123 protein-coding genes and 3 pseudogenes (2 of these 126 only partly in view) are annotated in these 113149 nt (G+C 48.5%); 52 read left to right on the top strand and 74 right to left on the bottom strand.

Translation table 11 applies throughout. The features are described 5' to 3' along the window. Window positions 1-533, top strand: the 3' portion of a protein-coding gene (locus SC206_RS18840; protein WP_332739665.1) for a fructosamine kinase family protein. It extends 331 nt beyond the left edge of the window; the window shows 533 of its 864 coding nt (coding positions 332-864); its start codon lies off the left edge, out of view; its stop codon occupies window positions 531-533. 152 nt (window positions 534-685) lie between these two features. Here SC206_RS18840 and SC206_RS18835 read toward each other — a convergent pair whose 3' ends face one another. Beyond that, complete coding sequence (locus SC206_RS18835) at window positions 686-1234, bottom strand: YniB family protein (RefSeq protein ID WP_332739663.1); 549 nt, start codon at window positions 1232-1234, stop codon at window positions 686-688. Window positions 1235-1413: 179 nt separating this feature from the next. Here SC206_RS18835 and hxpB point away from each other — a divergent pair, with 179 nt between their 5' ends. From hxpB to SC206_RS18810, 5 genes are all read left to right on the top strand, one after another. Next, complete coding sequence (hxpB, locus tag SC206_RS18830; protein WP_332739662.1) at window positions 1414-2079, top strand: hexitol phosphatase HxpB; 666 nt, start codon at window positions 1414-1416, stop codon at window positions 2077-2079. A 255-nt stretch (window positions 2080-2334) separates the two neighbouring features. Then, window positions 2335-3171 (top strand): 5-dehydro-4-deoxy-D-glucuronate isomerase, encoded by an 837-nt coding sequence (gene kduI, locus SC206_RS18825; protein ID WP_332739660.1) that lies wholly within the window; start codon window positions 2335-2337, stop codon window positions 3169-3171. A gap of 60 nt (window positions 3172-3231) precedes the next feature. Beyond that, window positions 3232-3993, top strand: a complete 762-nt coding sequence (kduD, locus tag SC206_RS18820; protein ID WP_332739658.1) for a 2-dehydro-3-deoxy-D-gluconate 5-dehydrogenase KduD — start codon at window positions 3232-3234, stop codon at window positions 3991-3993. Between the two features lie 201 nt (window positions 3994-4194). After that, the gene (locus tag SC206_RS18815) at window positions 4195-4752 is read left to right on the top strand and encodes a metal-dependent hydrolase (protein WP_332739656.1); all 558 of its coding nucleotides are present in this window, start codon (window positions 4195-4197) and stop codon (window positions 4750-4752) included. 180 nt (window positions 4753-4932) lie between these two features. Further along, window positions 4933-6324 carry an L-cystine transporter gene (locus SC206_RS18810; protein ID WP_332739654.1) on the top strand — a complete coding sequence of 464 codons (1392 nt, stop codon included), beginning with the start codon at window positions 4933-4935 and terminating at the stop codon, window positions 6322-6324. Window positions 6325-6438: 114 nt separating this feature from the next. Here the strand turns inward: SC206_RS18810 and kdgR are convergent, their stop codons facing one another. Then, window positions 6439-7230: a DNA-binding transcriptional regulator KdgR gene (gene kdgR, locus SC206_RS18805; RefSeq protein ID WP_332739652.1), complete on the bottom strand. Its 792-nt coding sequence runs from the start codon at window positions 7228-7230 to the stop codon at window positions 6439-6441. Between the two features lie 246 nt (window positions 7231-7476). Between kdgR and SC206_RS18800 the strand changes: the two genes are divergently transcribed. Continuing rightward, window positions 7477-8859 (top strand): MFS transporter, encoded by a 1383-nt coding sequence (locus SC206_RS18800; protein ID WP_332739650.1) that lies wholly within the window; start codon window positions 7477-7479, stop codon window positions 8857-8859. 83 nt (window positions 8860-8942) lie between these two features. Here the strand turns inward: SC206_RS18800 and htpX are convergent, their stop codons facing one another. The 4 genes from htpX to SC206_RS18780 all read right to left on the bottom strand — a co-directional run bounded on the left by htpX (window position 8943) and on the right by SC206_RS18780 (window position 13473). After that, on the bottom strand, window positions 8943-9824 hold the full coding sequence (htpX, locus tag SC206_RS18795; protein ID WP_332739648.1) for a protease HtpX: 882 nt from the start codon (window positions 9822-9824) through the stop codon (window positions 8943-8945). Window positions 9825-10119: 295 nt separating this feature from the next. Beyond that, entirely contained in the window at window positions 10120-12171 is a 2052-nt protein-coding gene (prc, locus tag SC206_RS18790) for a carboxy terminal-processing peptidase (RefSeq protein ID WP_332739647.1), read from the bottom strand. Between the two features lie 19 nt (window positions 12172-12190). After that, on the bottom strand, window positions 12191-12880 hold the full coding sequence (proQ, locus tag SC206_RS18785; RefSeq protein WP_332739646.1) for an RNA chaperone ProQ: 690 nt from the start codon (window positions 12878-12880) through the stop codon (window positions 12191-12193). A gap of 95 nt (window positions 12881-12975) precedes the next feature. Continuing rightward, window positions 12976-13473 (bottom strand): GAF domain-containing protein, encoded by a 498-nt coding sequence (locus SC206_RS18780; protein WP_332739849.1) that lies wholly within the window; start codon window positions 13471-13473, stop codon window positions 12976-12978. Window positions 13474-13862: 389 nt separating this feature from the next. Between SC206_RS18780 and yebS the strand changes: the two genes are divergently transcribed. From yebS to SC206_RS18765, 3 genes are all read left to right on the top strand, one after another. Then, on the top strand, window positions 13863-15110 hold the full coding sequence (yebS, locus tag SC206_RS18775; RefSeq protein ID WP_332739645.1) for a membrane integrity lipid transport subunit YebS: 1248 nt from the start codon (window positions 13863-13865) through the stop codon (window positions 15108-15110). Beyond that, the gene (locus tag SC206_RS18770) at window positions 15079-17709 is read left to right on the top strand and encodes a PqiB family protein (protein WP_332739643.1); all 2631 of its coding nucleotides are present in this window, start codon (window positions 15079-15081) and stop codon (window positions 17707-17709) included. The genes yebS and SC206_RS18770 overlap by 32 nt, the downstream gene beginning before the upstream one ends. Window positions 17710-17924: 215 nt before the next feature. Then, window positions 17925-18188, top strand: coding sequence for a DUF1480 family protein (locus tag SC206_RS18765; protein ID WP_332739641.1), 264 nt, complete (start codon window positions 17925-17927; stop codon window positions 18186-18188). A gap of 34 nt (window positions 18189-18222) precedes the next feature. Here SC206_RS18765 and SC206_RS18760 read toward each other — a convergent pair whose 3' ends face one another. The 4 genes from SC206_RS18760 to SC206_RS18745 all read right to left on the bottom strand — a co-directional run bounded on the left by SC206_RS18760 (window position 18223) and on the right by SC206_RS18745 (window position 25254). Continuing rightward, window positions 18223-18900 (bottom strand): hypothetical protein, encoded by a 678-nt coding sequence (locus tag SC206_RS18760; RefSeq protein ID WP_332739639.1) that lies wholly within the window; start codon window positions 18898-18900, stop codon window positions 18223-18225. A gap of 126 nt (window positions 18901-19026) precedes the next feature. Further along, a complete protein-coding gene (locus SC206_RS18755) occupies window positions 19027-19419 on the bottom strand; it encodes an ASCH domain-containing protein (RefSeq protein ID WP_332739637.1) in 393 nt (130 codons plus the stop codon). Between the two features lie 88 nt (window positions 19420-19507). Beyond that, the gene (locus tag SC206_RS18750; RefSeq protein WP_332739635.1) at window positions 19508-22420 is read right to left on the bottom strand and encodes a WG repeat-containing protein; all 2913 of its coding nucleotides are present in this window, start codon (window positions 22418-22420) and stop codon (window positions 19508-19510) included. After that, a complete protein-coding gene (locus SC206_RS18745; RefSeq protein WP_332739634.1) occupies window positions 22417-25254 on the bottom strand; it encodes a WG repeat-containing protein in 2838 nt (945 codons plus the stop codon). The genes SC206_RS18750 and SC206_RS18745 overlap by 4 nt, the downstream gene beginning before the upstream one ends. A gap of 554 nt (window positions 25255-25808) precedes the next feature. Here SC206_RS18745 and SC206_RS18740 point away from each other — a divergent pair. Then, on the top strand, window positions 25809-26987 hold the full coding sequence (locus tag SC206_RS18740) for a M20 aminoacylase family protein (protein WP_332739633.1): 1179 nt from the start codon (window positions 25809-25811) through the stop codon (window positions 26985-26987). 19 nt (window positions 26988-27006) lie between these two features. Here SC206_RS18740 and SC206_RS18735 read toward each other — a convergent pair whose 3' ends face one another. Then, window positions 27007-27705, bottom strand: a complete 699-nt coding sequence (locus SC206_RS18735) for an extensin-like domain-containing protein (protein ID WP_332739631.1) — start codon at window positions 27703-27705, stop codon at window positions 27007-27009. An 83-nt stretch (window positions 27706-27788) separates the two neighbouring features. Between SC206_RS18735 and SC206_RS18730 the strand changes: the two genes are divergently transcribed. Next, window positions 27789-28511, top strand: coding sequence for a peptidase E (locus tag SC206_RS18730; protein ID WP_332739629.1), 723 nt, complete (start codon window positions 27789-27791; stop codon window positions 28509-28511). Here SC206_RS18730 and idi read toward each other — a convergent pair. The 3 genes from idi to SC206_RS18715 form a co-directional block, all read right to left on the bottom strand. Continuing rightward, window positions 28474-29031, bottom strand: coding sequence for an isopentenyl-diphosphate Delta-isomerase (idi, locus tag SC206_RS18725; protein ID WP_332739627.1), 558 nt, complete (start codon window positions 29029-29031; stop codon window positions 28474-28476). The genes SC206_RS18730 and idi overlap by 38 nt on opposite strands. Window positions 29032-29035: 4 nt before the next feature. Next, entirely contained in the window at window positions 29036-29431 is a 396-nt protein-coding gene (locus SC206_RS18720; RefSeq protein WP_332739625.1) for a hypothetical protein, read from the bottom strand. A gap of 203 nt (window positions 29432-29634) precedes the next feature. Beyond that, on the bottom strand, window positions 29635-29904 hold the full coding sequence (locus SC206_RS18715; RefSeq protein ID WP_332739623.1) for a hypothetical protein: 270 nt from the start codon (window positions 29902-29904) through the stop codon (window positions 29635-29637). Between the two features lie 685 nt (window positions 29905-30589). On the opposite strand from SC206_RS18715, the gene SC206_RS18710 reads away from it, so the two are divergent. Then, window positions 30590-30835 (top strand): biofilm development regulator YmgB/AriR family protein, encoded by a 246-nt coding sequence (locus SC206_RS18710; RefSeq protein ID WP_332739621.1) that lies wholly within the window; start codon window positions 30590-30592, stop codon window positions 30833-30835. An 836-nt stretch (window positions 30836-31671) separates the two neighbouring features. Here SC206_RS18710 and SC206_RS18705 read toward each other — a convergent pair. The 6 genes from SC206_RS18705 to ftnA all read right to left on the bottom strand — a co-directional run bounded on the left by SC206_RS18705 (window position 31672) and on the right by ftnA (window position 36292). After that, window positions 31672-32256: a hypothetical protein gene (locus tag SC206_RS18705; RefSeq protein WP_332739619.1), complete on the bottom strand. Its 585-nt coding sequence runs from the start codon at window positions 32254-32256 to the stop codon at window positions 31672-31674. 408 nt (window positions 32257-32664) lie between these two features. Next, window positions 32665-32937: a hypothetical protein gene (locus SC206_RS18700; protein ID WP_332739617.1), complete on the bottom strand. Its 273-nt coding sequence runs from the start codon at window positions 32935-32937 to the stop codon at window positions 32665-32667. Window positions 32938-33854: 917 nt separating this feature from the next. Beyond that, complete coding sequence (locus tag SC206_RS18695) at window positions 33855-34190, bottom strand: YebY family protein (RefSeq protein WP_332739615.1); 336 nt, start codon at window positions 34188-34190, stop codon at window positions 33855-33857. 57 nt (window positions 34191-34247) lie between these two features. Further along, window positions 34248-35132: a copper homeostasis membrane protein CopD gene (gene copD, locus SC206_RS18690; protein ID WP_332739613.1), complete on the bottom strand. Its 885-nt coding sequence runs from the start codon at window positions 35130-35132 to the stop codon at window positions 34248-34250. A gap of 3 nt (window positions 35133-35135) precedes the next feature. After that, window positions 35136-35519: a CopC domain-containing protein YobA gene (yobA, locus tag SC206_RS18685; RefSeq protein ID WP_332739611.1), complete on the bottom strand. Its 384-nt coding sequence runs from the start codon at window positions 35517-35519 to the stop codon at window positions 35136-35138. Window positions 35520-35785: 266 nt separating this feature from the next. Further along, entirely contained in the window at window positions 35786-36292 is a 507-nt protein-coding gene (gene ftnA, locus SC206_RS18680) for a non-heme ferritin (protein WP_332739609.1), read from the bottom strand. Between the two features lie 493 nt (window positions 36293-36785). Here ftnA and SC206_RS18675 point away from each other — a divergent pair, with 493 nt between their 5' ends. After that, a complete protein-coding gene (locus SC206_RS18675) occupies window positions 36786-37016 on the top strand; it encodes a DNA polymerase III subunit theta (protein ID WP_332739607.1) in 231 nt (76 codons plus the stop codon). 42 nt (window positions 37017-37058) lie between these two features. On the opposite strand, the gene pip is transcribed toward SC206_RS18675, so the two are convergent. Further along, window positions 37059-38012 (bottom strand): prolyl aminopeptidase, encoded by a 954-nt coding sequence (pip, locus tag SC206_RS18670; protein WP_332739605.1) that lies wholly within the window; start codon window positions 38010-38012, stop codon window positions 37059-37061. 537 nt (window positions 38013-38549) lie between these two features. Between pip and SC206_RS18665 the strand changes: the two genes are divergently transcribed. Both SC206_RS18665 and exoX read left to right on the top strand, forming a co-directional pair. Beyond that, window positions 38550-39314, top strand: coding sequence for a carbon-nitrogen hydrolase family protein (locus SC206_RS18665; RefSeq protein ID WP_332739603.1), 765 nt, complete (start codon window positions 38550-38552; stop codon window positions 39312-39314). A 20-nt stretch (window positions 39315-39334) separates the two neighbouring features. Further along, a complete protein-coding gene (exoX, locus tag SC206_RS18660) occupies window positions 39335-40000 on the top strand; it encodes an exodeoxyribonuclease X (protein ID WP_332739601.1) in 666 nt (221 codons plus the stop codon). Window positions 40001-40177: 177 nt separating this feature from the next. Here exoX and SC206_RS18655 read toward each other — a convergent pair whose 3' ends face one another. From SC206_RS18655 to cspE (SC206_RS18645), 3 genes are all read right to left on the bottom strand, one after another. Next, entirely contained in the window at window positions 40178-42211 is a 2034-nt protein-coding gene (locus tag SC206_RS18655) for a S9 family peptidase (RefSeq protein WP_332739599.1), read from the bottom strand. Between the two features lie 53 nt (window positions 42212-42264). Continuing rightward, window positions 42265-43647 carry an ATP-dependent RNA helicase DbpA gene (gene dbpA / locus SC206_RS18650; RefSeq protein WP_332739597.1) on the bottom strand — a complete coding sequence of 461 codons (1383 nt, stop codon included), beginning with the start codon at window positions 43645-43647 and terminating at the stop codon, window positions 42265-42267. Between the two features lie 218 nt (window positions 43648-43865). Then, a complete protein-coding gene (gene cspE, locus SC206_RS18645) occupies window positions 43866-44075 on the bottom strand; it encodes a transcription antiterminator/RNA stability regulator CspE (protein WP_009635825.1) in 210 nt (69 codons plus the stop codon). Window positions 44076-44359: 284 nt separating this feature from the next. On the opposite strand from cspE (SC206_RS18645), the gene purT reads away from it, so the two are divergent. Continuing rightward, window positions 44360-45538, top strand: coding sequence for a formate-dependent phosphoribosylglycinamide formyltransferase (gene purT, locus SC206_RS18640; protein WP_332739593.1), 1179 nt, complete (start codon window positions 44360-44362; stop codon window positions 45536-45538). A 139-nt stretch (window positions 45539-45677) separates the two neighbouring features. Here purT and SC206_RS18635 read toward each other — a convergent pair whose 3' ends face one another. Beyond that, window positions 45678-45860 (bottom strand): YoaH family protein, encoded by a 183-nt coding sequence (locus SC206_RS18635; RefSeq protein WP_332739591.1) that lies wholly within the window; start codon window positions 45858-45860, stop codon window positions 45678-45680. Window positions 45861-46035: 175 nt separating this feature from the next. Between SC206_RS18635 and pabB the strand changes: the two genes are divergently transcribed. The 3 genes from pabB (at window position 46036) to SC206_RS18620 (ending at window position 49582) form a co-directional block, all read left to right on the top strand. Continuing rightward, entirely contained in the window at window positions 46036-47418 is a 1383-nt protein-coding gene (pabB, locus tag SC206_RS18630; RefSeq protein WP_332739589.1) for an aminodeoxychorismate synthase component 1, read from the top strand. Beyond that, window positions 47415-48005 (top strand): CoA pyrophosphatase, encoded by a 591-nt coding sequence (locus tag SC206_RS18625; protein ID WP_332739587.1) that lies wholly within the window; start codon window positions 47415-47417, stop codon window positions 48003-48005. The genes pabB and SC206_RS18625 overlap by 4 nt, the downstream gene beginning before the upstream one ends. Window positions 48006-48217: 212 nt before the next feature. Continuing rightward, window positions 48218-49582, top strand: coding sequence for an L-serine ammonia-lyase (locus tag SC206_RS18620; RefSeq protein WP_332739585.1), 1365 nt, complete (start codon window positions 48218-48220; stop codon window positions 49580-49582). A gap of 172 nt (window positions 49583-49754) precedes the next feature. On the opposite strand, the gene SC206_RS18615 is transcribed toward SC206_RS18620, so the two are convergent. Further along, entirely contained in the window at window positions 49755-51317 is a 1563-nt protein-coding gene (locus tag SC206_RS18615; protein WP_332739583.1) for a TerC family protein, read from the bottom strand. Between the two features lie 708 nt (window positions 51318-52025). On the opposite strand from SC206_RS18615, the gene manX reads away from it, so the two are divergent. From manX to SC206_RS18595, 4 genes are all read left to right on the top strand, one after another. Beyond that, window positions 52026-53003 (top strand): PTS mannose transporter subunit IIAB, encoded by a 978-nt coding sequence (manX, locus tag SC206_RS18610; protein WP_332739581.1) that lies wholly within the window; start codon window positions 52026-52028, stop codon window positions 53001-53003. Window positions 53004-53094: 91 nt separating this feature from the next. Further along, complete coding sequence (locus tag SC206_RS18605) at window positions 53095-53895, top strand: PTS mannose/fructose/sorbose transporter subunit IIC (RefSeq protein WP_332739579.1); 801 nt, start codon at window positions 53095-53097, stop codon at window positions 53893-53895. Window positions 53896-53905: 10 nt separating this feature from the next. After that, on the top strand, window positions 53906-54748 hold the full coding sequence (locus SC206_RS18600; RefSeq protein WP_442976136.1) for a PTS mannose transporter subunit IID: 843 nt from the start codon (window positions 53906-53908) through the stop codon (window positions 54746-54748). A 55-nt stretch (window positions 54749-54803) separates the two neighbouring features. Further along, window positions 54804-55262: a DUF986 family protein gene (locus tag SC206_RS18595; RefSeq protein WP_332739575.1), complete on the top strand. Its 459-nt coding sequence runs from the start codon at window positions 54804-54806 to the stop codon at window positions 55260-55262. A gap of 90 nt (window positions 55263-55352) precedes the next feature. On the opposite strand, the gene rlmA is transcribed toward SC206_RS18595, so the two are convergent. Next, a complete protein-coding gene (rlmA, locus tag SC206_RS18590) occupies window positions 55353-56189 on the bottom strand; it encodes a 23S rRNA (guanine(745)-N(1))-methyltransferase (protein WP_332739573.1) in 837 nt (278 codons plus the stop codon). Window positions 56190-56328: 139 nt separating this feature from the next. Between rlmA and SC206_RS18585 the strand changes: the two genes are divergently transcribed. Then, window positions 56329-57081 carry a polyphenol oxidase family protein gene (locus SC206_RS18585; protein WP_332739571.1) on the top strand — a complete coding sequence of 251 codons (753 nt, stop codon included), beginning with the start codon at window positions 56329-56331 and terminating at the stop codon, window positions 57079-57081. 100 nt (window positions 57082-57181) lie between these two features. Here SC206_RS18585 and cspE (SC206_RS18580) read toward each other — a convergent pair whose 3' ends face one another. The 7 genes from cspE (SC206_RS18580) to SC206_RS18550 all read right to left on the bottom strand — a co-directional run bounded on the left by cspE (SC206_RS18580) (window position 57182) and on the right by SC206_RS18550 (window position 61446). Continuing rightward, complete coding sequence (gene cspE, locus SC206_RS18580) at window positions 57182-57391, bottom strand: transcription antiterminator/RNA stability regulator CspE (protein ID WP_140472021.1); 210 nt, start codon at window positions 57389-57391, stop codon at window positions 57182-57184. 41 nt (window positions 57392-57432) lie between these two features. Next, window positions 57433-57549 (bottom strand): DUF2627 domain-containing protein, encoded by a 117-nt coding sequence (locus SC206_RS18575; RefSeq protein ID WP_072045046.1) that lies wholly within the window; start codon window positions 57547-57549, stop codon window positions 57433-57435. Between the two features lie 1252 nt (window positions 57550-58801). Next, a complete protein-coding gene (locus SC206_RS18570) occupies window positions 58802-59788 on the bottom strand; it encodes an MBL fold metallo-hydrolase (protein WP_332739564.1) in 987 nt (328 codons plus the stop codon). A gap of 313 nt (window positions 59789-60101) precedes the next feature. After that, the gene (locus tag SC206_RS18565) at window positions 60102-60338 is read right to left on the bottom strand and encodes a DUF4060 family protein (protein WP_332739562.1); all 237 of its coding nucleotides are present in this window, start codon (window positions 60336-60338) and stop codon (window positions 60102-60104) included. A 133-nt stretch (window positions 60339-60471) separates the two neighbouring features. Further along, window positions 60472-60777 (bottom strand): phage protein NinX family protein, encoded by a 306-nt coding sequence (locus SC206_RS18560; protein ID WP_332739560.1) that lies wholly within the window; start codon window positions 60775-60777, stop codon window positions 60472-60474. A 149-nt stretch (window positions 60778-60926) separates the two neighbouring features. Beyond that, window positions 60927-61199, bottom strand: coding sequence for a YebO family protein (locus SC206_RS18555; protein ID WP_332739558.1), 273 nt, complete (start codon window positions 61197-61199; stop codon window positions 60927-60929). 118 nt (window positions 61200-61317) lie between these two features. After that, window positions 61318-61446, bottom strand: a complete 129-nt coding sequence (locus SC206_RS18550) for a PhoP/PhoQ regulator MgrB (protein WP_442976139.1) — start codon at window positions 61444-61446, stop codon at window positions 61318-61320. 389 nt (window positions 61447-61835) lie between these two features. Here SC206_RS18550 and SC206_RS18545 point away from each other — a divergent pair, with 389 nt between their 5' ends. Beyond that, on the top strand, window positions 61836-62066 hold the full coding sequence (locus tag SC206_RS18545) for a YobH family protein (protein ID WP_332739554.1): 231 nt from the start codon (window positions 61836-61838) through the stop codon (window positions 62064-62066). Between the two features lie 61 nt (window positions 62067-62127). Here the strand turns inward: SC206_RS18545 and SC206_RS18540 are convergent, their stop codons facing one another. Then, complete coding sequence (locus SC206_RS18540) at window positions 62128-62373, bottom strand: DUF2766 family protein (protein ID WP_332739553.1); 246 nt, start codon at window positions 62371-62373, stop codon at window positions 62128-62130. A gap of 135 nt (window positions 62374-62508) precedes the next feature. On the opposite strand from SC206_RS18540, the gene SC206_RS18535 reads away from it, so the two are divergent. From SC206_RS18535 to SC206_RS18525, 3 genes are all read left to right on the top strand, one after another. Then, window positions 62509-62700 carry a YebW family protein gene (locus SC206_RS18535; RefSeq protein ID WP_332739552.1) on the top strand — a complete coding sequence of 64 codons (192 nt, stop codon included), beginning with the start codon at window positions 62509-62511 and terminating at the stop codon, window positions 62698-62700. 167 nt (window positions 62701-62867) lie between these two features. Then, entirely contained in the window at window positions 62868-64505 is a 1638-nt protein-coding gene (locus tag SC206_RS18530; RefSeq protein ID WP_332739551.1) for an ABC transporter substrate-binding protein, read from the top strand. Between the two features lie 275 nt (window positions 64506-64780). Beyond that, window positions 64781-64993 (top strand): hypothetical protein, encoded by a 213-nt coding sequence (locus tag SC206_RS18525; protein WP_332739549.1) that lies wholly within the window; start codon window positions 64781-64783, stop codon window positions 64991-64993. A 91-nt stretch (window positions 64994-65084) separates the two neighbouring features. On the opposite strand, the gene SC206_RS18520 is transcribed toward SC206_RS18525, so the two are convergent. Continuing rightward, a complete protein-coding gene (locus tag SC206_RS18520) occupies window positions 65085-65372 on the bottom strand; it encodes a hypothetical protein (RefSeq protein WP_332739547.1) in 288 nt (95 codons plus the stop codon). Between the two features lie 330 nt (window positions 65373-65702). On the opposite strand from SC206_RS18520, the gene SC206_RS18515 reads away from it, so the two are divergent. The 4 genes from SC206_RS18515 to SC206_RS18500 all read left to right on the top strand — a co-directional run bounded on the left by SC206_RS18515 (window position 65703) and on the right by SC206_RS18500 (window position 67552). Beyond that, complete coding sequence (locus tag SC206_RS18515; protein ID WP_332739545.1) at window positions 65703-65939, top strand: hypothetical protein; 237 nt, start codon at window positions 65703-65705, stop codon at window positions 65937-65939. A gap of 404 nt (window positions 65940-66343) precedes the next feature. After that, window positions 66344-66697: a toxin-antitoxin system TumE family protein gene (locus tag SC206_RS18510; protein WP_332739543.1), complete on the top strand. Its 354-nt coding sequence runs from the start codon at window positions 66344-66346 to the stop codon at window positions 66695-66697. Window positions 66698-66719: 22 nt separating this feature from the next. Further along, window positions 66720-67103 (top strand): HVO_A0114 family putative DNA-binding protein, encoded by a 384-nt coding sequence (locus SC206_RS18505; RefSeq protein ID WP_332739541.1) that lies wholly within the window; start codon window positions 66720-66722, stop codon window positions 67101-67103. A 35-nt stretch (window positions 67104-67138) separates the two neighbouring features. Continuing rightward, on the top strand, window positions 67139-67552 hold the full coding sequence (locus SC206_RS18500; protein ID WP_332739539.1) for a GNAT family N-acetyltransferase: 414 nt from the start codon (window positions 67139-67141) through the stop codon (window positions 67550-67552). A 59-nt stretch (window positions 67553-67611) separates the two neighbouring features. Here the strand turns inward: SC206_RS18500 and SC206_RS18495 are convergent. After that, window positions 67612-67779 (bottom strand): annotated as a pseudogene (locus tag SC206_RS18495) (isocitrate/isopropylmalate family dehydrogenase); the annotation flags it as partial. A 775-nt stretch (window positions 67780-68554) separates the two neighbouring features. On the opposite strand from SC206_RS18495, the gene SC206_RS18490 reads away from it, so the two are divergent. From SC206_RS18490 to SC206_RS18475, 4 genes are all read left to right on the top strand, one after another. After that, a complete protein-coding gene (locus SC206_RS18490) occupies window positions 68555-69916 on the top strand; it encodes a hypothetical protein (protein WP_332739537.1) in 1362 nt (453 codons plus the stop codon). Window positions 69917-70071: 155 nt separating this feature from the next. Beyond that, a complete protein-coding gene (locus SC206_RS18485; protein WP_332739535.1) occupies window positions 70072-70713 on the top strand; it encodes a hypothetical protein in 642 nt (213 codons plus the stop codon). 611 nt (window positions 70714-71324) lie between these two features. After that, window positions 71325-72056: a protein kinase domain-containing protein gene (locus tag SC206_RS18480; protein ID WP_332739532.1), complete on the top strand. Its 732-nt coding sequence runs from the start codon at window positions 71325-71327 to the stop codon at window positions 72054-72056. Between the two features lie 2 nt (window positions 72057-72058). Beyond that, the gene (locus tag SC206_RS18475) at window positions 72059-72796 is read left to right on the top strand and encodes a PP2C family protein-serine/threonine phosphatase (RefSeq protein ID WP_332739530.1); all 738 of its coding nucleotides are present in this window, start codon (window positions 72059-72061) and stop codon (window positions 72794-72796) included. Window positions 72797-72987: 191 nt separating this feature from the next. Here the strand turns inward: SC206_RS18475 and SC206_RS18470 are convergent, their stop codons facing one another. The 12 genes from SC206_RS18470 to SC206_RS18415 all read right to left on the bottom strand — a co-directional run bounded on the left by SC206_RS18470 (window position 72988) and on the right by SC206_RS18415 (window position 81558). Continuing rightward, window positions 72988-73515 carry a tail fiber assembly protein gene (locus SC206_RS18470; protein ID WP_332739528.1) on the bottom strand — a complete coding sequence of 176 codons (528 nt, stop codon included), beginning with the start codon at window positions 73513-73515 and terminating at the stop codon, window positions 72988-72990. Then, window positions 73515-74639: a phage tail-collar fiber domain-containing protein gene (locus SC206_RS18465; protein ID WP_332739526.1), complete on the bottom strand. Its 1125-nt coding sequence runs from the start codon at window positions 74637-74639 to the stop codon at window positions 73515-73517. Before SC206_RS18465 ends, SC206_RS18470 begins: the two co-directional genes overlap by 1 nt. Beyond that, on the bottom strand, window positions 74623-75189 hold the full coding sequence (locus SC206_RS18460; RefSeq protein WP_332739524.1) for a phage tail protein I: 567 nt from the start codon (window positions 75187-75189) through the stop codon (window positions 74623-74625). Before SC206_RS18460 ends, SC206_RS18465 begins: the two co-directional genes overlap by 17 nt. Continuing rightward, window positions 75155-76102, bottom strand: coding sequence for a baseplate assembly protein (locus SC206_RS18455; RefSeq protein ID WP_332739522.1), 948 nt, complete (start codon window positions 76100-76102; stop codon window positions 75155-75157). Before SC206_RS18455 ends, SC206_RS18460 begins: the two co-directional genes overlap by 35 nt. Continuing rightward, complete coding sequence (locus SC206_RS18450) at window positions 76086-76436, bottom strand: GPW/gp25 family protein (RefSeq protein ID WP_332739520.1); 351 nt, start codon at window positions 76434-76436, stop codon at window positions 76086-76088. The genes SC206_RS18455 and SC206_RS18450 overlap by 17 nt, the downstream gene beginning before the upstream one ends. 14 nt (window positions 76437-76450) lie before the next feature. Next, on the bottom strand, window positions 76451-77575 hold the full coding sequence (locus SC206_RS18445) for a contractile injection system protein, VgrG/Pvc8 family (protein WP_332739518.1): 1125 nt from the start codon (window positions 77573-77575) through the stop codon (window positions 76451-76453). Between the two features lie 2 nt (window positions 77576-77577). Then, on the bottom strand, window positions 77578-77793 hold the full coding sequence (locus SC206_RS18440; protein ID WP_332739516.1) for a tail protein X: 216 nt from the start codon (window positions 77791-77793) through the stop codon (window positions 77578-77580). Continuing rightward, window positions 77768-78247, bottom strand: a complete 480-nt coding sequence (locus SC206_RS18435) for a phage tail protein (RefSeq protein ID WP_332739514.1) — start codon at window positions 78245-78247, stop codon at window positions 77768-77770. Before SC206_RS18435 ends, SC206_RS18440 begins: the two co-directional genes overlap by 26 nt. Continuing rightward, window positions 78247-79956 (bottom strand): hypothetical protein, encoded by a 1710-nt coding sequence (locus tag SC206_RS18430; protein WP_332739513.1) that lies wholly within the window; start codon window positions 79954-79956, stop codon window positions 78247-78249. Before SC206_RS18430 ends, SC206_RS18435 begins: the two co-directional genes overlap by 1 nt. A 102-nt stretch (window positions 79957-80058) precedes the next feature. After that, on the bottom strand, window positions 80059-80358 hold the full coding sequence (locus SC206_RS18425) for a phage tail assembly protein (RefSeq protein ID WP_332739512.1): 300 nt from the start codon (window positions 80356-80358) through the stop codon (window positions 80059-80061). Between the two features lie 126 nt (window positions 80359-80484). After that, window positions 80485-80676: a hypothetical protein gene (locus tag SC206_RS18420; RefSeq protein ID WP_332739511.1), complete on the bottom strand. Its 192-nt coding sequence runs from the start codon at window positions 80674-80676 to the stop codon at window positions 80485-80487. A 702-nt stretch (window positions 80677-81378) separates the two neighbouring features. Then, complete coding sequence (locus SC206_RS18415) at window positions 81379-81558, bottom strand: hypothetical protein (RefSeq protein ID WP_332739509.1); 180 nt, start codon at window positions 81556-81558, stop codon at window positions 81379-81381. A gap of 423 nt (window positions 81559-81981) precedes the next feature. Between SC206_RS18415 and SC206_RS18410 the strand changes: the two genes are divergently transcribed. Beyond that, complete coding sequence (locus SC206_RS18410) at window positions 81982-82689, top strand: hypothetical protein (protein ID WP_332739507.1); 708 nt, start codon at window positions 81982-81984, stop codon at window positions 82687-82689. 76 nt (window positions 82690-82765) lie between these two features. Further along, entirely contained in the window at window positions 82766-83257 is a 492-nt protein-coding gene (locus SC206_RS18405) for a DUF1737 domain-containing protein (RefSeq protein WP_332739502.1), read from the top strand. A 111-nt stretch (window positions 83258-83368) separates the two neighbouring features. Here the strand turns inward: SC206_RS18405 and SC206_RS18400 are convergent, their stop codons facing one another. From SC206_RS18400 to SC206_RS18390, 3 genes are all read right to left on the bottom strand, one after another. Then, window positions 83369-84145 (bottom strand): hypothetical protein, encoded by a 777-nt coding sequence (locus SC206_RS18400; RefSeq protein ID WP_332739500.1) that lies wholly within the window; start codon window positions 84143-84145, stop codon window positions 83369-83371. Continuing rightward, window positions 84130-84549, bottom strand: a complete 420-nt coding sequence (locus SC206_RS18395; RefSeq protein WP_332739498.1) for a hypothetical protein — start codon at window positions 84547-84549, stop codon at window positions 84130-84132. The genes SC206_RS18400 and SC206_RS18395 overlap by 16 nt, the downstream gene beginning before the upstream one ends. Before the next feature lie 260 nt (window positions 84550-84809). Further along, on the bottom strand, window positions 84810-85055 hold the full coding sequence (locus SC206_RS18390) for a helix-turn-helix domain-containing protein (RefSeq protein ID WP_332739496.1): 246 nt from the start codon (window positions 85053-85055) through the stop codon (window positions 84810-84812). A 133-nt stretch (window positions 85056-85188) separates the two neighbouring features. On the opposite strand from SC206_RS18390, the gene SC206_RS18385 reads away from it, so the two are divergent. The 3 genes from SC206_RS18385 to SC206_RS18375 all read left to right on the top strand — a co-directional run bounded on the left by SC206_RS18385 (window position 85189) and on the right by SC206_RS18375 (window position 86512). Next, window positions 85189-85446: a helix-turn-helix domain-containing protein gene (locus SC206_RS18385; RefSeq protein WP_332739494.1), complete on the top strand. Its 258-nt coding sequence runs from the start codon at window positions 85189-85191 to the stop codon at window positions 85444-85446. A gap of 148 nt (window positions 85447-85594) precedes the next feature. Further along, window positions 85595-86095: a hypothetical protein gene (locus SC206_RS18380; RefSeq protein WP_332739492.1), complete on the top strand. Its 501-nt coding sequence runs from the start codon at window positions 85595-85597 to the stop codon at window positions 86093-86095. Between the two features lie 81 nt (window positions 86096-86176). After that, a complete protein-coding gene (locus SC206_RS18375) occupies window positions 86177-86512 on the top strand; it encodes a cupin domain-containing protein (RefSeq protein WP_332739490.1) in 336 nt (111 codons plus the stop codon). Window positions 86513-86565: 53 nt separating this feature from the next. Here the strand turns inward: SC206_RS18375 and SC206_RS18370 are convergent, their stop codons facing one another. Beyond that, entirely contained in the window at window positions 86566-87069 is a 504-nt protein-coding gene (locus SC206_RS18370; protein WP_332739488.1) for a phage major tail tube protein, read from the bottom strand. Further along, complete coding sequence (locus SC206_RS18365) at window positions 87066-88532, bottom strand: phage tail sheath C-terminal domain-containing protein (protein WP_332739486.1); 1467 nt, start codon at window positions 88530-88532, stop codon at window positions 87066-87068. Before SC206_RS18365 ends, SC206_RS18370 begins: the two co-directional genes overlap by 4 nt. A gap of 114 nt (window positions 88533-88646) precedes the next feature. Between SC206_RS18365 and SC206_RS18360 the strand changes: the two genes are divergently transcribed. Continuing rightward, window positions 88647-89078 (top strand): bifunctional diaminohydroxyphosphoribosylaminopyrimidine deaminase/5-amino-6-(5-phosphoribosylamino)uracil reductase RibD, encoded by a 432-nt coding sequence (locus tag SC206_RS18360; protein ID WP_332739484.1) that lies wholly within the window; start codon window positions 88647-88649, stop codon window positions 89076-89078. A gap of 170 nt (window positions 89079-89248) precedes the next feature. Next, entirely contained in the window at window positions 89249-89857 is a 609-nt protein-coding gene (locus tag SC206_RS18355) for a hypothetical protein (RefSeq protein WP_332739482.1), read from the top strand. A 118-nt stretch (window positions 89858-89975) separates the two neighbouring features. Here SC206_RS18355 and SC206_RS18350 read toward each other — a convergent pair whose 3' ends face one another. From SC206_RS18350 to SC206_RS18305, 10 genes are read right to left on the bottom strand one after another with little or no spacing between them, the layout of a single operon-like run. Continuing rightward, window positions 89976-90593: a phage baseplate assembly protein V gene (locus SC206_RS18350; RefSeq protein ID WP_332739480.1), complete on the bottom strand. Its 618-nt coding sequence runs from the start codon at window positions 90591-90593 to the stop codon at window positions 89976-89978. Beyond that, entirely contained in the window at window positions 90574-91143 is a 570-nt protein-coding gene (locus SC206_RS18345) for a hypothetical protein (protein WP_332739478.1), read from the bottom strand. Before SC206_RS18345 ends, SC206_RS18350 begins: the two co-directional genes overlap by 20 nt. Window positions 91144-91152: 9 nt before the next feature. Then, window positions 91153-91809, bottom strand: a complete 657-nt coding sequence (locus tag SC206_RS18340; protein WP_332739476.1) for a hypothetical protein — start codon at window positions 91807-91809, stop codon at window positions 91153-91155. Between the two features lie 4 nt (window positions 91810-91813). Beyond that, window positions 91814-92149: a head-tail joining protein gene (locus SC206_RS18335; protein WP_332739474.1), complete on the bottom strand. Its 336-nt coding sequence runs from the start codon at window positions 92147-92149 to the stop codon at window positions 91814-91816. 20 nt (window positions 92150-92169) lie between these two features. Then, on the bottom strand, window positions 92170-92520 hold the full coding sequence (locus SC206_RS18330) for a DUF2190 family protein (RefSeq protein WP_332739472.1): 351 nt from the start codon (window positions 92518-92520) through the stop codon (window positions 92170-92172). Between the two features lie 46 nt (window positions 92521-92566). Further along, window positions 92567-94630: a ClpP-like prohead protease/major capsid protein fusion protein gene (locus SC206_RS18325; RefSeq protein WP_332739470.1), complete on the bottom strand. Its 2064-nt coding sequence runs from the start codon at window positions 94628-94630 to the stop codon at window positions 92567-92569. Next, a complete protein-coding gene (locus tag SC206_RS18320; RefSeq protein WP_332739468.1) occupies window positions 94566-96098 on the bottom strand; it encodes a phage portal protein in 1533 nt (510 codons plus the stop codon). The genes SC206_RS18325 and SC206_RS18320 overlap by 65 nt, the downstream gene beginning before the upstream one ends. A 9-nt stretch (window positions 96099-96107) precedes the next feature. Further along, window positions 96108-96323, bottom strand: a complete 216-nt coding sequence (locus SC206_RS18315; RefSeq protein ID WP_332739466.1) for a hypothetical protein — start codon at window positions 96321-96323, stop codon at window positions 96108-96110. Next, the gene (locus SC206_RS18310) at window positions 96320-98455 is read right to left on the bottom strand and encodes a phage terminase large subunit family protein (RefSeq protein ID WP_332739464.1); all 2136 of its coding nucleotides are present in this window, start codon (window positions 98453-98455) and stop codon (window positions 96320-96322) included. Before SC206_RS18310 ends, SC206_RS18315 begins: the two co-directional genes overlap by 4 nt. Continuing rightward, window positions 98455-98967: a DUF1441 family protein gene (locus SC206_RS18305; protein WP_332739462.1), complete on the bottom strand. Its 513-nt coding sequence runs from the start codon at window positions 98965-98967 to the stop codon at window positions 98455-98457. The genes SC206_RS18310 and SC206_RS18305 overlap by 1 nt, the downstream gene beginning before the upstream one ends. Before the next feature lie 781 nt (window positions 98968-99748). Between SC206_RS18305 and SC206_RS18300 the strand changes: the two genes are divergently transcribed. Next, window positions 99749-100420, top strand: coding sequence for a hypothetical protein (locus SC206_RS18300; RefSeq protein ID WP_332739460.1), 672 nt, complete (start codon window positions 99749-99751; stop codon window positions 100418-100420). On the opposite strand, the gene SC206_RS18295 is transcribed toward SC206_RS18300, so the two are convergent. The 4 genes and pseudogenes from SC206_RS18295 to SC206_RS18280 all read right to left on the bottom strand — a co-directional run bounded on the left by SC206_RS18295 (window position 100417) and on the right by SC206_RS18280 (window position 102765). After that, on the bottom strand, window positions 100417-100905 hold the full coding sequence (locus SC206_RS18295) for a lysis system i-spanin subunit Rz (RefSeq protein WP_332739458.1): 489 nt from the start codon (window positions 100903-100905) through the stop codon (window positions 100417-100419). The two genes, SC206_RS18300 and SC206_RS18295, sit on opposite strands and share 4 nt — an antisense overlap. After that, a complete protein-coding gene (locus SC206_RS18290) occupies window positions 100902-101327 on the bottom strand; it encodes a lysozyme (RefSeq protein ID WP_332739456.1) in 426 nt (141 codons plus the stop codon). Before SC206_RS18290 ends, SC206_RS18295 begins: the two co-directional genes overlap by 4 nt. After that, window positions 101317-101661, bottom strand: coding sequence for a phage holin, lambda family (locus tag SC206_RS18285; RefSeq protein WP_332739454.1), 345 nt, complete (start codon window positions 101659-101661; stop codon window positions 101317-101319). Before SC206_RS18285 ends, SC206_RS18290 begins: the two co-directional genes overlap by 11 nt. Further along, window positions 101645-102765: pseudogene (locus tag SC206_RS18280) on the bottom strand (DNA-methyltransferase). The gene SC206_RS18285 and the pseudogene SC206_RS18280 overlap by 17 nt, the downstream one beginning before the upstream one ends. A gap of 273 nt (window positions 102766-103038) precedes the next feature. Between SC206_RS18280 and SC206_RS18275 the strand changes: the two are divergent. Continuing rightward, complete coding sequence (locus tag SC206_RS18275) at window positions 103039-104451, top strand: ATP-binding protein (RefSeq protein ID WP_332739452.1); 1413 nt, start codon at window positions 103039-103041, stop codon at window positions 104449-104451. After that, window positions 104444-105448 (top strand): O-methyltransferase, encoded by a 1005-nt coding sequence (locus tag SC206_RS18270; RefSeq protein WP_332739450.1) that lies wholly within the window; start codon window positions 104444-104446, stop codon window positions 105446-105448. The genes SC206_RS18275 and SC206_RS18270 overlap by 8 nt, the downstream gene beginning before the upstream one ends. Here the strand turns inward: SC206_RS18270 and SC206_RS18265 are convergent. The 6 genes from SC206_RS18265 to SC206_RS18240 form a co-directional block, all read right to left on the bottom strand. Beyond that, window positions 105409-106554, bottom strand: coding sequence for a DNA cytosine methyltransferase (locus tag SC206_RS18265; RefSeq protein WP_332739448.1), 1146 nt, complete (start codon window positions 106552-106554; stop codon window positions 105409-105411). The two genes, SC206_RS18270 and SC206_RS18265, sit on opposite strands and share 40 nt — an antisense overlap. 205 nt (window positions 106555-106759) lie before the next feature. Next, window positions 106760-107122, bottom strand: coding sequence for an antiterminator Q family protein (locus tag SC206_RS18260; protein WP_332739446.1), 363 nt, complete (start codon window positions 107120-107122; stop codon window positions 106760-106762). Window positions 107123-107371: 249 nt separating this feature from the next. After that, window positions 107372-107566 carry a hypothetical protein gene (locus SC206_RS18255; RefSeq protein WP_332739444.1) on the bottom strand — a complete coding sequence of 65 codons (195 nt, stop codon included), beginning with the start codon at window positions 107564-107566 and terminating at the stop codon, window positions 107372-107374. A 359-nt stretch (window positions 107567-107925) separates the two neighbouring features. Further along, window positions 107926-108399, bottom strand: a complete 474-nt coding sequence (locus tag SC206_RS18250) for a replication protein P (RefSeq protein WP_332739442.1) — start codon at window positions 108397-108399, stop codon at window positions 107926-107928. Continuing rightward, complete coding sequence (locus SC206_RS18245) at window positions 108362-109405, bottom strand: DnaT-like ssDNA-binding domain-containing protein (protein WP_332739441.1); 1044 nt, start codon at window positions 109403-109405, stop codon at window positions 108362-108364. The genes SC206_RS18250 and SC206_RS18245 overlap by 38 nt, the downstream gene beginning before the upstream one ends. A 9-nt stretch (window positions 109406-109414) precedes the next feature. After that, window positions 109415-109663, bottom strand: a complete 249-nt coding sequence (locus SC206_RS18240; RefSeq protein ID WP_332739440.1) for a helix-turn-helix transcriptional regulator — start codon at window positions 109661-109663, stop codon at window positions 109415-109417. A 101-nt stretch (window positions 109664-109764) separates the two neighbouring features. On the opposite strand from SC206_RS18240, the gene SC206_RS18235 reads away from it, so the two are divergent. The 5 genes and pseudogenes from SC206_RS18235 to SC206_RS18215 form a co-directional block, all read left to right on the top strand. Continuing rightward, window positions 109765-110217: a helix-turn-helix domain-containing protein gene (locus SC206_RS18235; protein WP_332739439.1), complete on the top strand. Its 453-nt coding sequence runs from the start codon at window positions 109765-109767 to the stop codon at window positions 110215-110217. Between the two features lie 281 nt (window positions 110218-110498). Next, a complete protein-coding gene (locus SC206_RS18230) occupies window positions 110499-110798 on the top strand; it encodes a hypothetical protein (RefSeq protein WP_332739438.1) in 300 nt (99 codons plus the stop codon). Window positions 110799-111084: 286 nt separating this feature from the next. Further along, the gene (locus SC206_RS18225; protein WP_332739436.1) at window positions 111085-112413 is read left to right on the top strand and encodes a hypothetical protein; all 1329 of its coding nucleotides are present in this window, start codon (window positions 111085-111087) and stop codon (window positions 112411-112413) included. A gap of 116 nt (window positions 112414-112529) precedes the next feature. Beyond that, window positions 112530-112772 (top strand): excisionase, encoded by a 243-nt coding sequence (locus SC206_RS18220; protein WP_332739434.1) that lies wholly within the window; start codon window positions 112530-112532, stop codon window positions 112770-112772. Then, window positions 112756-113149 (top strand): annotated as a pseudogene (locus SC206_RS18215) (phage integrase Arm DNA-binding domain-containing protein) (it continues 730 nt past the right edge of the window). The gene SC206_RS18220 and the pseudogene SC206_RS18215 overlap by 17 nt, the downstream one beginning before the upstream one ends.

Raw genomic sequence — 113149 nt, 5'->3', positions numbered from 1 at the left:
CGGCACTTCACCAGTGGAGCGAACAGCTTGAGTTTGGTCTGGATTTCGACAACGAGCTGGCGACGGTGCCGCAACCCAACGCCTGGCAGCGTAAATGGTCGACCTTCTTTTCGCAGCAGCGCATCGGCTGGCAACTCCAGTTGGCGGCTGAAAAAGGGGTTATCTTCGGCGACACCGAGCTGATTATCGAACGGGTGCGGGCCAAGCTGCAAAACCACCAGCCTCAGCCTTCATTGCTGCATGGCGATCTCTGGCCGCACAACTGCGCGCAAAGTGCCTTGGGTCCGCTGATTTTCGATCCCGCCTGTTACTGGGGTGACCGGGAATGCGACCTTGCGATGCTGCCGCTTTATCCTAATATTCCGCCCGAATTGCTCGACGGCTATCAAAGCGTGACGCCTCTTCCGGCAGGATATATCGAACGTCAGCCACTCTATCAGCTCTATTATTTATTAAATCGCAGCAACCTGTTTGGCGGCCAGCATAGCGTGGTGGCGCAGCGGGCAATCGATCGTTTATTGCTAGAAACCTAATATATATCTCAGCTAATATGCATAAAAAAGCCTGAACATAATAATATGATCAGGCTTTGCTTTATTCAGGTTTTCTTCAGGTTTCTATCAGCTTTTAATCAGGTTTCACTCAGACCGAATTCACTTTTTTCCAGTCTGGATGAAAGCCAAAATCAGTGAATCAACCCTAATAATTTCAAGACGAAATAGGCCACGACAGCAATAATTAACGGCAGAATATACAGCGGGAAATATTGCAGGAAAATAGTGTGGCGAGGAATGACAATTCGCTCTTCAATTTGCTGCTGAGTACGCGCATCAACGCCTTTAGTCTGCTCCAGAATCAACTGGTCCTGCACGCCTTCACGAATATGCCTGACCTGCCGCGACATTCGCGCCCCGCTCGCCTGCAATGCCAGCCCGACAAAAATAAGCCAGTAAATCAGGATGAACATCAGATTAGCGCTGGTCACGCCTTCGCCCAAAACCGGAAGCGGCGCGTTATTCCAGAAAACGTTCAGGAACGGCGTATTAAATTTCGCCATGTCCACCATCACGTGAACAAAATCGACCATTACGGCATTAATGCCCTTTTCTGCCTTGGCCTGCTCGTAAAAGAAGTTGAGCAGTGAAATTATCGTCGACAACAACGCCGGAATAAAAATTACCCATCCCAAGATACGTTTAATGACGGCGACGCGTCCTGCCTGTTGATACGTCATGAATTCCCCTTGTTAGGACGTCTCGTTAGAGAGGTCAGTTTAACCATAGTTAACGAAACGCGCCCAAAAAATTAGTTAACATCTTTTAGTCCCTCACTATTTCCCTCCTGAGCGGCCAATATCTCTGTGTTATGCTCAATTCACAACCCGCAAATTCAGTGTAATAGGGAGTGGTAAAAATGAGTCAGGTAAACCCCGTTCAGGCCGCGATTTTTGACATGGATGGTCTGCTGATTGATTCGGAACCGTTGTGGATGCAGTCGGAGCTGGAGATTTTCGAAAGCGTCGGCGTCGATATTTCTAAAAAGGATCTGATTCCCTCTACGTTAGGTCTGCGCATTGACCAAACCGTGCGTCTTTGGGCGCGAGTATTGCCGTGGAAAGGCGTGAGCGAGGCCGAGGTGACGGCGCGAATTATTGCCCGCACGATTGAACTGGTCGAGCAAACCCGCCCGCTGCTGCCCGGCGTAGAAGACGCGCTGAAGCTGTGTCAGGCGCGAGGCCTCAAGATTGGCTTGGCGTCGGCGTCTCCGCTGCACATGCTCGACAAGGTGCTCGAGATGTTTAATCTGCAATCCTATTTCGAAATTCGCCAGTCGGCCGAGCACCTGCCTTACAGCAAGCCGCACCCGGAAGTTTATCTACGCGCCGCCTCGGCGCTCAACGTTGATCCGCTGGACTGCGTCACGCTCGAAGATTCGTTTAACGGCATGATAGCCACCAAGGCCGCGCGGATGCGCTCGATTGTCGTACCCGATCACCTGCTGGGCGACGATGCCCGCTGGGCGCTGGCTGACGTGAAGCTCTCCTCTTTAACAGAGCTTAAGGCTGAGCATCTCGGCTAGGCGTGGCTGTGCGAAAATCGCTCCTTACTAAAGATGATTTCAGCGGACTTTCGAGTCCGCTTTTTTTGTCTCTTTTCCCTTCAGCTTGTCCCAATAATCCGAAACATTGACCCCGCCCACAAAAATTAAAACAGCATTTCATTTTTATTGAATTCATTTCCCAATCGTCCTATGCTTCTTTCATCAGGGCGATTCGGGCTGCCTTTTATCCCGCTTTGCCCCCTTCCATTCCGATCATTAAGAAGAGGCAATGACATGCAAGTTCGTCAAAGTATTCACAGCGATCACGCGAAACAGCTCGATACTAGTGGCCTGCGCCGCGAGTTTCTGATTGAAAAAATCTTCGAGCAGGATGCTTACACCATGACCTATAGTCACACCGACCGCATTATCGTCGGCGGTATCATGCCCGTGAATAAAACGGTGTCGGTAGGTGATGAAGTCGGTAAGCAACTTGGCGTGAGCTATTTTCTTGAGCGCCGTGAATTAGGCGTGATTAATATCGGCGGCCCCGGATTAATTGTGGTCGACGGTAAAACCTATGAAATCGGCAATGAAGAAGCGCTGTACGTCGGCAAAGGCGCGCAGCAGGTTGAATTCAGCAGCGTTGAGGCGAGCCGCCCCGCCAAGTTTTACTACAACAGCGCGCCGGCGCATTCTCGCTTCCCGGACAAAAAAATCACCCTCGCCGAAGCTTCACCGCAGACGCTGGGCGATGCCGCCACCAGCAATCGCCGCACCATTAATAAATTTATCGTGCCGGACGTGCTGGAAACCTGCCAGCTGACCATGGGCCTGACCAAGCTTGAAGAAGGCAGCCTGTGGAACACCATGCCTTGCCACACCCACGAGCGCCGCATGGAAGTCTATTTCTACTTTGATATGGACGACGACACCGCCGTTTTCCACATGATGGGTCAGCCGCAGGAGACGCGTCATTTACTGGTTCATAACGAGCAGGCCGTCATTTCGCCAAGCTGGTCAATCCACGCGGGCGTCGGCACCAAACGTTACACCTTTATCTGGGGCATGATTGGCGAAAATCAGGAGTTTGCCGACATGGACCACGTCGCCGTCAGCGACCTGAGATAGTTTTTTTGAAACGAAAATAGAAAGAGAGTTTGCGTGTCAACTAACGGGCGGGATAGAGCTATGGTGCTTAACAGTTTTGATTTGCAAGGGAAAGTGGCGCTGGTAACCGGCTGCAATACGGGCCTGGGACAGGCAATGGCGATAGGTTTGGCGCAGGCTGGCTGCGATATTATTGGCGTCAATCGCTCTGAACCGAACGAAACGCTCGACGCGGTTCACGCCCTTGGCCGTCGCTTTCTCGATTTACGCGCCGATCTGACCAGCATCGAGGCTATCCCGCGTTTACTTGAAAGCGCAGTCAGCGAAATGGGTGGCGTCGATATTCTGGTTAATAATGCCGGAATTATCCGCCGCGAAGATGCGCTGAATTTTAGCGAAAAAGACTGGGATGACGTGATGAACGTTAACAGCAAATCGCTGTTTTTCATGGCGCAGGCGGTCGCGAAACAGTTTATCAAACAGGGCGGCGGCGGCAAGATTATCAATATTGCCTCGATGCTCTCTTTTCAGGGCGGGATCCGCGTGCCGTCTTATACGGCGTCGAAAAGCGCGGTGATGGGCATTACTCGCCTGCTGGCCAACGAATGGGCCAAACATCACATTAACGTCAACGCAATCGCGCCCGGATATATGGTGACGAACAATACCGAGCAGCTGCGCGCCGACGAAGGACGGAGTCAGGAAATTCTCGACCGCATTCCTGCCGGACGCTGGGGCGAGCAGGAAGATATCATGGGTCCCGTGGTATTTCTGGCGTCGCGCGCCTCGGATTATGTCAACGGCTATACGCTGGCGGTAGACGGCGGCTGGCTGGCACGTTAAAGGCGTTTTACCTTAGGCATGATCGCAGAGTGAACATAGCGTGTCCGAGTGTGAATAAAAGCGTCATGACACTGTCACGGCGCAATAATTTTTGCATTAATTATCAACGCGTTGACAAATAGTTACAGCGTAACACCTACCGCGCGAAAAGGCTTTCACCTATACTGGATAAAATAACAGTTATTCAGTTTCGGAAGCATTATGACTGCGGAAGGTCACCTCATTTTTTCTATCGCCTGCGCAGTGTTCGCTAAAAAGGCACAATTATCGCCTGAGCTCGCTCACGGTGACTGGTGGCATATTATTCCAGCCTCGCTATTGATGTCGCTGGTGCCTGATATCGATCACCCAAAATCCCTGCTCGGACAGCGGCTCAGGTTTATCTCCGCGCCGATTGCGCGAATATTCGGCCATCGGGGCTTTACGCACAGCCTGTTGGCCGTGGCCGCTGGCGTATTTTTGTTAAAAACCCGTTTGCCTCAAGATTGGGTCATCCCGATTGACGCCCTGCACGGCATGGTGATTGGCTATTTGAGCCATATTCTGGCCGACATGCTGACACCCGCCGGCGTGCCGTTATTGTGGCCCTGCCGCTGGCGATTCCGTTTTCCTATTATTACCTCGCAAAAAGGTAATCAGCTGGAGCGGATTTTCTGTTTGATAATGGTCGGACTCACCCTCTTCTGGCCCGATTGGTCGCCCATCATTGGTGCAATCAATCCGCATAGCCTAGACTTTATTTTGAGGTATTTGACTTAATTGAGTCTACAAAACAGCCGGATCGTTCACTCTACATACAATATTAAACGAAAAGTAATAGGCCATTCTTTTTGGTTATAAGAGCTCCCCTTTTTGATCTGTTAATCTACGCCCATCGCAAGCGCCGCCAAAAATTCTTCTGGCGGCCTTCTTAAATATACTTTTTCTGGAGTTCTGGGTATGAATCTTCCGCTCATTCTGAATGTAGTGGTTTTCGTCGTTCTCCTGCTGCTGTTGGCTAAATCAAGCCGCGCGCAGTGGAGTTTGGCGAAAAAAGTTCTCGTTGGCCTGCTGGTCGGCGTGGTGTTTGGTCTGGCCTTGCAGCTCATATACGGCTCGGACAGCGCCGTGCTGAAAAGCTCGATTCCGTGGTTCAATATTGTCGGTAATGGCTACGTGCAGCTGTTGCAGATGATTGTCATGCCGCTGGTGTTCGTCTCGATTCTCAGCGCGGTGGCGCGTCTGCATAATGCGTCGTCGTTGGGTAAAATCAGCTTCCTGACCATCGGCACGCTACTGTTTACCACGCTGATTGCCGCGCTGGTTGGCGTGTTTGTCACCAAGCTGTTTGGCCTGACGGCGGAAGGTTTGGTGCAGGGCACGCAGGAAACCGCGCGTCTGGCGGCTATTCAAACCAACTATGTGGGCAAAGTGGCCGACCTGACCGTGCCGCAGATGATTCTTTCCTTTATTCCTAAAAACCCGTTTGCCGACCTGACTGGGGCAAGCCCGACCTCGATTATCAGCGTGGTGATCTTTGCTGCCTTCGCAGGCGTTGCGGCGCTGCAACTGGTAAAAGACGATGCCGAAAAAGGGCCGAAAGTGTTGGCGTTTATCAACATTTTGCAAGCCTGGGTGATGAAGCTGGTTCGTCTGGTGATGAAGCTGACGCCTTACGGCGTGATGGCGCTGATGACCAAAGTGGTCGCCGGTTCAAACATCCACGACATCATCAAGCTGGGCAGTTTTGTGGTGGCCTCTTATCTGGGTCTGGCGATTATGTTTGCCATCCACGCCCTGCTGCTCTCCTTTACCGGCGTGAATCCGGCCCGATTCTTCCGCAAGGTTTGGCCCGTGCTGTCGTTTGCTTTCACCAGCCGTTCGAGCGCCGCGACCATTCCTTTGGCCGTTGAAGCGCAAACCCGCCGTCTGGGTATTCCAGAATCAATCGCCAGCTTTGCCGCCTCCTTTGGCGCCACTATCGGCCAGAACGGCTGTGCAGGACTTTACCCGACGATGCTGGCAGTAATGGTTGCGCCAACCGTGGGCATCAACCCGTTCGAGCCGATGTGGATCGCAACGCTGGTCGGCATCGTGACGCTTTCCTCTGCCGGTGTGGCGGGCGTAGGCGGCGGCGCGACCTTTGCTGCGCTGATCGTTTTGCCTGCCATGGGTCTGCCGGTTACGCTGGTCGCGCTGCTGATTTCCATCGAGCCGTTGATTGACATGGGCCGCACCGCGCTGAACGTCAGCGGTTCAATGACCGCAGGCACCATCACCAGCCAACTGCTGAAACTCACCGACAAAAAGGTGATGGATGAAGACGAGCACGCCGAGCTGGCGCATCGTTAACAGCGATTTCTGAAAGGCAAAAAGGCGAAGCATCGAGCTTCGCCTTTTTTATTGCCAGAGGAACAGGATCAGAGGAGGACGCGCTTAAAATGGCCGCAGTTAAAACGGCTGCACTTAAAACGGATAGTCGTGGAACCCCATCTGCTCGGAGATATTGCGCGCCGCCGTGTGCAGCATCGCCACATAATCCTTTTTGCTCTCTTCCGAGAAACGAATGGTCGGGAACGAAATACTCAGGCCCGCAATGACCACGCCAAAACGGTCAAACACCGGCACCGCGATGCAGCGTAAGCCCTGCTCCTGCTCTTCGATATCTTCGCCAAAGCCCTGCTCGCGCACCTTTTCTAGTACCTTAACCAAACTCGGCACGTCCATAATGGTGTTATCCGTGCTGCGGGTAAACTGCATCTCGGCCAGCAAGGCTTTAACGTCGTTCGCCTCGCCCCACGCCATCAACACTTTGCCGATAGCCGTGCTGTGCAACGGATTTCGACGACCAATCCGCGAATGCATGCGCAGGTTATACATTGAGTCGATTTTATGGATATAAACGATGCCATCTTCGTCGAGCGCGCCAAGGTGAATCGTTTCACGCGTCAGGCGCGAAATTTCACGCATCTGGATGTCGGCAGAGCGAATCAAATCAACGTTTTGCAGCGCTTTTGCTCCTAGTTCGAACAGTTTCAGCGTCAGGGTATACTTTTCGGAATCCCCTTCCTGATCGACATAGCCCAGCGATTTCATGGTCTGCAAGAAGCGATAAACCGTGCTTTTCGACATCATGACGCGCTGCGAAAGTTCGGTAATGCCAATCTCGCGTTCTTCACCCAGCGCCTGCAAGATGCCAAACACTTTCAAAACCGATGAAACGGAATCGGGTTGCTTATCAAGTTCAGCGATGGTCATAATTTTATCCTGCTTAAAGGTATATGAATTCATTATTTCACAAATAGCCAGGCGATACTTTTTTTGTTTCATAAAAAATGGAACGCTATTTCTAAACAATTGAACTCGATCGCATTTTGGCCTGTTCAAAAAGTGTTAATTCTGGTTACAATTAATAAAGTCCTGTCACCGCGCGTCAAAAAGGACGTTGAGTAGTTAGCGTGGTAATATTTCCTTCACTTATTAGCTACCAGCTGACGCCCAGACATGACAACCACGGTTAACGACGGCCTTCCCGCCCCTCAACGCTACGGCGCAATCTTGACCATTGCGTTGGGTATTACGGTTTCTGTGCTCGACGGCGCGATCGCCAACGTCGCGTTACCCACGATTGCGCAAGACCTGAACGCCAGTCCCGCCTCCTCGATTTGGATCGTTAACGCTTACCAATTGGCGATCACGGTCTCGCTGCTGTCGCTGGCATCGCTCGGGGAAATCTTTGGTTATCGCCGCATCTATATGATTGGCTTGGTAGTATTCAGCTTTACGTCTCTCGCCTGCGCCCTCTCTGATTCACTGCCAACGCTGACTTTGGCGCGCGTGTTACAGGGGCTTGGCGCGGCCTGTATCATGAGCGTCAATACGGCGATGGTGAGGATAATTTATCCGCAGCGCTATCTCGGACGCGGAATGGGCATTAACGCGCTGATTGTCGCGGTTTCTTCTGCCGCTGGGCCAACCGTCGCGGCGGCTATTTTGTCGGTCGCCAACTGGCCGTGGCTGTTCGCCATTAATCTGCCTATCGGCCTGCTTGCCTTCTTTATGGGGCTTAAATATCTTCCGGCCAACAGTGTTAAAACGGCGGGTCAAAAGTTCGATTTTATCTCCAGCGTGATGAACGCCCTCACCTTTGGCCTGTTAATCAGTGCGATGAGTGGTTATGCGCAGGGGCAAGATCACCGACTGATTCTGGCGGAAGTGGTCGGGCTGCTGGTGATTGGCTGGTTCTTTGTTCGCCGCCAGCTCAACAAGTCTTCGCCGTTGCTGCCCGTCGATCTGCTGCGCATTCCGATTTTTAGCCTGTCGATCGGCACCTCGATGTGCTCTTTTGCCGCGCAGATGCTGGCATTTGTGTCGCTGCCGTTTTTCCTGCAAAACACGCTCGGGCTGGACGCGGTTTCTACCGGCCTGCTGCTTACTCCGTGGCCGCTGGCGACGATGGTCATGGCGCCAATCTCCGGGCGTTTGGTCGAACGTTATCACGCGGGCATGCTGGGTGGCATCGGTTTGGTAGTCTTCTCACTGGGACTTTATTCGCTGGCCTTGCTGCCGGACCACCCTTCTTACCTGAATATTATCTGGCGGATGATTATTTGCGGCGCCGGTTTTGGCCTGTTCCAATCACCCAATAATCACACTATCGTCTCCTCCGCGCCTCGTAGTCGCAGCGGCGGCGCGAGTGGCATGCTCGGCACGGCGCGCCTGCTGGGGCAAACAACCGGTGCGGCGATGGTCGCGCTGATGTTTAACCTGTTTGGCGTTCACGGAACCCACGCCTCGCTGATACTGGCCGGTTCGCTGGCGCTCGGCGGCGCGTTTATCAGTCTGCTGCGCATGACGCAGAAATCGGTGATTCAGCAGAAAAGCTGATAATCCGCAAAACGTTTCAAAAAATGCAAAAGGCCCGACAGTAACTGCCGGGCCTTTGTTATTTCTCGCCTTATCAAAACGGCTTATTTGATGTATTCACCTGAACGCAGGGCTTCGATACGCTTGTCCAGCGGCGGGTGTGACATAAACAGCTCGCTGAAACTCTTGTTCTTGCCGTTGATGCAAAACGCCATCAGACTGCCCGCTTCCTGCGGTTCGTGGCTGGTTTTCAAACGCTGCAATGCAGCAATCATCTTCTCGCGGCCGACTAATTTGGCAGAACCGGCGTCGGCATGAAATTCGCGGTGACGCGAGAACCACATGGTGATGATGCTGGCGACGATACCAAATACCAGTTCGAGCACCATCGACACCGCGAAATAGACCAGCGGATTGCCGTTACCACTCTCTTCATCGTCACGATTACCCGACATAAAGCCGGCGGCAATCTGCGCCAAAATACGTGAAATAAAGATAACAAAGGTGTTCACGATGCCCTGAATCAGCGTCATGGTTACCATGTCACCGTTAGAGATGTGACTGATTTCATGGGCGATTACCGCCTCGGCCTCATCCTGGCTCATGCTCTGCAACAGACCCGTGCTGACCGCCACCAGTGACGCATCGCGACGCGCGCCGGTGGCAAAAGCGTTAATGTCTGGCGCGTGATAAATAGCGACCTGCGGCATTTTGATCCCGGCCTGCTGCGACTGACGGCTCACGACGTTCATCAACCAGCGTTCGGTTTCGTTACGCGGTTGCTCAATGACTTCCCCACCTACCGAGCGCAACGCCATCCATTTTGACATCAGCAAAGAAACAAATGCACCGCCGAAGCCAAACAGACCGGCCATAATCATCAGTCCCATCACGCTGCTAGAACGAATGCCTGTCAGACTAAGGACCAGTCCAAAAACCACCATGACAGCCAGGTTGGTTAACAGGAACAACGCTATACGCATCATAAAATTATTACTTCCTCATTGTTGTATTCATTCGGTGTTAGTCAATCAAAAGCCGAATCGAGATTAAAAACGCCATATTCGAACAGCTTACCTTGATCGTATGGCCTTCCTGACAGGATTCAAGTCATAAGCGTAATCTAAGGGCCCAATTCACAATACTTTACATTTTGAAGTATTTTAAAGAATCAGTTTGAGAAAAAACGCGCCGCTAAAGTGGAGCGCATAAAAAAAGCCACCTCGAAAGGTGGCCTTTGATAAATCTCACTGTCGTTGAAGGCTTAATGATCACGGTGGCTTATTTAGCCGCCGCGTCCTGACCTGTTGCAACTTTCGACAAATCAACAGCAATGTGGTCGGCTTCGTCAAGATACGGGTCCGGCGCTACATAGTCTTTCGGTAAATCGTCGAGAGACTTGATAGGCTTTTTGCCTTCACGTTTAAAGCGTTCGTTAAGACGCGTCAAACGCGTAGCGTCTTCTTCCTTGTCTTCTTTATCACGCTGGGCGTAATTCAGCGACACGGTGTCACGCTTGTCTTTGTTCGCATTAAACTTGGCAATATCCTGCAGGATATACTGGAACTCCGGATCTTTGGCGATGCGGGCATCGTGCTCTTTCACCAGCTGCGGAACGACAGGAGCCAAATCGCCGGTCTTGGTATACGTGGCAGCTTTGATGCTGTCCCAAGGCATGGCGTTGTCTTCGAATCGTTCACCGACCTGATTATCGATAAGGCCTGTCGGCATCACGATATCTGGCGTTACACCCTTACGCTGCGTGCTGCCACCGTTGATTCGATAGAATTTCTGGATGGTATATTGCACGGAGCCCAAGGCTGGCCATTCAGGACGTAGCATCTGATCGTAGATACGATTCAGCGAACGATACTGCTGCACGGTACCTTTACCGAAGGTAGGTTCACCCACGATAAGCGCACGGCCGTAATCCTGCATGGCAGCGGCGAAAATCTCGGACGCAGAGGCGCTATAGCGGTCAACCAGCACCACCAGCGGACCTTTATAGTACACAACGCCGTCGGTATCGCTGTCTTGGCGGATGTGACCGTTGTTGTCACGCACCTGAACCACCGGACCACTCGGGAAGAACAGCCCGGACAGAGAAACCGCCTCGGTCAGCGCGCCTCCGCCGTTGGTACGCAGGTCGATAACCAGACTGTTAACGTTCTGCTTGGCCATTTTCTGCAGCTGAACCTTCACGTCATCGGTCAGGCCGACGTAGAAGCCAGGAATATCCATCACGGCAACTTTTTCGTTACCGACTTTTTTGATGGTCATCTTGACCGCGCGGTCTTCCAGACGGATTTTCTCACGGGTGAGCGTGACGGTCCGCGTTTTGGTGCCTTTGCCCGCAGGCAGGATCTCGAGGCGAACTTTGCTGCCTTTCGGTCCTTTAATCAGCGCGACGACGTCATCAAGACGCCAGCCGATCACATCCACTATCGGTTTGCCGGTTTGACCGACGCCGACGATACGATCGCCCACTGCAATGGTTTTGCTTTTGGCCGCCGGGCCGCCTGCTACCATCGAGTTGATAACCGTGTAGTCGTCATCGCCCTGCAATACAGCACCGATACCTTCTAAAGAAAGGCTCATTTCAGTGTTGAATTGTTCGGTGCTGCGCGGCGACAGATAGTTGGTGTGCGGATCAATTTCGTGGGCAAACGCGTTCATCACCAGCTGGAAAACGTCTTCGCTGTTACTTTGCGTCAAACGTTTCATGGCGAAGCGATAGCGTTTACCAAGAATGTCGCGAATTTCCTGATCGTTCTTACCGGTCAGCTTAAGGTTCAGCTCGTCATATTTGACTTTCTGATCCCAAAGACGGTCCAGCTCGGTGGAATCTTTCGGCCACGGAGATTTGGTGCGATCGAGGGCGATGGAATCGTTACCGTTGAAGTCCATTGGTCGCGCCAATACGGACAAGGCATATTCGTAGCGTTCGAAACGACGTTTCTGCGCCAGATTATACAGTGCGTAAGGGGTAGACAGTTGACCGGATTTCAACTCGTCTCCCAGCGTGCCGCGCTTGTCGGCGAACTGGGCAACATCGGAAGCCATCAATACGTTATGGCCATTATCGAGCATGTTCAGGTAGCGATCGAAGATTTTAACTGAAAAGTCCGCATTAAGATCGAATTGACGGTAGTGCGAACGGGTAAAGCGCGCTGTCACACGCTCACTTACCGTTGCGTCTTGGGGTTCTTGCGCCAATTGCGGGAGCTGGCTGAGAGTGACAGGCGCGCTGTCATTCGCAAAGCTGGTGTTAACCAGCCCTGCTCCCGAAAAAAGCAGACCCGCGATTACGCTTAATCTGACAAATTTGTTCATGCCTGAGTTGGCCTCCGTATCAGAACTGCAAGTGTTCTGCGCGCACGATCATCGCCAGACCCGAAGAAAGCTGTACACGAACGCCGTCTTTTGCAATTTCCAAAACGGTAGCGTCCATAGCACTTTTCCCTGCTCTGACTTTGATTTCCTGGCCAATTTGCAGTTTTGAGATATCTGTTACTGGCACAGCACGCGGCTGGCTTACTTCACGCGGTGGGCGTGGAGTACGCGGTTTGCGATTTTCTTGACCAGAAACAGCGGCAGGCGCATTTTCACGACGCGGAGCAGGTTTTTTTGCTGCCGGACGTGGACGACGCGGCTCGGCATTTTCACCGTTGGCTTCGCGACGCTTGGCCTGTTGCTCGGCACGTTGTGCCTGAACGCGGGCTTTTGCTTCTTCCAATTGTTTACGGGCGTGCTCAACGTGCTGTTCTTCAAGAACACCACAAGCATTGCCGTCAAGGTCAACGCGCTGAGCGCCGACTTTAACGCCATACAAATAACGCCAACTTGAGGTATACAGGCGCAGAGCTGAACGCAACTGTGTTTTGCTCAGATTCTCTTCGCCCTGAACGCGCTCTACCAGATCTTGAAAAATGCCGATCTTTAATGGGCGCGCTTCACCTTCGGCGCTGAAGCAAAGCGGGAAACGCTCTGCCAAAAAGGCGATGACTTCTTTACTACTGTTCAACTTAGGTTGATTTTCCATGAAATTTCCTGATTACAACGGGTTTGCCAACCGGCGCAGGCATGAACAGGCGTCATTATAATGACCCCGTCCGTAAATGCTACGTTATCCGTCGATCAACTTGCGATCAAATTGACATATTTTGCAGCGTTACTGTTTTCCAGGTGCTGACAAAGCCCGGCTACCAATTCTGTTAGCCCTTGCTCATCCACTTCGTCGAAGCGTTGATAGAGCGTGCTGTCGATGTCCAAAACACCAATGACCTGACCGGCGACGGTCACGGGTAAAACAATTTCTGCATTGCTGGCCGCATCGCAGGCGATGTGTCCGGGGAAGGCGTGGACGTCACCGACGCGTTGTACCGCGTTCTCGGCAACGGCTGTGCCGCAGACCCCTTTGCCCACCGGAATGCGTACGCAGGCAATCTTGCCCTGGAACGGTCCGAGTACCAGCGAGTTGCCGTCGATCAGATAAAATCCCGCCCAGTTCACGCCCTCAAGACGCTCGTAGAGCAAGGCACTGACGTTCGACAGTGTTGCAATAAAGTTGTTTTCCCCTGCGATTAACGCGTTCAGGTCACGTTTTAATTCCGTGTAGAATGCTTCTTTAGTCATGTTGTAACCATTAAAACCTAAGGGCAGATCGCTATTTTGCATGCTTAGCCTCTCTAAAATAAGCATTAAATGCGTATTCAGACAAGGTTAATCCTGTGTGACATCAAAAAGAGTGGCCTACAGTTAACATTGCCTCGAGAATTTACCTTTTACCAAAGAGAATCTACCCTTTGCCAATCAGAATGCACTTTTGGCGAAGAGAACACACTTTTGCCGCAGACAAATAGCTTTTAGCCAAAGACAAATTTATGTTCCGGCGTTTGCATGATACGTTATTTTATCAAAAAAACCCTGACCTTCTTGGCGTTAACCTTGCCAGATAGTTAAAATGTCCGCGATTTGTGACAGTCAGCCCCAACCTACAGCAGGTCATTTAGCTTACAGGTCCTATGAAAATACGAACAATGTCAGGCCCGCTGCCGGAGCCGCGCTACCAGCGCTGCCGCGAATGCGACTACCTTTTTGCCATGCCGGCGTTGCGCAGAACTCAAACTGCACACTGCCCGCGCTGCAATAGTAAAGTCGAAAAAGGCAAAGTTTGCTCGCTTCCCCGCCTGATGGTGATAGCTATCAGCATTTTGCTATTGATGCCGTTCGCCTATACCGAACCTTTAATCAGCGCTCGCCTGCTCGGCACGCGCATCGACGCCAGCCTGTTTGAGGGGATTTGGCAGATGTCGAGTCAGGGGTCGCCGCTCACCGCCAGCATGGTAGCCTTTTGCACTATCGGCGCGCCGCTGACGCTGGTCTGCTCGATTCTGTATCTCTATTTTGGCAGTAAATATGGCATGAATCTTCGGCCCGTGCTGCTCATGCTCGATCGTTTAAAAGATTGGGTGATGCTCGACATTTACCTGATCGGCATGGCCGTGGCGTGCATCAAGGTCAAGGAGTATGCCGACATCGACATGGGCGTCGCGCTGGTGGCCTATATTTCGATGGCGATTCTGGTCACCCTCACGCAAATTAATCTTAACGTCGAGCAGCTTTGGGAGGAGTTTTATCCGCAGCGTCGGCCAAAATGCGTGCCTGAATCGCTGGTGTTGTGCCTATCGTGCAAGTTTACCGGCCTGCCCGACACGCGCGGTCGCTGCCCGCGCTGCCATCAAAGAATGGTCAAACGTTACAAGCACAGCCTGCAAAAAACATGGGCCGCACTAATTTCGGCGATGGTATTGTTAATTCCGGCTAATCTATTACCTATCTCGGTGATTTATGCCAACGGTCAGCAGTTGAAAGACACCATTTTCTCGGGCGTGGTATCGCTCGCGACCTCGGGCAGTATTCCGATCGCCGCTATCGTGTTTATCGCCAGCGTGCTGGTGCCTTTTGTTAAGGTAATTGTCCTGCTGACGTTATTGATAAGTATACATTTTAAAGCGCATCAGGGATTAAAGACCCGTATCCGCCTGCTGCGCCTGATTACCTGGATTGGCCGCTGGTCGATGCTGGATTTGTTCGTTATTTCACTGATGATGTCACTGGTCAACCGCGACCAGTTACTCTCGTTTACCATGGGTCCGGCTGCGTTTTACTTTGGCTCCGCCGTGATACTGACTATTCTGGCCGTTGAATGGCTGGACAGCCGCCTGATTTGGGATGCACATGCAACAAGACACACCGAATATTCCGACTGAAGCACGAGTCAAAAACAGACGCCGGATTTCCCCTTTCTGGCTGCTGCCGTTCATCGCGTTGCTGATTGCCGGCTGGCTAATCTGGAGCAACTATCAGGAACAGGGCAACACGGTCACTATCGATTTCCAGTCGGCGGCGGGCATCGTTGCTGGGCGAACACCTGTGCGTTATCAGGGCGTTGAAGTCGGTACTGTCCAGTCTATCAGCCTGAGTAAAGACCTGAACACCATCCAGGTTAAAGTCAGTATCAAGAGCGAGCTGTCCGATTCGCTGCGCGAAGGCACGCAGTTCTGGCTGGTGACGCCTAAGGCTTCTCTGGCGGGAATATCCGGGCTCGACGCGCTGGTTGGCGGTAACTATATCGGCATGATGCCGGGCACCGGCAAGGAGCAGGATCACTTTACCGCGCTCGATACTCAGCCAAAATTCCGCCTGAATACCGGCGAATTAATGATTCATCTTCACGCCAAAGATTTAGGCTCGCTCAGCACGGGTTCACTGGTTTATTACCGCAAAATTCCGGTCGGCAAAGTTTACGACTACGACATTGAACCGGCCAATACCGGCGTCACCATTGACGTGTTGATCGACAAGCGTTTTGCACATTTGGTGAAAGATACCAGCCGTTTCTGGAACGTTTCGGGCTTTAAAGGCAATTTCAGCCTGAGCGGCGTGAAAGTCGAGATGGAGAGTTTAGCCGCGCTGGTGAATGGCGCGATTGCCCTCGACTCCCCTGCCGACGGTAAAGCCGCCAAGGCCGAACAGTCTTACGAACTTTACCCGGATCTGGCGCAAAGCCAGCGCGGCGTAGAAGTGACGCTGGACTTGCCGAGCGGCGACGGGCTGAGCGCCGATCACACGCCGTTGATGTATCAGGGATTACAGGTGGGTACGCTGACCGATGTCATCCTGCAAGCCGACAACAAGGTGAAAGGCAAGCTGACGGTTGACCCTTCCGTCATCGATTTGCTGCGCACCGGCACGCGCATCGAGATGAACAGCCCGCGCGTGAGCCTGAACAATGCCAAGCTTTCTCAATTACTTACGGGCAATACGTTAGAGCTTATTCCGGGCGAAGGCGAGCCGAAAAATCACTTTACCGTGCTCGACAGCAGCCAGCGGATGTTACAAGACCCGGGCGTTTTGACGCTGAAACTGATTGCGCCGCAAAGCTACGGCATCGATGCCGGTCAGCCCCTGATTCTGCACGGTATTATGGTCGGCCAAGTGCTTGATCGCACGCTCACCGACGCGGGCATTGTGTTTAACGTCGCGGTGAAATCGCAGTACAAGAATCTGGTTCATCAGGACAGCAAATTTGTGGTCAACAGCCGTCTTGATGTCAAACTGGGCGTCGACGGCATGGAAGTGCTGGGAGCCAGCGCGCAGGAGTGGATCGACGGCGGTATTCGTATCATGCCGGGCAGTAAAGGCGCGCCTTCCGGTCAGTATCCGCTGTATAGCAACGCCGAAAAAGCCGAACAGGGAATTTTGGGCGAAAAGCCGACCACCACGCTGACGCTGACCGCCAAAAGTCTTCCTGACGTGCAGACCGGTTCCGTGGTGCTGTATCGCAAATTCCAGGTCGGCGAAATTGTTAACGTTCGTCCGAAGGCCAATGAGTTCGAGGTCGACGTTTACGTTCAGCCTGAATATCGCAACCTGCTGACGCCGAAGACTATTTTCTGGGCCGAAGGCGGCGCGAAGGTGCAGCTTAACGGCGGCGGGCTGACCGTTCAGGCTTCGCCGCTGGATCGCGCACTGAAAGGTGCGATAAGTTTCGATAACATTGAAGGCGTGACCCTGAGTAAAGGGGCAAAACGCGTGCTTTATGATAACGAAACGGCGGCCCGCGCGGTGGGCAGCCAGATTACTTTCAACACTTATGACGCCAGCAAGCTATCGCCGGGCATGCCGATTCGCTATCTCGGCATTACCATCGGGCAGGTTGAGTCGCTGAAACTGAATCCGCGCCTGAATCAGGTGGCGGCGAAGGCGGTGCTGTATCCGGAATACGTCGACGATTTTGCCCGCCTTGGTACTCGCTTCTCGATTGTCACGCCGGAGATATCGGCGGCGGGCGTGCAGAACCTCGACACGCTGTTGCAGCCTTACATTAATGTCGAAGCGGGGCGTGGTCCGCCGAACCGCACCTTTGATCTGCAAACCGCGACCATCACCGACTCGCGCTATACCGACGGGCTGGCGATTGTGGTGGATGCCACCGAAGTTGGCTCGCTGCAAATCGGTACGCCGGTGCTGTTCCGTGGCATTGAAGTCGGCACCGTGACCGGATTTAATCTGGGAGAAATGGCCGACCGCGTGAATGTTTCCCTGCGAATCAGTAAGAAATATCAATATCTGGTGCGCGATAACACCACCTTCTGGTTGGCGTCGGGCTACAACCTGCAATTTGGTTTAACGGGTGGCAGCTTTAAGAGCGGCACCTTCCAGCAGTTTATTCGCGGCGGCATTGCTTTCGCTACGCCACCGACCATTCCCGTGGCGCCTAAGGCCTCGACAGGCCGTCACTTCCTGTTGATGCAGGAAGAGCCGAAAGACTGGCAAGAATGGGGCACCGCTATCCCGAAAAACTGATCTTCTTGAATACTGATTATTCAAAAAAATAAGTCGAATCAACGGGCCTCAAATCGGAGGCCCGTTTTTTTTGTCCACGAACTCAGCCTGCCACCCTTCCCCTGTTAGAGTTTTCTTATAGCACTCTTTGTTCATTCAACTATGCTCAATAATCACGATAGAAAACCAATTCGCGGGTTTGTGCCTGCCGCCATAGCTTGAACAGGAGAATTATTATGGGTAAATCCAGCTTACAAATCGGTAGTTTCAAGATTGACGACGCACAACTCCTCTCATCGGAATCCAAAGGCGGTACAGATTCTGAGGGCGGCAACAAATTGGTGATCCCGTGCAAATCGGACCCAGGTTTATGCATGCAGCTTGACGGATGGGACGACGATGTCAGCGTGCCCGCCATTGTCGACGGGCGTGACTCGCTGTTATACAAAGAGAAATATGACAGTCAGAATGACGAATGGATAATGCGGGTTGGGAAATAAACCTTTAACTTTTCGCCATCCTCACTTCTCATAATCACGACGAGGATTTTGCCATCAAAGCCACGCCGCGTCCGGCAAAGAACTGGCCGAATTGGCTAATGGGCAGCCGGACGTAAGACTGTGTCGCTTCATCGTGGCCCGACGGATTATGAAAAGTTATCACGCCAGCTTCAACCTGCGTCACCAACACTAAATGGCCACCCGTGCAAGGTGGCGCAATGTCCGGATGACGAATGCCCGGATGTACCGACGCGATAAAAAACTGATGTTCTGCCAGCTCGGCTTCGATATCTTTGACCGCCATCTCAACTCTCACCTGCCCTGCAATATCCAGCTCGTGCTTTAAAAAGGCGACAAACGGCGCATAAATTAGCCCGCGAATATTTTCGCCTTCACGCACGTAAGCGCCATAAGGCAAACTGCGGCGCGTAAGCTCGAGAATTGGCACCACTTTTCCGGTTTTCGCCGCCAGCGCCATCTTCAGGCAGCACATCCCACAGACGTGGTTGGCCCATTCGATAAATTCTTCCTGCGACAGCGCGCCAGACTGCGGCCATTCGCTGATCTCTTCCAATCCTTTGCTGCGACTCAAGATATCGGGCGCAGAAGAGGGAGATTCCCACTGGCTAAAATAGGGAATTTGAGGCTGTTCGGTTGAGTTTTGAGGCTGTTCAGAAAGAAGAGAAGATGAGAAGTGGGATGCAGAAAGCATAAGGCGTGGACTCCTGAACGTCAGTTTCGGCATAACATTGGTTTCGGCACAACCGCAGTGTAGACATAACAACAGTGTAGATATAACAGCAAACCGGCCAGCGTTGAGGGCTGGCCGGTGGGTAATTTAGAAGGTTTCTACCAGACTAAATTTCATTAGCAGTAACGGCATATTGGGCTCGAACATGTCGTAGGCTTCAAAGAAGCGCTGCTGTTCGGCGCGCCACGAGGCCAGCGTGCGATCGCCTTCCCCTTCGGCCAAGGCGTGGTCTTCGGTTACTAAATCAAACGGCACCTGTTTCACTTCGGTCAGTTTGACCGCACAAACCGGGTGATTTCTGCCGTCGACAATCACGAAGACTTCGCCCACTTCCGGCGTACCGTCATCATCCAGATTGGCGCAGGTGGCGGTTTTCACCCCTTCAATGACCTTTTTCGCCAAATCATCAGCCTGCGCCTCGTTGTCACCAAAAGACCAACGCTCGGCGTCTTTGTACTTTTGCGGAAGTTGAGCGGGCATAATTTATCCTTTCTTATTAATTGGTTTACGGGGATTACCTGTAAATTTTAGCACGAAATCCCCGAAAACCACGGGGTTCATCAAACGATCAGTCACACTTGACCGGCATTTTTTGCGGCCACTGACGCTGATTACCGCCGTCATAGAGCACCTGAACGCCACATTCGCTGTCGACGCGCGCCAGCGGTTTGCCGGTAGCATCGAGCATCATCGACATTTGTGCGGTCGAAACAATGCCGACGCCGCTGTTAAATGGCGCGACCGCGTTAAACACCGGCGGAATGACGAAGCTGCCCTGCGCATTAACGTAACCGTAATCGTTGCCGATGCGGGCAAACGCCAAGCCTTGAGAAATCAGCCCCAAATCGGGGTAATTGATCGCGGCGGAAGGATGACCCTGCGTGTCGATCCAGGTTTTGCTGCCGTCGGCTTTGTCGAGTACCGCCATGCCGCCCTGCATCAGGCTGCCAACGCCGGAAACGGTGATCGCCAGTTTGCCCGTGGAATCGACATAGCGGGTGGTTGCCGCGTCGTCGTCTGGGTCGTGAGAAACCGACATTTCACTGTTTGGCGGCAGCGTCCAGTTGCCTTCCGGCATCGCAGCCACGCGCGCGCCCTTCTCGTCGATAAGCTCCGCGCCCTGCGACAGCACGCGCAGCGCCCGCGAATTCACAAAGGCGGAACCCAGCTGCGTTTGTGGCGCAATCTGCCAGCCGCCCTGCGCATTGAGATAGCCCACCTGCGGCTGACGCGAGAGTTTTACCCAATCGCCTACCGCTGAAATGCGCGTCTGCTGTTCGTGCAGTTCGATGTCGCCCTGCGCGTTCAGCAGCCACGACTGTCCCTCGCCGGAGGTAGCGAGAATACGGCCATCGTTAAACTGATTAACACTTAAATCACGGGTCAGGTCGATGCGCACCTTGCCGTCGTTGGCGATAATCTGCGACCGAATTTCAGCGGCGGGCTGATCATCACTTTTTGCCGGAAGCGTAAGCTGCCACAGCGCGTTGTTGATACGGCGAACGTTGGCGTAATCCGGCGTCACCAGCGGCTTGCCTTCGGCGTCGATAATGCCCCACTGCGCATTCGGCAGCTGCACGTTTGCCAGTCCGTTGGCGTAATCGCCGACCGACATGTAGCTTGGCGCGGCGATCACTTTCTGATGCACGGCGTCAAAAATGCCCCACAGCGCGCCTTCGGCGGCGGTTTGGCGGAAGCGGAACCAGCCGTTGCCGAGCGATTGCAGCTCAAAGGCGTTCGGCAGCGCAAAATGTTTACCGTTGGCGTCGAGCGCGGAGAGTTTTCCGTCGAGATAATCGAACGCATAGCCGTTAACAAACGGCGCAATATTGTCTTCGGTAGTCGGCACCAGCACCTTGCCCTGCGCATCGACAATGCCGGTGCCCTGCGCGGTTCTGACAATAAACTGCTGCGTCAGGCCCGTTGTCGACTCGCTGCTCTCAACCGTTTTAGCGCTGGCGGGCTGAATATCCTGCCATTTGCTTTCAAGCTGGACCGCCCCGTCGGCGCGAATAAATCCAGCGCCGTCGTTTTGCAGATCTTGCAGATCGGGCTTGATCAGCGCCAGCGGGGCATTATTATCCCTCTGCGCAGGCGTTAATGGCTGAAGCAGATAATCACCCAGCGTCGCCACATTTTTGGCGCTTAGCAGAGGTTTGCCAGCGTTATCAATAAGATTGACGATTTTGCCGTCGGCACCGTGCAGCCAAAGTCGCTGATTAATCACTTCTGCGCGACTGATTTGCGCCAGCCATCCGGCAGGCTGTGCGCCGCCAATCAGGTTGCCTTCGGGAGAGATAATCGCGTTAACGTGATGTTGCTCGCCGCGCGTGGTCAGCAGGAATCCGCCCGTCGATTGCTCCAGCGGTTGACTCTCTTTTGGCAGATTCAGCGGCTGTTTTTTCCCCGGCACATACACCACCAGACTCTCTTTGCCGCTGTTATCCAACAGGAAATCGCCCTGCACCGTGAGGCTCGCGGCAGCTTCGTCGCTCAACGCGGCAATCTCGTTGCCGCTGTTATCCAGCAGACTATTTTTATCGGCGCTTTTCGCCAGCCAAAACTGGCCGTTTAAGGCGATCACTGACTGATAGCTTTTTTCGACGCGTGAACCGTCGGCACGAATAAGCGCTACGCCATCGGGTGTCGTCGCCATCGCAAGCGCGCTGTTGCTGTCGCTAACTTGAATGGCGCTAAACTGTGGCTCGACGCGCCAGGCCAAATCGCCGTCGGCAATGCCGAAGCCTTTATCAGCGTCACGCGCAATAAACAGGCCGCTTTGGCCGAAAGGCTGAATAACTTCCATCTTGTCAGTGGCGACGTGGCGCTGGTCGTCAGGCGACAGCAGCACGGTTTTATAACTCAGCGCAAGACGCGCCGGATTGCCATCGCCGAGCTGCACGCTATCAACCAGCGCGTCGAGCGGCTTGCCGACGGTTTGCCCTTTGCGGTCGATAAGCTGCGATTTACCGGCGTTTTCTACCAGCGCCAGCTCAACCTGAGTAAAATCTTCCGCCTGATCAAAGGTCGGCTGAATCGCCCAATTTCCGGTAGCGTCTATGAAGCCCCATTTTCCTTTAAGCTTGGCGGCGGCGAGCCCGTAATGAAAATCACGTACCTGCTCGAACAGCGGCTTAATCACCAGTTGACCGCGATTGTCGAGGAATCCCCAGCGATGGCCGCCAAGATCTTTGGCGAGCGCGACGTCGTCGATAGCCTGATCGGCCGCGGGCAACAGCACGGCGGCACGATTTTCGCTCATGGTGCCAATACAGATATTTTGCGTCGGCGGCAGCGCCAGTTCGGCACGTTGGGCAACGTCAGTAGTTGACGAAGGCCCAAAGCAGGCGCTCTGTGCAGCTGCGTGCGCCGGAAGCGTCAACGCCATCAGTCCCGCCGCGCCGCCCAGCGTCAGCGCCTGTCGCACTGCGCGTGACAAGAGTAAAATATTTTTTGATTTCATCGAATTAGGGGTTCTCATTGCGCACCTCCGTTCTGTGCCGGTGCTGCACAATTGACTGCTTTGGCGGGCCAGGTCTGCTTGCCTGCGCCATCGAGAATGACGCGCTGATTACATTTCAGCACCAACTGCGCCTGCACGGCGCCGTCGGCATTAATCAGCTCTACCCGTCCTTTTGCCGCGACCCACGCGCGCTGCTCGCTAAAATCAGTGGCCCATTCGAATTTCGGCAGCGTGGTAAAGCTGCCGGTGCCATTGATATAACCCACTAGCTGGCCGTAAGTATCCTGCTTAACGGCAGTGGCGCGCGTCTCTTTCATGGCGCCAACGCGAGTAAAGTAAGGACCAATCAAAGACTTACCGTTAGCATCGATAAAGCCGTAGAGTCCGTTGCTGCCGCGCAACGGCACCATGCCTTCGCTCGCCTGCGCGGTCGCCAGACTGTTTACGCCCGCGTAACGCTGAATTTCATTGCCCTGGGTATCCAGCAACACGGTTTCGCCGCTGCTGTCATCGTTAAGGGCGATACGGTCCATCGAGGCCAGCGGCTGGGCGTTATTAATATTGGCTAAAGAGTTGTCGTCTAGGGGCTTGCTGTCTAAAGGTTCGACGCCGTTGGCATCAATCAGCGTGGTGTGTCCATCGCTCTGCGCACTGGCCCAGCCCTGCGGGGAAACAAAATTCAGCGGCGAAGAGTAAATCGGCGCGATTTGCCAATCTCCCTGACTGTCGATTGCGCCAATGTGCGGGCCAAAGCCCAGCAGCGCCCAATCGCCATGAATGCGTACCGATTCTGGCGCGATCTGCTTGCTGACTACGGCGCGACCGTCGTCATCCATAAGTGCGACGCCGCCGGTTGCCGGACGAATCAACCAGTGAGAATCACCGACTTTTTGTGGATAGTTCAGCAAATCGGTAGCGAGCCCCAAGCCGGTTACCGCGCTATAAAGGCTGTAACGGCGAGAGTTATCACCCTGCTCGTTCGGCGTGTCGCTGTCGGCAATGACATAGACGTGATCGCCCACAAACTGCGGTTTTCCGGCGTGCGCAGCGTCTGGCGCGATGGCCCAACGGCCTTGCTGATTGATAACGCCCCATCCTTCGGCGCTTTTGGCGATCGCTACGCCGTCGTGGAAGGCTTCAAGCTGAGTGAAACGGGCCGGAATTTTGGCGCTGTTGCTGGCGATATCCCAAATGCCCCAGCGGCGCTGGTCATTGCTGCCTTCGGTATAAAGCAGGTCGCCGTCAGAAATCTGCTGCACGGTTTGAAGAATACGGGTTGGAATGTCGACCACGTTACCCTGCGCATCGATAATTTTGCGGCTTTCGGCGTTTTTGTCGTCAACGCCCGTGGCCCAGCTGTACGCGCCGTCAAACGGCGTTATCTGCTTGAATTTTGGTTCAATGAGCCACTGACCGTTGGCGGTCACTGCGCCCAGCATGCCGTTTTCGGTTTTCACCACCAGCGGCCCTTGCTGACCCGGCGCGGCAAATTCGCTCCACTGTGGATCACTGTAAATCTCGCCTTTGGCGGTCAAAATAGCGGGCTTTTTGCTTTTGTCTGTAGGCGTTAACAGTGCCAGCGGCAGGCCTGAAGATGAACTGTTAGCTTGTCCATCTAGCGCGTTTTGATTAGCCGCGTTTTCATCTAACGGATGCGCGTTAAGTGGCTGCACGGTGTAATCATTTAGCGCGCTTAAGGTGGCGGCGGTGAGCAGGCCAACCCCATTTTGGTCATAGATTTGCACCAGCTGCGGCGTGCGATTTTCGCCTCGCCCGTCAACCTGCTGGACCCACAGATTGTTATTTTGAACCAGCAGTTGCGGCTTGTTGGCTTTAATCGCTATCAAACGATCGTCGGCGGCGATCATCACCAGCCCTTTGCTGCCTTTACCCAGCAGATTATTGCCCCAAGGCTGATAATCGTCTGCCTGATCGGCCGGTAAATCCTGATTTTTTTCTAATTTATTGTTGAGTAACTGCTGAGCATTATTGGCCGTCACCACGAGCCAACTGCCTGATTGCAGAGGCTTAACCGATTTATACTGCTCTTTGTTCAGACTCACGCCTTCGCGATTAACAAAGCTCCAGGTCGTTTTACCCTTAACGGCAATCACGTCGCCGTTGAGCAGCGGCTGATTGCGGGTTTTCAGCTTCATGGGGTCGATCACCCATTCGCCGTTTTCGTCGAGATAGCCCCAATAACCACTCTGCGCGGCGTCGCGCTGTTGGGCGGGGATCAAACCAGACTGCGGCTCATCGAGATTCATCACGTCGTCGGGTAATGAAACAGAACGGCCATTGTTCGCACTCCAAAGCGCCGGCGCGATTTGCGTTTTAATGCTTGCAAGCGATTGCCCGCGACTGAAACCGTCGGAGTCCAGCGAGGTGGCAAACGGCAGCGTTTTGATAATCGCGCCCTGACGATCAATTAACGCCAGACGGTTATCGGTAACAACCAACGCCGTGCCTTTGGCATTGAAATCGGTGGCGCGGGTAAAGCGTGGCGCAATCGCCATCTTGCCTTTTGCATCGATATAGCCAAACAGGTCATCTTTTTTAACGGCGGCCAGCCCGTTGGCAAAGCCGTGGGCTTCACGGAAAGCCGGCTCGATAATCATCTTGCCCGAGGCGTCGATAAAGCCCCACAGGCCTTGCGATTCGCGGCTGGATCCCATTAATACCGGTGCCAGACCCTGCTTTAAAGGCTGCTGACAGCTGTCTGCCGTTTTCGCCACCGCGCAGGCTTTGAGCCACGCGTCGTCGGCAAAGGCCGGTGCTGAACAGGCTGACCCGAGAACCAGCGCCAATGCACTGAAATTCATGACATGTTTTAGTGTTTCGGAATAAATCATCCGATTCCCTTTTGACTGATAGATGATGAAAAGTATGGCGCTGGCCGTCCTGTAGTTCAGGGCGCAGCAGGCAGCGAAAATTCGATATTAATCAAGCTCAATGGAATGTCGTTCGCTGTTTCTTATAGGGTGTCAGCTTGCGCAAGAAAAAGCAGCTACTTTATTAGCGGCTTAAGTATCAAAATACTTTATCGTGCGCTAAGTGGGTAGAAAACCGACATTATGCGCTTCTCTTTCATTTTGCGACGTAAAAGCTTTTCACTTTGTTACCGCTTTTCACAACCCAAAAACCTTACGCCATGCAAATGCTGTGCTGCCTGGTAAGTAATGTGCCATGGGCGTAAGTTTTCATTGCCCGACAGGCTGCGCCAAGCGGCGCGTTTTGCAAAATTGTTCTCTCTATTTTATAGCAGATTCAGGCGGATTCTCCCTTCTGTCGCTCGTCGGTTGATAGCCTCTTGCCACGCGCCGCAAGACATTGCATGCTGGTATGGCATCACAACGGACTCGGCACGACCGGGTTTATCCTCTTAAAAAGAGACATATTATCCGCCATGAATAATAAAAATCCTTGCACCATTGCTGACGTAGCCGACCTCGAACCCGGCCTGCGTGAGATTCGCCAACACTTGCACCAAAATCCTGAACTTTCAAACGAAGAAGCCAAAACCGCTGAACTGGTTGCCAACAAGCTGCACGCGCTGGGCTTTGAAGTCACCACCGGCGTCGGCGGTTATGGCGTTGTCGGCTCGCTGAAAGTGGGCAGCGGCACCCGCAGCATCGGCATTCGTGCCGACATGGACGCCTTGCCTATCACCGAATTGACCGGCCTCGAGTACGCCAGCCAAAACCCGGGTAAAATGCACGCCTGCGGTCACGATGGTCACACTACCATGCTGCTTGGCGCGGCCGAACAGTTGGCGCGCAGCCGTAACTTTACTGGCACCGTGCATCTTATATTCCAACCTGCCGAAGAGATTGGTTTCAACAGCGGTGCCGAGCGTATGCTGGCGGAAGGTTTGTTTGATCGCTTCCCGTGCGACGCGGTTTACGGCCTGCACAATCATCCGGGTTATCCGGTAGGCAAAATGATGTTCCGTCCGGGGCCGTTTATGGCAGCCTGCGACACGGTAAATGTCACCATTCACGGTAAAGGCGGTCACGCGGCGCGCCCGCACATGACCGTCGACCCAATTCTCGTAGCCAGCAGTCTGGTTGTCGCCCTGCAAACCATTATCTCGCGCAATATCGACCCTAATGAGACTGCCGTGATCACCATTGGTTCCCTGCATTCCGGCTTTGCTGCCAACGTTATTCCGGACACCGCGCGTCTCGAAATGAGCGTCCGTTCGTTTGATACCGGCGTGCGCAAGGTGCTGGAGCAACGCATTAAATCGCTGGTGACCAGCCACGCCGAAGGCTACGGCGCGCGTGCCGAGATTGATTATGTGCCGGGCTATCCGGTGCTGGTTAACCACCAGCAGGAAACTGAATTTGCAACGCGCGTTGCGCAGGAATTGCTGGGTGAAGAGAACGTAGTCGCCGATTTGCCGCCGATTTCCGGCAGCGAAGATTTCGCCTATTTCCTGCAACAGAAGCCGGGCTGCTTCCTGCGCCTCGGCAATGGCGACAGCGCCGTGCTGCACAATCCGGCCTACAACTTCAACGACGACAGCCTGCCGTTTGGCGTCGCTTACTGGACGCGTCTGGTTGAGCGCTATCTGGCGGATTAAACGCGTTTAGCTGCCTGATTTAATGGCAGAATCCAAACCAGCGCATGCCAAGGTGAAAGTGATTGGCATGCGCTGCATTGTAATCCGGTCCAATAATATTGCCGAAGAACGGGCAGCCTTCCTTAAATACCTCGTGCAGGAAGTTCGACGGATTGCCCTCGCGTTTCCAGCCTGCGGCGACGGTGATATTTTCTCCCCCCGACATTCTAAATCCTGCGACATCCAGCGCGTCGGCGGTGGCGTGCTCGCTTAATCGTCCCTCGGCGCGATGATAAACATTGCGGCAGGCAAAACTGCCGAGATGATCAATGCGCAGCAATTTTTGCTTAAACACTCTTTCGGCACTCGGCGCGGCGGCTTGCGCGACAAACATCGTGGTGCTTACCGCGAGCGGACAGCTGGCCAAAAAGCTTGAACTCAACGACACCTTGCCAAAATTCTGGATCCGCACCGCGCCGGTTAATGGACACTGGCCGCGGCTATTGCCTACGCTTTGGAAATTCAGCAGGCCTTCGGCCTTGGCGCTCTCGAGCACTGCCATACAGGCGTCATGATTATTACTTAATCTTTTAAGTTTATATTGGGTAATCAGGCCGGGCGGATCGGTTACCGATAATGGGGCGAAAGGGTTGTACCGCGCGGGAAGCTGGCTCTGTAACCAGGGATAAACGGCAAACCCGGTGACCAATATGACTAACGCTAAGAGGATATAACGCATACCCTTTGCTCCTCTGGCGACGATGACATTCCGAATTTTCTATTATAGTGAAGGATATGCGATTTACTTAAAAAGAGGTCAAGATGGAAGCCAACTCTGAAAACACAGGTATCAAGCAGGCCAATATCGTTGCCATCGGCGGAGAAACCGCGGCCGATTTGCAGCAGATTACCCCGATTGACAGCTATGTCCTCTCCTTAACTCAAAAGGAAGATCCGCAGATTCTCTATATCACCACGGCAAGCGGTGACGACGCGCAGAGAATCGAACAGTTTGAGAAAAAATTCGCCTCGGCCGGACACAAAGTTAGCGTGCTGTCGATATTTCGCCCGCCTTATCATTCGGTTAAGGAGATTGATGAGCTGATTTCTCAGGCCGACGTGATTTTTGTGGCGGGAGGCAATACGCGCGCGATGATGGCCGTTTGGCGCGAGTTTTCTATCGATCAGCAGCTAAAATCGGCCTTGAGGCATGGCGCGGTGCTGTGTGGTGTCAGTGCGGGAGCGATTTGCTGGTTTGATTTGGGACATTCAGATTCGAGCGGCGGGTATTCGCTGGTGCCCGGACTAGGCCTGCTGGCTGGCGTAATGTGTCCACATTTTGGTGCGGAAGAAGGCAGAGAAGAGTCGTTTATGACGCTGCTGAAGGAGCAAAGTCTGCCGCTGGCTTATGCTGCCGACGACGGCGTGGCCCTGCATTTTCGCGATGGAAAGCTGCACGACATTATTCGTACCGAAGCCGCGAAAAACGGCAAAACGCTAATTTCAGTTAACGATGCTGAAAACTCTGCGCCCAGCGCTGAATAGTCTGTTGCCCAAAATGCGCCAGAATGGCTTTAAACCAGGCGGTAAACTGCGCGGGATTTTGTTCAACGGCTTTAAAAACATCTTCTATCGTCATCCATTGCCAACCTTCGGCTTCCTGTGGATTAAGTGCGGGAAGCGCGTCGAATAAGCCGACAAACGTGTGATTGTATTCGTTCTCTACCAGACCATTTGAGACATCGACCCGATAAAGGATCTGGTCGACCTCGGATAACGCACAGGTAAATCCCATCTCTTCATAAAGTCGGCGAGTCGAGGCCTGTAAATTGCTTTCCCCGACGCGTGGATGACCGCAGCAGGAGTTGGTCCACAGTCCGCCAGAATGGTATTTACCGCTGGCGCGCTGCTGCAACATTAATCGTCCCTGACTGTCAAAAATAAACACTGAAAATGCGCGATGCAGTGCCCCCTGCAAATGAACCTGCATTTTAGGACCGACGCCGACATTATTATCCTGCTCGTCGACCAGGATCAGGGTTTCTTCTTGCTCAATCAGGGACATGATTTTATTTAACTCTCGTCAAGATGTAGCGGTGCAGTGAATTAAGCGCCGTTTCATAACTTTGCGGCGTGCCATCCAGATCTATCGTCATCGCTTTGTCTATTGGCGTGATGGCGCAGGAAAATTTCACTTTTAACGCGTGAACGCCGTTGGGTATATAAAGGTCGGCATACTGATTTTTCTGCAAACCCGCTGCCTCTTTGTCATCGACATAAACAATCAACGGGCAGCTTTCGTCAAGAATGGAACCCGACAATTGAGGCTTGCGGTGGACACGCACTTTAGTGGTATCAGGCTTGCTGGCGCTGTAGGCTTGCAATACCTGCTGGGTTGGCTCATAAGGGCCCGATGAACAGCCAGCCATCGCCAGCGCCGCACAAATCAGGATAATTTTTTTCACGCTTGGATCTCCGCGAATAAACACGAGAAGGTTCTATCGCCAACATAGCGATACAAAGTTCACAGTGCTAAACGTGGCAGAGTAATTGTGGCGCTTGAATCGGCGATATCTGATTTCAATCTGCATTGGCTGGGGAAGATACCGCCAATGCAGTGAATAAATAAGGCCATTAATGTAACGGAAATTGATAACGCCCTATTCTCTTATGGTGCGTTACCGAGAATATTTTCCGCCTGAAACTCCACGTGGCCGCCTAAATGAAAGTGGTGCTGCTCGAAAGAGTCACGACCAACGGGCTCGACTTTCGTAACTTCACCGACGAAATTATTGTCGTTGGTCTCCACAATCTTGGCTTCCAAACGATAGCTAACGGGCGGATTACCTACAGGAAAAGTGACCAGCGATACGTTATCTCCCAAGGTGAATCGCGTAATAAGTTTCATTGGTGCCTGTTCAAAAATTACATCGCTCATTTTTAGTTCCTTTTCGATGAGATAGTGACTCAAACATAACTGTCTGGTGCAGTTTGTTAACATTCAACAATTTAAGCTTAGAACATAAGACGATAATTATTTGCAGCAGGGGCCTATATTTTGAAAAAGTTACCCATCATCACGCGGTGAAACATCTAACGTGCAATAAACCTACAAAAGAAGGGTTTTAGCCTAGGAACTGTCTGATTCCTAAATAAATAGCTGAAAACTTGCGCGAGCTTTTTTGCACCCCTTATTTTTGATAACTAGAATACTTGGCGCTGACGGCAGGAGTGAAGTTGTACAAGGTCTAAAAGCTTAACAAGAATGATGTGGATAGGAATAATTCTCAGTTGAAGAAGCTTTTTCTTCATTAATTTTAAACCGTAGATTAAGCATTAAAAATCAGCAGGATAGCTTCAATTCACTTCTTCCAGTGTATTTTACATACAACGTAAATCTCGTTTTCACGCCTTCCTTATAACTAAAGATAACTAAAGGTTAAAAAAACACGCCATTGAGCACAAATAGTTCATTTAAAAGTTGTACAAGAAGAGGTTTTTGTATAAGTTTGTTGCAGCTCTATTGGAGCTTGTAACGAAGATGCTTTGCATTGCCACTGAAGGTGCCACGTTGATTTCCACCTTTAGTGGTATTTTTTTGACTACCTTTTGAGGGTTATAAAATGTCGGAAATGAATTTTGTAGAATATGAAAAGACACGCTTTACGGCACACGCTTTTCCAAGTGAATATGACGTTATCCAAGACATAAAAGTAGAATTAGCGACCAGCGGTCGACTGGTAACCAATAAAGCCATTATGATTAGACTGATTGCCTTGCTGGAAACTGAATCCGACGTGGTTAAATTAGATATCTATCGTAATGCGTTAGAAGCCGTTGTGTTCCGTACACCCGACGATTTAGTATGACAGTACCCATCACAAGGCTGCTGTAGTTCGCGCCTTGTGATGAATATTTACTTTTCCATCCTGCAAAACTCCCTCCCTAATTGTTATTTTCATATATAAGCTCTAACGCCTTTTTTCCAGATCTGAATACCGATACATTTCACCCGTCACAGCACGTAAATAGCAGCTAACGGCGATTCTTTGATGGAGTCCGAATTATTTTTTCGGTAGTCGAGTGTGAGCGAGAAAAACGCTTGGGCAAAGCTGAGGATTTTATTATTCCGATGTTATCAAAAACACCGTTAGAAAAACTGCGCTGTTGATTATCGGATGATGACAAGAAAACATAAAAAAATACCTCTGAAAGTTTAGTTCCGTAATCCCTTCAGAGGCGGCGCAAAGCACCTTCGTTACGTGTGACTAATTGCCACCCCACAAAGTTATACAAGATTTAGTTAATTGTACAACTTTAAACGAAGTATTTTGTGTGGTCGGAGGTCAATAAGTTGTTAAATAATATCTATATTAATGATTAATAATAAAATTTTTTGATATTAGCGCTTGTACAACTTGAGGGTTTACCTTAATAAGATTCGGATTAGATTGGGTAACAATGACTAGATGTAAGGAAGGTTTTTTAGTTCAGGCAGAGGGAATTAGTCGGGAACGGCGTTTAGGGCCTCGATGCATCAATTAAGACTCGAAAACCAGCCGTATCATGCGAAGTCCCCCCTTCACATGATTGAAAGCTAAGGGAGGACCAATGGAAATCGGCTGTCTTTAACTATGGCTAATCTCCACCAAACTATTTTAGAAATATCAGCGGTGATTTATACATCGGATAAAGCGATTATATTTTAATTGACCTGCCCACAATAATATTTCGTATTACCGTTCTCATCCCCTGAATGTTCACGCCCAATCATCACCGTGTTCGCTGGACACTCAAAGGAAGAATGATTTTCTTGTAGATTTTCTGACCATTTTCCATCAGTGACTTTTACAGTTTGGCCCGAAGCGTTAATTAGAGTAGAGCATTGATAAAGAGTGTTGCCATTTTCATCGCCAGAATGTTTTCGACCTGTCATTACCGGGCTAGATTCAGGGCATTGATAATACGTCCCAGCCGACTCTTTAATACTCTCTGACCATTGCGCGTCCTTAGTGGTAAAGGCCTTTCCATCTTGCGATACTGTGGCGCATTTATAGCGGGTACGACCGTTTTCATCCCCAGTATGTTCACGAGAAACAATGACTTGATTTGCAGGGCATGTGAAGTCAGAGCGTGATTCTGCTTGCTCTTCTGACCAGTTACCTGCAATAACCGTGGCTGGAGCGGCAAATGCCGAACTCGTCCAAGACATTACGAACACGGTAAATAGGCTCGTAACCACTAATTTAGATTTTTGCTTTCTATAATTCGCTGATAAATAGATACCCATTTTATATCCTTATGAAATGTTAATTGCAGAAATAATCATGCGAGCAACATAAGCGTAGTACAGAGTTTCCAGCACGCAAATTTAACTTAAGTAAAAAACGCCTCTCAAATTTAACAATTACTTTTCGGAAAGAGTATTTATATTATTTTTAAATGAGCAGATCGGATTAAATAAATATATAAAGTGGCTATTTAAATAGATTCGATCAATACAAAGGGCTTTAAAGACCAAGTTTGAGGGTTAGTAGGTAGGGTCGCAAAGAGCCTGCATAATGGATGCCGACTTACATGGGGAGAGTTAGTTAATGTATTAATGATAAAATTGGATTATTCCATAAAAAAAGCCCAGTCATTGCTGGGTCTTCGGAGTTCTTATATTAAGTCAATGATATGGCTTAACTTAACTTGTTTAAGCATGATGAATATAACCATAATTGCCTTCGCCAACATAGCTACTTGGATGACATAGGCCCGCAAGTGCATCGAGAGCGTTATAAACATCTGCTTGGACTGTCTCAGGTAGTGGAATATTATTAACTATATCATCGAGATACAAGATAAGGTCATCACCAGAAATTTCTCCTGATGCGATGCGTTCCTTACAATACCTGTTCAGCTCACCGGCACGGGGTGTGGTTTGTAAAAAACTAGTTAATTTTTGTTGGTTTAAATTTTTCTTCATTTTTTAGCACCTCCCAGAATAGTTGTGTTGCTGACAGATAGGAAATATATGTTTCAATATGCATGGTATGTCGAGGAGCAATAACACCATGAGTCTTACTGTCGATTTTATACACTAAATAGGCATGTGTGGCAAAATACTCTTCATCAATGTAGTAAACCTCATAGCCCTTTTTAGTCTTTTGCAAAAACTTAGGCAGGTTCGATACTGGTGGAGAATAGCGATATCAGTAACTAACTGCTTTAATTATATTTAATTCAATGATTTATATATCAAAGTGATTTGGTTAGTGACTCATATCCCTACGTTAATTTCACATTTGCCGCTCCTACGCCCGCCCATCTGTAATAGCAAATAGTGCGTCCGACAGCTACAAAGAGTTCAATATTGGCTACATTCCCCACGGGATGCTTGGTCTTCGACTAATTGATAAGTGGGAAATCTACGTCACCATGAATGAAAGCTCTAACCAGCCTAGCTAGGTGTAATTACTAATATATATTGTGATGACTTTCTCACATATTATCTGACTAGGAACATTAAAAAGAAAAAGGCCCATTGTGGGCCTCATTGGTTATGAAAAGTTTGATGATAGAACAAGCGGTTGATTAAAAAAAAGGCAAAAAAAGACCGAATACGATTCCTATATTCGGTCTAGGGAAATGGCTCTTGGGAGAGAGCCGTGCGCTAAAAGTTGGCATTGATGCAGGCGATTAAGCCTTACACTTTAAAGCGTAGACGAGGCGTTAGGGTTTTCCAGCGGGTTTGTCAGGAAGTGATAATAACTGAGTGAAATGAATTTAGATTTGTGAGCTGAACCGCAAAAAGTGTCGAAAAATTTATCAATTGTCGTAGAAATGAGGCGACTTAAGGGTGATATGTCAGAGGCCGATGGTGTCAGCCTCTGCGAAATTATCTTAACAAAGGGTTTGGGCGCGCTCGATAAATGGCGCAAGGCTCATTTTGTGACCCGGATTTTGCGGGTCGTCCAGCTGGATAGTGCTCAGCGGCAGAGCGCTAAATTTGCCTTCCTTGACCATCTGCGTCGCGACGTCATTCAGTGGATACTGCGCCAACGTGCTGTCGTTAATGACGAATAAGGCATTGCCCGGGCGACATTGCAGCATCACTTCTTCACGGGTAAACGCCCACGCCTTGCCAAACTGCAGGCGGCTGACGGTAATCACCTGCGGGGCTGCAAAGCTGCTGGCAGACAGGGTCAATAACAGGCACCCAAGCAGTGTTTTTTTCATGACTCTTCCTCGTTAATCTTTCTTGTTCAATTCTTGATGCGGAATACGGCGCGTTCATTAATTGGGTGACAGGGTAGCAAAAAGGCTGACCAGTGCAATCACCAGTAGTGCTAATCCAAACTCGAACCAGCAAACGGCAATCATCTGACGCTGAGTTTTATCGGCATGCAGCGCGAGTTGAGGCACTAATCGATAGCGATTATACACCGCCACGCCGACCATCAGCAGCACCAGCGCGGCCTTGCACACCAGCAAAAATTCGTAGGGAGAATGTAGGTGAATCGGCCAGCGGCCAAGGATCATGGCGCTATTTATAATGCCGGTCAGCACGACTAACGCGACGGCAATATGTCCGAAGGTCGAGAAACGCAGCAGCGTCACAATGGCCGCCTGGCGCGTAGCGGGCAAATGGGTGTAAGCCATGCAGGTCAGCAGCGGAACCAGACTCCCAAACCAATAGGCGGCACTCAGGAGATGAACGGCATGATTGGTGCGCTGTAAAAATCCGCGCAGGCCGTCATGCATCGCGGCGTGGCCAATCAGCGCCTGCCCTATCAATAATCCGCCGCTGAGCAAAATAGCCAGCAGAAAACGTCCGGGCAGCCCGTCAATCAGCAAGATTAACAGCGCGAGTGCCGCCAGCAGCATGTGCCAGCGCCACACGTCGCCAAAAGTGGTAGTTAACACCAGCAGCCAGACGTCGAGATGAAGAACATCCGGCCAGCCGTTACCCATTACGCCGGCCTGCACGGCCAACAACAGCACGGCGGATAAGGCCGATATGGTCGCCGAGGTGATAATCAGGGTCTGATTTTTTCGCGCGAGGATAGCGGAAAAACCTTCCGGCGACAGTAAGCGAGTGAAAACACAGGCGCCAAACAGTTGCATCATCGACACAAAATGCACGAAGCGGCATATAACGAACAGCGACGCCAGGCTCATCGGTTACTTCACGCTAAAGCTATAATTGCCCTGCGTTTTATGGCCATCAACCGAGACCACGTGCCACGAAACCACATACTTACCTGAGGTCAGCGGCGTCGGCAGCGCGATCAGGGCTTGAGTGTTGTCATTCGTTGCAAGCTTGAGCGCGTCCGTTTTTATCGGCTGATTGTTGGGTCCCACCAGCTCGACCTTGCTGAAATTCGGTTCGATACCTTCGCTAAAACCCAGCGTTAATTCACTAGGCGCAACGCTTACCTGACTGTCGGCAGAGGGGGTCTCAGTCTTGAGATGGGCGTGGGCAAGCGCCTGTTGTGAAATCAATCCTGTCGCTAAAACACAGGCAACGCTGAAAATACGTGAACGCAGCAGTTTTTTAATAGACACAATTTATCCTTGGCTAGCTGAACGTGAAAAATGCACGCGCAACTTTAACGCAAACTGCCGTCAGATTCTGTGAAAATTAATGGCTTACTAATGTCAAAAGTTGGAATAGCACGGATTCCGCACTAAAGGTTTAAGGCGAGGTGTGAAGTAGCGGAAAGAATTAATCGCATGAATTATAGGGATAAAAGCGCAGACCAGCGAGAGCCGTTCTGCGCATTTGCTATTAACTTTATAAATCACTAAGACTATTAGCTATTCGTTCAAGCTTAAGCCGGGGTAGATTGTCCGACCATGGCTTTAAGATCTTTATCGACGAAGAACAGACCGTTACCCGTGTTGCTGACCAGACCCAGTTTATCGAGAACCAGTTTGAACAACGTCTCTTCTTCGTGCTGCTCGGCGACATACCATTGCAGGAAGTTGAAGGTTGAATAATCTTTGGTGGTCATCGCCAAATCGGCAAGCTTGTTAATCTCTTCGGTAATCAGCTGCTCGTGCTTGTAAGCCAGATTGAAAACATCAGAAAGTGAGACGAAATCGGCGCGAGGGGCTTCGATAGTGCCCAGCAGCGGCAATGCGCCGGTATCGCTGACATATTTGAACAGGCGATGCATGTGGTCCATCTCTTCACGAGAATGTTCCATCAGGAATGCGGCAGCACCTTCGAAACCTTTATCGCTACACCAGGCACTCATCTGCAAATATAAGTTGGCGGAGTAGAATTCCAGATTCAGCTGGGCATTAAGCTGTTTAACCATATCTTCTTTAAGCATGATGAGGCTCCAAAATTTAATTAAATAAATTGTGTGAATTATGTGATTCATTATTTGAGGGCATTATGCCCAACTCATTTGGAAATAAAAAGGATTGTTTTAATTAATAGTGTTCAAATCAATATAATATTTTATTTGTCTGATATTAAAGGCATTTTTACATGCATCAAATAAGAATTAAGTTGCTATTGAGAATTATTTACATGGGGATTTGCTATTAAAAAGAATTATTCTTATTTAGCGACACTAATCCTTTTCTTATTATCGTCACGCCACCGCTCACAATTAATATATATTCCAACAATGAAACGTAAATGCTTATTCATCTCATTTAGATTAAGAGGGAATAATGTCTCTGGGATAAGGCATTCACCTTGCTCTGCCACTCAAGTACAATGTCGTCGAAAGTAGACGGTTTCGACAGTAACAAGGCCTCTACAAGAACGCGATTCCATTAGTAAAATGCGCGCTATCGCCAAGCAGGAAGAAGAAGATGAAACAAAATCTGGCTGAACTCAGCAAAGAAGAGATGGATAAAATCAATATTGATTTGGCGGCGTCTGCCGTAGCGTTCAAAGAGCGCTACAACATGCCGGTGGTGGCAGAAATTGTCGAACGTGAGCAACCTGCCCACCTGCGTGACTATTTCCGTGAGCGGGTCGCCTTTTATCGCGTTGAGTCACACAAATACTCCCGCCTGCCTTACGAACCTAAGCAACGATAACATTGCCCATAATTCGTAACAGCAGACGAGATAGAAGGGAAATCAGCGGCGTGCGAATTTCTGATTCGCGCGAATTAGCTGGTCAAGAATGCCGGGCTCATTAAACGAGTGCCCTGCTCCTTCAATAATATGCAGCTCGGCTTCAGGCCAGGCTTTTGCCAGATCCCAGGCATTCTGCACCTGACAGGCCATGTCATAGCGACCATGCACGATAACCGCCGGGATGTGGCGAATCTTCTCCACGTCGCGCAGCAGCTGGTCATCGGTTTCCATAAAGCCTAGATGAGTAAAGTAGTGATTTTCGATGCGGGCGAAGGCTAGCGCGAAATCTTCCTCGCCGAATGAGGCTGAATCTTCCGTGGGCAGCAGGGTTACCGTCTCACCTTCCCACAGGCTCCAAATCTTGGCGGCTTCGAGCTGGACGGCGCGATCGTCACTGGTTAAACGCGCACGGTAAGAGCCGATGACATCTTTGCGCTCTTCTTCAGAAAGAATAGACAACACGTTTTGCCATTTTTCCGGAAAGAATCGCGACGCGCCATCTTGGTAATACCACAGCAATTCCTGCTTTCTGATGGTGAAAATCCCGCGTAGGACCAATTCGCTCACCCGATCCGGATGCTTTTGCGCGTAGGCCAGCGCCAGCGTTGAGCCCCAGGAACCGCCAAATACCAACCATTTTTTAACGCCGGCCATCTCGCGCAGACGTTCAATATCGGCCACCAGATCCCAAGTGGTATTATTTTCAAGGCTGGCGTGCGGCAAGGAGCGTCCACATCCGCGCTGGTCGAACAACATCACATCATAATCATTAGGATCAAACAGTTGACGATGCACAGAGGAGCAGCCGCCGCCCGGACCGCCATGCAAAAAGACCGCCGGTTTACCCTTTGGATTCCCGCTACGCTCCCAATAAATCTGATGACCGTCGCCGGTATCCAGCAATCCGCTGGCATAGGCTTCCCGAGGTAAATACAACCCTTTCAATCTAGGCATGACTTTTCCTGTTGTTTTTATTCCAGCGTATCGAATTGATTAACCTTGAACTGTTTAATCTCGAATTATTTAACCATCATCATCCTGACTATTCTCAATAACACCGTATCCCGCGTAAGGGGTCAATCATCTTGGTACATTGCAGGGTAAAAAAGCGGGATTTAAGGGATCAATAGCACAGTAATTCGGCAGCGCTGCGCAGATAATAGTCAGTTATTCTTTTGCCGGTTTCATTCGTAAAAAGGCGACGGCAAAACATTACTTAAAAAAGTGCGCGCATCTATTGCATGTTGCAGCAAATAAGCAGTAAATAGCAGAGCAACCCAATCCACACCGCTTAAGAGAGGCCGATATGAGTAAAGGAATGGATAGCAAAAAGAATGCGAAGAAAAAGCCGTTGAAAACTCCAGCTGAAAAAAAGGCTGACAAACGCGCTAAAAAGGCTTCTGCGTAACACCCAGCTTCGTATCAAGATAAACCCGCCATTGCGGGTTTTTTTGTTAATTGGCCTACGTTGCATTTACCCGAGAATATTTGATGAGTCACTTTATTATTGCTGCGGCGCAAATCACCTGCCTGGCCGGTAATATCGATGTAAATATAGAACGTCACGCGCAAGCCGTGGCGCTGGCTGCAAAGCACCATGTCAATCTGCTGATTTTCCCCGAGCTTTCCCTGACCGGCTACGAGCTTGAGCTCGCCCGTAAACTCGGATTGACCTTGCAGGATCCGCGGCTTGAAGTTTTGCGCACGCAGGCAAAGCGTTACAATATGACCATTGTTGTCGGCGCACCGCTAGGCTGTAGCGATGGCGACGCCCTTTACATTGGCGCGGTGGTTTTCTCCCCCGACGGCACACTTTATTCCTATACCAAACAGTATTTACACGGCGAAGAACCCGATTTCTTCGTGCCGGGTCAGGGTGGGCCACAGCTTAACGTGGGCGAAAAAACGCTTGGATTGGCAATTTGTGCCGACATTGCCGAGCCTTCGCATCCGAAATACGCAGCCGATCACGGCGCAGATATTTATGGTGCAGGGGTATTAATTTCTGAACCGGGCTACAAAAAAGACAGCGCCATGATGCGCGGTTATGCCGAAGAACACGGCATGGCGGTGATTATGGCCAACCACTGCGCGCCAACGGGCGGTTGGACCCCGGCGGGTAAAAGCGCTATCTGGTCCGAATTAGGCCACGCTATCGTCGTGGCACCGACCAATCAAGACGCCATTGCCATCGCGAAACGCACCGACAACGGCTGGCATGGACAGGTCGAGCTGTTAAGCTATCAGGAAACCTAAACCATCAGGAGCAAAGCAACATGACATTTAGGGTGATTGATACAGAAACCTGTGGTTTTGACGGCGGCGTCGTTGAAATTGCCTCGGTCGACGTGGTCGACGGCCAAATTACTCAGCCGATGAGCGATTTAGTCTGTCCCGATCGACCGATTAGCCCGCAGGCCATGGCAATCCATCGGATCACCGAAGAGATGGTGGAAGATAAGCCCAGAATAGCCGTGGCAGTAAGAAGATATCAGGGGCATCCGTTTTACGTGGCGCACAACGCCGCGTTTGACCGCAAAATGCTGCCCGAGATGAACGGTCAGTGGATTTGCACCGTTAAACTGTCGCGCGAACTCTTTCCGGGCCAGCCGAGCTACAGTTTACAGAATCTGCGCAAGAGCCTGAATTTACAGACTTCTCCTCCGCAAGATTTGCATGCGCACCGCGCGTTGTACGACTGTTACGTCACCGCCGCGCTGTTGCAGCGTATTTTGCAGGAGTCTGACTGGACGCCAGAAGAGATGGTTGCGCTTGGCGATCGCCCTACTCTGCTGCGTACGTTGAAGTTTGGCAAATATCGAGGCAAGAAAATCGCGGAGATTGCGTTGCAGGATCCCGGTTATCTGCGTTGGATGCTGCGTTCGGTAGACAGCCTGAGCGCCGATATGAAATACAGTTTGCACTATTTTTTAGAGAACTAGCTTTTAAAGAACTAGTTTTTAGAGAGCTAAGATTTTGTAAGCTGAAACAAAAAAAGAGAGGCGGCCTACACCGTCTCTCTTTTTTATGGTCAAAACAAATACAATTTCAACTGATTATTGCTTATTTGCCCTGATTTTGTCTTAATTGCGCCTGAGTAAACCTGAGTAAACCTGAGTTTACTGACTCAGCGCGATCAGGAAGGCATATTCCATCGCGATATCTTCATAAGCTTTGAAACGCCCAGACTTCCCGCCGTGCCCCGAATCCATATCGGTGTACATTAACAGCTGGCGATCGTCGGTTTTCAGCTCACGCAGTTTTGCCACCCACTTGGCCGGTTCCCAGTATTGCACCTGAGAATCGTGCAGGCCCGTGGTAACTAACATGTGCGGATAATCCTGCGCCTTAACCTGATCGTACGGGCTGTATTGCAGAATATAGTCGTAGTAGGCTTTGTCGTTTGGATTGCCCCACTCGTCATATTCGCCGGTAGTCAGCGGAATAGATTCATCGAGCATGGTGGTCACCACGTCAACAAACGGCACCTGCGCCACGATGCCGTGATACAGCTCGGGTGCCTGATTAATAACCGCGCCCATCAACAGGCCGCCCGCGCTGCCGCCCATCGCGTAAACTTTGTCTTTGTCGCCATACTGCTGCTCGACCAGTGAGCGAGTTACGTCGATAAAGTCATTGAAAGTATTGAGCTTATTGAACAGCTTGCCGTCGTCGTACCATTGCTGGCCGAGATCTGCGCCACCGCGAATATGGGCCAACGCAAAGACGAAACCGCGATCCAGCAGGCTCAGGCGACTGCCGCTAAAGCCCGGATCCATGCTGCTGCCATAAGATCCGTAGGCGTAAATCATCAGCGGATTGTGGCCTGCCTTGAAAAGATCGTGGCGATAAACCAGCGAAACCGGCACTTTTACGCCGTCACGCGCGGTCACCCACAGGCGTTCGCTGCGATAATTGCTGGCGTCGAAATCTTTCACTTCCTGCTGTTTCAACAGCTTGCGTTCGCCCGTATCTAAATCCAGCTCAAACAGCGAGCTGGCGGTCGTCATCGACGAATAGCCGTAGCGTAGCAGCGAAGTATCAGGATCGGGATTAAACGACAGCCAGGTCACATAGGTCGGATCGTCAAACTTCAGCGACTTTTCTTCGCCACTTTGCCAATGAATTTGACGCAGATGAGTCAAGCCATCCTGACGCTCTTCAATAACCAGCCAATCGCGGAACAGGCTGAAACCTTCGAGCATGACATCATCACGCGCGGGGATCAGCGTTTGCCAGCTGGCTTCGTTAGCGCTTTCACTCTTATAAAGGCCAAGGTTTTTGCCGTCTCTGTTTGAACGAATGTAAAAATGACCCTGATAATGATCCAGCGCGTATTCGTGGTCTTTACGACGCGACAGGAACACTTTTGGCTCGGCTAAAGGATTATCGGCATCCAGCAGCAGGCATTCAGAGGTGGTCGTGCTGTCGAGATGGATCAGGATAAAACGCTCGGAGGTGGTTTTATCGAGGCCGACGTAAAAGGTATCGTCCTTCTCTTCGTAGATCAGAACATCCTCAGACGGCGACGTGCCGACCTGATGACGATAAACCTGATAAGGCAGCAACGTAGTCTTATGTTTACGCACATAAAAAATGGTTTTCGAATCGTTGGCCCACTCGGCATTTCCTGAGGTATTACTCAGGGTTTCTTCAGACCAGCTTTCGTCACCTAGATTTTTTACGCGAATATCGTACTGACGACGAGAGAGGAAATCCTCTGCCACCAGCAGACTTTTGTTATCCGGACTGACGTCCAAACCGCCGAGCGTATAAAACTCGCGATCGGCGGCGCGTTCGTTGCCGTCGATCAGCGTTTGCCACTCATCGGTAGCTTCGGCAGGCTGGCGCAGATAAATCGGGTATTCGTTGCCCGGCTCATAGCGCGTCTGATAACGGTAGCCGCGTCGCACGTAAGGCACCGAGTGATCCTGTTGCGGAATGCGGTCGACCATTTCCTGATACAGCGCCTCGCGCAGCGCCTGATGCGGCTTCATCGCCTGCTCGGTCCAGCCGTTTTCGGCCTGCAAATAGTTCAGCACGTCAGCATCGCTGCGCTCGTCATCGCGCAGCCAATAATAGTCATCAACGCGCGTATCGCCGTGCGTAGTGATCGGATAAGGACGTTTTTCTGCCTTTGGAGGTGTCATCATTGGTCGGTTTCTCTCCTCTCGAGGTTTGATAGCGGCATTAAAAACGCTGAAAATCAGCGCATTAGCATCGCTTTGCAGTTTTTGCCCTTGATTTTGCCTTCCTGCAAACGTTGCAGCGCTTTCTTGGCGCTATTTTTACGGATTGCAACGTAAGCGTGGATCGGGAACATGTCGATTTTGCCGACTTCAGCAGCGGTCAGGCCAGCATCGCCCGTCAGCGCGCCCAAAATATCGCCCGGACGGATTTTGGCTTTACGGCCACCGTCGATGCACAGCGTCAGCATTTCTGGCTCCAGCGTTACGGCCGGTGCAGAGAGGCTTTGCGACGCAGGCTGCCATTTGAACTTTTTATTGGTGTAATCTTCGAGCGCGTGAACGCGGGTCATCTCCTGCGGCGTAACCAGGCTGACGGCTAACCCGCTGGTGCCTGCACGGCCCGTACGGCCAACGCGGTGAACGTGGACTTCTGGGTCAAACGACAGCTCGTAGTTAATCACCAAACCAAGCTGTTTGATGTCCAGACCACGGGCGGCGACGTCGGTAGCCACCAGCACGCGGCAGCTGCCGTTGGAGAAGCGCACCAACACGCGGTCGCGATCGCGCTGCTCTAAATCACCGTTCAGCGCCAAAACGCTGATGCCTTTGCTCGCCAGCGTATCGGCGATTTCCTGACAGTCGCGCTTGGTATTGCAGAACACCACGCAGGAGGTCGGCTGATGCTGATAAAGCACGGCGGCCAGCAGCGACAAACGGCTGTGGCGATCGGCTTCGATAAAGATTTGTTCGATGTCGGCGACATCTTCTTCGCCTTCGATTTCAACGTTTAACGGCTGACGCTGGAACTTGTTGCTAATGCGATCAATGCCTTGCGGATAGGTCGCGGAAAACAGCAGCGTCTGGCGCGACGGCGGCGTGTAGCTCACCACGTCTTCGATATCTTCGCTAAAGCCCATGTCCAGCATGCGATCGGCTTCGTCGAGCACCAGCACTTTCAGGCTATCAAGCTTCAGCGTGCCCTTGCGCAGGTGTTCCTGAATACGACCCGGCGTGCCGACCACGATGTGCGGCTGACGCACCAGCGAGTCGAGCTGTGGCGAAATAGGTTGGCCGCCGCACAGGGTCAAAATCTTGATGTTTTGGGTGAAGCGCGCCAGACGACGCAGCTCTTTACTGACCTGATCCGCCAGTTCGCGCGTCGGACACAGCACCAGCGCCTGGCAAACAAACTCGCTCACGGCGATTTTATCGAGGAGGCCGATACCAAAGGCAGCCGTTTTGCCGCTGCCGGTTTTAGCCTTGGCGCGGACGTCTTGCCCAAGCAGGATAGCAGGCAGCGCGGCTTCCTGAATCGGCGTCATTTGGGCGTAACCCAGCTCTTCGAGGTTGGCAAGTTGTTCAGATGGCAAAGTCAGGGTAGAAAAAGAATGCGTGCTCAAGGCGATAACTCTTATGTAAGGCGAATAAAACGAAGCGGCGCAAGACTCTCGGCGCCATGTAATAAACAGAATAATAACAGAGAAGGCAAAATAACGCCTTAGCGCTGTTTATTGAGGGGAGAAAAAAATGGAGCGGCACAAAAAAACCCGCAGCGTGGCGGGTTTTAGGAAAACGTGATCAACTTTATGAGTTCTGACTTAATAAGCCAGAAAACTGATTACAGCGCGATGACGTTGGCAGCAGACGGGCCGCGTGGGCTGTCCTGGATGGTGAACTCAACGTTCTGACCTTCAGCCAGAGTTTTGAAGCCATCGCTGTTGATTGCAGAAAAATGTACGAAAACGTCTTTAGAACCATCAGCAGGCGTGATGAAACCGAAGCCTTTGCTTTCGTTGAACCATTTTACCTGACCAGTTAACTTGCTCATTATCTATCCTTAACTCTTCATTACTAGAAAACATACTATAAAAATAAAAACACTCGGCTTAATCGCGAATGCCCGGCTATTAACGCACATTCGGCGGCGGCGCGCAAATCCGGGCCTCGCCGCGCAAACGTTTTCGTAGCCGGTAATTTTCCTATATAATGCCGCCAATTGTTTTCAGGGCGCCTGCATAATCACGCTTTAGCGTAAGAATTATGCCGCCGACAGGCTTTTTAAACCTTTACTATCCACCTCAGCTTCACTGACAAAGAACCAGGTATCCCGCTATGTTAACTCTTGGAACTGCACTGCGTACCGACGCAACCCGCGTCATGTTATTAGGCTCCGGCGAACTGGGCAAAGAAGTGGCGATTGAGTGCCAACGTCTGGGTCTGGAAGTGATCGCCGTCGATCGCTATGCCGATGCGCCCGCGATGCAGGTTGCCCATCGCAGCCACGTGATCAACATGCTCGATGGCGACGCGCTCAAGCAGCTTATCGAAAGCGAACGCCCTGACTTTATCGTGCCCGAAATCGAAGCGATCGCCACCAGCATGCTGGTCGAGCTGGAAAAACAGGGTCACAACGTGGTGCCTTGCGCCGAAGCGACCCGTCTGACCATGAACCGCGAAGGCATTCGTCGTTTGGCCGCTGAAACCCTGAGCCTGCCGACTTCTACCTATCGTTTTGCCGACGACGAAGCCAACTTCAAGCTGGCGGTGCAGGAAATTGGTTATCCGTGCATTATCAAGCCGGTAATGAGTTCTTCAGGTAAAGGTCAGAGCCTGATCCGTAGCGAAGAGACGCTGCAAGCCGCGTGGGATTATGCGCAGCTCGGCGGTCGTGCGGGCGGCGGTCGCGTGATTGTTGAAGGCTTGGTTAAGTTTGATTTCGAAATAACTTTGCTGACCATCAGCGCAATCGACGGGATTCATTTCTGCGCGCCAATCGGCCATCGTCAGGAAGATGGCGACTATCGTGAATCGTGGCAGCCACAGCAGATGAGCATTCTGGCGTTGAGCCGTGCGAAAGAGATCGCCAGCAAAGTGGTTGAAGCACTGGGCGGCCACGGCTTATTTGGCGTGGAGCTGTTTGTTTGCGGTGACGACGTAGTATTCAGCGAAGTTTCTCCGCGCCCGCACGATACCGGCATGGTGACCTTGATTTCTCAGGATTTATCAGAGTTTGCGCTGCACGTCCGTGCGTTTTTGGGTCTGCCAATCGGCACTATTCGCCAGTTTGGCCCGTCTGCGTCTGCCGTTATTCTGCCGGAACTGACCAGCAATAATGTCAGCTTTAGCGGCCTCGAGCACGCGCTGGTGGGTTCAAATCAGGTGCGTTTGTTTGGTAAGCCTGAAATCAGCGGCAAGCGTCGTTTAGGCGTCGCGCTGTCAATCGGCGAGACTGTCGAGCAGGCCGTTGAAACGGCAATCAAAGCGGCAGCGGCCATCGTGGTGAAAGGTTAAATTTTTTATTCGCTGAATACTGTTTAATCGCTAAATACTGTTTTATTCGCCAACTTTTTCACTAAATAATGCTTAAGCCGTTGCGCGTTTTAAATCGCCCAACGGCTTTTTTAATGACCAAATTTTGATGATGGAAAAGTTATTCGTCGTCTTCATCATCAAAGATAACCGTCACGCGGTCACCCTTGTGGGTTTCACGAATTTCTGCGGCAACGGTCGCGATCGCCTGACCGCTGCTCATGCCTTCCTGCATCAATTCATGAATGCGATCGGCGGCCTCTTGCTGCTCTTTATGTGAAAGTGAAGGCATTCCGGTGAGCATAAGATTGTTCCTGTCTGTGATGGTCTGTCTGAGAGTTCATGTTTCTGACGTAGCCGAGCATTATACCCCTCTTTCTGCCGATGACCTACCCAGATAAATTTATGCTAGGATCGACCCTTCAGAGAAACCCTGTTTTCACTTATACGCCAGGTCAGGCCAGGAATTTATTCGCATCATGCCAGCCGCTCAAATGCCCGAATTTCATTCATTACCTTATCACTCCGACGCCCTGCTGACGCGCTTTGCGCCGTTGGCCGCCCAGCCCTGGGCGATGCTGCTGCATTCGGGATCGGCCCAGCATGCGCATAATCGATTCGATATTCTGGTCGCCGAGCCGCGCATTACGCTAACCACGCGCGGAGATGAAACTGAAATATGGCGGCAGACTGGCGAAAGTGAAATTCTCGGCGGCGATGCTTTTCATTTATTACAGCGCGAGTTGGAAAACAGCGGCCTGCACGCCGCCGCTAATTCAGCGTTGCCGTTTCAGGGCGGCGCGCTTGGCCTGTTCGGCTATGATTTGGGTCGAACGCTGGAAAAAATCACGCCGATAGCCGATCGCGACATTACGCTGCCGGATATGGCGATGGGCATTTACGACTGGGCGCTGATTGCCGATCATCACCTTAAGCGGCTCACGCTGGTGGCGCACGGCGACATTGATGCCCGCCTCGCGTGGCTAAATGCGCACTCGCAGCCGGAGGCGCAGCCCCCTTTCACGCTACAATCCGGCTGGCGCGCCAACATGAGTCGTGAAACCTATGGCGAAAAATTCAGGCAGGTGCAGGAATATTTGCGCAGCGGCGACTGTTATCAAATCAATTTGGCCCAGCGTTTTGATGCCGATTATCAGGGTGATGAATGGGATGCGTTTCTGCGTTTGAATCAAACCAACCGCGCGCCCTTCTCCGCCTTTATTCGCCTGCCAGAAAACGCGGTGCTAAGCCTTTCGCCCGAGCGTTTTATCTGGCTTGAAGAGGACCGCATCCAGACGCGGCCAATTAAAGGCACGCTGCCGCGCAGTGACGATCCCGAGCTTGACCGGCTTCAGGCTGAAAAGCTGGCGGGATCTGAAAAGGATCGGGCTGAAAACCTGATGATCGTTGACCTATTGCGCAACGACATTGGCCGCGTGGCAATCCCGGGCAGTGTAAAAGTGCCGGAGCTGTTTGTGGTCGAGCCGTTTCCGGCCGTGCATCATCTGGTGAGCACCATTACCGCGCGCCTGCCGGCAAATTGCCATCCTGCGGCGCTGCTGCGCGCCTGTTTCCCGGGCGGCTCAATTACCGGCGCGCCGAAAATTCGGGCGATGCAGATTATCGAGCAGCTCGAACCTCAGCGCCGCAACGGCTACTGCGGCAGCATCGCCTATATCAGCTGCTGCGGAACGATGGACAGTAACATCACCATTCGTACCCTATTGACTGAAAAGGGAAAAATCTATTGCTGGGCCGGTGGCGGTATCGTGGCCGACAGTCGGGAACAGGCGGAATATCAGGAAACGTTCGACAAAGTGGCGCGCATTTTGCCTCTGCTCGGTAAGGACATTACGCCATGAGCCTGCTGCACACTCCGCCGCTTTCCGCCGCCGTAGAAGATTTTGTCCGCCGTTTTCAGCTGCATTTACCTGTGACTCCGCCGCGCAAGGCCACGGGGAAACGTCAGGCGGCGGTGCTGATCCCGATTATCTGCCGCGAAGAACCGACCTTACTGCTCACGCGGCGTTCCGACAGCATGCGCAAGCACGCGGGTCAGGTGGCATTTCCGGGCGGTGCGGCCGACGCTTCCGATCCATCGCTGGTCTTCACCGCACTGCGCGAAGCCTATGAAGAGGTGGCAATTCCGCCGGATTCGGTGCGCGTTTTAGGGCAGCTTAATCCGGTTGATAGCAGCACCGGCTTTCAGGTTACCCCGGTCGTCGGCCTGATCCCGCTCGACGTGGCGCTGCATCCGAATGCCGATGAAGTGGCGGAACTGTTTGAAATCCCGTTGCAGGAGGCGCTGAATTTTTCGCGTTATCATCCGCTGGATATTCATCGTGCCGGGCTCAGCCGTCGGGTTTATCTTTCATGGTATGAAGAGCAATTTGTCTGGGGAATGACCGCCGGTATTATTTTGCAGCTGGCCAGACAGATAGGCGATTGATCGCGTGGTTTTTAAATTATTTAAAACATACTTTTCTCTAATGCGATCAATTACTTTTTTTCATGCGAAAAACGCTGCGTAATCTGTCACACCCTTTTACACTATACCTCTAACAACCGAACAATAAATAAGCAGAATTTAGGCGAAATCGGTCACCCAATGATTGCCCTCAATGATCATCCAAACCGAGTCGTCTCTCTCAGGAGTCCTAAGTGATCAGTGTATTCGACATGTTTAAGGTGGGTATTGGCCCGTCCAGTTCCCACACGCTCGGCCCAATGAAAGCGGGCAAACAATTTGCCGATGACCTGTTGGAAAAAAACCTGCTGTCCAGCGTAACCCGCGTGTCGGTTGACGTTTATGGCTCATTATCGCTGACCGGCAAAGGTCACCACACCGACGTCGCCATCATTCTCGGTTTGGCCGGCAATAAGCCTGACACCGTAGATATCGACGCCATTCCACACTTTATTAAAGACGTCGAGCAGCGCCAGCGGTTGCCTCTCGGCGACACGCATCATGAAGTCGATTTCCCGCGCGATACCGGCATGGTGTTTCGTGGTGAAAACCTGCCGCGTCATGAAAACGGCATGCAAATTCATGCCTACATGGGCGAGCAGCTGATTTACAGCAAAACCTACTATTCTGTTGGCGGCGGGTTTATCGTCGACGACGAGAGTTTTGGCCAGCCCGTTCTGGATCAGGTTGACGTGCCTTACGCCTTTAATTCTGCCAGTGAAATGCTGCAAAAATGCCATGAAACCGGCCTGTCGCTGTCTGGTTTGATGATGAAAAACGAGTTGGCGCAGCATAGCAAAACCGAAATCGACCAGTATTTCGAGTCTATCTGGCACACCATGCAAGCCTGTATCGATCGCGGACTCAATACCGAAGGCGTGCTGCCCGGCCCGTTGCGCGTACCGCGTCGCGCCTCTGCGCTGCGTCGCATGCTGGTTTCCAACGACAAACTCTCCAATGACCCAATGCACGTTATTGACTGGGTAAATATGTTTGCGCTGGCCGTAAATGAAGAAAACGCCGCCGGGGGCCGCGTAGTGACGGCGCCAACCAACGGCGCGTGCGGCATCGTGCCCGCCGTGTTGGCCTATTACGACAAGTTTATCGAATCGGTCAGCCCTGATATTTACCAGCGTTACTTCCTGACCTCCGGCGCGATCGGCATCCTTTATAAGATGAACGCCTCGATTTCCGGTGCGGAAGTTGGCTGTCAGGGTGAAGTGGGCGTGGCGTGTTCGATGGCGGCGGCTGGTTTAACCGAATTAATGGGCGGCAGCCCGGAGCAGGTGTGCGTCGCGGCTGAAATCGGCATGGAGCACAACCTCGGTTTAACCTGCGACCCTGTTGCAGGTCAGGTTCAGGTTCCGTGCATCGAGCGTAACGCCATTGCTTCGGTTAAAGCGATTAACTCTGCGCGAATGGCGCTGCGTCGTACCAGCGCGCCGCGCGTGTCACTCGATAAAGTTATCGAAACCATGTACGAAACCGGCAAAGACATGAATTCCAAATACCGCGAAACGTCACGCGGCGGTTTGGCGATTAAAGTGCAGTGTGACTAATTTCTGCTTTTGACCTGAGCTGATGTAACGCGTTGATAGAAAGCGTTGATAGAAAGAATAAGTGAAAAGGGGCAGATATCGCGAGATACCTGCCCCTTGTTTTTCTTAACTATTACTTCTTGTCGCAAAATAGCCTTATCGCAGAACAGCCTTGTCGCAAAACAGCCGTAAATTATTCGGCTTCTTCGCGGGGATCCTGATACGCCAACTTGGTGATGCGCACGCGATCAATCCGGTATTCGGAGACCTCGATGATTTCGAAACGCAGCCCCGCCATCTCGATAACTTCCCCCACCACCGGCATTTGCCCAGATTCGGAAAGCAGTAAACCGGCAAGCGTGGCGTAATCGGCATTTGGACTGAACAGCTCAAAGTTATTGAGCAGCTGTTCGAGGGAGTGCAGATCGGTGCCGCCCTTCGCCATCCAGCCATCGCCGTCGACCACGACATCGGGCGTTTCATCTTCGTCGGGGAACTCACCGGCAATCGCTTCGAGCACGTCGAGCGGCGTCACTAATCCCTGAATCACGCCAAATTCGTTGCTGACCACCACCAAACGGCCTCTTGCGCGGCGCAATACGGCCAGCAGCTTAATTACGTCCATGGTTTCCGGCACCACAATCGGCGGCGTTTTCGCGGCAAAGGCAACAATGTCTTTGCCATCTTCCAGCGCCACCAGCAAATCTTTGGCGCGCACCACGCCGATGACGTCGTCAAGAGACTGGCGACAAATCGGGAACAGGCTGTGCGGCGTATCGAGCAGCTGCATGCGGATCTCTTCCGCCGAACGTTCGCAGTCGACCCACGAAATATCATTGCGCGGCGTCATGATGCTGCGCAACGAGCGCGAAGCCAGCGTCAGCACGCCACTTATCATAAAGCGCTCTTCTTCCGCAAAGGTCTCGTCTTTTGGCTGCTCATTTTCATGCGCTTCTTCTTCATGACGATCGCTGTCGCGCTTGCCGCCCATCAGGCGATGAATTGCCTCGGCGGTACGTTCGCGCAGGGGGCGATGCGACTGATGCTTGATGAAGTTGCGGCGCGCAATCTGGTTAAACAGTTCGATCAGCACGGAGAAACCGATCGCCGCGTACAGATAGCCTTTTGGAATATGGAAACCAAAACCTTCTGCGATCAGACTTAAACCGATCATCAACAGGAAGCTCAGGCACAGCACCACGACGGTCGGATGCGCATTCACAAAACGCGTCAACGCTTTCGACGCCAGCAGCATGACGCCCATCGCGATGATCACGGCGGTCATCATGACGGCCAGATTGTTCACCATGCCTACGGCGGTAATGACGGCATCGAGCGAGAACACAGCATCGAGCACGACAATCTGCGCCACCACGGCCCAAAACCCTGAATATCCACGATTATTGCTGCCAAGCCCGTTCTCGCCTTCCAGCCTTTCGTGCAGTTCGCTGGTCGCCTTAAACAGCAGGAACAGGCCACCAAACAGCAAAATCAGGTCACGGCCGGAGAAGCTAAACTGCGCGATGCTAAACAGCGGCGTGGTGAGTTTGACCATCCACGAAATCAGCGACAGCAGCCCCAAACGCATGACCAACGCCAGTGAAAGGCCGATGATTCGCGCCTTGTCACGCTGTTTCGGCGGCAGTTTGTCGGCCAAAATAGCGATAAATACCAGGTTGTCGATGCCTAAAACGATTTCGAGCACGATAAGCGTCAGTAAACCGACCCAAATCGAAGGATCCATTAGAAATTCCATTTTTGACTCCGCAATGTGTAATCAGCAAGAAAGTCAGACGCGCCAAAAAGAGTTTTTACGCGATCCGAGGTTCCAAATGACGGGCAAATAGAAGCCGCCTGTGGCGATAAGCCATTGGAAAGTAATAAACAGAATGGTGGAAAGAGAGTCATGCTCGAGGCGTTTGAACGGGCGAAATGGCCGTGCCTGAGGGATCGTGCTTTCCGGGAAATCGTAGAAATGAGGGTGTCGTGCGTTGTTAAGCGTCTTCGGTGACAGTCCATAGGGTGGGCTGAGGCCCGGTACTCCTGTGTAATAATTGGAAATATAATGTAACAGCTCTGATAGTTTTCGCAAAGTCTCTTTTAAGGCGTCGTCTTACTGCAATACCTAAGCTTTAGCCTGTTTCCTTCAATGATTTAAAACGCTTTAGGGCTAAATCCTCAAAACAGCCACAATCGCCCCTTTTCTCTCTCTCAATAGCAGACGGGGGTCACAAAAATTATTTTTTCACGCACTAAAATAAATCCAGTCGAATTGCTCGACGTTTTTCCGAAATTTGGTTATTGATTTTCAGAAACTAAAGGAATACAGGGTCTTCGTGAAATGCGTGTGTGAAACGGAAACTTTGTAGGGACACGTTGTTGAACGGCAAAACCTGCCGACAACATATAAAGCTTCATCACCAAGTGCAGAACCCGCCAGTCGGGTGACAAGAGGAGGTAGCGAGTGAGTATTGCTATTATCATCGGCACTCATGGTTCAGCGGCGGAACAGCTGCTGAAAACGACGGAAATGTTAATAGGCGATCAGGATAACGTCGCCTTTATCGATTTCGTTCCAGGGGAAAACGCCGATACACTGGTTGAGAAATATAACGCAAAGCTTGAACACCTCGACAAAAGCGGCGGCGTGCTGTTTCTGGTCGATACCTGGGGTGGCAGCCCGTTCAATGCCGCCAGCCGCATCGTGTTAGACAAACCGGACTATGAGGTCGTTACCGGAGTTAACATTCCCATGCTGGTCGAGACCTTTATGGGACGCGACGACAACCCTTCTCTTGCCGAATTGACCAGCATCGCGCTGGAAACAGGTCGGGGAGGCGTCAGAGCCCTGAAGCTCGCCGAACCGGAGAGTGATAAGCCCGTTACTGCCCCACCCGCTTCTCCCCCTGCTACCACAACGGCTGCGCCTGCCCGAGCGTTGGGTCCAAACGATCACATGAAAATCGGCCTTGCCCGCATCGATGACCGTTTGATTCACGGCCAGGTTGCCACCCGCTGGACCAAAGAAACCAACGTCAATCGCATCATCGTTATCAGTGATGAAGTGGCGGCCGATACCGTGCGTAAAACGCTGCTGACCCAAGTGGCACCGCCGGGCGTGACGGCACACGTGGTTGACGTCGCGAAAGCCATTCGCGTCTATGACAACCCGAAATATGCCGGCGATCGCGTCATGCTGCTGTTTACCAATCCGACCGATGTGGTGCGAGTGGTAGAAGGCGGCGTGAAAATTACCTCCGTTAATATCGGCGGTATCGCGTTTAAGCAAGGCAAAACTCAGGTGACCAATGCGGTCTCCGTTGACCAGAAAGATATCGACGCGTTTAAGAAATTAAACAGTCAGGGTATCGAACTTGAAGTGCGCAAAGTCTCTTCAGACAGCCGTGTGAAGATGATGGATTTAATTAACAAGATGAACTAATAGCGCCCGCGAAGTCCGCTTGGTCATCTGACCACGGACCATTTTGGTTGGCATTATTTACCTCAGCTTCCTTTGGTATAGGAGAAGGTCAATGGAGATCACCACACTACAAATTGTGCTGATATTTATTGTCGCATGTATTGCCGGGATGGAATCTATCCTGGATGAGTTTCAGTTTCACCGTCCGTTAGTTGCCTGTACGTTAATCGGTATTGTGCTTGGAGACATGAAAACCGGCATCATCATCGGCGGTACGCTGGAGATGATTGCCCTTGGCTGGATGAATATCGGTGCCGCCGTGGCGCCCGATGCCGCCCTCGCCTCGATAATCTCGACCATCCTGGTTATTGCAGGCGGGCAGTCGATTGGCGCAGGTATTGCGCTGGCAATCCCGCTGGCAGCGGCAGGTCAGGTACTGACGATTATCGTGCGTACCATTACCGTTGCATTCCAGCACGCGGCTGATAAGGCGGCCGAAAAAGGCAACCTGTCGGCGATTTCCTGGATCCACGTCTCGGCACTGATTCTGCAAGCCATGCGTATTGCGATTCCGGCTGCGATTGTGGCGGTTTCCGTCGGCACCAGCGTCGTACAAAGCATGCTGAGCGCGATTCCAGAAGTCGTCACCAGCGGTCTGAATATCGCCGGTGGCATGATCGTAGTGGTTGGTTACGCGATGGTAATCAACATGATGCGTGCGGGCTACCTGATGCCGTTCTTCTACCTTGGCTTCGTGACTGCCGCCTTCACCAACTTCAACCTGGTTGCGCTGGGTGTGATTGGTGTAGTGATGGCCGTGCTGTATATCCAGCTGAGTCCGAAGTACAACAAGTCTGCACAGGCTGCCAGAGCGGCACCGGGTGTTAACGATCTCGATAACGAATTGGACTAGGGTGAGAGAAATGACTGAACAAACTCAAGTAAAAAAACTCACGCCTGGCGATATTCGCGGTGTGTTCCTGCGCTCCAACCTGTTTCAGGGCTCATGGAACTTTGAACGTATGCAGGCGCTGGGCTTCTGCTACTGCATGGTGCCCGCCATTCGTCGTCTTTATCCTGAAAACAATGACGATCGCAAGGCGGCAATAAAACGCCATCTGGAGTTCTTTAACACCCATCCTTATGTCGCTGCGCCAGTTCTGGGCGTAACACTTGCGATGGAAGAACAGCGGGCAAACGGCGCGCCTATCGACGATGCCGCAATCAATGGCCTGAAAGTTGGCCTGATGGGTCCACTGGCGGGCGTTGGCGACCCTATCTTCTGGGGCACCGTGCGTCCGGTATTCGCGGCACTTGGCGCGGGTATCGCGATGAGCGGCAGCCTGCTGGGTCCGCTGCTGTTCTTCGTGCTGTTCAACCTTGTGCGTCTGCTTAACCGTTATTACGGCGTGGCTTACGGCTATAAAAAAGGCGTGGACATTGTTAATGACATGGGCGGCGGTTTCCTGCAAAAACTGACAGAGGGGGCGTCGATTCTTGGCCTCTTTGTCATGGGGGCGCTGGTTAATAAGTGGACCCACGTTAACATCCCGCTGGTGGTGTCCGAGATTACCGATTCCACCGGAAAAACCACGGTCACGACAGTGCAAGGCATTCTCGACCAGCTGATGCCGGGTCTGGTGCCGTTGTTGCTCACCTTTGGCTGTATGTGGCTGCTGCGCAGGAAGGTCAACGCGCTGTGGATCATCATCGGTTTCTTCGTGCTGGGTATTTTCGGTTACTGGATTGGCTTGCTGGGCCTATAATCCTTGAACGTCAACGGGGGCCTTTGTGCCCCCGTTTTTTTTGGGGAGGAAAAGGATGTCGATCACAAATATTGCGCTGATCGTTTTTATCGTTTTAATGCTGGCTTACGCTATTTACGACGAATTCTTGCTGGACAATCGCAAGGGAAAAACGCGGCTAAAAGTCTATTTGCAGCGCCGAAACAAGCTCGACGCGATCATCTTTATCGGGCTGCTGGCGATTTTGCTCTACCAGAATGTCATCAACCACGGCAGTGGTTTGACTGCCTATTTGCTGGTAGGCGTTGCTTTGCTAACCTTTTATCTGTCATTTGTTCGCTGGCCCAAGCTGCGTTTCAAAGAGAACGGATTTTATTACGCCACTATTTTTATTACTTACGATCGTGTCAAAGCGATGAATTTGTCGGAGGATGGCGTATTGGTGGTGCAACTGGAGCAGAAGCCCCTGTTGGTGCGGGTGAAAGAGTTGGATGACCTCGAGAACATTTATAAATTTATGGTCAACTATCAGTAAAATTAGACATCAGGCTTTGATAACCTGATGTCTCTTTCAATTCGCCACGTCACGTTGCGTCACGTTATTACTGAATAAATTAATAACTATTTAATTATCGAGACGGCGGAACAGGCTAATCACAAAGTCGGTCTCACAGGCGAAAGTCTCACGCTGCGACAAATCTTGCATCACGGCTTCGGTGGCGCGCCAGGCAAAAGGCGTCATCTGCAAGAGGTCAAAAGCCTGTTTACCGTTCAACGACATTTCATAACGCAACGATTCTGTGCTCACCCGCTCAAAACCTTCCAATCTCTCTTCAACGTCGCTGTGCAGTTGAACCTCATTATAAATCAGCCCTTTGAGCTGATAGAGATGGCGAGGGCCCGGCGCGACGGTCAACACTAATCCAGCGGATTTCAGCACGCGATGCAGCTCTGGCGCCTTGCAGGGCGCGTAAATGCGTACGATGGCATCCAACGAGTTATCGGCAAACGGCAGACGATGGCTCGACGCCACGCAAAATTCCACACTGCCCTCGGAGTTGGAGCCATAGCGTTTGGCGGCATTGCGAATTGCGACCTTGGCGACGTCGAGGCCGTAAACCTGCACCTGTCGGCGCGCGTTGAGGCCCTGTTCGATGGCCGAGGTGTAATATCCTTCGCCACAGCCGATATCCAGTAGCGCCTGCGCCTCTGCATCCAGATGTTCATCCAGCAGACTGACAACGCGGTCGCGCAGCGGCTGATAGTGTCCGCCTTCAAGGAAGGTGCGGCGTGAAAGCATCATTTCGGCACTGTCGCCGGGCTGTTTGGAACGTTTATGCTGTACCGGCAGCAGGTTGACGTATCCCTCTTTGGCATTATCAAACTGATGATTATTTTCACAGCGCCACTGTTTATCAAGGCGTTGCAGAGGTTGATGGCAAAGGGGACATTGATAGGTCATGCAGGTTTCCAGAAAGGTGCCGCGACGGAAGAATTCTCCCGCGTCTTCAAGGCGTCAAGTCTAAAGAAGGCCGCTGACAGTTGCAACTTTTGCCCCGCGCCGTATTCTCTATTCATTACCTGCAAATAAAAGTGATGCCATGAGTGATATTTCTGCCCTGCTCGGCCAAATCCCGTCAATAGTTCACGGCTTTGGCACCAAAGAAGCGCTGTTGCCCGTTTCGCTCCAGCCTTATCGCGAGACATTGCCCGAGAAAAAGCAGGTCCACGGGCTAAGAATTGTAGATGTCGTCGCGCCTCGACAAGCCTGCGGCGAGGCCGATGGATTTTATACTGAAACGCCCGGGATACTTTTAACGGTGTTTACGGCGGACTGCTTGCCGGTGATTTTTTCACGTCGCGACGGTAAAGCCGTGGCGGCCGTTCATGCTGGCTGGCGGGGTTTGCGGCACGGGATTTTGGAGCAGATGGCGGCGCGGATTAATCAGCAAGGCTCGACCCAGGATTGGGTGGCGGCTATCGGTCCAGCGGCGGGCGCCTGCTGTTATCAGGTCAGTCAGGAGCTGGTCGATGAATTTCAACAGGGGCTGGAGTTGCCTGCCGAGCTTATTTCGCCCTCTCCTCGCCATCTCGACTTGCCTGCCATCGCTCACGCCAAGTTGCTACAGGCCGGATTTGCGGCGGTAGATTTTGCGGGTAGTTGCACCATTTGCACGCCCGATCCGCGAGTGACGCAAAGCACGCTTCATCCTGAAAGCGCACTGCACAGAGAAACTAAAGGGCATAAATACACCAGCTTTCGCCGCAACAGCCTCAAGCGTTTGCAGGACCCGTCACTTCCGGGAATTAAAGGCCGCAATCAGCAGTCTGGGATCATTATTCTGCCAGACTGAATTCAGCCCGACGGTTCGCCTCGCGCCGTCACTGGCGCTGCGGGCACAAAAACAAAAAAACCCGCAACATGGCGGGTTTTTTTTAACAACTAACGTCAGCTTAGATAGCCATAACGTTAACTGCAGATGGGCCTTTCTGGCCATCTTGAATTTCGAACTCAACGTTCTGGCCTTCAGCCAGGGTTTTGAAGCCGTTACCCTGGATTGCAGAGAAGTGTACGAACACGTCTTTGCTGCCGTCAGCTGGAGTGATGAAACCGAAACCTTTAGACTCGTTGAACCACTTAACTTGACCTTTGATCTTTGCCATTTTGAGTATTTCCTTTGGATTGTTTAAACCGCCCTACGGCGTTACACAGACAAACTTGAGTCGTTACTGCTTGAGGCACCAAGATTAAAATCGGCAAGGAAGCGGTATTCAACGATAACGTCTTTACTCAAAACTTCTTTACTGAAAATGCCACACATATACAGAACTGTACCTCGTTTTACCCAGATGCGTTATCACATACTCTGAATTTAATGGCAAGCCATTTTTAATCAGCGATGGACTTGTCGCACATATTTGAGCCGGTTAAAGGCACTTACTGCCAAGTGAGACCAAAATAGGTTGAGTAGCCTGCTATTTTTTGCTCATTACAGAGCGAAGACAGACAATCAAATCTATAACGACTCACAGCCGATTATTGCTCAATAATTCGAAACGCGTAAGAGTAAAAGTCAGCTTTAATTGAATTATTATCGTATTTGATATAACACAAAAGACTTTTGCGCAAGCTTTTCGGCATCATTGTCGACAGCGAAGAAATCCCGTTCCTGTTCATCTGCATCAGTTATAGCAGGCCTCCACAAGTTTGCAAGGGGGATTTCTGCCACCTGAGCGTTAACTTTTTCTTGCGCGGTTTATCAACTTCTGCTGCGCAACCTATAACGTCACAATGATTGTTTATGTATTAACCTATTCAGCCAGTGCAGTTCTAAACTGGTGCAAGATGACGAGTGTTATCTATTAACTTGCACCTTTAACGTGCGTAGTTTTAATCAAAAAAATGGGCTTAAGATGCGCAGATAAGTTATCCAATTTACCGTTTTTTGATTTGGATCAAATAAATTTTATAAAATATTGGTCCATTAAGCACACGACTTTACAAAGCCGTGAATTTTATATTAAACCTCAACGCTGCTTCTTAATCGTCATATTCAAATAAGCGCATAGGTTATCTATTAATATTAAATAGAATCGGCAACGATTGGCTATCGCACTATTATTTTTCTGATGATCTATAAGTTTATCTGAACAATATTCAACCAGCCTCAAGCCTGAAGTTTTGGCTGCGGCGGTTTGAAAAGCAGTCCCGATGCCGCTTGCCGCACTGTGCGCGGCTGGCCTGTCGCAAGGTGAGCCTTCGCCCTCTTTCAACAGCAGAAAAATCGATAAGGGAGATTTGGCGGTTATGACGCAACTTATGCAGTCTTTTGTTCTGAATTATTTCTACTCACGATAATTAAGTCGGAATAACGCAGTCGTTCAAAAGATCGAAAATGACATTATTCTCGAACAAATTATACAATTTGTTTACATTTGCAGAGGGGGAATTGTCTTTAAGACAATTTATCGAGACGGGAACAGGCGCGAATTCAGTAAATATTTATCATGATAATTCAGCGAGTGATGCTGACTTCGCGCCTGATAAGTTGTCGTTATTTTAGAAATTATTCATTATAAAGAAAGATGCTGGCCTATTTTCAGCGGCGCAAAATTCTCGGCGGCCAGGCCACCCGCCTCAATCGCATTGCGCAATTCTTGTGGCGGCTCGTCGAGTGATTCGTCGGCCAACTCGAATACGCCCCAGTGAATCGGAATAGCGCGGCGACATTGCGTTTCTTTAAACACCTGCACGGCCTGCTGCGGGTCCATGTGATGAAAATGCATGAACCATCTTGGTGCATAGGCGCCGATGGGAATCGCTGCAATATCAAAGGGCCCAAGCCGCTCGCCAATGTGCGCAAACTGTTCGCTGTAGGCGCTGTCACCCGAAAAATAGAAATTAATCTTCGGATGTTTAACCACCCAGCCACACCACAACGAACGATTTCTATCCCACGGCGTGCGCATACTCCAATGACGAGCGGGCACGGCGTGAAAACTGATGCCTTCCATCACCAGCGCGTCCCACCAGTCCAACTCCTCAATATAGTGTGCGCCCTGTCGCGCCATCCACGCCTGCATGCCGAGCGGCACCAGAAAAATGGCCTGCGGAAAACGCTCCACCAGCTTGCAGATCGTGGCTTTATCAAGATGATCGTAATGATTATGCGAGATCAACACGTAATCGATATTAGGCAGATCCGCAACCTTGACCGCGGCGGGCGTGCGTCGTTTCGGGCCATAGAAACTGACCGGCGAAGCGCGTTCGGAAAGTGCCGGATCGGTAAGAATATAACGCCCCGCAACGCGCAACAGCAGGCAGGCGTGTCCTAAAAACCATAGGCGATCTTCGGTACCGCTAAAATCGGGCGTCTGGCACCATTCGCGGATAAAGGCGTCATACCCTTTGCCCGGCGGACGCGGAAAGCCCTGCTCTTTGCGCTCCTTGCGCCAACGTTTAAGATCACCCTCTTTACGCGCCTCGGTTTCGAGATTGGTAAAGCCGTTCGGCGTATGGTGCGGCTTGGCAGGATCGTAATAGGGATTTTTTTCGGCCATGATTTCCCTCATCGCTCGGAGTGGATTATCGGCAAGTCGGGCTTAACGATAAATCGAGATGTTACCTATTACTTAACACAAAGATCTGCTGCTTTTCACTACAAAAAGTGCAACGTGGTATGAGTAAAGCACGGTCAGCTACTGGCTAAATCTAGAGGCTTTCAACTCTGGAGGAAGGATGCGGATCCTCGCGGCAAGGTTTTAACGAAGGGCGAATAAAAAGCCCCGCCGGAAGGGGAAAACCCGGCAGGGCCTGCGTTACAAAAACAGCATGTACAAAAACAGTTGAAATTGTTGATACTGCCAGCCTACTTCAGGCTGCCATCCCACAAAGCTTGGTCAGGTTTCGGGCTCCAATCATTAAAGTCGCAACATAAGACTGCCTGCGAGTGACAACTTCCACTGCGACACGCGCGTCTTTGTATTTGATCAGGTACGTAGAAGGCCACCCTTGGCGACGTTTGCCATAGGCTTTTTCATGACTGTCGATGGCTGCGTGAGCCACGACCAGATGAGAGAGAGTTGTATCACCTTTAATGATGCGCTTCATAATGGACTCCGTTTAAGACACTGCTGTCAAAATGACGAAACATTAATCACTTGATACGCATCGCTTTATGCGATGCTTATTCGAATCACTGCTTTGTATATAGCCTGTAACACTTTGAGTATCTCTGCGGTTTTTACTCTGCGCAAGTTTTACTTAGCAAGAAACAGATCATTGCCGCGCGCAGGGGTTTGGCGCAGGAAGCCTGCCACTGGCCTTCGTGGCCCGAGATGTGCGCCAGCCACTCTTTGCTCTCGGCCATCTCTTTGAAATTTAAATTTATTTTATTGGCACAGATGATCGGCCACGCGTCGGAGGGGTTATTACAGTAGTCTTTACCTTTCATGCCGCCGTACGGATACCACTTGTCCGGGTCTTCGCCCGTCAGTAAAGCGACGTTATGATTCAATTCGTTATCGGGTTCTTCAGACCATTTAATCATTGCAACAATAACCTGCGGTAGGGTGAGTAAACAAAAGTGTTAACCCACAAATTACCGCAGAAATAAGACAGTTTTATGAAGGCAAAAACCGTCCCGCTTTTAGAGGTCGGCTTAGCTAAAGGCTGATTTTGGAAAGGCTGGTGGTGCGGTTATCTTTCTGGAATAAAGCCGCGCAGGCTGGAAACGTGGTCGTCGTCATAAGCATCTTCGGCAGCAGTTTTGCCCTGCTTTCTGACTAACAGTTCGAGCAGCTCGGTTTGGCGGCGCTGCTGTTCGGCTATCTCGGCCAACAATTTTACCTGTAGATTCGCCCTGACGCTGGCACGGTTTACGAAAAACCACACCAGGATGAAAAAGATTGCTGACAGTGCGAACAGCACCAGCGAAGCCAGACTTGTTTGGCCCAAGAGTTGATCGAACATTGAAAACCTTACAACGTGATGAACAGAGTGACTATCTTATCATCGTCAGAGGCTCAGGAAAGGGATTCGCGAAAATAGAGATGCTTTCAGATTAAGCGACTGCAACCGCTGGCTGCCATTACCAGGGGATGAAAGAGGTCACCGAGCAAATGCCGAGATCGAAATTGCCGCCCTGATCGCAATAGCTGTTCAAGGCTAATAGATAAAGCCCCACGCAGGCCAGCAGAAAAACCAGAATGGCGGCGATTTTTCTTACCGATAAAATGGGTTTTTTCAATTTGATGGCAGATCTCTCAGGATTTAACACGCGCTTGTTGATGCCCAAATCTGCGTCCGACAGGTCATAAATTAATACCCTATCCTACTCTTCATAAGTTAAACAAATTTAAAACAGAGCAGACCTTATCAGGACAAGTCCTGATAGTCAGCTTAACTCAGCATGATTTTTTTATGATTTTTTTCAGAGTATTAGTGAGGACCTCTTGCAATTTTACGAGGTATGCTATTTTACAGGCGTACTGTTCACTGAAACTCAATATCGGCAACTTTTGACTGGTTTGTCGGCTGAGTTGTCGGCTAGGTTGTCGAGCTCTTTGTCGACAGAGAAGCATTCTCTATTTTCGCTAAGGAAAAAGCGTGATTAAAACAATTATTGTATTGGCGGTAATTTATGCTGCGTTACTGTTCTCAGGCTATGGCATTACCGTTGGCAGCAGCGAAAATGCGGCCGGTCTTGGCCTGAAATGTCGATATCTCACCGCGCGCGGCATCGTCGATGCCCAATATATTCATACTGACAGCGGCATTGTCGGCGTGGCAAATTGCCCTATTCTCAAGCAAATCGACAAGGTCGTTGATAAGTCCTGATTAACCAAAAACCCGCAGAACGTGGCTGCGGGTTTTATCAGGTTGGCGGTCGAGTCAAGGCCTAGCTGTCGTTACGGGTAAACTTAAGCTCGATCAGCGATACGGCCTTTTCAATTGCACGACGGGTCACCGGATCGGCGCCGGCCGGATGGGTGCTAAAATCGATGCTTTTCAGCTGGTGGGACATTTTGTCGCGCACTTCGGTTGGCGCAATGATGTCGATAACATCCAAAATTTGCTTAATAACCAGCTGGCACGCGACCAAATCTGACTCAAGTTCCTGATCTTTGGATAAGCTCTGTGACATTCCGGTAACTCCTCGGTACTGATTGTTGTTCAAAAACATTGCTGATAGAAAATTTCGGCGCAAAGGATACCACGCCGCTGTTGAATTTCGTCAAAGCTTCTATGCTTAAATGAGTAAAATGCATGGGAGACGGAGATGTTCGCACTGGTTTTAACCGTATGTTATCTCGGCGGTGGTTGTGACGATTTAGTCGTGGATGCCTTTGATACGGTTCAGGAATGCCGAGTAAATATGCGGGAACAGGGCCTTCGACAGGCCGGATGTTATCCCATTGACGAGTTTATCGACGGCTATTGGATCCCCGCACACACTCGCGTTGATTATTAATCTGCATTACAGAGAATGTCAGTGCAGAGATCGTCAGTTTAATGCCGCGCTAATCCTGTGATTTAGTCTTGTTAAATCATTATTAATATTGCCAAAACATCACATCAACGCTATCAATTACCTGTTACTCATTGATATTTCATATTAATTTGAATAGGAAATTAGCGATGCAGCGAAGCAATACTTTTGGCAAATTACTTCCTCTTGCCGTATTTATGGCGGGTTTCGGCCTTTCTTCCATCACGGTAAACGCCGCTACCGTGCCTGCTGGCGTGGTTCTGGCGCAAAAACAGGAGGTGGTGCGCAATAACGGCGACGAGCCTGCAACGCTAGATTTGCACAAGGCCGAAAGTGACGTTGAATCCAATATTCTCGGCGATCTTTTCGTCGGACTGGTCAAAATTGATGATAAGGGCAACGCACAGCCGGAACTTGCCAGCCACTGGGAAAATCAGGACAACAAGATTTGGACCTTTCATCTCCGTCCCGACGCCCGCTGGTCTGACGGCACGCCTATCACCGCGCAAGACGTGGTGTTCAGCTGGCGTCGTTTAATCGATCCGCAAACCGCCTCGCCTTATGAAAGCTATTTGGGCACGGTAAACGTACTCAATGCCGACAGCATTATTGCAGGCAAAAAACCCGCCGATACCTTGGGAATCAAAGCCCTCGACGCCCACACCGTGCAGGTTGAGCTGACCCGACCGATGTCTTACTTCTTGCAGATGGTCGCTCACTATTCATTATTTCCAATTAGTCAGGCCGATGTCGAAAAGTTCGGCGATAAATGGACCCAGCCCGGCAATCTAGTCAGCAGCGGGCCTTTTAAACTGAATAGCTGGACGGTCAACGAGCGGATCACCGCCGTGCGCAACAGCAATTATTGGGATAACGCCCATACCGTGCTGTCGCAGATAACCTATTTGCCGATTACTTCCGGCACCGCCGACGTCAATCGCTATAAGTCTGGTGAAATTGACATCACCCGCACCATTCCCGAAATTCAGTTCACCGCGCTGAAAAAAGAGCTGTCAACGCAGGTACACGTCGGACCCAATCTGGGCGTTTACTACTACGCGTTTAATAATCAAAAACCGCCTTTCAATGACGTGCGCGTGCGACTGGCGCTGAGCCTGGGCCTCGACCGCCACATTATCGCCGAAAAAGTTTTAGGTCAGGGACAAACCGCCGCCTTTACCGTTACGCCCGAGAATACCGGCGGCTATAATTTCACGCCCACAGCCTCAGCGAGCTGGACGCAAGAGCAGCGTAACGCCGAAGCGCGCAAACTGCTTGCCGAAGCCGGTTTTGGCCCGCAGCATCCGCTTAAATTCAATCTGCTTTATAACACCAGTGAATCGCACCAGCGCATCGCGATTGCGGCGTCATCAATGTGGAAGAAAAATCTTGGCGTAACGGCGGTATTACAAAATCAAGAGTGGAAAACCATGCTCGATACCATGCATCAGGGCAATTATGAGGTGGTGCGTTATGCGTGGATGGCCGATTACAACGAGCCTTCAACCTTCCTGAATACTTTCCGCTCCGATAACAGCGAAAATACCCCGCATTTCAAAAATGCCGATTACGACAAGGCGATGGACGCGGCATTAACCGCCACCAGCAAAGATCAGGTGCAAAAAGATTATCAGCAGGCTGAAGATTTGCTGAGTTCGCAGGCGCCGGTCGTCCCGCTTTATCACTATGTGAGTGCCAAGTTAGTTAAACCTTATATCGGCGGATACGATGACAACGATCCCCAAGGCAGGGTTTATGCCAAAGATTTGTATGTGATCAAACACTGATTTCAGGCTTTTATCAGATAATCTTCAGACTTTACTCAGATCTTACTCAGGTTTTAATCAGATGTTGATCAGGTTTATATCTGCTTATGAATGAGAAATGAACGAGGGTAGTGTCGCTAAGCTTGTTCTTGGATCCTGCCAGATTGTCACAAGGCCGGATTCAAGACATTCTGTTTCCTTTGGCTCATCATTGATTCCAAATTGCTCACTTATTGCGCTTGCCTACTTTGCCCCAGATGATAAATTGGACAGTATCTCTACAGATGGGAGGCCCTATGCATTTCTCGGAAAGCGAGATACAACCCCTTTGGGACGAAGTTGCCCGCATCATCGGCGAAGCCGTGATTCAATTGCGTCATCGCGGTGAACCCCTGACGGTAGATTCGCTAGTTAATTATCTTGAAAATAGCCTGAACAGTGCTGGCGTACAGCAGCGTATTTTGATTGGTGCGGCGGTCAACCTGCTCAGAACTGACAGGCGCTCGTAACGAGTAATAACAAGAGATTACACACTGCGGCGTCTGCCCGTTTTCATTCTGATTTATTCAGCTGAGTTATCAAGCGCACGCTAAATTACGCCTATCGAGACTGGGAGGTGCGCCCCTGAGCAAAAAGAAAAATGCGTTGGGTGATGTCGTCCGCACCGAGAATTCTGTTTTTTTGCTCAATGTTTGCTTTCGAATAGGCGATGTCGTGCGCCTGATCGACCATGCTGATCACTTTGTCACGGGTCGTTTTATCAAGGTTGCCCAAGAGAGTTGTCAATATTGCCTGATAGGCATTGGAGGCGTAGGTAAGTTGCTGTTCGCGCTGTTCCAGCGCATCGATACGAGCTATTAGCGCCTGTAACTGCTGTTCATTGGACATAGCGGCATCCTTCTGTTTTTGGCAGTGAAAACGGGTAACACATCACGCTAAAAAACCTATTCCGGTGAGTATCTTTTAACCAGTTCATTTCACTTTAAAACAAAATTGTCGATTAACCAATCCCGAGTTTCTACAAAATCGGCAACCTTAAGGCGTTTAATTGTAAGCAACTGATTAAGCCTGAAAAGAGTTTCTCCCCTGCTTCCCCTCTGCTTCTGCATTAATGCCGGTAACAGGCGCATTACTTGCTTACAGATGCCTTCATGACGACGCCCAAGAGTTGTGAGATCGTCAACTGGAGTCTTATTTTTTCACTTTGGGAATTTAATTATGATTAAGCTTTCTTGCTATGCAGCCGTATTTGCCGTTTTGATGTCCGCCACTTCAATGGCTAACGCAGCAGGCTGTTTGAAAGGCGCGGCCGTTGGCGGCGTTGCGGGCCACGTTGCAGGCCATCATGGCGTAGCTGGCGCGGTCGGCGGCTGTGTTGTGGGTCACCACATGGCAGCGAAAAAGAAAAAAGAGAAAGAGCAGCAGGCACAGGCTCAGAAACAACAGCAGCACTAAGTGGTAGCTTGCCCGCTGTAAATTTTTTGCTGTAATTACAACGGGCAAAAATTACGATTTAAAAAAGGCATCATTATTGATGCCTTTTTTAATGCCTATAATAAGATTACATCTCCTTCGACATTTAAATAAAAAGTATTTTATTTATTTCAAAAAACTTTGTTTAAAAACCATTAATTTGATTGATTTTCAAATGATTGTTTCATGATAGCCTTTCGCATTGTAACCCTCATAATCAAAAATTCGCAGTTTTTATGATGATGTTGAATATGCCTATATTTATAAACACACTCGATAAATGGAATTTCCGATTATTAATTAAATTATTCAATACATCTAATAACCACGCCTTGATAACAGCCACAAACAGGGTTATGCTCAGATCATAAGCTTAGGTATCTTTGATGGATCACTCTCTAGATCTACTGCTTAATTTACACGGAACGAGTTTTACTTACGATTGCGGGTATTGGTATGAGATTGTTGCTTATCAGGTTGAACCCAATTCAAAAATACCTCATGGCATTCGATATTCTTTAACTTTACATGATCACTATAATCAACGAGTTTATGGCATGGACAATGCACATGCTGCGCCCAATGTTGGTAAAGGAAACTATGCAGGTAAGATTTATGAATGGGATCATGTACATAATGGGTTAAGCGACAGGGGAACTGCCTATCAATTTTCCAGCCCTGAACAGTTAATGACTGATTTCTTTGATGCCATCGAAAAAATCATAAAACAGGTTAGTTAGACTCATAAAAGAAGGGAGATTTATGAAAGCGCTCATCGGCATTATGCCTGAGAACATGTTTCGAGAACGTGTAATGGCGATTGTGAAAGGTCTTTACGTACCAAATGAAAATGAGCCAAAAATTTGGTTTTCATCGATAGCAGCCTTGGGACAGATTCTCAACAATCCCAATATTGAACTTCTCCGAACCATGGACAGTAAAAAACCCCAGACCCTTACCGAATTAGCGAAACTGTCTGGCAGGAATTTAAGTAATCTTTCAAATACAATGGCGACATTTGAAAAACACGGCTTTGCTACACGAGTTAAAAATAAAGGGATAATTAAACCGGTGGCATTGTTTACTGATTTCGATATTACTACTCAATATTTCCCCCCTCAGAAAACTGAAAATGTTGCGGCTTAATGCAGTAAAACCTCGAATGAATAAAAGGAATGATTATGTCCACCGAGATTCGAAAACTGTTTCCATCTGAATGGAAAGCGGCTTTTCCCTTAATTTCACAACTCAGAAATATGGATCAAGAAGAGTTTCTTGCAAGCGTACGGATACAAACGTTGAGTGGTTATGAACTTATCGCGGCCTATGTTGAAAACGTTCTGGTCGGTGTAATGGGTATGCGGCCTGTTCATACCTTGGCAAGAGGTTCTCATTTACATATTGATGATTTAGTGGTTGATGAAAAACAGCGCAGCGGCGGAATTGGCAAGTTACTGCTCGACTTTGCAGTACAGGAAGCCCGACAAAGAGATATGAATTTCGTTTTTCTTGATGCAAGGCAGGAAGCGATTCCTTTTTACGAAAAAAATAAATTCATATTTCATGCTTCTCCTTCGATGAAAAAAGTCCTGTAGCATCCAAAAAAAACAGGAGCCATTTCGGCTCCCGTCTTCTTATCTCGAAATTCCCGAGATTACATATTTTCGATCATCGCGTCGCCGAACTCTGAGCATTTCAACAGCTTAGCGCCGTCCATCAGACGTTCGAAATCGTAGGTCACGGTTTTCTTGGCAATCGCCGCTTCCATTCCTTTAACGATCAGGTCGGCCGCTTCGAACCATTCCATATGACGCAGCATCAGGGCTTCAAAGTCATTTTAATCGACTGATATATATAGAAAATCCTCGGTAAATTGTCTACTGAAAAGCAGTTTGCACAGCAAAATAATATGTATATTTTTCAATGGGTAACATGGCGTTTTGCAGAAGGTTTTTTGTAGAGGTAAGACAAGGTTCTTAATACATACGCTTATGAATTTAATTTCACTCAAATGTTATATAAATAGGCCCTAATAATAAGTAAAAAATAACAGTGTTTATTTGAGTATTTTGTTATAAACACATTATCTATTGTTTATCATAAATAATTATATATTATTTAAAAAATTTGCAAAACTCAAAGCTGCATTGTAAAACATCGAAAAAACCCGAAAACAAAGAAGATTATACAACGATTTAAGTTAAATCGGTTAAAATCTAGATCACAAAAAAAACTATAAATTAATAAATTAATATGACCTTTAATCGATTAATTAGTTATTGCTATAAAAGCACACTTTCTTAATCAATTTTAATTTTAAAAAAACCTCACACACTTGAAATGCATTAAAATTCCTTCCCAAAACAAGCAAGCTTGCATTATTCAAATGTAAAATGTGACTTGAAAAATTATCCGCACAGATAGAAATATGACAAAATATGGTCTTGGAATCATACTACAAAACCACTCTTTGACAGGCATTGCCACTAATAATTTCGCATCAGTGATGCGTAAAGGTAATAAAAAATAAATTATTGCTTTTTAATTTTTAAAATTTATTATACTCTAAAAAAAATAAAAAACTGGAATAGTTAATCGTGAAAATTAAAATAAATAAAATAACCGCCTCTAGATTCAATGCATTGGCTACATATGCTAGAAATCCTCTTATTAAATCACATTCTCAAGAATTAGAATGGTTTGAAACTTCAGATGGAAAAATATTAGGCACTCTATTAGTCGATACAACTGACAATAATTATGCGGGAATAATATTTTCCCGTGACCTTAATAAGCGATATAGATTCATCGCATATACTGGCTTTGAAAATAACCTATCAAAAATTAAGAAAAAATTATTAAAACAAATTACAGAATTATATCCTTACGCCGATGAACGTGGAGTTCAAGGTGATGAAAATAGTTTAACTATGGATTTTTTTAAAGAGTTAAATAAAGGCAACATCAATCAGGATTTTCTTTTAGTAAAAAACTCAGCAGAATATAGTGCAGCCAAAAACATTCTTGAACCGTTAATGCGGTGGTATAACGATATAGATGGAAATTTTGTTGAGCAGTTTCAAACAACTGGTTTCAATCAAAGAGTATGGGAGCTTTTGTTATTCAGTGTATTCACTGAGAATGACTGTATTTTTGATTCTTCATTCAATGCTCCTGATTTTATTTTAACCCACATTAATGGTTTTAATACTATACAATTTTCAATTGAAGCGACAACTGTTAATAAACCTCTAGATCGCAATGGGTACCCTATTCAGATGCCAGAAGTTGATAGGTCGAAATTAGATAACTATAAAAATCTTTTGGTTAATTATTTCCCTACCAGATATTCTGGGCCATTACTTGCAAAGTTGAAAAAAAGATATTGGGAGCAAGAACACGTTGCCGGAAGACCTTTTGCTTTAGCTATAGCTGATTGTCAATTTAAAGGTGCCGGTAATATAAGTCATAATGCTTTGCCTTTGTATTTATACGGCTTTCAACAAATAGTAACATACGATGGTGTTTCAAAAAGAATTGACATTGATTTTCACCTATGGGGAACCAAGAAAGTTGAAGCTGGTTTTTTTAATTTGGAAGATTCAGAAAATATTAGTGCTGTACTTTTCTCCCCGGCCAGTGACATTGATAAGTTTAATAGAATGGGGCTTAAAGATGGTTTCAACGATGAAAAATATAAGATAAAACGCATTATAAAATCTCCTAACCCTAATAATTGGAACGTGGAAACAATTACAAAAATTTTGCCATCCAAGAATTACAATGAACGTTGGGATGAAGGTTTTATTGTTTATCATAACCCCAACGCATTATATCCTTTACCTGCATTTATTCTTCCAAACGCAACGCATTTCAAAATGGTGGGAGATCAATTGGTAACTGGATTTAATTGCATACCAGTGCTAGAACAAGCGTCAGAAATTATAAAGTATAAATAGCGCTAATGCGTTAGTGGCTTTTACATAGACTTTGAAATGGTTTATAATTAATGATTCATCTTACGAACTCCATACTAGTTAGTCAAATATTGTATACTGCTAAAGAGGGCTCCCAAATGTTTAGTTCTAATGACTATAATTTCATGACTAATAGCATGAAAATTGATGTTAGCTCTATTGAATCAAAATTGAATGAACCATTTTTTGCTGAATTTAAAAAAATTGCGATTAAAATAATAAACGAATATATAAAAGCCATTAAAAAAATTGATGACTCATGTTTAAAAAAGGATATTTACACATTAGAAAAGAATGAAACCCAGAGTTTTATAAATTTATATTTTCATACTATAACTCATTCAATTAAAGATGAAAATGCACTTCAGATTTTAGATACACTACGACACGTATTCTTGAGCTATGCATCCAACGGTCTTCATCAACTTTATACTCGTCAAGAAAATGAAGGTTGGTATCCAAAAATCATCCTCACTTCTATACTCTTTCCCAATGATATAGATTCCATGGATGAAAATTTAACGCTCTATCGTGGTTGTGACATATCGGAGTTTGAAAATATGACTTTCGGTCAAGCATGGACCATTTTACCAAGTATAGCAAAGGCATTTGCTTACGATTACTATTTTGATCAGAGTTGGTTTAATATTAGAAAAAGAGCCGTTTTAATCACTAATTACTCTAAAGAATTTGTTTTATTTTATGAGCAATCGGCGGAACAAGAAGTAGTAATCAATACAAGTAAACTAGGACTTGTCAAATTGATGGATGATAGTTAACTCTCTTTGATATTTAGAATCATGAATTCTAAGCAACCTAATCTATTGGTATTTATACTAAAAGATTAAATATTCAGCCTTTAACCTAAATAAAGCTTTCATCTATATGTTTATTTACTATGGTGCGTTTCCAAGTACTAATGAATGATTTTATATTTAAGTCAATAAAACCATAACAACTAATTACTTAATTGTTAGCACATCAAATGGTTACTTATTTTCACTAGTATATATTTCAGAGCAAATTTGGCATTTTTATTCACTGCCCAATAGAGCCATCAATTATACTTCTTGATTAAATTAAAAAAGGGGAGAGTAGCTTAAATATTAATTTAACATTTACAAATGAATTTTATAGCAATGATTTAAACCAAGCAACCAGTTACAACTTTAAACTTTTTAGTGATTATACTTTTATTTTGATAATCACTTATTATCCTTCCTATTTATAAAAATTTTATATCTGTTTAACTAAACATCTTGAAGCAAACCATTTCATTGGAATTCTTTTATAATTTATAATATAATTCATTTGCTTTATGAATTGATAAATTTAATAACAAAAGTATAAATTAGTTAAGAAATTACATTTTTAATAAAAAGGAGCTTTTATGATTCCACACGGCAATTACTTCATTGAACCTATTTGTCAAATAGGCAATGGAAGCTTTGGTAACGTTGAAAAAGTCACTCTCAACACATTAAATAAAAAATCTTGCGGAGAGTTTGCAAGAAAAATATTGATGAACCAACATGAAGATCCGGATTTATTAACTCGATTTAGAAGGGAAGTATTATATCAGGATCAATGTTTACACAAAAATGTTGCCCAAATTTTCATCTGTAGTTTCAGCACAACCCCAGCTTGGTTTGTGATGGAACTGGCTAACTCTAGTCTTGATACGGAAATGAGTGGTGGCACTTTAAGTAGAGATGATAAAGTAAAAATTGTTTTAATGATTGCTGAAGGTATTGCCTGGATTCATTCAAAAGGTTTTTTACATCGGGATATTAAGCCTCAGAACATCCTCAAATTCCCTGATAATACCTACAAGATATCTGATTTTGGCATTGCCCGACACATGGACCCAGAAGAAGCCAGTCGAATTCTCACTCAGGTAGGTCATTTCCCAAGAACACCAAAATATTTTGACCATAGTGTTGTATTATATGGATATTCTCGCCAATCAGATTTATTTTCCCTAGGGATAATAATAGAGGAGTTAAACATCGATGGATTTGATGATATAATCACGAAGTGTACTGACCGAAAATTACAGAATAGATATGTCAATGCAGAACAGCTTATAGTGGATTTAAAATCAGTGAGTGGAGTTGTCTAATTATGCTAAATTTAATCTCATCTTCATTTTTTTCATGTTCAAAGGAAGTTGGACGGATTAATCAAGACTCAGCCCTCCCTCCTGTTAAAATACCTAACGGTTACCTATTTGCTATAGCTGATGGTCTGGGTGGATATAAAGGTGGTAAAGAAGCATCTCAAAAAGTTATCGATTATCTTATTGAAAACTTTTCATATGAACAAAAAACCGAACTTTTAAATCTTTTTCCAAAACTCAAAGAAGAACTAAAATCTTTGAGTGAAACAGATAAAGAACTTGTTAATGCAGCAAGTACCTTAACTCTATGCCATGTAACTGCCGAATACGTTTTTATTGCCCATATAGGGGACTGTAGACTTTATGCAAAAAAATCTCTTAAATTAATACAATTGACTAAAGATCATACTCAACATCAAGCATATATTGATGAGGGTATATTCACATCACGTGAGCTTAAACATGCAAAGGGAAAAAACATATTAACTACAGCGATTTCTAAAACTCTTGAACTTAATTATAACCTTATAAAAATACCTATCGAAGAACTTGTCGATGAAAATGGGTTTTTATCGCTTTTCATCATGTCTGATGGCGCTCATTCTTTTTGGGAAAAACGCCCTCGTTTTTCTTCTAATACTTTATCTGAGCCTTCAAGGTTTATTACTAGTTTAAAAAATCGTATTGAAAAAGGTCCTCCAAGTGATGATTATTCTGCTATAGCAGTTAAATTTGAGTTTTAAAAAAACCACAAAAAATACACAACCTGGCTTTAAGGCTGGGTTTGTAATAATATAAATACTTATATCAAAAACCTTAATTCATGTAAAAATTATTCTAACCATTTTATCATGGTCTATTATATCTTTGATTCCAGCTGTATGCTCAATAGAAAATAAGAGTTATTAGTCTTTATTTCAATATTTTTAATAAATTATAACAATTTTTGCAACCCCACACTCAACCTCTCCAACTCCTCCAACCTTTCAAGATCCTCTTCACTCGCTATCCCATGCTTTTCTGCCCTTAACAACAGCGTAATTTCTCTCTCAATCAACCGCATTTCATCAGCCCTTTGCTTTTCAGCCTCTGCTGCCAAATTATCTCGCTCGGCGGCCTCATCAAATACCCACTTTTCTCCGTCCCAACGATCCCAAACGGAGCTTGGCTCGCTGATGGTTATGTTTTCTGGCAAAGGCCCAGGCGTATTAACGTGAACAACCTGCCCACTTTCGGTGCTGTAAAGCTTTACCCCGCGATAATCCTCGGCAACTACCCACTTGCCGTTCCTGAAAATTACTGCTGTGTATTCCCCGGCATCGGGCGGTTCGATTTCAGTACAGTGAGCCGGTAAGCCGGTGTGCGGCGGAATATAAGCGTCCCCTGCTCCGATGAATTCAAGAGTGTCGGCCCGCAGGTTATAGACTCGTATTGTTTGTGCTTTATCTGACATTTGAAACATTAGGCAAGCCTCACGATGTAGTTGAATGCAATATTTTTGACGGTGTTTTCGAGCTGTCCAAATGACGCTATTTGAATGTTATGGCTGTGAAAACCCATATCGATATAGTGGTTATGTCCGCCGATATCGGTGGTATGAGTGTGCGCACCAATATAAACACTGTGAGCATGAGCCCCTTCAATATTGGTCCTATTTTTCTCGTACCATCCCGTATTGTCTGTTCCTGTTCTCCAATCAGCCCATTTCGCCCCAGGTCCAGCAACGCCGCCTAAGTGATCATGAGTCCCCTGCACATCAGAACCTTTAGTTCCATAATCAAATTCACTTGTCGCTCGACTTCCGTAATCAAACCAACTGGCTGTTTTTCTCCCTAAATCGGTATCCCAAATATTTGCATCATGCTGATGAGATTTGACCTCGTCTATTTCGAATGAAAGTGCAACACGGCCGCTGGAAGGCGTGCCTTTTATGACCAGCCCACGTAGGTCGGGGATAATTCCATTCGGATACGCAAAGGCAAGATGAGGGTAAACGTCTGTATCAAAAATCTGACCAGCCATCATCGCTGACCCCGTTGGCAATATATTCGACGGCCATGGGATAGGCGCTCCTATCGGGTATTCGGTGCCTAACACCCCAATATTTTTGAGAAACTCAGGCTTATTCTCAATATCTGCCCCGTTCTGATCCACCCGCAAAAAAAGCCCGTCACCGGTTGAGACATCCAACGTTATTTCTTGGGTATCTGATACCGCCAGACGAAACTGCAAATTGATACTCACGCCTGATATTGGCTTCTCCAGCGCGGCGCAATTGGCAATGGCGTAAAGTTCACCCTGATCGGTTAATAACCCAATTTCACGAATGGTAAATCCACCAATACCGGAGGGTAATACCAGCATGGCCATCATCTGGTTATCCTGAGCTGGCGACACTTTCAGGCTGGAAATATACCCGCGATAAACTTCGTTAACGAGCTTAGTGGCGTTGGCGTCAGGCACCTGTTCGTAACCACCGCCATCGCCCACAATGAATTCGCTTAACACGATAATTTTCTGCTCCGTTATCGCCTCTGCGGCACGCGCGCGTCCTGTGTGAGTAATCACACTATAAAATTTTGCCATGGTCTGTTTCCCTTCCTTCTATATCTACATCAACGTGAAACGTCACCGCGCCGCCGATGAAAAACTCGCCCGTGCTGCCAATGTCAGAAATCACATCGATTGAACTGAGCCAGCTGCGCAGGTTTTTGGATTTATCGGTTTGACGGCGGATTTGGTCGTAAAGTAGCGCTGAGATTGCCGTGTCGCTGTAAACCAGCACACGGAAGGTGTAAGGCATTGCGCGAGGAGATTCCTGCCACCACTCAACAACGGTAGTTGGAAAGCCGACAGCCGCGAGTGAGCGCCGGACTGCGCCTGCCGTGCCACGATGCTGGTGCACATAGGCCGCATCGCTGATCACCTGTCGCTTCTGGTTTCCAGTCCAATCGGGCTCCCAAGAATCTACGGCATATTCCCAAGCCAACCATGGCAACAAACTTGAAAGGCATCGTTTCGGCTCTTTAGTTTCGCGGATGTCATTTGGAATGGCGGCAATCCACCACGTCGATGCCTCTTCAAGCGCCCGTTCCGCCGGACTAGCGTTTAGGGGCAAGAGGGATTTGAACATCATCCGGCTTGTCTCCCTGATACAAACTTATGTCGATTGCAATGCAATAAGGCGCAACGCCAATGTCGCTTTCAATGCCCATCGTCGGGTTAAGTAAGTGAACCTGTTTTACGCCTGGCTGATGCAGTGCATGATAGATGCCTGATAATGGAATTTCGGCTTCAATGCGGTGAATGGTTTTAAGGTATTTCTCCAACTCGTTAAACGCATTATTCAAGACAAGCTGCGGATCGGGTCCTTCAGGAATATCGAGCTGGGCTGTAACGCCGTAATGACTGATAGCCGCTGGCGCGATCCTCACATAATCACTCAACGGACGCGTTTCATCTTCGTTGAGCGCGGCACTAACTTTGTCGAGCAGTGCGGCGGATGCAAAGCCATTCCCCGTTCGGGAAAGAATATAAACATCGATTTCACCCGGGCGGCCATGTGTTTCAGGGCCATAACACTCTGCATCGAGCACATCGGCATCAGCCGATTTGGCATGAAAACGATAGGCATCGCGGCTACCGGCGGTATTAAGCTGCGACCAACTGAGCTGAATACGCGCGCGAAAGGCTTCATCTTCCTCGAGCACGGCATCAAGCGGTGGAATGGCATCGGGTTGTGCCGCTGCAATTTCCAGACGAGCCACGTTAAATCCTGCACCTAATTGATCGAGGTCTGCCTTTCTCGCGCTAGCCAGTAGCACGCCGCGTATAGCATCGTTTACGCGCTGCATCAGCAACGTGCTTTGATAAGCCAGCACTTCGCCCTGTTTATAAACGGGGTCAGACTCCACCAGCGCATCGTAGGTAGGGTCTAACTCTCGCAACCTGGCTAACCACGAGCGAAAAATGTCATTCGGATCGCCCGCTAACAGCAAATCCGGTACCGGTAATTTCGAAAGGTCGAGAATTTTAGGACTGATCGCCATAGAGCGGGATCCTGTTCAGAGTGATTGATGCGCCGGTTTCTTTGTGGATGCCCTCGACCGTAACTTCGATAGCGCTTTGCCCCACGACCGTCACCTGCACACGCATTACTTTCAGCCGCGGCTCCCATTTGGATAGCGCGATTGCTGTAGCGGCGATGATCCGCAGGCGGTTACTTTCATCGAGCGGGTTATCTACCCGTTGATGCAGATCGCTGCCGTAGTCGCGGCGCATCACACGCGAGCCTTTGGGCGTAGTTAAAATATCGATAACCGATTGCCGTAAATGCTCGACACCGGAGAGCCGTTTACCTGTTTTTGCACAGACACCGTGCATAAGTTGCTCCTGCGTTAACCAAAATAATCGGGTCCTTTGGGCTTCTCGTCTTTCTTTTTGCCTTTGCTGGATGCGGGCTTGAGGTCAACAGCCAGCGAGAAATCGACCGTCATCCCCTGAGCGCTTAGCTGGTAAATCATGGATTCGATCAACCAACGGCGGTCTTCACGATCGCCAAATCCTTGCGTGATAATCCGCGCTTCGGCGGTAAGCGGAAGATGCCATGGCCGACACGGGCCGCTGAGATTCATGCGCTGCTGATTGCGATTAACCTGCGTTTTTTTAGCCACGGCCTGTTGAGCAGCCTGGCTTTTTTCGGGTTGGGTAAAAGCGTTGGAAATGTCCGGCCCGTGACTCTCCTGCGTTAGCAGACGGGTTTGGCCGGTCTGCTCGTCGTAATAGGCCACGCCGATTTTTCCCTGCTCTTTTTTACTGTCGCCGGAGGAGCTAGCGGACGCCGCGCCGCGCTGTCCTTCGCTGTAACTCCAATTGGAAACGTCACTAGGTTTGAGCTCTATTTCTGCCAGCGCTTTTCCACTGGCCGACGCCGCCTGCCCCTGCTCGAGGAACAGCCAGTAACCGCCGCTGGGTTTGCTCACCGCGTTATAGGTGCGGGCGAGTCGCGTCAGTAAATTGGCATCGGATTCGGCAATTTGGTCGAGATGAGAAATCAGAATCCCAGAGAGTTTGGCGGTGATTCTGGGCTTTAGGCCGTGTTCACTTGCCACCGTTTTGACGATATCGCCGAGGGTGACGGCGTTCCAGCTACGTGTTTTGTGGCTCTGCACGTTGCCAATCTGCTTTTCACTGTTCATTGGCGCGGCAGTGGCGTATACCACCAGCTTGCGCGGCGGTCCGCTGCTGCCCACTCCGTTAACCACAAACCAGCCCTTATCCTGCAACGCGCCGTTGAATCCGAGCGCAACTTTCAACCGTGCCCCCTTTGGCGGCAGAGGTAGCGTCTCACCCTGAAGCGTGATTTGTAACTCGTCAGTTTTGGCCGTCGCGCCGCCGTTATCGGTAAGCCGTAGTTCTATCAGGCTTTGTTGAATGGCTTTGGTAATGTCTTTACCCTCCGCGGAAAGGCTGAACTCGGGGCGGTATTCCTTTTGCGATTCCTGAGTCTCATGTGTGTTCATGCTTAATCCCAGAGAGGGGTCGATGAATAGGTAACGGGCGGCGTGAGATCGGGCAGATAAATTGAAATGCCAGCCGGATAAACGGCATTAAGATCGGCCAGACCGCGATTGGCTTCGAGGACGGCCAGCAACGTTTGTCCCAGATTCGCGTTGCCATAATGGTGAAAGCAGACGGCGTCGAGCACGTCGCCCTCACGGGTTAGATAGTTCGTCGGCATAATTTTTTAGCGTCAGGTTGAAGGATTTATGGCGCGGCACGCCGCCTGGCAGAAAGGAGGTCGTAGTATCTGAATATTCAGTGATAACCCACCAACCCAGTACGTCGCCGAAACCGCTAACCAGCTGCTGCGGCTCGGCCTTGTCGGCCAATATGAAGAGGTCATCAAGCGCGGTTAACCCCTTGCGAAACAAGGCGTGAGTCTCGCCGGTAAGTTTGACGCTTCGCGGATCTTTGCCCGTATATTGCAGCAGCGCCTGCTCCCCTATTCGCTCCTGCGCGCTCCATCGCCAACTGGCCTCACGGATTAGCTGACTATAAGCGGCCGTATCGACGGAAAATTCAAAACTCCCCAGCATCAGCATGACCTGCGGCGGATCGTCGGCGGCAGCGCGCCTTCTGTTGGCAAAGTTTTGTTGTTCGAACATGCCGACAACCTGACTGATGATGGCCATTACCAGTTGCTCCCCACGTCATAAAGTGCGTTGTTACCATTAAAAATATCGGCGCGACGGGCTTCGTTGATGACCGTGTCGGCGAGCTGATGAGCATCCTGTCCAGGCTGCGTAGAGATGTTGATGTTCAGCGCCTGATGGCGATTGTCTTCAACTCGCATTGCGTTTTTACCGCTTTCAATTTCCGAAACCCTTTGCATCAGCGAGGGCCATTGGCCAACGGTTGGCTCGTCTTCGTTAAGCTTTTTGCGCTGCCTCGTGACCTCTGTATCAAAATCAAAAGAAAAAGACTCACCCGCTTTGCCATCAATTTCTTCAAGCAGGCCTTGAGTTAATCTTTTTTGGAGTGCATCGGGCATAAAATGGGATTTCCAAAACCCTGCTTTATCTTCGCCCGCTGCCCATTGATTACGCAGATCTCGAATCACCTCCGGCTTATCGACCTTCTCCGCGAACCACTCTTTTAACCCGCGTTTATCCGCTAGTAGGCGTGCTATATCAACCGACCCCCCCATTGCCAGATTTTGTAAAATGCTCTTTTTATTTTCTCTATCGTTTGGCAGCAACCACGAAAGTTTTTTAGCTAACGCAAAGGCTATTTTGCCGACATAAATCAGCCCGTTGCCGAATGAAATAATTTGGGGATACCAGTCATCATGTAGTGCGCGAACGATTGAACTGATGCCGCCATTTTTGAACCACGCGGCCATTTCGGTAGCCACCAGCTGGATCTGCGGTGCCAGCTCATTACCCAGCGCGCCGGCGATTTCTTCGGCACTGGAAGACAACACCGTGGTGAGATTATTCACCGCGAGATTACCCCGTTTTGCTCCATCTGCGCCCTGCTGGGTAACGAGGTTGTAACGCTTTTGCTCGTTAATTAAATCTTGATAGCTTTGACCGGAACGTTTAATTAACATCAGCACCTTGCTGGACTCGCCACCGAACAGTGAGTCCAGTGCGAACGAGCTTTTGGATTCGTCTTTCAGGGACAACGCGCGCTCAATAATTTTATCGAACTGCTGAATATCGCTGAGACCCGCCAGCGCACCTGCGCCAAAACCCAGCGTTTCAAATGCCTCTTGCAGCGAACCTTGTTTGCCAGTCTGTTTGTACTCCCCGGATTTGTGCAGGTATTCTTCGAACAGGTCGCCGAAATGATCGCCGTCTAGCCCGAACTGCTTGCCCAGCGAATCCCAGGCGTTGTAGGTTTCAACGCCGACGCCATAACTGCGCGCCTTGCCTGCTTTTTCGGTAGTTTTGGCATTTAACGCAATAGGTGAAACTAGCGCGCCGATCGCCGCCGACACCAGTCCGCTACCGCCGCCGCTTATGTTGATGCTGCCGGAAAACGCTGACGTTGCGGCGCTAAAAGCTTTGGCCATAATGCCTCCAGCCATCCCTTTAATGCCCTGCACGCGTTCGACCTGTTGTAAATCGCGGTTAAATCCTGACTGCGCCGCGCTCGCCTTCTTAATCTCCTTGGTCACATTGCTGTAATCGCGTTTCAGGGAGGAGATATCCTTCCCCGCCAGCTTGGCTTTCTTGATTTGCTCCGCCAACTGTTTCTGCTGTTTGGTAAGTTTCTGCGACTGCTGCTCAATGGTTTTAAGATTCTTTTTGATCGCCGCCGTAGATTGGGACCAACTGCTGGTCAGCTTGCCGCCAAAGGTGATGGTTGCTTTGAGATGTTGGCTAATTCCGCCCACGATTTACCGCCTCGGCTTCCTGCCATAAAAATTCATTAAATGCGCCGAATGGCATGTCCAGATAATCGGCCATCGAGAAATGTAGCCTGCGGCCAAGCAGCCTCAAGCAGCGCTGGATCTCGACTTCTGACGCTTCGCGGGCGGTAACATAAAACGGTTGAAGGTCTCCTGCAGCTGGATCTGATCGGCCATTGTCAGCGACTGCATGTCCTCATCGTTGATATCGCAAAGCAGCGCCAGCATGCGCGTTTCTTTCTCTTCTTCGTTGCCGCGATCTTTGGCATACACCAGTCGGTCGCGCACCAACGGCTCGCGCATGGTAATTGTGGTCAACTCACTGCCATTTTCGAGAATCAATGGACTATAAAGGGTGATAGTTTCCGAAGTGCCGGGATATTTCATGATTTTTCTCCATAAAAAAACGGCCCGAATTGGGCCGTTGATTAAAACCGATTTGAATTAACACAGAGCGGTTTAATTACTTTAAATTAATGTTTGATCTGAATATAAGAATCAACATTTCAGCGCTTACTGGACCGAATAATCGTTTTCCATAATTCCAGCTTCATCGAGTTTTATTGATAACCACTCCAGTTTTTCTAAGAGGATAAAGTTTAAAGACTCTTTAGTTGCTGGGGATTCAACTTCGATAATTGACTGAGAGAGCGCTCGGCAATGTACGACAACATCTTCAATTGTTAGCGGGATAGCATCAATCATGACGCACCGCCGGATGTGTACGAACGAACGGGGGGTAAATATGAAGGAGAATATTAGGCATTTTATTGCCTCCGTTGGGTTTGTAATTAGCTACCCCAGAGACGCCAGCCCTTGGTGGTAGCCCGAACGGAGTTGGCGTACCGGCCCCAACGGATCCCGGCCCTCTTTTCAGAAGCCCCGCCCGAGCCACCATTGATACAGATGTGCTTGAGCCTTCAAATACATCCTAAGCGTGTATTTGAATTCCGTTAGAGATATTCAGAACGCCAATTCCGGCAGCGACATTCATCACTACACAAAAATAATACACTACCCGATGATTTCAAGTTCGCACTATATTAGCATAATGATACTTTTAGGACTAATTGCAGATTTTAGTTTGATAAATAATAATAAATGCGAAATGGGTGAATCACAATTGAACATGCTCATATCAATTTTAAGTTTTTTTTATATTATTCTACTTCATCATAACTTTCTTCATAATCTTTCTTTCGGTGCTTAAAATTCTTGACTGAGAGAGCATGTCTGGTTTTTTGCGCCACAACCGGTATACGCCCAAATTTAGACTTCTTTCCTTTATGAGCATTAGGGGAAACAGCGTTTAAAGGTTCCATTTTAATTTTACTCAAAATTGATTGAATACGGCCAAACTGACCGTATTTTCTTCGTTAAATTTAAAAAAATATTAACTTAACGTGGTTATGTTTTTTCCAGTATAAAATTTTCGTCAAGATTTAATGATAGCCATTCTATTTTTTCTGCAAGTACAAAGTTTAAAGATTCTTTAACTACAAGAGAGTTACTTTCAATAATAGCCTGAGATAATGCGCGGCAATGTTGGACGACGTCTTCAGTCGACAGTGGGGTCGCATCAATCATGGCGCACCGCCGGATGTGTACGAACGAACGGGGGGTAATTTACGATATTAAGCATTTGGCATTCCTGACGTGAATGATTCGATACTACCAAATGAGATGCTAAACTCATGGGTGGTAGCTCAGACGGAGTTAGCATACCGGTCACGACAGAACCCGGCGCCCCTTTCGAGGCCACCGCCTGAGCCACCATTGAGATGAGCTCAAACAAAGCCTGATAATATGTTATCAGACTCTGCCGTTTTATCAGAATGCTAATTCCGGCTGCGGGTTTTTCGCAGCTCAATAACTATACAGCAATTGAAATAGCGGAGTACGCAATAAATCATCAATAGATCGCTTTTAGGACTAACTGCATTTTATAAGAGCATGCATAATCAAATAATAATTAACGATTAATAATTCTAACAATTCATCTGGGTGATTATGGAAAATACAAAGCAGTTTATATTAGACGGTCTTGCAAGATTTAACTTAAGCGATTTGCCTGGGCGTCCATACGATACAGCATTTGACGTTATGGCGGCCGCACCTACGAGAAAGCGTTTGGTCATGATGGGTTTTAATGGCTCATCTGTAGATTCAAAAATGACTAACGCCAAATCTGTCATTAACGACCATTCTTCCCCGTATGTCTCAAACGTTCAAAGTGGTACAGAGGGTTCATGGGGTATCACACATCTCGCTAGACGATTACAACAAGTTCCGTCGTGGCTAGGTTATGACTGGCAAGATGTGATTTACACCAATGCGCTAATGATGTGCTCCAATAATGCTGCATCATTAAAGAAAGAAGCCTTAGAGTTTAATCAAACGATTACTGATGTGATTGAGAATTCAATGGGTTTTTTTGAGCATGTAACGATACCTTTATGTAGTCCGGAGGTAATTGTCGCTTACAGCAACAGCCTTCATTCTCTCTCTGCGGCTAGCCTGCTACTCAAACATTTTGGTGATATATCTACACTAAAATATTCCCACCCAAAGGGTTACCACACAACCTTTGGCTTTATGGCAACAATCAACGGCAAAAAGATACCTGTTATCTGCTTACGTCATATGTCGAGATTCAAACCGGAAGAATCATACGTTAAAGAAGCTCTTTCGCTAGTTAAAGGTTATGAAAATAAATAGGCATAAAGCAGCACCGTAATATTCAAAAACTAAGCCGCATATTCATTTAGAAAACCACTTTATTTCAGAGGTAAATATGAATTCAATCAAAGGACTGTCATCAGATAAATTTCTTAGTACACTGCTAAGCCACTTTGTTAAGCCGGTTGAGCTGGTGACTGCCGCGCGAAAGCAACCCTTTACTATTTACAGTGAAAACGGCCGACTGTTTATTGAAAACTCTAAAGGTAATAAGCGTAATCTTAGTGAAAGTGAGTTGATAGAGTTTCATAAATTACTTACGGAAACAGGTAGTTCTGCGCCTGCAACTTATCAGGACATAACGTTCAATTCGTCCTATTTGTTAGCGGCCGTGGAACACATAAACTCAAAGCAAATTGTCAGCTCTGATGAAATGCCAGGTTATCGATTACTGACTGGACCCGATGATTCGACTTTTTGTCGCCGTGTTTCTGAGGCGCTCAAGGCTGGGTATGTTTTATATGGCAATCCGGCACTGACCTACGATTCAGAAAAAAAGACCGTTATTGCGGCACAAGCTGTCATCTGGCAGGATAGGAAATTGTAAAATCTTTAAGTGAATAAATACTTCCCGATGCAAAAATTACAGCAAGTCAATCGGGAGGTATAACTTGATGAATTGTAATTCAATAAACCATTTTTAATTTTGCTTTTCAACTTAAGAATCTTTGAGGTTTTTCAAGGGCCTTTCAGTAACAATATTGACAATATGCTTACAAGCAAAAGGGATGGGGTTCAATTTCCTTGTACCCCATTCATTTAATCGATAAGCAGCCATTCTGCCTATGTCCCATGGAATAAAACCATTTACGCCACAGGCATCTTCACCAAGTTCTTCTATAAATTTATTCTCGGTAGTATCATAAATTTCAACTAAGCCGCGTTTACGCATACTGTTTGCCCAGAGGGTTGCACCTTTAATAGTCTGCAAATTGTCGCATGCAAGGTAGACATATTTTTCTACCAAATAACTATAAGCGATGCTCGCCACTCCGGAACCAGTGAAATCAGTATGGGTAAATACGCCTCTAATTTGTTTACCTTGTGCGGCGTGGCCAAACTTATCGATAAGATTGAAATCAATATAAGAAGCCCTAAATACGGTTTTAGACGGATTCAATCCATATAGACCCGTTTGACTAAGTTCATAACCAATTTCTAAGGGATCCCAACCCAATCTTTTTAAGCGTTTGATTTCGTATTCTTCAGCTATAGGGTCTATGGACTTTAAATGCTCACCTATTATGCAGTAAGGATAATTGGATTCAATAAGCTGATATTCCGTAAAACGATAAAGGCTAAAGTCATTGGAGGTAAAGTAAAATATATTTAAGACCACCAACTTGGTGGCTCTTGGCATCTTATTTAAGTCTTTTTCATAATCTTCAATTTCAGGAAAGAATCTATTATCTTGACCAATTAGAGACGGCACCATGTATTGACCAACTTCAGTGATGGATCATTGTTATCCATCTTACCGAATGTTTTCATAAAAGACTCTACTGAACGTTTAATTTTGGAAGAAATATCATCATTAAAACTTATTAAATCAGGGTGCTGTTCTGCAACATTAAAGATAAAAGAAGTTATCGTCCCTCTTACTACCACTTCAGTTAAAGGTTTTATAAGCGAAGTTGAATTTGATATTTTTTCTGCGCGATCTACATCACTCTTCAAAGTCACAATAAAGTGTTGGCGGTTGGCTGATTCCCGACTCAACATGCGACGAACTTCGACAGCATCTTCAATATTATGAATATTTAAAGGAAAGCTATCGATAACTGCAGTATTAGTGCGAATAGTCTGCATTGAACGAGTATTATCATGATAGTCGAGCATATTTTCACCTTAGCCGCATCTTTATAGGATGTATTCGGCAACCTCCTTGAAGGGAGGATTTAGAAGCTACGATAATGCGTAGCGATAAAACCGCTGTGACAATATGTCACTTGTCTAGTAAATCTACGTCAAATCAGGCTAAAATTCAATCAATCGTTGACCCATTCCCTATTGAAAATAAGGATTAATTGGCATCTTTCAGTTGATCACCCTGTGTGTGGCGTAATTGGGAGAAGAACGATCACCTTCCCCCCTCAAAATCAAAGCGGCTGGTACTTCCGGTAAATTTTATCTATCACTGCTGCAGGTTCAAAGTTTAGCAACCGCGCCAAATGCAAAAACTCAACGATATCCAGCCTTCTTTCACCATTTTCAACTTTCGCGATGAAAGATTGCGGTCTGCCAAAAGCCTCTGAAAGTTGAGTCTGGGTAATACCGCGTTCCTTGCGCGCGTTTTTCAGCATGCTGATCACAGATTGATAATCTTCTGAGTAAACGGATGCCATAAGCCTAAGGTCCCATTGAAAAATATCCTAAAATCGAATATCTTCCATTAAAGCAAATATCCCAAAATAGGATATTAATAGCTTTCAAAAGAACTTGAGCATGTATCTCTATACAACTGCATAAGGATAACAAATGGAAAAGGAAAACTGGCATCACGCAGATATCATTGCCGCGCTACATAAAGCTGAAACTACCTTAGCGGCGTTATCACGGCAGCACGGGCTAAGTTCTTCGACGCTAGCCAATGCACTGACACGTCCCTGGCCGAAAGGCGAATGGCTGATAGCTAATCGGCTAAGCGTTCATCCGTCAGCAATATGGCCAAGCCGATATTTCGATAAAGAAGGCGTTCTTAGAAACCGCAAAGCCCGAGCGAGTGGCGATAATTAGAATGCCTCCGTACCTACCATCTAAAAAAATATAGTTAACTCAACACATTATAAATTAAATGGAAAGGCTCAACTCAGAAAGGATTAAGAATCAAACAGCATTTATCTACCTAGAATATAACGTATTTTTTTATCCATTGGGCCATCACATGAGCATGAGTTTAAAAGACGTTTTCGAATTGATACAGCTTTGCATTCAGGCTAAACCTCAGGTGACCAACCGCGATATGCGCAGCATGTTGACCCAAGTATTTTCTCGAACGTTAAAGGCGCATACCGTTTTTACAGGTGATGTTTCTGAAGCCGCCGTAACTGCCATTGAAGAGATGCAAGGTGTATATCAAGGGCATAAAGTTGTTCGCGAGCATCATCTCAAAAGTAAAACCAGCATTACCAAGATGATTGCCGAGATGCGTAAAACAGATAATTGGAATTTTGAAGCTTTCGAAAGGCGGATCGTCGAACTTTCATCCATCAACATAACAACGGTATCAGAAAATTACCTTTTGGCGCGCAGTGGGGCTACCTATGAAACTTTAGGTATCAAGCTTATTCATTGGGAAAATTTAAGCGCTGATGTGAAGCGGCTAATCCGTAAGAGTCTTTTACGCGCTGATATTGCAAACCGGGCCGAATGGAATATCGACTAAATCTTTAACTTTCCCCGCTTGCCAATCACAAGTTCTTAGCGTTATAACAAATAAAAATACCCGCTAAAACAGGATGAAAAAGTGATCTCTAAGGACAACGCTGAGCATTATGTATGGGGTGATAACTGTGACGGATGGCATCTGGTTAAAAGACAGGATATGAGTATTATCCATGAAAGGATGCCAGCAGGTACTAAAGAAAAGCGCCATTATCACACCCTATCGCGGCAGTTTTTCTTTGTCCTTAAAGGGTCGCTCACAATGGAGTTGAGAGGGGACACCCACATCATTTCAGAACAAAACGGCATAGAGATTCCACCAGAAGCAAAACACCAAGCACGCAATGACTCAAATGCTGATGTCGAATTTCTGGTTTTCTCTCATCCAACGAGCCGCGGTGACCGCACTGATATTTAATGACGTCTGCTGGCGAGCGTTGCAGCCAAACAAATATATTCTATATCTTCACCTCACAGCCGCACTTTCGTCGCCAGCATGCCCAGCTGATTTACGCCGTTGACGCGGCGGATAAATCGTTCGGTATCAATTTCGAATAGCTCAACGCCCTCAAGACTTTGCTTGTAATAGCTGATGGCGATATCGACCGTTACGGCGTTCTCGGATTGCCCCTGACTGCCGCGCGGATCCCGCGAGACTTTCTGCACAAATCCTTCGATTTCTTCGCGCGTGCCCAGCGCCAGCCCGTTGCTCAAATAGCCCTCGTAGGCGGTAAATCGCGGGCGGCGTCCGCTGATAAAACCAAAGCTGGCCAGCACGTCCGTGTCGATCCCATAGAATTTTATCTGACAGCTTAACGCCTCCATTCCGTCATCCAACGGGGTCGGAGCATCCTGTGCGCCGGTGCGGAGGTCGGTTTTTAGAATGCTAAGTTCAGGCGGGGTGTATTCGTGCGCGCCAGCGACGCGGCCGCGCTCGGTGAAGAATGTCCAGACTCGTAAAGTATTTTTCATCATGCGATTGCAAGCTCCTCGACAGCATAATCATTGTTGACCCGGACCCGCAGCGAAATGCGCTCGGTCGGCGATTTGGGTCCGAAATCGTAATTGATATAAATCACGCCCGAGGCCAGCGACTCGGCGGTGTTCAACTCTTCGTCCAGCCAGGCGCGGCCACCAAAGATGGCTTTTAGCCCAACGAGCTGCCGGATATAGGCGTTAATTGTGCCGATGATGTCGTCCGCATTTTGCTTATCCAGCGGCCGGTCGTTATAAAGCATCACAGTTTCTTGAATGCTGTCTTCGATAACATCCGCAGTGCGTCGCACCGATTCGAATCGCCATTGCGGATCGGCAGTACAAAGCCGGTTGCCCCAATGTTTGAATCCATCGCGACGAATGATAGTGCTGATGTTTTCCATATTCAGCAGATTGGCCTGACAGTTCGGCTCGCCGAGGATGAATTCATCGACCTGCTCGACGCCGATAATATTGAAAATGTCCTGATTGGATTTGCTCCACCACCAGCCTCTTTCAATGTCGATACGCGCGCGTAGGCCTGCTGCGCGCGCGGAGTACGGCAGATAAACCAGTTCGCCTGCGGCGTTGGCGACACAGACTCGAGATCGTAGCAACTCGACGCGCGCACCGTAATTTTGCCGACGGAGAACCACTTCCGCCGCCGTCGCCATCGACGCACAATCGACATAGGCCACCGCGCGCAGCTTATTGGCCGCCGTTTCCAGCGCCTTGCCGATAACGTCGTCTTCGCTAAACCCTGTCGCAATCAGTACGCGCGGGTGATAGCCGGTCAGTGCCTTAGCGTGCGACCAACGTTGCATTCCTTCCAATAACGCCGCCCGCTGCTTGCCCGTGTCAGCATCGGTGGCCACGCGTACAACGATAGTTAAGGCGGTGCGCTGATCGTTGATATCCGCCAGCGCCTGCGGCAGTGAACCGCCACCGCCTAGTTTTTTCATCAACGTCGTGCCAACAAGAGCAACCGGCGTATTCAATGGAAAAGGTTCATCTTCTCCGCCTTTTAGCGTGAGATTAAACGGCGTAACTAATCCGCTGGCTATGGTTTTTTCCATCTGGATTTCACTATTTGCCAGAGCGTTAACTGCCCCGTAAACCTGCGCAGCGGTCGCAACCGCTTTCCCCGCGGCGTCGCATCCGAGCGTGATGGTCAACGTGCCCTCCTTATAAGCAGCAATGGTCGGCATCGCTGCTGGTACTTTTACATCCGGCTTCGCTAGTACAGCGGTAATTTTTAACGTGTTACCCTGCCGTCCGGGCTGCTTGGCTTTCATCAAGAGCTGATTTTGCAGTAGTGGTGTGCTAAACGTTCCGATTGCGACGGTCCCTTTCGAGGCGTTTGGCGCAGTACCCACCAGCCCGATCACGGCAGTCGCGATGGTGCTCACCGCCACCGTGCCGGCAATAATTTCGATGGTTTCAACACCGTGTAATTCAGACATTGTGGCTCCTTTGATATTGCGCCTTAAACAAAAAAACCCGCCGAAGCGGGTTACATTGGTGTGTCAGTAGGAATTAGAATCTCGACGTGATCCATTCATTGAGACCCGTATTAAATGAATAACAAATTCATGCTTCAAGCCCTGAAAATCTCCGAGCAAGCACTGCCAGACTGCCTTCCTAATCCACCAGTGGGATGTGTCATCGTTCGAAAGGGTGAGATTGTGTCTGAAGGATTTACCCGTAAGCCAGGCGGACATCATGCAGAAGCCGATGCGTTATCCCGTTTTACTGGCGATCTCAGCGAGTGCGACGTTTATGTCACCTTGGAACCCTGCTCTTTTACCGGCAGAACGCCATCGTGTGCCAAAGAAATGGTGAAAAGGATGCCCAAAACCGTGTTTGTCGGCATGCTCGATACAGACCCAAGAAATCAGGGAGCCGGGATCTGCATTCTTGAAAACGCTGGAATCAACGTAGAAGTTGGTCTGCTAGCGGAATCTGTCAGCGCGTGGCTGACACCGTATCTCATTAAATCATGTGATTAAGAAAAATTACGATTTGAAGAAATGTTTTAAACGGTTAAGGTGCCATCTTAACGCCTAATTGTTCATTTTTGATTCATTGCGGCAGTATGTGGTAATATTTGACCATTACAGGACGTTATTACTGTGTCATGGAGGCATTTGTGCCAGTACTGATAAACGAGGAGTCGAACATGATTGTCATGCCACAATCTTATAGTCCCTCAACGATTGAGCGTCGATTTAAAGTTATCAACGAATTGAATGTTCGAGGGGCTGTATATCTTGTTGTTTACGACGAAAATGCACCTGTAGCAGCCATCATCAAAGCCGACCTTTCGGACTTTGGGGGTCAGGCTCGCCATGAAATTGTTGCATCGCTTGAGTTAGTACGTCGTGATCAGTGCGAGAATATCTTTAGCGTTCGTGATTTCTGGCAGAATACAGATGCGCTTCAAGTTGAAGGCGTTGTAGTTGCTAAGGCTGTACAAGGTGTGGGCTTAGCGACTGTGCTTTACGAATCTCTCGTACTTAACGCTGGGATTATCCTAATGAGTGATAATACTCATTATGCTGGTGGTAAAGCGTTATGGCAGAAAATTGCACAGTCATCCACTAAACTAACTGTTTTTGTTCTAGATACTGAGGAAGGTAAATTTTATCCTTATGATGGAACTAGGGTTAGCTACAATGGGGTCAGCATTCCTGAAGCTGAGATTTGGAGCATCCATCCAGATCAAACTAAGCACGGTGTAATTCTTGTCGCCGAGGATGCTAAAAAGCATGCACAAGTTGCTGCTTAAAACTAAAGCCGCCATGAGCGGCTTTTTTGTATCTATTGTTTCATACTGCTTTAATAACTTAACCAATCTCTATTTATGACCATTAACTGTGCTCGCTTTGTTCATAAATTTGGTTCAATTACATAGGTTGATTCGGTTTGTCAGTTGTTCCGCCACTGTCTCCCCGGTGATTATGGGCGTTGTACACTTTACGGAGCTCAGCCATTGAGCTTTTACCATCGGAAATATCGCCGCTGGCGCCTATTTTCCCTTTAATGGCAGCATCGTTATTAAGCTGCGTTTTCCCTTGTACGGTCAGGGTTTCAGTGATTTCGACCGGGCCCTCTAACGTGCCTTTTCCGATGATTTTATAAGTTCCATCCTGCGCCAAACTGATAGTTAACGCATGCGCTTCGCGGTCGTAGCGAATTTCGGTCCCGTCGGAAAACTGAGTGATATGTTCAGAGTCGTTGCCTGTTGGGGCGGGCTTTTGTCCGGTGTTCCAGCCAGGAAATACGCGGCCATTATTTAAATCGCCACCCTCGGAAATCACTGTCACGGCATCGCCGATTGCGCAGGGATTGGAGTTAGAGCGGTTTGCGCCTGAAAATCCCTGACAAATTGGCAGCCAGCCGGTAGTGATTTCGCTAATGGTAACGCGGCATTTAGGAATACCTGCGTGTCTAACGGAATGGATCACACCACGGCGAACCATATTCGCCAGCCGCCGCTGTAACTCACCGACCAGCTGTTCCATTATCTTCTTCCTCGCAGCAATCTGTTTGATAAATCAATCGATAATCCCCCACGTGCTGCTCGCCAACCTGTGGCGCGCGGCTTAATAATGCTTTGCTCAATGGCGCGGCAGTAACCGCAAAGGGGTCAGGGCCAAAGGCTACGGATTGTTGGTAGCTGACTCGCCAGACAAGATAGGCGTCTAAACGTGGGTCGAAATTGTCTTCCGCCGCGCCGGTGAAAATCGCCGGCTCGATGTGTGTCAAACCAAACTGCTGTCCTTCAATCCACTGGCTGACGTCGGCCGCTGCCGCGCGCGCGTAAATATCAGGCTTTTTCTCCGTGGCGCTTGAACGGTCAATCACCATATATAAAGAAGCGTTCAACACAACGTTAAGCTGGCCATCACAAGTTGCACCCGGCTCCCACCCTTCAAGCGAAAAATAAACCGCTGGCGTGGTCAGCGGCGTGACGTTTTCGGGATAAGTCTCGGCATCTTTAACCCACGACAATTTTCTCAACGATGACAGCACCGCATCATGATAGGCAGCGAGCAATAAAGGTTCGGCCATGATAGCTCCCTAAAGCTTGATATTGGCCTGAACGCGGCCGCGTAAATCAACTTCAAAATGATGTAGAAAAACCTCTCCGACATCGGCAAAAGCATTGTCTTCAATGACGTTGAGCATCGGCTCGTAGATATCAATTTCAGCTTCCGTGGTTCGACGGGTTTGAAGATTACGAATTAGCACGGTTCGTCTGCCGCTACGCGTTCGGCCGACTTCACCATTCAGAAAGCTACGGGAAGTAAGGAGTTTGCCCTGCGGATCAAATCCGGCTTCGGTGATTCTTTTGCCACCTGCAATATAACGGCCGGTGATAACCGAACGCATCTCATGGCGCGGGCGGATACGTCCTCGCACACGGCCTTTAAGATCCTTGAGTTTGACTGCATTAAGTCCGAACCAGATTTTGCCCTCGTCCATGGTCGCGCCGCGCTGTAACCGAAATGACAGCAGGCGCTTACGCACCAGCGTCAGATTCCGCGGGGCCAGACCCGATTTGATATCGGCCATTGCCCGTTTTCGCAACGTTGCCGCCGTGCGATTCAATGCTCGACCATAAGCACTTAAATATTGCTGTTGCGTGGCCTTGAGGATTTCGCTGATTTTCAGCATCGCTTCAAGGTCGAGATCGACCGGTAAATCACGATGTAATCGGCTTTGGCGACCGGACATAGCATTAGCTCCAATTTTTTAAGCTAGGCGCGGCTTCATTGGGTTTGCCCTTGGCTAAGTAGATCCGCGCCCGGCCTATTTCATTGATGCCGATATGCTTCACCCACCAGCTTTCACCGCCGAACAAAACCTGATGTTGCTTTTTCAAGCCTTGAATATCCTGTGTGGAGAGGCTGAGCACAGGTCCGCTATGCTCGATTTCGCCGCCGCTTGGCAACTTAACCGGCTCGGCCACCTCTTCAAAAATACCCGCGGTTATTCGTACTTCAGAACCAATCAATAACGTTATCGGTTCAAACTCGACAAACTCTTCATCGACCTGACGATCGATTGCTTTCATTCTTTCCGAGAAGCGGCTCATCAGAATCCCAACCTGACGCTGGCATTCGCGTCGCCGGCAATTTGCGCTGACCATGCAGATCCGGCACGAGCGAACCATACCGGTTTGTCCGTGCCCTCTTTCGATAACGCCGTTAACTTTCCTGTAAAATTAAAGAACAAGGAGGTGCCGACTTTCCATGCCTCTGTTGGGACCTTTGGCAATTCAAACACGCCGGTCATAAACAGCACGCCCTCTTCACCGGCCAAAATATCGCTACAGGCCACGCCGAGGATACTGCCGACAATCACAGGCTGTCCGGAGAACAGTGTTTTATCCCCGCCGTTATGCCAGTTGAGGGTACGCCCATCCTGATGATAATTTTTAGCCATGATCCGCTCCTGAAAATGCAAAAGGACGGCCGAAGCCGTCAATGTCCTACTTATTACCCGTAGATTTAATTAAACCGCGATGATCGAGGGGTGCGACGCCTGCATCGATACGGACCTTGAACGCGGCTCCGTCAATGGTGAATCCCTGCTGTTGTTCGAGATATGGCGCGTCGACGCCGTCGAGATAGGCGACTTCGAGCGTATCGCGTCCCTGCGCTGCCGCGAGATACCACTCTTTATTGTTTGCCGCGTCGAGCCGCGCTTCGGCAATCACCGTCGCGAAATTTTGAATCGGATTGATTATGCCGCTGTTGGCATCGACGCCCGGCACGCTGGTGGATTTAATCAGCTGATTGGCGCGCGATTCCAGCGCCACGGGAACCAGCATAAACGCCGGTCGGATATTCAATTTTCGGCCGTTGGACTCCTGCAACAGCATCGTGCGGCGGCCGAGATCTAACCCCTCGATATCCAGTGCGGCAGCCACCTGATTTTTATGCTCGGCGCAGAACAACGTCTTGCCATCCTTCATCTTGCCGTTGCTGGTTAGCACGGCGTAAACCAAGTCGCCGACCGTCGCGCGCGCTGCGCTGCCCATGCTCATCGGAATGCGAGTCAGCATATGCAGGTCGTCATTGATTATGGTCTGGCGGGTTATCGAGAACAGTTCGCCGTAGGTCGCCAGCGCGATTTCTTCCGCCTTGTCGCCGACGGTAATGTATTTGTATTCCGCCCCTTCCCGCACCTGACGCAGCGCGGCGATTGAATTGAGCCCGACGCGGTGCGAGGTTTTGAAATCGGTCAGCGTGCCTTTTCGGGTCCAGCGGTCAAAGGTCTCTTCTGCTTCATCCCAGCCGAGCAGCGCGGCTTTATGGGCGACGTCCATCAGAATGCTGCCGAAATCCGAACGGGAATGGGTGAACGCCAGCCCGACCATCGCCATCGGCGAAGCCTGTCCGCTGAGGCTGATGCCGCGATCGAGAAGCGACGCGCGGGCCAGCTCGCGCAAGGTGTAGCCGCTGTAAGCGTTATCTTTTTCAGCTTCGGCGTAACCGGCGCGGCTCATTACCGAAGCGCGGATTGAATCGCCAACCAGATTGCCGTTACCGGCAAAAATGTGTGCGTTGTATCCGGCGGTCGGGGTGGTGCCTGCGGCCAACGCTTTGAGTAATTTCTCCTGCGCGCCGGCGTCAGTACAAGTGACATCGGCGATACACTCGGATTTTAAAACGTCGAACTGCGGAAATGCAGTGAACACAGCGCTGATTTTGTCGACACGCTCGACGTTGGCAGCATGCATCTGCTGTTGAAGCTGTGTCGCCAGCGCGTTGATATCAATATTTTGCGTCGGCGCGGTGGGCGCGGGCATTTCTGGTGCTGCCGCCCGTGCCTCGAATAGGGCCGTAATCTGCTGGGGCATATTTTTATAGTCCTTTAATTTGTTGGTATTAAGCGAAGCGGCAGCGGTCAGCGCGGGTTCAATCACGTCGGCAAAGCCCTTCTCTTTCGCCTGTACGCCGTTCATCCACGTTTCGGCCTTGAGCAGCGCGGCAATTTCCTCGCGCGCCAAACCGGTTTTATTTTCATAGGCTGAAACCAGCAGCGATTCATTACGATCCATCCATTCCGCATAATGGCGGATTTCATCGGCATCTCCGGCCACGCCGCCCCACGGTTTGTGGATCATCATCCAGGCGTTCTCGGGCATGTGAACGGTTGCGTTCGGCAAGCACGCAATTACCGAGGCCATGCTGGCGGCAATTCCGTCTATATAAATGTTAATCGGAACCGTTAGTCGTCCGAGGGTGTTAAAAATTGCGAAGCCGTCCATCAGGTCGCCGCCCGCGCTGTGGATATGCAGGTCAATCGCGGCGGCCTCGAATACGCCCGAAGTCCGGCAATCGCCGAGAAATTGCTGCGCCGAAATGCCCCACGCGCCAATCAGGTCATGGAGGTAAATCGCTACCGCGCCGCCGGTTTGTGCGGCGGCGGTGATTTGATACCAGCTGTCGGCACCGAAATTTGTGGAGTGGCTAGCCTGTGGCTTAATCAGGCTGATGCTTTTTCGGCGGGTTTTGGGCAGTGGGAGGATTGTCGTCGGTTGGCTCATTGCTATTGGCTCCAGAGTCGTTGGCTGCGTCAGAGTCAAAAATCAGACCGTGCTCGCGATTAAATTCAATTTCACGCTGGCGCTGTCGCCGAATTTCCTGCGGCGATTGGCCTCGCGCGCGTATCCATTCGGATTCGGTACCGGCTCCGCCGCGCACGATGCCTTTCCACGCGGCGGCCTCTTTCACCGGATCAATCCACGGCATGACCGGCCCGAGGTAGATGGCGTTGTAGAGCGATGCGGGGTCGACGTCGGCGGGAATGGAGATGCCGGAGAGTTTGAACATGTCGATCCAGCTGCGATAAACGGGGCGGCTGTGTTGGCCGACGAACCAGTTTTGCAACACGCCATAACCTTCGAAGCCTTCCACCAGCTCCTGTCGCTGCGAAGAATAAGTGCCATTGTAATCGCGGGCGATGCTGGAGTAGCTGCTGCGGGTGCCGCCCGCGACGGCGCGAAGCTGGCTGTTACGAAACTCGTAAAGATGTACGTTAGGCCGATTCGATTCGACCATCCCGAGGTCTTCGCCTGGCTTTAGGCCGTCGAAAATCATGCCCGGCGAGATATCAAACAGCCGGTGTTTGCCGTCGGCGTCGTTCTCGTCATCAGAGTTGTAGTTTTGCGCGTCACCTCGTTTAACGTAAAACCCCAGCGCGGCGGCGATTCGGGCGGCGACACGTTCTGACTCTTCATAATCTTTGATGTCGCCGAGGCGAGTGATTACGCCATGCAACAGGCTGATGCCGCGCCGCTGATGCAGGCGTTTTCTCATCGCGAGATGCAGCATGTTTTCAGCAGGAACGCGCTTAACGCCCGACGTTCTACGCACCAGACTGGCCGGATGAAACTTATAAACGTTGTAGGCCATCGGCCTGCCCCAGCTGTTAACCTCGATGCCCTGCTGGATTTGCGTGCTGTCGGTGAAGCTTTGGGTAAACGGCACAAAATCGGCTTCAAGCATTTCTATCGACAGCTGAATTTTGGTGGCGTGCTGTAAACCTGCGACGGGCCCGCGAACCAACTGTTCGAACACTTCACCGTCGCGCAGCGCCGAACGCAGCAGCATTCGCTCCATCTCGGCGCGGGTAAATAATCCGCTGACCTCCGGACGAATAGACCATTCAGACCACCACGTCGAGAGCGTTGAAGCAAACGCTTCATGCAGCTTGCCATCAAAGGTCAGCGGCTGCGGCTCGACCTGAATCCCGCGCGCACCGACCACCCGCTCCTCAAGTTTGTCGAGGATCCCAATCACGATGTCATGATTTTCATCAAGCCAACGCGCCTGCTCACGCAATGACACGCCGCCGGAAAACACGGCGTTGTCCGCAGATTGAATGGATTGTTTGGCCTTGTGCAACCGCGAAGGGCTAGCGGCTTCATAGGCATTGAACAGGCTACGTTGTCGGGCGCGTGCCGCCGCCCAGCCTGGCGAAAATATCGCGATGCTCTTTTCAATCAGGTTCATTTTCGCGCCTTATTTGAATTGAGCCAGTTTGTGAATGCCGCCGCGTTGGGTAGCGTTTTGATAACGCGTTTCCCAATATTCAAGCTCTTTACGCAACGCCAGCGGATCGTGATTGGTCACCGCGCGGCCGGTGATGCCGGTAAAAGAGACCGATTTGCCGTTAAGCGAATCCTGATACGCTTGCCTAACGCGCTCGAGTATTACGCTGATTTCAGACAAGGTCATAGCCACCCTCCGCCGCGGCCATTTCCGCCGCCGTCGAGCCAGCCGGACACGCTGGCAGGCGCGAACTCAGGTGTATTTCGTTGTGATGGAGTAGCCGATGCGGTTGATGGTGTGTTAGCCACGGGGAGAGCTCCGTCGTAAGTTTCGGAAAAGATGTTGGGGTTGAGGCTCTGGACTTCGGCCCATGCGGGCGGCTTATGCCATGAAATTCGCTCGTAACCGCGAAGAAAAACGATGGCGTGGATGTAGCAAAACAGGTCCATTGCTTCGTTTGCGCCTTTGCCGGGCTTACGCCATTTGCCGTCACTGCCGCGTTCTTCATAGGTCAGTTCGTCGTAAAACCATTCGCCGATCCAGCTGGGATAATGAATGTATCCGGGGCCATATGTGTCACGGTCCAGCGAGTTTTTAAGCTGATCTTTGAAGGTGTCGGTTTGCAGCAAATATACCGGCACGTCGCCACGGGCATCGGCGCGGCGATCGGTACGTTCGGAGTTATCGGGATAGCTTTTGGAAACGGACTTTTGTCGGCGATTGCTGTCGCCTTTCACTAAATAGACCCGTTTGTGACAACCATTTTTACGGCAGCGCCGCCAGAATTTATAGGCGTTATCGGTTACGCCGTCTTCCCCGCCGCTGTCGACGGCCATCGCCATCACGGGCATGCGTTTTGAGTCGTCGTCTGCGAGCCGGTAAGACTGATTAAGCACGTCTGAAATGAGCAGATCCCAGTCTTCGGCGAACGCGCCTGGATGAATAGGCAAGCATTCACCGTGCTCATTGTGTCGCAGCGATTGTTGGATGTTGTAACGATTAATCAACCACCGCTCGCCGCTTTCGCCGTAACCGACAATCTGCACCACGAATCGGCGTTTTTTTCCAGCTTGCACGTCGACCGCCGCGATTAAAAATCTGACGGCGGCCGGTATCCTACGTTTGCCATAATCTTCGGCGCGGGCCATGAGTTCGTCGCTTCGTCGCTGTTCACCAGCGGCTTTTGGCAAATAAGGTCGGCCCCAATCGGTATTGATTACCGCGCGCAGGGTTTGTTCGCTGCCGGTAGTGTCGAATAGTTGCTCGGCGGAGAGCAGTTTGTAGACCATCTGCGCCCACGTTTGATAAGCCGCGGCGGGGCCTTCCATCCAGAATGAGGCGATGCGTGACCGGCGCGGTTCACCGCTGCGATGACCGCGTTTATCTATCGTTTCACCTTCACTTAGCCAGACGCCGAGCTGGTTTAAGCGCCGTTTTTCATTCGGTTGGCTGGTTAGCTGGCAGTGCGGGCATTCGAGCACCGCCGCTTCGCTGGCTTTGACCGGGTCGACTATCTCGCGATAGCCGGTCATGGCGGCCATTTCCGGTTGAAAATAGTCGCCACAGTGCGGGCACGGCCAATACCAGCGGCGGCGATCGCCGAGGTTATAAAGTGAAAGAATGCCGGTGGTCGGTGGCGCTTCGTGAGGTGATTTGGGACGCCACTTGGCATCGACAATTTCGCGGCCGGGCGAGCTTTCCACCAGCGTCATGCCGGAGGACATAAAAGTCGTGTTGCGCTTCGAGGCGATGGAGTAGCCGTCCCCTTCGCCGTCGACGTCATCTGGCCAGCGGTCGTAATCGGTCAGCGCGACAAATTTGTAATCCGACGACGACATAATGTTGATTGACGGCCAGCCGATTTTTAAATAGTTACCGGCCTTGAAGGTTTTGTCGTGAACGTTGTTGTCGTTGGTGTGCGGGCTAAGCCGTTTGCGCACGGCCTTGCTCACGCGAAAGGTTCTATCCAGACGCTTTTTGGAGTGCTCGCGCGCTTTCTCTTCGGTCATCTGGATCAGCAGGAAATCTGACGGATCGCAGACGATGGTGTAGACGATCCAGCCGTCGATCAGCCCGATGGTTTTGCCAGTGCGCGCGGGTCCGACAAATATTACACTGTCAAAAAGGCGCGATGCCAGGCAGTTCATTGGCTCGATAACATACGGCGTGAGCGACGCCTCCCACGCCGAGGAGCTGCCACCACCGTCGGGCACGCGCATGTATTTGGCAACGGCGTCGGCAACAGGCATGCGGCGCGGCGCTTTGAGCAACGCCGAGACATCGCGTCTTATATCGCGGGCCGACGCGTGGCTATTCACTATAAATCCTCATTAGCATCGTCCTCTGCGCCAGAGACCTCGGCGGCCATCACTTCCCGAATCTCATCAATGGCGCGCTGGGCTTCGGCGATTTGTTCCGGCAACCACCCGCGATCGCGCTCGAGTTTATCTGGCCAAGTGTCGAGGACCTGCGAGACAGATTTCATAATCAGCGCCATCTCGCGATGCACGTCGGATGCTGGCACCAGCTGCTTTAGTGCGGCTTCAAGCTTCACCCTTTCATTCTCGGACTGGTACCAGTCTTTGCGATCTTTGGGCGACATCATTGATGGGTCGTGCTGGCGTTCGGGATCGACAGGCTGGTCGGCGGCGAACAAAATCGGGCCGATATCTTTCAGGGCGTAAACGGGATTGCCGCGCACCGTGGCGGCGATGGTTGTGTTGGCATCCAGCAAACGCTTTTTCACCGTGCTGCGGTTTAGTCCAAATGCTTCAGCAATCTTCGCCACACTCCAGTGATAGGCGTCCCCCAGATTGCTTATCGTTGACATAGCGCCTCACGCTGACAGGTGATTTGCGGGATTTGTTTGTTAAATCATGAAGCTAAAGGCTGGAGAGATGCTGGCTATAGGAGTATCACAACAGGTGAAGATAGGAATTTATCAATGCTTACATTAAGTTGCGCGACCTGCTGCTGCCGCGATCAAAACTCGAAACTAGCCGCTTTCCGCGATGTTTCCCCCTCTCGGTGAGTCAAAGCCCGGGGAGGACCCGCGAAGATCGGCACGTTTTAGACATAAAAAAAGCCTCCGGCGACCATGCTCAGGGTGAGCAGGCAGGGGTCGCAAAGAGGCTTTGCTTGCGCATTGCATTGAGTAATTTTGTTAATGCTCAATGCAATGATTTTTCCATTTTCAATGAAAAACTTTATGCGGTTATGAAATTTTTTCACAACTATTGTATTAATTTAAAACGCTTGTACATTAAGAATCTTGTTACTACACACATAAAAAGGTCTTATATGAAAACAACAATAATTACTCTTCTCGCTTTGGTTTTAACTAGTTCGTTTGCAGTTTCATCATTTGCTAGAGGGGGTCATTATTACCCAAGCCATGGCTCTTCGCATAAAGGCGGTAAATATTACAATCCAAGCACTGGCAATCATTACCAAAAAAGACATTAATTCAAGTAATAAACTTTAAATTCTTCAAATAAGTTTCGCTAAAGGCTTATTTTAATAAGCCTTTTTTTGAGAAACATACCTAAAGCCTTTATAACGTTGAAATTTAGCTACTAGCACCAGCAAAACAAGCGCCTCAGAGGTTTGATTTGAAAAAATCCATTATTTCGGCACTAACAATCAGTCTTCTTTCCAGTTTCCCAGCTTTGTCTGACTGCCATGATCCCGGCCCCATAGTGCTTAAAGGAACGGCTTCTAAAGAAGCACTGATAATGGCAGATGGAAAAACTTCATATGTATGGATATTTACTACACCTAACCCAATATGCATCAGAGAGTTAAATGGCGACGATAGTAAATACAATAAAGAAGTATCAAGATTTCAAATCTTGGGGTCTCCGCCGCCGGTTGGCATTCCTCTTGAGCTTACTGGCAGCCTGAGTATTGAAAATGTAACTCAATATTATGCAGTACCTGATGCAATAACAGTCACTAAGGGTAAAAAATTAAATTCGAATCCTGAACCGGAAGTAACTTCACCGATAAATAAAGAAAGCAATAATGCAGAAGGGTTCAACGCTTCCGAAAGAGCTGCACCTATTGAAAAAAAAGCCATTTTATTCAACTCATCCCCTGATTCATTACATCTAATAGACCAACTCGTGACGTTGGTTAGACACAGCGGATTTGTTTGTAGTTCAGTAAGTGCTGCAAATCCTATGATTCTTCACAGTGGATTTAGTTTAACCTGCGATAATTTTGCGCATAGTTACGATATCAAAGATATGGGCGGTACTTGGGTCGTTACGGTAGACAATTAATCTATTGTTAAATATTCCTGCAAATAATCCAATTTAGCCTGATCCCTAACTATCCCTTCTCGGATAGCAAAAACAGTGCGTCCAGCAGTTGCAGAGAGTTCGACTTGGGCTGCATTGCCCACGCTACCGGTTGCGGAGGCTCGATCTTTGGCAAGCTGACAAGTGGCAAGATCGGCGCGGGCGAACAGCACCCACCGAGAACCGTTAGCAACATCAGCCTTGAGCCTTTCATTTTTGCCCAGCGCATTGGCTAGCTCCTTGGTATATTTTTTATCAAGCGCGGCGGCAAGCTGTTGTGCCCTATTCGATTGCTCTAGCGCACAACTCATCTCTTCTAATGCTTTAGCACTTTGTCTTTTTAATTGCTCATCATGCATCCGATTAACCTGCGCAAATTTTTGCTCCCAACGCACGTAATCAATCCACCAGCTACTCGCAGCGCCAATAATAAAGGACGATACCAGCACGATAATTCGTAAGTTCATGACAGGAACAACTCCCGCTCTGCAGCACGACGCTCAACCAGCCCACGTATCACGACGCCACTTGCTCTATTCCATCGCTGAAACTCATTACCCGCCCCGGCGTAATCGTGATTATTTAATTTCTTGAGCAGAGAAGAACCAGCGAGGTTTGTCGCGCCGAGATTGAAGACGAATGAGGTTAATGCATCATATTGATTTTGATTCAGCGGCGCGGTGACAAGACGTTTAATGGACTGCTGTGCAGAAGCCAGGTCGATTATTAACAACGCATTGGCCTGTGCCTCAGAAATCATAGTGTCGATAGAGACATTGGCAGTATGACCATAGCCGATAGTTAACATCCCGGCGCTGCATCGATAAGCCTCAAGGTTTAGTCCTTCAAAACGTTTGATAAGCGCAATGCCGCGCTGGCTAATTACCATCGTTAGAATCCTTACTAAAACGCTTGCCTACAAAACGCAAAGCAAAGCGGCGGATCTGCTCGACACCAATAAAGCCAATCAGGCCACCTATGGCTGGGGTCAGTGATTTGCTTAAAGAGAAATGCTCGAGCGCCGATACAGCCGTCAACGTCAGCGCGCCGCAAATTAGTCCTTCGAGTAACGTTTTTCGCCACCCGCCGCCGGTGTACGCCACGCGCAATACAGCCATTACAACGGAAAGCAACACACCACCAATGGGCACATCACCGCGCCACCATGAATTGAATAACTCTACCCAGCCTGGCCATGTATGAGGGCTACTTTGCATTGTCATGATTTTCTCCATTGTTATCTGGCTGGGAACATATTAAAGAAAAAGGCCCGCTATGGGCCTCAAGAATTTCTATTTTCGTTTGCTCGAACCGCTCGGCCTCCAGCTCCACGCCGATAATTTTTCTCCGCACCTTGAGCGCCGCTTTTATTGTCGCGCCAGAACCCATAAAGAAATCGGCAACCACGTCACCTTCACGCGAGCTAGCCTGAATAATGTGTTCCATCATTGCGGCGGGTTTTTCGCAGGGGTGTTTACCCGGATAATACGGAACAGAGGGATAATGCCAAACATCGGTAAAAGGTAGGCAGAAGAGACAGCGAATGGCCGTTTCAAGGCCGCATAATTCTTCTGTCGTTCAAGAAAGGTACTATTCAGTGTTTGGTATTCCATTTGAAGTTCTGTGTACGATTTATTCAATTCACTTGGCTGTCCTTGCTCGGCTGCAGCACGTTGGAAAAGTGAATACAGCAAAGCGTAATCCCGTTCATTAGGCATTTGCCATTGGCTTTCACTAAACCAATGGCTGGACATTTGTTTACACGTAGCACGGTCAATATCTTTCACTGAAATCTTTAATGACAGCCGTGCCCTTCTGAAATAGTCAATCAGCGGCCTAAACACTTCGCGTTTTAGTTCTCGGCACTTAGTCGAATAGCCACTGTCTTTCGGCTTATAAGGACCTGCATAATGTTCAGCAAAAAGGATGCGCTCTGTCGCGGGAAAGAAGCTGCGCATGCTGGCTTTGTTTTGTAGATTCCACGGACCTGAAGGTTTAGCCCAGATTATATGATTCACAATCTTAAACCTTTCCCGCATCAAAATCTCTGTATCGGCCACCAGCCTTGAACTGCAAAACATGTAAAGGCTACCTGCGGGTTTGAGCACTCTCCAAAACTGCAGAAGCATCTCATCGAGCCAAGACAAATACTCTGCTTCGGTTTTCCATTGGTTATCCCAAGAGCATTTTTTAACGCGAAAGTAAGGTGGGTCGGTGGCAATCAGGTCGATGGAGTCGTCGGGCAGCGCTTTGATGAAAGCTAGGGAATCAGCATTGTAAATGCAGAACTCCGTTGAAATTACTGGTTTTTTTATAATAAAGAACATTTACTTTCATAAGTTTTTTTGCTAAATATGCAAAAGTTGTAGTTTTTTAGTAAGTGAGCACTTACTTAATTTAGGAAAAATTAATGATGAAAATTGATTGTACAACATATGAACATAAGATTTTGGTTTTAGAAATCATGTTATTATTCACTCATAATAATTTACATGAAGTTTTGCGTGCGCGTTAATTATTAATTATTATATATTTACAGCTGTAAAGAATTTGCTCCACAATAAATATATTTTGGTTACACACTGCAAAGGAGAAGTAAGTTGACTACGACTACAGTAAAGGCATCACCAGCCAAAGTTTTTTTTGTTGATATGCTCACAAGAGACATAGAGCTTACAGATGCAATTTTAGACCTTATTGATAATTGTCTTGATGGAGCTATGCGTAAAACCGCTATAGTTCAACCAGCAGATCCTAATAAAAAATATGCCGGTTACGAAGCAAAAATTACCATGGATCGAGAGTGTTTCACTATTGAGGATAACTGTGGTGGCATTCCTGTAAACGTTGCACTTAATCAAGCTTTTAGATTGGGAAATAGCAGTTTTGGTGATGATCGGACCTTGCCAACCATAGGTGTGTATGGAATTGGCATGAAGAGAGCAATGTTTAAAATGGGCCGTCATTCAGAAGTTCAAACTAAAACTGACGAAGACGAGTATAAAGTTATAGTAACTCCTGAATGGTTAAAAGATGATAACGATTGGGATTTACCATTATCCTATGGAAAACATGATCTTCAGCAGTGTGGTACTAAAATCGTAATTACGAAACTTAGAGATTCAGTATCAAGGTTATTAAACGATGTTCCCGTTTTCCAATCAGACCTAATAAATATAATTTCACATCACTTTGCTATTGTTATTACTAAAGGCTTCAAAATATTCTTAAACGGAAATATTATTAACCCAAGCCTAACATCATTAATGTTTGATGAAAATTCCTTTGGTAAAGCAAATGGCATAACACCTTATGTATATAAGAATGAGACAAACGGCGTTACAATTGAATTAGCAGTGGGTTTTTATCGGGATTTATCATCCGATGAAGAAGATGAATCATTTTTAGAGTCTAGAAATACCAGTGAAAAAGCAGGTTGGACAATTATTTGTAATGACCGCGTTGTGGTTTATGCCGATAAAACTAGACTTACTGGTTGGGGGGAATCAAATGTTCCGGGATATCATACCCAGTTTATAGGTATCGCTGGTGTAGTTAAGTTTACTTCTAATGATGCTTCTTTATTACCGGTTACTACCACAAAGCGAGGTATAGATGGGAATTCTGAATTGTACCTTGCTGTTAAAGACTATATGAGGGACGGTCTAAAAACTTTCACATCATTTACCAACAAATGGAAATCTTTTGGAAATAATAATACGGTTAAGTCATTTAGTAATAAAACCGTATCTGCATCATCAAGTGAAATAAGCAGCTTAATTCCTAAAACGAAGTGGAAAAACACAACTAAAGCTTTTGGTGGTCAATTTTATAAACCTTCGTTACCAGTACCAAAAATGGAAACTCAAGCCAAAACGATAAAATACATAGTTGATCTTAAAGATTTTAACATTGTAGCAGAATATTTATTTGATAATAACAAAGTCTCTGGGAATGATTTAGGTAAGAAAACATTTGAGATGGTTTTACGTGAGGCGTTAGAAAATGAGTAGTGGAAGTTCAATACCTTATCACCTCAGACATAATAAAGCTGTAGATCGTAATCTATTTGTAGACTTACTTACAAAAGTAAATAATGTAAAAAATATTTCTGACTATACATATATTAGTTTTGGCGGCCCGTATCTTGAAGACTTTAAGGTCATAAATAGCGCTTTAAAAATCAAGAAAATGATTTCTTTAGAAGTTGATGAAAATACGCACAAACGTCAAAAATTCAACATGCCTCTTTCATGCATCGATATAGGCAAAGAGCCGCTATGTTCAGGCGATTTCCTTGATAACTACACTTTCGCAAAACGAAAAAGACATATAGTTTGGTTGGATTATACGGACCCAGCAAAAATAAATGAACAACTTGGTGAGATTGAATCTATATCAAATAAATTAAATCCTTTTGATATATTAAAAATAACTATGAATGCTCACGCTGAAACGATTGGTAGAGACCTTACACTGCCAATAAACAATGATCCAAGAGAATATAGAGCAAGAAAATTAGAAGAAACCTTAGGGGCTTATTTGCCCTACCCTTTAAATGATAATCATTCAGGAAGTAAAACGTATCCTACTACACTGCTACATGCTGTAAAAAAAGCAATGAGAATGGGTATTAGCTCTCGTTCGGACTTAGTAATAGAGCCTGTTTCAGCATTTATTTATGCGGATGGACAAACCATGTTAACAGCAACAGCAGTTGTTCTTAAAAATGAAGAGGTTAAGATCAATCGCTTTTTCTCAAAATCCAGATTGAGCGCTTGGCCGTTTCTTAATAGAGACTGGGAGTCACCTAGAAATATTACCGTTCCCTCAATGTCCTTAAAAGAACGGCTTTTTATAGAATCATTGCTACCTCATGCTTCAGCACAGGAAATCATAGATTCTATGGAATTTTTATTAGCAGATGACCATCGTTCAACAACTAAGCAGCTTAAAACTTTTATAGAGTATCAAAGAGCTATTCCTTGGTTCTCTAAAGTTGTTTTTTGATATTTTGAACATAATTTAGCCAATGGTAACAGCATAATTTCAGCTACTAATGGACTTACGCTGTTACCTATTTGCCTAAAACTATGCCATTTTGTAGCATGGAACCTAAACCAATCTGGAAACCCTTGAAGTCTAGCAGCTTCTCTTGGTGTTATTACTCTTGGTTCATATGGATGTATTGGTCGGACCGCTTGATAGCTACCTTTGTCACTTGCCGTACCTGCACGAAGAGTTGGACAAAAACCATTCGGGTCTAATCTTTTAGATTTTGAGATTGAATCGGATTTTCCAAACTGGAGATTGCCATATCGTACTGATACTTCATCGCTATGCCTAGTACCAAGAAACCCTGAAACAAGAGAATTTTTAAGATTCTCTAATGATTCACCGTCACCTATATTAGAAGGAATATTTCCCCAAAGTCGATCGTAAAAATATCCACTCTTAGTTTTTTCAACTTTATGCCATCCTTGTGATTCAAGTTGCCATTCACTATCGATATAAGTAGGTAAACCAAAAAGAGCATCTTTAACATTTATAGTCGGGATGTCAACCGGCGGGTTAAAATCGCTTTTCTTTAAAGCATTTTTGCCTAGCTCTTTTCTAAACCCAATGAAAAAAATCCTTGTGCGAGTTGTAGGCGCGCCATATTCGGAAGCTATAACTTTTATAGGATCTAAAATATAATAATCTTTTTCAACGACTCTCATTGCAGCGTTCCTAATATCCGAGTACTTATCACTCATAATACCTGGGACATTTTCTGCAAGGAAACATAAAGGCTTTATTTCGTTTATTAATCGAAAGAAATGCTCATATAGCTTATTTCTATCATCAGTAACCAACCCTTTACCTATTGAACTAAAGCCTTGACATGGGGGGCCGCCAATAAGACAGTCTAATTTGGATAAACCTAAGGCATTTAAGAGTGCCTCACCTTTTATCAAGCTAACATCCTGTTGGAAATGCCTGCTGAAAGGAAAATTCAAGCTGTGTGAAGCTATTGCATAAGAATCGAGCTCTACTGCAGCTGTAACGTTAAAACCAGCTCGGGAAGCCCCTAAACTCAAACCTCCTACACCCGAAAAAAGATCTATTACATTCATATATTTACTCGCAAATACAATAATAACCTCATATTAATACATTATCACATTAACTACTAAAAGTCGTTCAAGTTAGTTCTAAAAAAATTGTAATTGGTGGCGTAACTCTTTGTCATTTAATGAATATGGATGAGTAATCTAAGTGTAGTTTTCACATTTAAAAGGAATTATCTTAAATAATCCCACGATTATCCTTAACATTTTTTCAAAATTTTAAGGATGTTCCTTCCATAAACCCCACAGCCCTTTCCAACTCCTTCCTAACAAGCCCATCCGAGCATTTCCTACGTTTGGCGATCGCCCTTAACGAAACTCCATACACATAGTGCAGCACCACCAGCTCGTATTCTTTCGGGCGATGCTGCTTCAATTTAGCTACGCAGCTATCTATCACTAGGCCCTCGTCATCATTACATTGCAGCCTAGACTTCGACGTTGATGGCAGTAACCCCTTAAACCCTGCTGCAATGTGCGAGAAGTCCAAACCGCTGTTATCACTCGCTGCCCAGCCTCCCCAAAGGTCCAATAAAGTCTGAATATCTCTGCCGTCCATAATAGATTTAGTCATGGCGATTCCCTCGCAGGTAGTGGCGAGCGATGGGCAAAAAGGCGTGCAGATTAAATTCGTAAAAACGAGCATCGTTCTGTAGGCGTGCAGATACCCGGATACTAAAGTTGGCGGGCATTGATGTTTCAGGGGCGGTTTGGATCATGCGCTGTGTCCTCTCTCATTCCTTTATGAGAGACACAGCAGCTTCGAGGGTCATCAGGTGTTCAGGCTGATAACGGGATTATAGCGCGACGTTAGGTTATTTCATTAATCTAATTCAGATGCAGTGATCGTATATCCCGCCTGTTCGGCAAGTTCTAATAGACTCATCAGACTCGCTATGTGCTCATCCTGCCTGAGTATTTCTCCACCAACAATCTGCCCGTTTTTAAAGATTAAAAGTACCCGGCCATTTTTAGGCAATGCAAAGTTAACTCCCTTAATGGGTTTAAATGCTTTCATACTAACTTCCTGTTTTAACAGTTTTTAACGTGCAAATCCCTGTTGCTTCCTTGCCCGCACGCAGCTAATAGTTCAGCACTGATTAATTAAATACAAATATAGATAAAATATGAGTTAACTTCTAATTATTCACACAACTAATATATAAGTCTTAATTACTCAATTTAATCCATTTAGTAAGTAAAAGGCCTATTTTGAGAGCAAAACATTAGTCTATTTGAGGCAAAGCTCGCATGCCTCGCGCAGATAAATGAGCGATTTAAACAATACTGGTAAACTATCTAGGCAGAATTTATAAGGCACAGCTTAACGATCCTCTCTCTCTCAGCACATTTTTGCATTGTGGTTGTACTGACTTTTTATTTCACATAGCGCTCGCCGGCTGCCAGTTGCTGAGCGGGAGTTGATCCAACAGCCCGCGCCGGTACATCAATTTTTTTGCAGATTGGCGGTATCGAAAAGCCTTGTTCGGCATGCTTTATCCATTTGGCCAGCAGTCGCGTTGCCATTTTCGACAAATCAGCCTGCGAGAGGTTGCGCCTCGCCCCTTCACTGCGCATCTGCGGGCAGATATGGTAAAGAGCAGGATGCGTCCACGGGAAAGTCTCGGCAGAATCGTATTTCCAATAATGTTTTATAAAACGCCAGTATTCGTTCATCACATCGGCTGCATTAAGTCCTAATGGATTATCAGAGAACTCCTCGGCAATTGATATAAACTCGGCCAAGTCTGGCGGCCAATGCTGCCCTTGTGAACAGCGATCCATACAACGTTTAGTTGAGAAAGCCAGTTGGTCATCCGAACATTCCGACACCTTCGCAATCCATGGCATCGTAGGTGCTGCGCCGTTCTTTGATACCCAGCGATTGGCATAAATCGTCGCCATAGTCTCCCAAAACAGCCAGGCCCTGTCGGATGCGTTCGGCGTTTCGAGCGGCTCTGACCTGCTGGAAAGCGGTGCTGACCAATGCACATCCTGCTGCGGCTTTTGCATAAAAACCTCCATTGTTTTTCCGTGGATTTTTGGAACCTGTCTGTCGAAAGTTGGCGATGCTGCGGATCAGTTTTTGCTCCCACTGCGCCTGATTAAACGCCTTTCCGCTGGCTTGCCAGAAAGTAATGAAGTCACAGAGCTCAGGTTCTGTATAACCCGTGGCTCGATAAACAAAATCAGGTTCTGGGAGCCAGCCAGCGCTCATTGGGAAGTTTTGAGGCTGCATGACATCCCGAGAAGACACGGCAGGCTGAAGCACAATATCGATGCAATTTTGTCTGTCATGCTCATTTAACAAAAATTCTGCTCGCGAAGTGTGTGGGGTTCTTTTTTCTTTCTCCTGCTCCTGCTCCTGCTCTTTCTCCTTGCTTGCAAGCCCCTCAGAAGCCCCTTCAATCTCATCCCTCTTTTCACGGCTTAAACCATCGCGTTCGTGCAGATGGTAATCGGCTTTATACATATCAAAAAATGCTGATAAATAAGGGTTTTCTGGCAATGCTTCAAAAGCATTTTGCACGCCCTTACATCGTTTGTCCGACGGCTTGAGGCTTTTACCAATCTGACTGTGCGCCATACCCGGGATCCACACTATTTCAGATTCTGGGTCATAGTGACAAAATCCAACCTGAGCAGCCCTTTCAAGCCCCTTGCTAGCCCCTTCGACATCAAGCCCGGTTCCGTGAGCAAGGTAAAGGACCGGCAAATAATAGAGGCCAATCATATTGGATTGCGGGCTAGTCATTAAATACAGGGAAACAAGCAAAGCCTCGGGACCAGACTCCTTAAGTTTTTTCTGCATGGTGCCCATCCAAAAGTTGGGCGATATTTTCGCGAACTCACGCATAGTGCTGCCTCACGCTGGATTAAGAAGACGTTGATGCTCAGGCGGGAGGCCGTCTGTTGGATTTGGATAATCTTCGGCATTTAAATCATGTGGAGTGACATGAAAATTAGTCGCTTCCGCCCACTGTCTAGCCATTTTTCCTTTAAGGATGTAGCGCCCAGATACCACAAGGCTGATATAGCCTTGAGAGCGCCCTACTTTTTGTGCGAATTTGCATTGAGGCATGCTATTTGAACGTAAATATTCTCTAAGTTTCATAAAGGCTCCTTTTAACGATCAGTAAATATTAGTATTACGAATTATTGTAGTCAAGCGCAATACGCTTTGCCGTTTATTATCGTTACCAATAAACTACTTTTATGAACGATAAAGTTACTCAAAATTTTCCAGATAATGCTGCCCGACTCCATAGCATTTGGAACCAGAAAAAAGTTGAACTGCGCCTTACTCAAGAAAAGGCAGCAGACGCTCTCGGCTTCAGCACACAGGCAACTGTAAGCCAGTATCTTCGTGGAAAAATCCCTCTAAACACTGATGCAGTGCTGAAATTTGCAGTACTTTTGCAAGTTAGACCCGAAGAAATAGATCCCGGCTTAACTGATTTAATGAGTTACATTAGGACGTCTGCGCAAGATGATATGCAGATGGAAGGCGCGGGTTGGCGGCTCTTAAAACCTCAACAATCAGAACTGCTAGAGTTCTTTAATCGATTACCTGAAAGCGAAAAAGAACACCATCTTCAAGAATTAAAAACTAAAACTGAAAAATACGATCGTCTCTTCGAAGAATTACTCGCTGCACGAAAGCAATAACTCTTAAAAAAAAGATCAATTCAAACTTAACCGCCCATTGAGGCGGTTTTTTTGCACCTAATTAACCTTACAAATCATCAAAAAATCACTATTACGCATAATTTCATTGCTAATACGCTTGATTTTATTAATTCGCATCACTAATATCCACTCATCGAAAGGCATAGCAGTCTTCGAGGGTTTCAGTTCTGACAGCGGGAAAGACTGCAATGAAGGATCATCTCGGCTTTGCAAGCTTGAAAGGTTTTATCTAGAAATCTTACTCACAAGGAAAGCATAAAATGGACCGTGATTTAAACATACTCAATCTTCACTTCAACATTATTCAATTAACCCTTGGCGAGACGCTTATTGGTTATCTGGTTAAAACAGAAAACAGTGAAACACCGCAATCTATTATTCTTCCCAATGGAAATGACCTAGGCGATTACGCATGTGCAAACAGGGCCATTATTGCGGCAATCAGTAATTACACCGGCCTCGAGGAAAGTAAAATAGTTTTATATCCCAGTGACATTAAATCCACTTTCCACAACCTGGCCCTTATGGCGTACATGAGTGAAAATCGCACACTTCATTGACGCTTCATTTAAAAATGATGATTAACTCAGAGACTTATTTAAAAACATTTAACCCTAAGCTATGAAGAGTTTCATTTTATATAATAAAGAAACGAGCACGTTAATACGCTGCAAATATAAACTTATTACTTTCGCTCATATTGTTCCTTAATGTGGATAATCCATTAGTGCAATGTTAACGTTTAATATTCACAAAATTCCGTGAATACACTCTTATCGAAGCAAGTTAAAAATCACATTGTGTTTAATCGATGAACTCTATAAAACTATAAATAAGGCAAGAGAGATGACCCTATATATTTGTGCATTTTATCCGAAAAAAGCGGCCGCTCTAAATGGCACTCTCCCAACAGCCACCAGTCTTGAAGCCAAGAACATGAAACTGGCTGAAATGAAAGCCGTCATGGCACTTGAAGAGGCTTACCCTGAAACCTCAGATAAATATCTTAAACCTAAAATCTCTGAAATTGCAGGCAGTACTGACCAACCGCCACGGAATACTTTTGACGACGAATGGCTAATCCACAATAAATGGAATGAATCGACGCGTGATTTCGAACCCATGTCGTTGTCGGAGTTAAGTCTTCAATCAACCTGCTCTTCTTCTGCTATTAAATTGAAAGCCGCTAAAAGTATGACTCTACCTGACTTACCTATCGATGAGCGTATTTGCTACATCATTTTATACGGTGTTGCAGAAGAAGCCGTTGACCCAGAACGCCGTACTAGGGCGGCCAGTATGGTTACTGATGAAAATGCACCGTTGAAAATTCGCGTCATTCTCAATGGGCTTCGTCATCTAGCGACAGTCAAAGCTATGTTCATTACTCCTCTGGCCGAGCTTATTGACGCTCTGCGTACGTCTTTAACCGCTGACGACAATGTCATGGACGCTATAAATTTTGCTGAAAAATGGATTAGTGACCGCCCTATTGAAGATCTGGTGATTAACAGTTCTGAGGTGACTTTGCTCGAAGTATTGGACGACATCGAAACCGCGATTAAAGGCGGAATGATTAGCGCTTATCCGCAAAGGTTTAATAACAAAAGCACGCCTTATTATCCCATTGAAGATGAGGATTTTGACAAGCTTAAAATTTGGAAACAGGCGTCTATTATTGTGCCCAATGATATTGAATCTTCTGCGCAAACGAGCGGAAAGCCTTCAGTTACCTACGAATTCATTGTTAAACGTGCCACCGAACTGTTTGGACCCGTCGGGATCGGCTGGGGTTATGAAATTATCAACGAGCGCATGCTCGACGGGCTTCCTATCACCGAACACATCTCCGACGACGATGGTCCTACCGCGCATACATTGCTGCGTGATGCCGATGGCATGCTGATTTTCGAGCTCAATCATCTGCATTTGGTAAAAGTCTGGTACATCTTTGAAGGCGTGCGAGCGGAGGTTAGCGCTTACGGTTCAGCGGCCTACCTTTCAAGTTCAAAAGAGTGGATAACCACCAGCACCGGCGCACATCAGGAAAGCCTTCTGAACGCTATTCACAACGGCTTCGCGCTGCTTGGCTTTGGCGCAGACGTCGGGTTACACAATATTGCCCCACCGCGTGAAGTAGACGAACAAACATTTTTTGAACCTATTCGCGCCTGATCACTAAAAACTACGCTCCGCAAACCTTTTGGCCAGTCAGCAACCATACTGGCCACTTATAAAAACACTTATTAATAATAAAATTCCGAATGCAATTATTCATGGAGGATCCATTAATGGCTAGAACACTCACTTTAACAGAATGGGCAGTAGAAGAATTTTCACTCCCTATTCCTGGGATGGCCACATTATTAAAATATGCACAAAGTGGAATGATATTTCCTCCGCCGTTTAAGGCTGGTCGTCGTTGGCGAGTTGATCAAACAGCGCGATTCATCGGTATGACCGACAAACCTGTTATCAAAAAAAACGATGACTTACGTTTATTGAGGATACTCGAAGATGGCACGCCCGCGTAAATACAATGTGACCGTTCCTGGATTATTCTGCCATACAGACTCCCGCACTAATAAAGTGTATTGGCGTTATAAACATCCCATAACCGGCAAGTTTCATGGTTTAGGGGATAATGAAGTTGAAGCCAAGTCTATTGCCATTGAGGCAAATGGCAGACTTGCCGAGCAAAAAATGAATCAGCTATTTAAGATTAAAGAAAGAGTAATCGAAAAGCTGGGTCTTTCAATAAATGTAACAACTTGGCTAGACCGCTACCTCAAAATTCAAGAGCATAGACTTAAAGATGGAGAAATAAAGCTTAATACTTTTAAGCAAAAAATATCTCCAGTTGAAATTTTTCGTCAAGAATGTGGCCAAATAGAAATACACGCGGTGGGCG

It is taken from the genome of Rouxiella sp. T17 (assembly GCF_036663475.1).
Taxonomy (GTDB): domain Bacteria; phylum Pseudomonadota; class Gammaproteobacteria; order Enterobacterales; family Enterobacteriaceae; genus Rouxiella.
This window is presented reverse-complemented; position numbering and strand designations above follow the sequence as displayed.

Bases quoted from the DNA above. Each gene is read 5' to 3' on its own strand.
- SC206_RS18835 (WP_332739663.1), bottom strand. From the start codon at position 1,234: ATGACGTATCAACAGGCAGGACGCGTCGCCGTCATTAAACGTATCTTG.
- hxpB (WP_332739662.1), top strand. From the start codon at position 1,414: ATGAGTCAGGTAAACCCCGTTCAGGCCGCGATTTTTGACATGGATGGT.
- kduI (WP_332739660.1), top strand. From the start codon at position 2,335: ATGCAAGTTCGTCAAAGTATTCACAGCGATCACGCGAAACAGCTCGAT.
- kduD (WP_332739658.1), top strand. From the start codon at position 3,232: ATGGTGCTTAACAGTTTTGATTTGCAAGGGAAAGTGGCGCTGGTAACC.
- SC206_RS18815 (WP_332739656.1), top strand. From the start codon at position 4,195: ATGACTGCGGAAGGTCACCTCATTTTTTCTATCGCCTGCGCAGTGTTC.
- SC206_RS18810 (WP_332739654.1), top strand. From the start codon at position 4,933: ATGAATCTTCCGCTCATTCTGAATGTAGTGGTTTTCGTCGTTCTCCTG.
- kdgR (WP_332739652.1), bottom strand. From the start codon at position 7,230: ATGACCATCGCTGAACTTGATAAGCAACCCGATTCCGTTTCATCGGTT.
- SC206_RS18800 (WP_332739650.1), top strand. From the start codon at position 7,477: ATGACAACCACGGTTAACGACGGCCTTCCCGCCCCTCAACGCTACGGC.
- htpX (WP_332739648.1), bottom strand. From the start codon at position 9,824: ATGATGCGTATAGCGTTGTTCCTGTTAACCAACCTGGCTGTCATGGTG.
- prc (WP_332739647.1), bottom strand. From the start codon at position 12,171: ATGAACAAATTTGTCAGATTAAGCGTAATCGCGGGTCTGCTTTTTTCG.
- proQ (WP_332739646.1), bottom strand. From the start codon at position 12,880: ATGGAAAATCAACCTAAGTTGAACAGTAGTAAAGAAGTCATCGCCTTT.
- SC206_RS18780 (WP_332739849.1), bottom strand. From the start codon at position 13,473: ATGACTAAAGAAGCATTCTACACGGAATTAAAACGTGACCTGAACGCG.
- yebS (WP_332739645.1), top strand. From the start codon at position 13,863: ATGAAAATACGAACAATGTCAGGCCCGCTGCCGGAGCCGCGCTACCAG.
- SC206_RS18770 (WP_332739643.1), top strand. From the start codon at position 15,079: ATGCAACAAGACACACCGAATATTCCGACTGAAGCACGAGTCAAAAAC.
- SC206_RS18765 (WP_332739641.1), top strand. From the start codon at position 17,925: ATGGGTAAATCCAGCTTACAAATCGGTAGTTTCAAGATTGACGACGCA.
- SC206_RS18760 (WP_332739639.1), bottom strand. From the start codon at position 18,900: ATGCTTTCTGCATCCCACTTCTCATCTTCTCTTCTTTCTGAACAGCCT.
- SC206_RS18755 (WP_332739637.1), bottom strand. From the start codon at position 19,419: ATGCCCGCTCAACTTCCGCAAAAGTACAAAGACGCCGAGCGTTGGTCT.
- SC206_RS18750 (WP_332739635.1), bottom strand. From the start codon at position 22,420: ATGAGAACCCCTAATTCGATGAAATCAAAAAATATTTTACTCTTGTCA.
- SC206_RS18745 (WP_332739634.1), bottom strand. From the start codon at position 25,254: ATGATTTATTCCGAAACACTAAAACATGTCATGAATTTCAGTGCATTG.
- SC206_RS18740 (WP_332739633.1), top strand. From the start codon at position 25,809: ATGAATAATAAAAATCCTTGCACCATTGCTGACGTAGCCGACCTCGAA.
- SC206_RS18735 (WP_332739631.1), bottom strand. From the start codon at position 27,705: ATGCGTTATATCCTCTTAGCGTTAGTCATATTGGTCACCGGGTTTGCC.
- SC206_RS18730 (WP_332739629.1), top strand. From the start codon at position 27,789: ATGGAAGCCAACTCTGAAAACACAGGTATCAAGCAGGCCAATATCGTT.
- idi (WP_332739627.1), bottom strand. From the start codon at position 29,031: ATGTCCCTGATTGAGCAAGAAGAAACCCTGATCCTGGTCGACGAGCAG.
- SC206_RS18715 (WP_332739623.1), bottom strand. From the start codon at position 29,904: ATGAGCGATGTAATTTTTGAACAGGCACCAATGAAACTTATTACGCGA.
- SC206_RS18710 (WP_332739621.1), top strand. From the start codon at position 30,590: ATGTCGGAAATGAATTTTGTAGAATATGAAAAGACACGCTTTACGGCA.
- SC206_RS18705 (WP_332739619.1), bottom strand. From the start codon at position 32,256: ATGGGTATCTATTTATCAGCGAATTATAGAAAGCAAAAATCTAAATTA.
- SC206_RS18700 (WP_332739617.1), bottom strand. From the start codon at position 32,937: ATGAAGAAAAATTTAAACCAACAAAAATTAACTAGTTTTTTACAAACC.
- SC206_RS18695 (WP_332739615.1), bottom strand. From the start codon at position 34,190: ATGAAAAAAACACTGCTTGGGTGCCTGTTATTGACCCTGTCTGCCAGC.
- copD (WP_332739613.1), bottom strand. From the start codon at position 35,132: ATGAGCCTGGCGTCGCTGTTCGTTATATGCCGCTTCGTGCATTTTGTG.
- ftnA (WP_332739609.1), bottom strand. From the start codon at position 36,292: ATGCTTAAAGAAGATATGGTTAAACAGCTTAATGCCCAGCTGAATCTG.
- SC206_RS18675 (WP_332739607.1), top strand. From the start codon at position 36,786: ATGAAACAAAATCTGGCTGAACTCAGCAAAGAAGAGATGGATAAAATC.
- pip (WP_332739605.1), bottom strand. From the start codon at position 38,012: ATGCCTAGATTGAAAGGGTTGTATTTACCTCGGGAAGCCTATGCCAGC.
- SC206_RS18665 (WP_332739603.1), top strand. From the start codon at position 38,550: ATGAGTCACTTTATTATTGCTGCGGCGCAAATCACCTGCCTGGCCGGT.
- exoX (WP_332739601.1), top strand. From the start codon at position 39,335: ATGACATTTAGGGTGATTGATACAGAAACCTGTGGTTTTGACGGCGGC.
- SC206_RS18655 (WP_332739599.1), bottom strand. From the start codon at position 42,211: ATGATGACACCTCCAAAGGCAGAAAAACGTCCTTATCCGATCACTACG.
- cspE (WP_009635825.1), bottom strand. From the start codon at position 44,075: ATGAGCAAGTTAACTGGTCAGGTAAAATGGTTCAACGAAAGCAAAGGC.
- purT (WP_332739593.1), top strand. From the start codon at position 44,360: ATGTTAACTCTTGGAACTGCACTGCGTACCGACGCAACCCGCGTCATG.
- SC206_RS18635 (WP_332739591.1), bottom strand. From the start codon at position 45,860: ATGCTCACCGGAATGCCTTCACTTTCACATAAAGAGCAGCAAGAGGCC.
- pabB (WP_332739589.1), top strand. From the start codon at position 46,036: ATGCCAGCCGCTCAAATGCCCGAATTTCATTCATTACCTTATCACTCC.
- SC206_RS18625 (WP_332739587.1), top strand. From the start codon at position 47,415: ATGAGCCTGCTGCACACTCCGCCGCTTTCCGCCGCCGTAGAAGATTTT.
- SC206_RS18615 (WP_332739583.1), bottom strand. From the start codon at position 51,317: ATGGAATTTCTAATGGATCCTTCGATTTGGGTCGGTTTACTGACGCTT.
- SC206_RS18605 (WP_332739579.1), top strand. From the start codon at position 53,095: ATGGAGATCACCACACTACAAATTGTGCTGATATTTATTGTCGCATGT.
- SC206_RS18600 (WP_442976136.1), top strand. From the start codon at position 53,906: ATGACTGAACAAACTCAAGTAAAAAAACTCACGCCTGGCGATATTCGC.
- SC206_RS18595 (WP_332739575.1), top strand. From the start codon at position 54,804: ATGTCGATCACAAATATTGCGCTGATCGTTTTTATCGTTTTAATGCTG.
- rlmA (WP_332739573.1), bottom strand. From the start codon at position 56,189: ATGACCTATCAATGTCCCCTTTGCCATCAACCTCTGCAACGCCTTGAT.
- SC206_RS18585 (WP_332739571.1), top strand. From the start codon at position 56,329: ATGAGTGATATTTCTGCCCTGCTCGGCCAAATCCCGTCAATAGTTCAC.
- cspE (WP_140472021.1), bottom strand. From the start codon at position 57,391: ATGGCAAAGATCAAAGGTCAAGTTAAGTGGTTCAACGAGTCTAAAGGT.
- SC206_RS18575 (WP_072045046.1), bottom strand. From the start codon at position 57,549: ATGTGTGGCATTTTCAGTAAAGAAGTTTTGAGTAAAGACGTTATCGTT.
- SC206_RS18570 (WP_332739564.1), bottom strand. From the start codon at position 59,788: ATGGCCGAAAAAAATCCCTATTACGATCCTGCCAAGCCGCACCATACG.
- SC206_RS18565 (WP_332739562.1), bottom strand. From the start codon at position 60,338: ATGAAGCGCATCATTAAAGGTGATACAACTCTCTCTCATCTGGTCGTG.
- SC206_RS18560 (WP_332739560.1), bottom strand. From the start codon at position 60,777: ATGATTAAATGGTCTGAAGAACCCGATAACGAATTGAATCATAACGTC.
- SC206_RS18555 (WP_332739558.1), bottom strand. From the start codon at position 61,199: ATGTTCGATCAACTCTTGGGCCAAACAAGTCTGGCTTCGCTGGTGCTG.
- SC206_RS18540 (WP_332739553.1), bottom strand. From the start codon at position 62,373: ATGTCACAGAGCTTATCCAAAGATCAGGAACTTGAGTCAGATTTGGTC.
- SC206_RS18535 (WP_332739552.1), top strand. From the start codon at position 62,509: ATGTTCGCACTGGTTTTAACCGTATGTTATCTCGGCGGTGGTTGTGAC.
- SC206_RS18530 (WP_332739551.1), top strand. From the start codon at position 62,868: ATGCAGCGAAGCAATACTTTTGGCAAATTACTTCCTCTTGCCGTATTT.
- SC206_RS18525 (WP_332739549.1), top strand. From the start codon at position 64,781: ATGCATTTCTCGGAAAGCGAGATACAACCCCTTTGGGACGAAGTTGCC.
- SC206_RS18520 (WP_332739547.1), bottom strand. From the start codon at position 65,372: ATGTCCAATGAACAGCAGTTACAGGCGCTAATAGCTCGTATCGATGCG.
- SC206_RS18515 (WP_332739545.1), top strand. From the start codon at position 65,703: ATGATTAAGCTTTCTTGCTATGCAGCCGTATTTGCCGTTTTGATGTCC.
- SC206_RS18510 (WP_332739543.1), top strand. From the start codon at position 66,344: ATGGATCACTCTCTAGATCTACTGCTTAATTTACACGGAACGAGTTTT.
- SC206_RS18505 (WP_332739541.1), top strand. From the start codon at position 66,720: ATGAAAGCGCTCATCGGCATTATGCCTGAGAACATGTTTCGAGAACGT.
- SC206_RS18500 (WP_332739539.1), top strand. From the start codon at position 67,139: ATGTCCACCGAGATTCGAAAACTGTTTCCATCTGAATGGAAAGCGGCT.
- SC206_RS18485 (WP_332739535.1), top strand. From the start codon at position 70,072: ATGAAAATTGATGTTAGCTCTATTGAATCAAAATTGAATGAACCATTT.
- SC206_RS18480 (WP_332739532.1), top strand. From the start codon at position 71,325: ATGATTCCACACGGCAATTACTTCATTGAACCTATTTGTCAAATAGGC.
- SC206_RS18475 (WP_332739530.1), top strand. From the start codon at position 72,059: ATGCTAAATTTAATCTCATCTTCATTTTTTTCATGTTCAAAGGAAGTT.
- SC206_RS18470 (WP_332739528.1), bottom strand. From the start codon at position 73,515: ATGTTTCAAATGTCAGATAAAGCACAAACAATACGAGTCTATAACCTG.
- SC206_RS18465 (WP_332739526.1), bottom strand. From the start codon at position 74,639: ATGGCAAAATTTTATAGTGTGATTACTCACACAGGACGCGCGCGTGCC.
- SC206_RS18460 (WP_332739524.1), bottom strand. From the start codon at position 75,189: ATGATGTTCAAATCCCTCTTGCCCCTAAACGCTAGTCCGGCGGAACGG.
- SC206_RS18455 (WP_332739522.1), bottom strand. From the start codon at position 76,102: ATGGCGATCAGTCCTAAAATTCTCGACCTTTCGAAATTACCGGTACCG.
- SC206_RS18450 (WP_332739520.1), bottom strand. From the start codon at position 76,436: ATGCACGGTGTCTGTGCAAAAACAGGTAAACGGCTCTCCGGTGTCGAG.
- SC206_RS18445 (WP_332739518.1), bottom strand. From the start codon at position 77,575: ATGAACACACATGAGACTCAGGAATCGCAAAAGGAATACCGCCCCGAG.
- SC206_RS18440 (WP_332739516.1), bottom strand. From the start codon at position 77,793: ATGCCGACGAACTATCTAACCCGTGAGGGCGACGTGCTCGACGCCGTC.
- SC206_RS18435 (WP_332739514.1), bottom strand. From the start codon at position 78,247: ATGGCCATCATCAGTCAGGTTGTCGGCATGTTCGAACAACAAAACTTT.
- SC206_RS18425 (WP_332739512.1), bottom strand. From the start codon at position 80,358: ATGAAATATCCCGGCACTTCGGAAACTATCACCCTTTATAGTCCATTG.
- SC206_RS18420 (WP_332739511.1), bottom strand. From the start codon at position 80,676: ATGATTGATGCTATCCCGCTAACAATTGAAGATGTTGTCGTACATTGC.
- SC206_RS18415 (WP_332739509.1), bottom strand. From the start codon at position 81,558: ATGATTGATGCGACCCCACTGTCGACTGAAGACGTCGTCCAACATTGC.
- SC206_RS18410 (WP_332739507.1), top strand. From the start codon at position 81,982: ATGGAAAATACAAAGCAGTTTATATTAGACGGTCTTGCAAGATTTAAC.
- SC206_RS18405 (WP_332739502.1), top strand. From the start codon at position 82,766: ATGAATTCAATCAAAGGACTGTCATCAGATAAATTTCTTAGTACACTG.
- SC206_RS18400 (WP_332739500.1), bottom strand. From the start codon at position 84,145: ATGGTGCCGTCTCTAATTGGTCAAGATAATAGATTCTTTCCTGAAATT.
- SC206_RS18395 (WP_332739498.1), bottom strand. From the start codon at position 84,549: ATGCTCGACTATCATGATAATACTCGTTCAATGCAGACTATTCGCACT.
- SC206_RS18390 (WP_332739496.1), bottom strand. From the start codon at position 85,055: ATGGCATCCGTTTACTCAGAAGATTATCAATCTGTGATCAGCATGCTG.
- SC206_RS18385 (WP_332739494.1), top strand. From the start codon at position 85,189: ATGGAAAAGGAAAACTGGCATCACGCAGATATCATTGCCGCGCTACAT.
- SC206_RS18380 (WP_332739492.1), top strand. From the start codon at position 85,595: ATGAGCATGAGTTTAAAAGACGTTTTCGAATTGATACAGCTTTGCATT.
- SC206_RS18370 (WP_332739488.1), bottom strand. From the start codon at position 87,069: ATGATGAAAAATACTTTACGAGTCTGGACATTCTTCACCGAGCGCGGC.
- SC206_RS18365 (WP_332739486.1), bottom strand. From the start codon at position 88,532: ATGTCTGAATTACACGGTGTTGAAACCATCGAAATTATTGCCGGCACG.
- SC206_RS18360 (WP_332739484.1), top strand. From the start codon at position 88,647: ATGAATAACAAATTCATGCTTCAAGCCCTGAAAATCTCCGAGCAAGCA.
- SC206_RS18355 (WP_332739482.1), top strand. From the start codon at position 89,249: ATGATTGTCATGCCACAATCTTATAGTCCCTCAACGATTGAGCGTCGA.
- SC206_RS18350 (WP_332739480.1), bottom strand. From the start codon at position 90,593: ATGGAACAGCTGGTCGGTGAGTTACAGCGGCGGCTGGCGAATATGGTT.
- SC206_RS18345 (WP_332739478.1), bottom strand. From the start codon at position 91,143: ATGGCCGAACCTTTATTGCTCGCTGCCTATCATGATGCGGTGCTGTCA.
- SC206_RS18340 (WP_332739476.1), bottom strand. From the start codon at position 91,809: ATGTCCGGTCGCCAAAGCCGATTACATCGTGATTTACCGGTCGATCTC.
- SC206_RS18335 (WP_332739474.1), bottom strand. From the start codon at position 92,149: ATGAAAGCAATCGATCGTCAGGTCGATGAAGAGTTTGTCGAGTTTGAA.
- SC206_RS18330 (WP_332739472.1), bottom strand. From the start codon at position 92,520: ATGGCTAAAAATTATCATCAGGATGGGCGTACCCTCAACTGGCATAAC.
- SC206_RS18325 (WP_332739470.1), bottom strand. From the start codon at position 94,630: ATGAGCCAACCGACGACAATCCTCCCACTGCCCAAAACCCGCCGAAAA.
- SC206_RS18320 (WP_332739468.1), bottom strand. From the start codon at position 96,098: ATGAACCTGATTGAAAAGAGCATCGCGATATTTTCGCCAGGCTGGGCG.
- SC206_RS18315 (WP_332739466.1), bottom strand. From the start codon at position 96,323: ATGACCTTGTCTGAAATCAGCGTAATACTCGAGCGCGTTAGGCAAGCG.
- SC206_RS18305 (WP_332739462.1), bottom strand. From the start codon at position 98,967: ATGTCAACGATAAGCAATCTGGGGGACGCCTATCACTGGAGTGTGGCG.
- SC206_RS18295 (WP_332739458.1), bottom strand. From the start codon at position 100,905: ATGAACTTACGAATTATCGTGCTGGTATCGTCCTTTATTATTGGCGCT.
- SC206_RS18290 (WP_332739456.1), bottom strand. From the start codon at position 101,327: ATGGTAATTAGCCAGCGCGGCATTGCGCTTATCAAACGTTTTGAAGGA.
- SC206_RS18285 (WP_332739454.1), bottom strand. From the start codon at position 101,661: ATGACAATGCAAAGTAGCCCTCATACATGGCCAGGCTGGGTAGAGTTA.
- SC206_RS18270 (WP_332739450.1), top strand. From the start codon at position 104,444: ATGAGTAGTGGAAGTTCAATACCTTATCACCTCAGACATAATAAAGCT.
- SC206_RS18265 (WP_332739448.1), bottom strand. From the start codon at position 106,554: ATGAATGTAATAGATCTTTTTTCGGGTGTAGGAGGTTTGAGTTTAGGG.
- SC206_RS18260 (WP_332739446.1), bottom strand. From the start codon at position 107,122: ATGACTAAATCTATTATGGACGGCAGAGATATTCAGACTTTATTGGAC.
- SC206_RS18255 (WP_332739444.1), bottom strand. From the start codon at position 107,566: ATGAAAGCATTTAAACCCATTAAGGGAGTTAACTTTGCATTGCCTAAA.
- SC206_RS18250 (WP_332739442.1), bottom strand. From the start codon at position 108,399: ATGCCATGGATTGCGAAGGTGTCGGAATGTTCGGATGACCAACTGGCT.
- SC206_RS18245 (WP_332739441.1), bottom strand. From the start codon at position 109,405: ATGCGTGAGTTCGCGAAAATATCGCCCAACTTTTGGATGGGCACCATG.
- SC206_RS18240 (WP_332739440.1), bottom strand. From the start codon at position 109,663: ATGAAACTTAGAGAATATTTACGTTCAAATAGCATGCCTCAATGCAAA.
- SC206_RS18235 (WP_332739439.1), top strand. From the start codon at position 109,765: ATGAACGATAAAGTTACTCAAAATTTTCCAGATAATGCTGCCCGACTC.
- SC206_RS18230 (WP_332739438.1), top strand. From the start codon at position 110,499: ATGGACCGTGATTTAAACATACTCAATCTTCACTTCAACATTATTCAA.
- SC206_RS18225 (WP_332739436.1), top strand. From the start codon at position 111,085: ATGACCCTATATATTTGTGCATTTTATCCGAAAAAAGCGGCCGCTCTA.
- SC206_RS18220 (WP_332739434.1), top strand. From the start codon at position 112,530: ATGGCTAGAACACTCACTTTAACAGAATGGGCAGTAGAAGAATTTTCA.